The 114476-nt window shown below is 67.4% G+C and carries 105 protein-coding genes and 1 tRNA gene (2 of these 106 only partly in view); 73 read left to right on the top strand and 33 right to left on the bottom strand.

What is annotated here, in order from left to right; all coding sequences use genetic code 11:
• Positions 1–4175: the 5' portion of a carboxypeptidase regulatory-like domain-containing protein gene (locus EYE40_RS06485; RefSeq protein WP_130981187.1), read on the bottom strand. Its footprint begins 571 nt before the window's first position; only the first 4175 of its 4746 coding nucleotides appear in the window; the start codon lies at positions 4173–4175; its stop codon lies beyond the left edge, outside the window.
• Between the two features lie 119 nt (positions 4176–4294).
• On the opposite strand from EYE40_RS06485, the gene EYE40_RS06480 reads away from it, so the two are divergent.
• Positions 4295–5311 carry an LLM class flavin-dependent oxidoreductase gene (locus tag EYE40_RS06480; protein ID WP_240034736.1) on the top strand — a complete coding sequence of 339 codons (1017 nt, stop codon included), beginning with the start codon at positions 4295–4297 and terminating at the stop codon, positions 5309–5311.
• Between the two features lie 19 nt (positions 5312–5330).
• Positions 5331–6104 (top strand): hypothetical protein, encoded by a 774-nt coding sequence (locus EYE40_RS06475; protein WP_130981185.1) that lies wholly within the window; start codon positions 5331–5333, stop codon positions 6102–6104.
• Here EYE40_RS06475 and EYE40_RS06470 read toward each other — a convergent pair.
• On the bottom strand, positions 6101–8125 hold the full coding sequence (locus EYE40_RS06470) for a M3 family metallopeptidase (protein WP_130981184.1): 2025 nt from the start codon (positions 8123–8125) through the stop codon (positions 6101–6103). The two genes, EYE40_RS06475 and EYE40_RS06470, sit on opposite strands and share 4 nt — an antisense overlap.
• Between EYE40_RS06470 and EYE40_RS06465 the strand changes: the two genes are divergently transcribed.
• From EYE40_RS06465 to EYE40_RS06445, 5 genes are all read left to right on the top strand, one after another.
• Positions 8124–8942 carry a methyltransferase domain-containing protein gene (locus tag EYE40_RS06465; protein WP_130981183.1) on the top strand — a complete coding sequence of 273 codons (819 nt, stop codon included), beginning with the start codon at positions 8124–8126 and terminating at the stop codon, positions 8940–8942. The genes EYE40_RS06470 and EYE40_RS06465 overlap by 2 nt on opposite strands.
• A gap of 143 nt (positions 8943–9085) precedes the next feature.
• Positions 9086–10309 (top strand): APC family permease, encoded by a 1224-nt coding sequence (locus tag EYE40_RS06460; RefSeq protein WP_275669397.1) that lies wholly within the window; start codon positions 9086–9088, stop codon positions 10307–10309.
• Positions 10310–10373: 64 nt separating this feature from the next.
• The gene (locus EYE40_RS06455) at positions 10374–11036 is read left to right on the top strand and encodes an ArsR/SmtB family transcription factor (RefSeq protein ID WP_130981181.1); all 663 of its coding nucleotides are present in this window, start codon (positions 10374–10376) and stop codon (positions 11034–11036) included.
• Positions 11033–11242, top strand: coding sequence for a hypothetical protein (locus tag EYE40_RS06450; RefSeq protein WP_130981180.1), 210 nt, complete (start codon positions 11033–11035; stop codon positions 11240–11242). The genes EYE40_RS06455 and EYE40_RS06450 overlap by 4 nt, the downstream gene beginning before the upstream one ends.
• Positions 11242–12567, top strand: coding sequence for an MFS transporter (locus EYE40_RS06445; RefSeq protein ID WP_130981179.1), 1326 nt, complete (start codon positions 11242–11244; stop codon positions 12565–12567). The genes EYE40_RS06450 and EYE40_RS06445 overlap by 1 nt, the downstream gene beginning before the upstream one ends.
• Positions 12568–12598: 31 nt before the next feature.
• Here the strand turns inward: EYE40_RS06445 and EYE40_RS06440 are convergent, their stop codons facing one another.
• From EYE40_RS06440 to EYE40_RS06415, 6 genes are all read right to left on the bottom strand, one after another.
• Positions 12599–12826, bottom strand: a complete 228-nt coding sequence (locus EYE40_RS06440) for a hypothetical protein (protein WP_130981178.1) — start codon at positions 12824–12826, stop codon at positions 12599–12601.
• Positions 12826–13380: a GNAT family N-acetyltransferase gene (locus EYE40_RS06435; protein ID WP_130981177.1), complete on the bottom strand. Its 555-nt coding sequence runs from the start codon at positions 13378–13380 to the stop codon at positions 12826–12828. Before EYE40_RS06435 ends, EYE40_RS06440 begins: the two co-directional genes overlap by 1 nt.
• Positions 13380–16001: a valine--tRNA ligase gene (gene valS / locus EYE40_RS06430; RefSeq protein WP_130981176.1), complete on the bottom strand. Its 2622-nt coding sequence runs from the start codon at positions 15999–16001 to the stop codon at positions 13380–13382. Before valS ends, EYE40_RS06435 begins: the two co-directional genes overlap by 1 nt.
• Positions 16002–16145: 144 nt before the next feature.
• Complete coding sequence (locus EYE40_RS06425) at positions 16146–17432, bottom strand: HNH endonuclease (RefSeq protein WP_130981175.1); 1287 nt, start codon at positions 17430–17432, stop codon at positions 16146–16148.
• A 130-nt stretch (positions 17433–17562) separates the two neighbouring features.
• Positions 17563–18423, bottom strand: a complete 861-nt coding sequence (locus EYE40_RS06420; RefSeq protein ID WP_130981174.1) for a hypothetical protein — start codon at positions 18421–18423, stop codon at positions 17563–17565.
• A 40-nt stretch (positions 18424–18463) separates the two neighbouring features.
• The gene (locus tag EYE40_RS06415; protein ID WP_130981173.1) at positions 18464–19024 is read right to left on the bottom strand and encodes a TetR family transcriptional regulator; all 561 of its coding nucleotides are present in this window, start codon (positions 19022–19024) and stop codon (positions 18464–18466) included.
• Positions 19025–19147: 123 nt separating this feature from the next.
• On the opposite strand from EYE40_RS06415, the gene EYE40_RS06410 reads away from it, so the two are divergent.
• From EYE40_RS06410 to EYE40_RS06375, 8 genes are read left to right on the top strand one after another with little or no spacing between them, the layout of a single operon-like run.
• Positions 19148–20767 carry an ABC transporter substrate-binding protein gene (locus EYE40_RS06410; protein WP_130981172.1) on the top strand — a complete coding sequence of 540 codons (1620 nt, stop codon included), beginning with the start codon at positions 19148–19150 and terminating at the stop codon, positions 20765–20767.
• A 16-nt stretch (positions 20768–20783) separates the two neighbouring features.
• Positions 20784–21722, top strand: a complete 939-nt coding sequence (locus EYE40_RS06405) for an ABC transporter permease (RefSeq protein WP_240034734.1) — start codon at positions 20784–20786, stop codon at positions 21720–21722.
• Entirely contained in the window at positions 21719–22552 is an 834-nt protein-coding gene (locus EYE40_RS06400; RefSeq protein WP_130981171.1) for an ABC transporter permease, read from the top strand. Before EYE40_RS06405 ends, EYE40_RS06400 begins: the two co-directional genes overlap by 4 nt.
• Positions 22533–24044 carry a dipeptide ABC transporter ATP-binding protein gene (locus EYE40_RS06395; RefSeq protein ID WP_476702010.1) on the top strand — a complete coding sequence of 504 codons (1512 nt, stop codon included), beginning with the start codon at positions 22533–22535 and terminating at the stop codon, positions 24042–24044. The genes EYE40_RS06400 and EYE40_RS06395 overlap by 20 nt, the downstream gene beginning before the upstream one ends.
• A gap of 36 nt (positions 24045–24080) precedes the next feature.
• Positions 24081–24428, top strand: a complete 348-nt coding sequence (locus EYE40_RS06390; protein WP_130981169.1) for a GntR family transcriptional regulator — start codon at positions 24081–24083, stop codon at positions 24426–24428.
• Positions 24428–25423 carry a DUF1648 domain-containing protein gene (locus EYE40_RS06385; protein ID WP_130981168.1) on the top strand — a complete coding sequence of 332 codons (996 nt, stop codon included), beginning with the start codon at positions 24428–24430 and terminating at the stop codon, positions 25421–25423. The genes EYE40_RS06390 and EYE40_RS06385 overlap by 1 nt, the downstream gene beginning before the upstream one ends.
• Before the next feature lie 52 nt (positions 25424–25475).
• Entirely contained in the window at positions 25476–26918 is a 1443-nt protein-coding gene (locus tag EYE40_RS06380) for a sensor histidine kinase (RefSeq protein ID WP_130981167.1), read from the top strand.
• Positions 26915–27571 carry a response regulator transcription factor gene (locus tag EYE40_RS06375; protein WP_130981166.1) on the top strand — a complete coding sequence of 219 codons (657 nt, stop codon included), beginning with the start codon at positions 26915–26917 and terminating at the stop codon, positions 27569–27571. Before EYE40_RS06380 ends, EYE40_RS06375 begins: the two co-directional genes overlap by 4 nt.
• A gap of 73 nt (positions 27572–27644) precedes the next feature.
• On the opposite strand, the gene EYE40_RS06370 is transcribed toward EYE40_RS06375, so the two are convergent.
• Positions 27645–28115 carry a hypothetical protein gene (locus EYE40_RS06370; protein WP_130981165.1) on the bottom strand — a complete coding sequence of 157 codons (471 nt, stop codon included), beginning with the start codon at positions 28113–28115 and terminating at the stop codon, positions 27645–27647.
• Between the two features lie 99 nt (positions 28116–28214).
• Positions 28215–28547 carry a hypothetical protein gene (locus EYE40_RS06365; protein ID WP_130981164.1) on the bottom strand — a complete coding sequence of 111 codons (333 nt, stop codon included), beginning with the start codon at positions 28545–28547 and terminating at the stop codon, positions 28215–28217.
• 282 nt (positions 28548–28829) lie between these two features.
• Between EYE40_RS06365 and ileS the strand changes: the two genes are divergently transcribed.
• From ileS to ndk, 4 genes are read left to right on the top strand one after another with little or no spacing between them, the layout of a single operon-like run.
• Positions 28830–32210 carry an isoleucine--tRNA ligase gene (gene ileS, locus EYE40_RS06360; RefSeq protein WP_130981163.1) on the top strand — a complete coding sequence of 1127 codons (3381 nt, stop codon included), beginning with the start codon at positions 28830–28832 and terminating at the stop codon, positions 32208–32210.
• A complete protein-coding gene (locus EYE40_RS06355; protein WP_130981162.1) occupies positions 32203–33747 on the top strand; it encodes a bifunctional folylpolyglutamate synthase/dihydrofolate synthase in 1545 nt (514 codons plus the stop codon). The genes ileS and EYE40_RS06355 overlap by 8 nt, the downstream gene beginning before the upstream one ends.
• Positions 33747–34145 carry a DUF4233 domain-containing protein gene (locus EYE40_RS06350; protein WP_130981161.1) on the top strand — a complete coding sequence of 133 codons (399 nt, stop codon included), beginning with the start codon at positions 33747–33749 and terminating at the stop codon, positions 34143–34145. Before EYE40_RS06355 ends, EYE40_RS06350 begins: the two co-directional genes overlap by 1 nt.
• On the top strand, positions 34142–34558 hold the full coding sequence (ndk, locus tag EYE40_RS06345) for a nucleoside-diphosphate kinase (RefSeq protein ID WP_130981160.1): 417 nt from the start codon (positions 34142–34144) through the stop codon (positions 34556–34558). Before EYE40_RS06350 ends, ndk begins: the two co-directional genes overlap by 4 nt.
• An 11-nt stretch (positions 34559–34569) precedes the next feature.
• Here ndk and EYE40_RS06340 read toward each other — a convergent pair whose 3' ends face one another.
• Both EYE40_RS06340 and EYE40_RS06335 read right to left on the bottom strand, forming a co-directional pair.
• Positions 34570–35436: a DsbA family protein gene (locus EYE40_RS06340; RefSeq protein ID WP_130981159.1), complete on the bottom strand. Its 867-nt coding sequence runs from the start codon at positions 35434–35436 to the stop codon at positions 34570–34572.
• 15 nt (positions 35437–35451) lie between these two features.
• Entirely contained in the window at positions 35452–36051 is a 600-nt protein-coding gene (locus EYE40_RS06335) for a vitamin K epoxide reductase family protein (RefSeq protein WP_240034732.1), read from the bottom strand.
• Between the two features lie 370 nt (positions 36052–36421).
• Here EYE40_RS06335 and EYE40_RS06330 point away from each other — a divergent pair, with 370 nt between their 5' ends.
• From EYE40_RS06330 to EYE40_RS06315, 4 genes are read left to right on the top strand one after another with little or no spacing between them, the layout of a single operon-like run.
• Positions 36422–38959: an Rne/Rng family ribonuclease gene (locus EYE40_RS06330; protein WP_130981158.1), complete on the top strand. Its 2538-nt coding sequence runs from the start codon at positions 36422–36424 to the stop codon at positions 38957–38959.
• 52 nt (positions 38960–39011) lie between these two features.
• Positions 39012–40040 carry a permease gene (locus EYE40_RS06325; RefSeq protein WP_130981157.1) on the top strand — a complete coding sequence of 343 codons (1029 nt, stop codon included), beginning with the start codon at positions 39012–39014 and terminating at the stop codon, positions 40038–40040.
• A complete protein-coding gene (locus tag EYE40_RS06320) occupies positions 40030–40776 on the top strand; it encodes a TIGR03943 family putative permease subunit (protein WP_130981156.1) in 747 nt (248 codons plus the stop codon). Before EYE40_RS06325 ends, EYE40_RS06320 begins: the two co-directional genes overlap by 11 nt.
• Positions 40757–42121, top strand: a complete 1365-nt coding sequence (locus EYE40_RS06315; protein ID WP_130981155.1) for a hypothetical protein — start codon at positions 40757–40759, stop codon at positions 42119–42121. The genes EYE40_RS06320 and EYE40_RS06315 overlap by 20 nt, the downstream gene beginning before the upstream one ends.
• Here EYE40_RS06315 and EYE40_RS06310 read toward each other — a convergent pair whose 3' ends face one another.
• A complete protein-coding gene (locus EYE40_RS06310; protein ID WP_130981154.1) occupies positions 42122–42394 on the bottom strand; it encodes a DUF4031 domain-containing protein in 273 nt (90 codons plus the stop codon).
• Between the two features lie 30 nt (positions 42395–42424).
• Between EYE40_RS06310 and EYE40_RS06305 the strand changes: the two genes are divergently transcribed.
• From EYE40_RS06305 to rsfS, 11 genes are all read left to right on the top strand, one after another.
• Positions 42425–43045, top strand: coding sequence for a hypothetical protein (locus tag EYE40_RS06305; protein WP_130981153.1), 621 nt, complete (start codon positions 42425–42427; stop codon positions 43043–43045).
• A gap of 260 nt (positions 43046–43305) precedes the next feature.
• A complete protein-coding gene (gene rplU, locus EYE40_RS06300) occupies positions 43306–43614 on the top strand; it encodes a 50S ribosomal protein L21 (protein ID WP_130981152.1) in 309 nt (102 codons plus the stop codon).
• Between the two features lie 15 nt (positions 43615–43629).
• Positions 43630–43884: a 50S ribosomal protein L27 gene (gene rpmA, locus EYE40_RS06295; RefSeq protein WP_130981151.1), complete on the top strand. Its 255-nt coding sequence runs from the start codon at positions 43630–43632 to the stop codon at positions 43882–43884.
• A 111-nt stretch (positions 43885–43995) separates the two neighbouring features.
• Positions 43996–45603, top strand: coding sequence for a GTPase ObgE (gene obgE / locus EYE40_RS06290; RefSeq protein ID WP_130981150.1), 1608 nt, complete (start codon positions 43996–43998; stop codon positions 45601–45603).
• Between the two features lie 4 nt (positions 45604–45607).
• The gene (proB, locus tag EYE40_RS06285) at positions 45608–46387 is read left to right on the top strand and encodes a glutamate 5-kinase (protein WP_130982814.1); all 780 of its coding nucleotides are present in this window, start codon (positions 45608–45610) and stop codon (positions 46385–46387) included.
• 31 nt (positions 46388–46418) lie between these two features.
• A complete protein-coding gene (locus EYE40_RS06280; RefSeq protein ID WP_130981149.1) occupies positions 46419–46760 on the top strand; it encodes a VOC family protein in 342 nt (113 codons plus the stop codon).
• 19 nt (positions 46761–46779) lie between these two features.
• On the top strand, positions 46780–48048 hold the full coding sequence (locus tag EYE40_RS06275) for a glutamate-5-semialdehyde dehydrogenase (protein WP_130981148.1): 1269 nt from the start codon (positions 46780–46782) through the stop codon (positions 48046–48048).
• Between the two features lie 29 nt (positions 48049–48077).
• Positions 48078–48263, top strand: a complete 186-nt coding sequence (locus EYE40_RS06270) for a hypothetical protein (RefSeq protein WP_130981147.1) — start codon at positions 48078–48080, stop codon at positions 48261–48263.
• Between the two features lie 8 nt (positions 48264–48271).
• A complete protein-coding gene (gene nadD / locus EYE40_RS06265) occupies positions 48272–48880 on the top strand; it encodes a nicotinate-nucleotide adenylyltransferase (RefSeq protein ID WP_130981146.1) in 609 nt (202 codons plus the stop codon).
• Positions 48877–50622 carry a hypothetical protein gene (locus tag EYE40_RS06260; protein ID WP_130981145.1) on the top strand — a complete coding sequence of 582 codons (1746 nt, stop codon included), beginning with the start codon at positions 48877–48879 and terminating at the stop codon, positions 50620–50622. The genes nadD and EYE40_RS06260 overlap by 4 nt, the downstream gene beginning before the upstream one ends.
• 52 nt (positions 50623–50674) lie before the next feature.
• On the top strand, positions 50675–51073 hold the full coding sequence (rsfS, locus tag EYE40_RS06255; RefSeq protein ID WP_130981144.1) for a ribosome silencing factor: 399 nt from the start codon (positions 50675–50677) through the stop codon (positions 51071–51073).
• Here the strand turns inward: rsfS and EYE40_RS06250 are convergent, their stop codons facing one another.
• Together EYE40_RS06250 and EYE40_RS06245 are read right to left on the bottom strand one after the other, a co-directional pair.
• Complete coding sequence (locus EYE40_RS06250; RefSeq protein WP_130981143.1) at positions 51074–51631, bottom strand: antibiotic biosynthesis monooxygenase; 558 nt, start codon at positions 51629–51631, stop codon at positions 51074–51076.
• Between the two features lie 31 nt (positions 51632–51662).
• Positions 51663–52031 (bottom strand): hypothetical protein, encoded by a 369-nt coding sequence (locus EYE40_RS06245; RefSeq protein WP_130981142.1) that lies wholly within the window; start codon positions 52029–52031, stop codon positions 51663–51665.
• A gap of 84 nt (positions 52032–52115) precedes the next feature.
• Between EYE40_RS06245 and EYE40_RS06240 the strand changes: the two genes are divergently transcribed.
• From EYE40_RS06240 to EYE40_RS06215, 6 genes are all read left to right on the top strand, one after another.
• Positions 52116–52189: transfer RNA gene (locus tag EYE40_RS06240), tRNA-Ala, on the top strand.
• Positions 52190–52366: 177 nt separating this feature from the next.
• Positions 52367–52738, top strand: a complete 372-nt coding sequence (locus tag EYE40_RS06235) for a hypothetical protein (RefSeq protein ID WP_130981141.1) — start codon at positions 52367–52369, stop codon at positions 52736–52738.
• Positions 52739–52769: 31 nt separating this feature from the next.
• On the top strand, positions 52770–53831 hold the full coding sequence (locus EYE40_RS15490) for a hypothetical protein (RefSeq protein ID WP_130981140.1): 1062 nt from the start codon (positions 52770–52772) through the stop codon (positions 53829–53831).
• A 74-nt stretch (positions 53832–53905) separates the two neighbouring features.
• Positions 53906–54511: a flavodoxin family protein gene (locus EYE40_RS06225; protein WP_130981139.1), complete on the top strand. Its 606-nt coding sequence runs from the start codon at positions 53906–53908 to the stop codon at positions 54509–54511.
• A 41-nt stretch (positions 54512–54552) separates the two neighbouring features.
• Positions 54553–54885: a hypothetical protein gene (locus EYE40_RS06220; protein WP_130981138.1), complete on the top strand. Its 333-nt coding sequence runs from the start codon at positions 54553–54555 to the stop codon at positions 54883–54885.
• Between the two features lie 9 nt (positions 54886–54894).
• Entirely contained in the window at positions 54895–55665 is a 771-nt protein-coding gene (locus EYE40_RS06215; RefSeq protein WP_130981137.1) for a sulfite exporter TauE/SafE family protein, read from the top strand.
• On the opposite strand, the gene EYE40_RS06210 is transcribed toward EYE40_RS06215, so the two are convergent.
• Positions 55662–55892 (bottom strand): putative acetyltransferase, encoded by a 231-nt coding sequence (locus tag EYE40_RS06210; RefSeq protein WP_130981136.1) that lies wholly within the window; start codon positions 55890–55892, stop codon positions 55662–55664. The two genes, EYE40_RS06215 and EYE40_RS06210, sit on opposite strands and share 4 nt — an antisense overlap.
• A 155-nt stretch (positions 55893–56047) precedes the next feature.
• Between EYE40_RS06210 and pstC the strand changes: the two genes are divergently transcribed.
• From pstC to EYE40_RS06175, 7 genes are all read left to right on the top strand, one after another.
• Positions 56048–57001 carry a phosphate ABC transporter permease subunit PstC gene (gene pstC, locus EYE40_RS06205; protein ID WP_240034730.1) on the top strand — a complete coding sequence of 318 codons (954 nt, stop codon included), beginning with the start codon at positions 56048–56050 and terminating at the stop codon, positions 56999–57001.
• Positions 57001–58506, top strand: coding sequence for a phosphate ABC transporter permease PstA (gene pstA, locus EYE40_RS06200; RefSeq protein WP_130981134.1), 1506 nt, complete (start codon positions 57001–57003; stop codon positions 58504–58506). The genes pstC and pstA overlap by 1 nt, the downstream gene beginning before the upstream one ends.
• Positions 58503–60107 carry a phosphate ABC transporter substrate-binding protein PstS gene (pstS, locus tag EYE40_RS06195; RefSeq protein ID WP_130981133.1) on the top strand — a complete coding sequence of 535 codons (1605 nt, stop codon included), beginning with the start codon at positions 58503–58505 and terminating at the stop codon, positions 60105–60107. Before pstA ends, pstS begins: the two co-directional genes overlap by 4 nt.
• Positions 60104–62677, top strand: a complete 2574-nt coding sequence (locus tag EYE40_RS06190) for a hypothetical protein (RefSeq protein WP_130981132.1) — start codon at positions 60104–60106, stop codon at positions 62675–62677. The genes pstS and EYE40_RS06190 overlap by 4 nt, the downstream gene beginning before the upstream one ends.
• Positions 62678–62816: 139 nt before the next feature.
• Positions 62817–64898: an Ig-like domain-containing protein gene (locus tag EYE40_RS06185; RefSeq protein ID WP_130981131.1), complete on the top strand. Its 2082-nt coding sequence runs from the start codon at positions 62817–62819 to the stop codon at positions 64896–64898.
• An 84-nt stretch (positions 64899–64982) separates the two neighbouring features.
• Positions 64983–65897, top strand: a complete 915-nt coding sequence (locus EYE40_RS06180) for a sortase (protein ID WP_130981130.1) — start codon at positions 64983–64985, stop codon at positions 65895–65897.
• Positions 65898–65920: 23 nt separating this feature from the next.
• Positions 65921–66799 carry a phosphate ABC transporter ATP-binding protein gene (locus EYE40_RS06175; RefSeq protein ID WP_130981129.1) on the top strand — a complete coding sequence of 293 codons (879 nt, stop codon included), beginning with the start codon at positions 65921–65923 and terminating at the stop codon, positions 66797–66799.
• 103 nt (positions 66800–66902) lie between these two features.
• Here the strand turns inward: EYE40_RS06175 and EYE40_RS06170 are convergent, their stop codons facing one another.
• The 3 genes from EYE40_RS06170 to EYE40_RS06160 are packed head-to-tail and all read right to left on the bottom strand — an operon-like array spanning position 66903 to position 69755.
• Positions 66903–68378: an SDR family oxidoreductase gene (locus EYE40_RS06170; protein WP_130981128.1), complete on the bottom strand. Its 1476-nt coding sequence runs from the start codon at positions 68376–68378 to the stop codon at positions 66903–66905.
• An 8-nt stretch (positions 68379–68386) separates the two neighbouring features.
• A complete protein-coding gene (locus EYE40_RS06165) occupies positions 68387–68950 on the bottom strand; it encodes a TetR/AcrR family transcriptional regulator (RefSeq protein WP_130981127.1) in 564 nt (187 codons plus the stop codon).
• Positions 68943–69755 carry an alpha/beta fold hydrolase gene (locus EYE40_RS06160; RefSeq protein ID WP_130981126.1) on the bottom strand — a complete coding sequence of 271 codons (813 nt, stop codon included), beginning with the start codon at positions 69753–69755 and terminating at the stop codon, positions 68943–68945. Before EYE40_RS06160 ends, EYE40_RS06165 begins: the two co-directional genes overlap by 8 nt.
• A gap of 62 nt (positions 69756–69817) precedes the next feature.
• Here EYE40_RS06160 and EYE40_RS06155 point away from each other — a divergent pair, with 62 nt between their 5' ends.
• The 3 genes from EYE40_RS06155 to EYE40_RS06145 all read left to right on the top strand — a co-directional run bounded on the left by EYE40_RS06155 (position 69818) and on the right by EYE40_RS06145 (position 75332).
• The gene (locus EYE40_RS06155) at positions 69818–70750 is read left to right on the top strand and encodes a nucleoside hydrolase (RefSeq protein WP_130981125.1); all 933 of its coding nucleotides are present in this window, start codon (positions 69818–69820) and stop codon (positions 70748–70750) included.
• A 99-nt stretch (positions 70751–70849) separates the two neighbouring features.
• Positions 70850–72739, top strand: a complete 1890-nt coding sequence (locus EYE40_RS06150) for a hypothetical protein (RefSeq protein ID WP_130981124.1) — start codon at positions 70850–70852, stop codon at positions 72737–72739.
• Positions 72740–72794: 55 nt separating this feature from the next.
• On the top strand, positions 72795–75332 hold the full coding sequence (locus tag EYE40_RS06145; protein ID WP_240034729.1) for a DEAD/DEAH box helicase: 2538 nt from the start codon (positions 72795–72797) through the stop codon (positions 75330–75332).
• Here EYE40_RS06145 and EYE40_RS06140 read toward each other — a convergent pair.
• Positions 75329–76573, bottom strand: a complete 1245-nt coding sequence (locus EYE40_RS06140) for an FAD-binding protein (protein WP_193554487.1) — start codon at positions 76571–76573, stop codon at positions 75329–75331. The genes EYE40_RS06145 and EYE40_RS06140 overlap by 4 nt on opposite strands.
• A gap of 36 nt (positions 76574–76609) precedes the next feature.
• On the opposite strand from EYE40_RS06140, the gene EYE40_RS06135 reads away from it, so the two are divergent.
• Genes EYE40_RS06135 through EYE40_RS06125 form a run of 3 tightly spaced genes read left to right on the top strand, consistent with a single transcriptional unit; the run spans position 76610 to position 79472 of the window.
• A complete protein-coding gene (locus tag EYE40_RS06135) occupies positions 76610–77404 on the top strand; it encodes an alpha/beta fold hydrolase (RefSeq protein WP_130981122.1) in 795 nt (264 codons plus the stop codon).
• On the top strand, positions 77401–78063 hold the full coding sequence (locus tag EYE40_RS06130; RefSeq protein WP_130981121.1) for an esterase/lipase family protein: 663 nt from the start codon (positions 77401–77403) through the stop codon (positions 78061–78063). The genes EYE40_RS06135 and EYE40_RS06130 overlap by 4 nt, the downstream gene beginning before the upstream one ends.
• Before the next feature lie 29 nt (positions 78064–78092).
• The gene (locus EYE40_RS06125; RefSeq protein ID WP_240034728.1) at positions 78093–79472 is read left to right on the top strand and encodes an MFS transporter; all 1380 of its coding nucleotides are present in this window, start codon (positions 78093–78095) and stop codon (positions 79470–79472) included.
• A 215-nt stretch (positions 79473–79687) separates the two neighbouring features.
• Here the strand turns inward: EYE40_RS06125 and EYE40_RS06120 are convergent, their stop codons facing one another.
• The gene (locus EYE40_RS06120; protein WP_130981120.1) at positions 79688–80530 is read right to left on the bottom strand and encodes a UbiA family prenyltransferase; all 843 of its coding nucleotides are present in this window, start codon (positions 80528–80530) and stop codon (positions 79688–79690) included.
• Positions 80531–80608: 78 nt separating this feature from the next.
• Between EYE40_RS06120 and EYE40_RS06115 the strand changes: the two genes are divergently transcribed.
• The 6 genes from EYE40_RS06115 to EYE40_RS06090 all read left to right on the top strand — a co-directional run bounded on the left by EYE40_RS06115 (position 80609) and on the right by EYE40_RS06090 (position 87251).
• Positions 80609–81631, top strand: a complete 1023-nt coding sequence (locus EYE40_RS06115; RefSeq protein ID WP_130981119.1) for a LacI family DNA-binding transcriptional regulator — start codon at positions 80609–80611, stop codon at positions 81629–81631.
• Between the two features lie 140 nt (positions 81632–81771).
• Complete coding sequence (locus tag EYE40_RS06110; protein WP_130981118.1) at positions 81772–83412, top strand: glycoside hydrolase family 13 protein; 1641 nt, start codon at positions 81772–81774, stop codon at positions 83410–83412.
• A 38-nt stretch (positions 83413–83450) separates the two neighbouring features.
• Positions 83451–84812, top strand: a complete 1362-nt coding sequence (locus EYE40_RS06105) for an ABC transporter substrate-binding protein (RefSeq protein ID WP_130981117.1) — start codon at positions 83451–83453, stop codon at positions 84810–84812.
• Positions 84813–84873: 61 nt separating this feature from the next.
• Complete coding sequence (locus tag EYE40_RS06100) at positions 84874–85851, top strand: carbohydrate ABC transporter permease (RefSeq protein ID WP_193554486.1); 978 nt, start codon at positions 84874–84876, stop codon at positions 85849–85851.
• Positions 85852–85859: 8 nt separating this feature from the next.
• Positions 85860–86756 carry a carbohydrate ABC transporter permease gene (locus EYE40_RS06095; RefSeq protein WP_130981116.1) on the top strand — a complete coding sequence of 299 codons (897 nt, stop codon included), beginning with the start codon at positions 85860–85862 and terminating at the stop codon, positions 86754–86756.
• Positions 86757–86774: 18 nt separating this feature from the next.
• Positions 86775–87251 (top strand): hypothetical protein, encoded by a 477-nt coding sequence (locus tag EYE40_RS06090; RefSeq protein ID WP_130981115.1) that lies wholly within the window; start codon positions 86775–86777, stop codon positions 87249–87251.
• A gap of 8 nt (positions 87252–87259) precedes the next feature.
• On the opposite strand, the gene EYE40_RS06085 is transcribed toward EYE40_RS06090, so the two are convergent.
• From EYE40_RS06085 to EYE40_RS06070, 4 genes are all read right to left on the bottom strand, one after another.
• A complete protein-coding gene (locus EYE40_RS06085; protein ID WP_130981114.1) occupies positions 87260–88543 on the bottom strand; it encodes an ABC transporter permease in 1284 nt (427 codons plus the stop codon).
• Positions 88540–89244, bottom strand: a complete 705-nt coding sequence (locus EYE40_RS06080; RefSeq protein ID WP_130981113.1) for an ABC transporter ATP-binding protein — start codon at positions 89242–89244, stop codon at positions 88540–88542. Before EYE40_RS06080 ends, EYE40_RS06085 begins: the two co-directional genes overlap by 4 nt.
• A gap of 135 nt (positions 89245–89379) precedes the next feature.
• On the bottom strand, positions 89380–90282 hold the full coding sequence (locus EYE40_RS06075; protein ID WP_130981112.1) for an alpha/beta fold hydrolase: 903 nt from the start codon (positions 90280–90282) through the stop codon (positions 89380–89382).
• Between the two features lie 10 nt (positions 90283–90292).
• Positions 90293–91336: a winged helix DNA-binding domain-containing protein gene (locus EYE40_RS06070; RefSeq protein ID WP_130981111.1), complete on the bottom strand. Its 1044-nt coding sequence runs from the start codon at positions 91334–91336 to the stop codon at positions 90293–90295.
• 45 nt (positions 91337–91381) lie between these two features.
• Here EYE40_RS06070 and EYE40_RS06065 point away from each other — a divergent pair, with 45 nt between their 5' ends.
• On the top strand, positions 91382–92104 hold the full coding sequence (locus EYE40_RS06065; RefSeq protein ID WP_130981110.1) for a dienelactone hydrolase family protein: 723 nt from the start codon (positions 91382–91384) through the stop codon (positions 92102–92104).
• A 183-nt stretch (positions 92105–92287) separates the two neighbouring features.
• On the opposite strand, the gene EYE40_RS06060 is transcribed toward EYE40_RS06065, so the two are convergent.
• Together EYE40_RS06060 and EYE40_RS06055 are read right to left on the bottom strand one after the other, a co-directional pair.
• Positions 92288–94078 (bottom strand): glycoside hydrolase family 15 protein, encoded by a 1791-nt coding sequence (locus tag EYE40_RS06060; protein WP_130981109.1) that lies wholly within the window; start codon positions 94076–94078, stop codon positions 92288–92290.
• A gap of 31 nt (positions 94079–94109) precedes the next feature.
• Positions 94110–95192, bottom strand: coding sequence for an App1 family protein (locus tag EYE40_RS06055; protein WP_130981108.1), 1083 nt, complete (start codon positions 95190–95192; stop codon positions 94110–94112).
• 239 nt (positions 95193–95431) lie between these two features.
• Here EYE40_RS06055 and EYE40_RS06050 point away from each other — a divergent pair, with 239 nt between their 5' ends.
• The 6 genes from EYE40_RS06050 (at position 95432) to EYE40_RS06025 (ending at position 100513) form a co-directional block, all read left to right on the top strand.
• Complete coding sequence (locus EYE40_RS06050; protein ID WP_130981107.1) at positions 95432–96094, top strand: TetR/AcrR family transcriptional regulator; 663 nt, start codon at positions 95432–95434, stop codon at positions 96092–96094.
• Between the two features lie 172 nt (positions 96095–96266).
• Positions 96267–97091, top strand: a complete 825-nt coding sequence (locus tag EYE40_RS06045) for an ABC transporter ATP-binding protein (protein WP_130981106.1) — start codon at positions 96267–96269, stop codon at positions 97089–97091.
• On the top strand, positions 97088–97774 hold the full coding sequence (locus tag EYE40_RS06040; protein ID WP_130981105.1) for an ABC transporter permease: 687 nt from the start codon (positions 97088–97090) through the stop codon (positions 97772–97774). Before EYE40_RS06045 ends, EYE40_RS06040 begins: the two co-directional genes overlap by 4 nt.
• Positions 97771–98529: an ABC transporter permease gene (locus EYE40_RS06035; protein WP_130981104.1), complete on the top strand. Its 759-nt coding sequence runs from the start codon at positions 97771–97773 to the stop codon at positions 98527–98529. The genes EYE40_RS06040 and EYE40_RS06035 overlap by 4 nt, the downstream gene beginning before the upstream one ends.
• Before the next feature lie 2 nt (positions 98530–98531).
• On the top strand, positions 98532–99458 hold the full coding sequence (locus EYE40_RS06030; RefSeq protein WP_130981103.1) for an ABC transporter substrate-binding protein: 927 nt from the start codon (positions 98532–98534) through the stop codon (positions 99456–99458).
• A 125-nt stretch (positions 99459–99583) separates the two neighbouring features.
• On the top strand, positions 99584–100513 hold the full coding sequence (locus tag EYE40_RS06025) for an ABC transporter substrate-binding protein (RefSeq protein ID WP_161972353.1): 930 nt from the start codon (positions 99584–99586) through the stop codon (positions 100511–100513).
• An 8-nt stretch (positions 100514–100521) separates the two neighbouring features.
• On the opposite strand, the gene EYE40_RS06020 is transcribed toward EYE40_RS06025, so the two are convergent.
• Both EYE40_RS06020 and EYE40_RS06015 read right to left on the bottom strand, forming a co-directional pair.
• The gene (locus tag EYE40_RS06020; protein WP_130981101.1) at positions 100522–101190 is read right to left on the bottom strand and encodes a DedA family protein; all 669 of its coding nucleotides are present in this window, start codon (positions 101188–101190) and stop codon (positions 100522–100524) included.
• A gap of 95 nt (positions 101191–101285) precedes the next feature.
• Entirely contained in the window at positions 101286–102086 is an 801-nt protein-coding gene (locus EYE40_RS06015) for an aminotransferase class IV (protein WP_130981100.1), read from the bottom strand.
• 11 nt (positions 102087–102097) lie between these two features.
• Between EYE40_RS06015 and EYE40_RS06010 the strand changes: the two genes are divergently transcribed.
• On the top strand, positions 102098–103435 hold the full coding sequence (locus EYE40_RS06010) for an anthranilate synthase component I family protein (protein WP_130981099.1): 1338 nt from the start codon (positions 102098–102100) through the stop codon (positions 103433–103435).
• Here EYE40_RS06010 and EYE40_RS06005 read toward each other — a convergent pair.
• Entirely contained in the window at positions 103412–103870 is a 459-nt protein-coding gene (locus EYE40_RS06005; protein WP_130981098.1) for an SRPBCC domain-containing protein, read from the bottom strand. The genes EYE40_RS06010 and EYE40_RS06005 overlap by 24 nt on opposite strands.
• Before the next feature lie 166 nt (positions 103871–104036).
• On the opposite strand from EYE40_RS06005, the gene leuS reads away from it, so the two are divergent.
• Positions 104037–106607 (top strand): leucine--tRNA ligase, encoded by a 2571-nt coding sequence (gene leuS, locus EYE40_RS06000; protein WP_130981097.1) that lies wholly within the window; start codon positions 104037–104039, stop codon positions 106605–106607.
• A 17-nt stretch (positions 106608–106624) separates the two neighbouring features.
• Here leuS and EYE40_RS05995 read toward each other — a convergent pair whose 3' ends face one another.
• The gene (locus EYE40_RS05995; RefSeq protein WP_130981096.1) at positions 106625–107584 is read right to left on the bottom strand and encodes a helix-turn-helix transcriptional regulator; all 960 of its coding nucleotides are present in this window, start codon (positions 107582–107584) and stop codon (positions 106625–106627) included.
• Positions 107585–107687: 103 nt separating this feature from the next.
• On the opposite strand from EYE40_RS05995, the gene EYE40_RS05990 reads away from it, so the two are divergent.
• From EYE40_RS05990 to holA, 4 genes are all read left to right on the top strand, one after another.
• Positions 107688–108629, top strand: a complete 942-nt coding sequence (locus tag EYE40_RS05990; RefSeq protein WP_130981095.1) for an alpha/beta fold hydrolase — start codon at positions 107688–107690, stop codon at positions 108627–108629.
• Positions 108630–108722: 93 nt separating this feature from the next.
• Positions 108723–109319 (top strand): ComEA family DNA-binding protein, encoded by a 597-nt coding sequence (locus tag EYE40_RS05985; RefSeq protein WP_130981094.1) that lies wholly within the window; start codon positions 108723–108725, stop codon positions 109317–109319.
• Positions 109312–111630: a ComEC/Rec2 family competence protein gene (locus tag EYE40_RS05980; protein WP_130981093.1), complete on the top strand. Its 2319-nt coding sequence runs from the start codon at positions 109312–109314 to the stop codon at positions 111628–111630. The genes EYE40_RS05985 and EYE40_RS05980 overlap by 8 nt, the downstream gene beginning before the upstream one ends.
• A 39-nt stretch (positions 111631–111669) precedes the next feature.
• The gene (gene holA, locus EYE40_RS05975) at positions 111670–112695 is read left to right on the top strand and encodes a DNA polymerase III subunit delta (protein ID WP_130981092.1); all 1026 of its coding nucleotides are present in this window, start codon (positions 111670–111672) and stop codon (positions 112693–112695) included.
• 132 nt (positions 112696–112827) lie between these two features.
• On the opposite strand, the gene rpsT is transcribed toward holA, so the two are convergent.
• Together rpsT and EYE40_RS05965 are read right to left on the bottom strand one after the other, a co-directional pair.
• Positions 112828–113094 (bottom strand): 30S ribosomal protein S20, encoded by a 267-nt coding sequence (gene rpsT / locus EYE40_RS05970; RefSeq protein ID WP_130981091.1) that lies wholly within the window; start codon positions 113092–113094, stop codon positions 112828–112830.
• Positions 113095–113236: 142 nt separating this feature from the next.
• Positions 113237–113944 (bottom strand): alpha/beta fold hydrolase, encoded by a 708-nt coding sequence (locus EYE40_RS05965; RefSeq protein WP_130981090.1) that lies wholly within the window; start codon positions 113942–113944, stop codon positions 113237–113239.
• A 26-nt stretch (positions 113945–113970) separates the two neighbouring features.
• Here EYE40_RS05965 and EYE40_RS05960 point away from each other — a divergent pair, with 26 nt between their 5' ends.
• Positions 113971–114476 carry the 5' portion of a pyridoxal phosphate-dependent aminotransferase gene (locus EYE40_RS05960; protein ID WP_130981089.1) on the top strand. It continues 652 nt past the right edge of the window, so 506 of the gene's 1158 nt are visible here — the first part of the coding sequence; the start codon lies at positions 113971–113973; its stop codon lies off the right edge, out of view.

The following is a 114476-nucleotide window of genomic DNA, read 5'->3' as shown; positions in this document are numbered from 1 at the left end:
GTCGGCACCAGTGCGTTCACGGTCACCGGTCGGGCGATCGTGGTGACGGCACTCGGGTAGCCGAGCAGGGCGCCGGTGACCCGCACAGAGACGACCCTGGCGACATCGGCTGCGACCTGCGTGTAGCTGGCGCCGGTTGCGCCGGCGATGGGTTTTCCATTGCGCAGCCACTGGTAGTGAGCGGTCGTGCCGGCAACGCTCCAGGTGCCGGTCGTGACGGTGAGCACGGAACCGACCTTCGCGAAGCCCGAGACGGTGCTGGGGGTAACCGCGGTGATCGCCGACCCGAGCTGGGCCGTGACGATCATGACGCCGGGCAGATAGCCTGCCCGCTCGGCCTGCACGCCGACGCGGAGGTACCGTCCGGCGTCCGCGGCGACCGGCGTGTAGCTCGCCGAGTTCGACACGGCGATGCCGTTGCCGGTCAACGGGTCAACCGACTGCCAGACGTACTTAATCGACGTCGCCGGGCGCGACCAGCTGCCCGCACTAACCGTGAGAGCAGCACCGACCTTGGTGACCTTCGGTGCGCTGACGTTCATGAGCTGACCGTTGCCGGTCGGTCCCGCGTCGACGATCGTGCTGCCGGTGATGCGTCCGGCCGCTTTTGCGGAGATGACCACGCTGTAGTGCCAGCCGAAGCGATCCGCCGGGATGACGTAGCTCGCCTTCGTCGCGCCCGGGATGACGGTCCAGCCGCTGCCGTCAACCGAGGTGCGCCACTGGTAGGCGAACGCGCTCGGCACGCTCCAGACACCGGCTGCGACGGTGATCTTCTCACCGCTGTGCGGCGCATTCGAGAGGGTCGGCGGTGTTGCAACACCGGGGACGGGTGCCGCGCCGAGCACGACCTTCATCGACGGTGTGTACGTCGTCACCGTGCCGTATCGGAAGGCGGATCCGACCAGTCGCAGGCGCAGCGTGCTGCCGAGCATGGCCGGGGTCGGGGTGAGTGTCGCCGACGTCTTTCCGGCGAGATTCTTCCAGGTCGAACCCGAGAGCTGCTGCCACTGCAGGGCCGTGACCGCCGTGACGCTGCCCCAGTCGACAGTGGGAGCGGTGAGTGGGCTGCCCACGCCTCCCGTGCCGACGATCATCGGCGGCACGGAGGCGTGCAGGGTTCCGGCGCGTGCCACGAGGAATCCCGAATCACCGGGTGCGTATCCGGGAGCCGAGGCCTCGACCTTCACGATGAGCGGGCGATTGCCGATGGCGGAAGCGTCGACGCTGTTGGTGGTGGAGAGCGGCCCGACGAGCTGGTTGCCCTCGTCGATGGCGAACCAGCTGTAGCTGAACTGCACCGCCGTGGGGGTCCAGGTGCCGGTGGACACGCTGTAGACAGAGCCCGCCCGGGAGACGAGGGGCGTCTTGCTCGGGGCGAGGAATCCGGCCATGACGGTACCGGCAGCGACGGTGGTTGAGCCTGTTTTGTGTCCGGGGCGTGCGGCGGTGACATCCACGAAAAGAAGCTTGCCCTGGAGGCTCAGGGGGATCGTCAGGGTTGCCTTCGTCGCACCGGGGATGATGGTGAAGGGCCCGCCCGGCTTGGTCGCGTACTTCCAGCGGTAGCCGTTGGAGGACTGCGCGGGTACCCAGGTGCCGGGTTTGGCCTCGACTGTGCCGTTGACGGCGACCGGGCCGAGCACCAGCACACCCTTGCCGGGGGCGAGCGAGATGGCGGGCGCGAGCCCGGCACCGATCGGTCCCGAGGGCTTCGAGGTGACCGATCGGGTTGCGAATCCGGGGCTCGACGCGGTCGAGATGACGCGCACGTTCTTACCCAGCATGGACAGCGGAACGGTGAGGTTGCCGTTCGTGGCGCCCGCGATGTTCTTCCAGGTCGAGCCCGAACGGTGCTGCCACTTGTAGGAGTAGGTGGTGGGGAATGGCGTCCAGAGCAGCGAGGGGGCGGAGAGCGAGTCACCGACTCGGCGGGGTCCGCCCACAGCTAGTGAACCGCTGGCAGTTGCAGCTGCACCGGTGCGAGCGGTGCGCGTTGTCGAACCGTCCAGGTAGCCGGCGCGGGTGGCCGTCACCGTGACCGTGATGCGTGACTTTGTGCGGCCCGCGAGGCTCAGCGTCTTTCCGCTGACGGTCGTCGGGTCACCGGGGTGCGCCTGGACGTGCCAGACATAGCTGTAGCCGGTCGGGATGACGGACCACTTGCCCGTCGAGACCGTAAGCTTGCCGCCCTTCGAGGTGACCTTGGGGGCGCTCGTCAGGGTGATGGTTCCGGGCAGGGCAAGGCCGGCATCGAGGTTCTGCTGGGGAATGTCGTCGTACCCCGCGCGCTCGTAGTCCACCCAGACGGAGAGATAGGGCCCCGAGGTGATGTCGACCGCTGTCACGACGTGGGTGGGGCCGGAACCGACGACCTTTCCGGTGCCGGCGGGGACCGCGGAGGCGACCCAGGTGAAACTCGTGACAACCCCCGGCATCGCGAACGAAGCGGGAACGGCGGTGAGCGTGCTGCCGACGTGCCGGTCGCCCGTGATGGAGCCAGGGGCGGTCTGTACGGGTGTGCCGACCACGATGTCAGCCGTGGCCGAGGTCGTGTAGCTGCCCGTTCCGTAAGCGAAGTCGGTAGCGGAGACCCGCGCCGAGATCGACGTGTTCACGTCTCCGGCCGTGTAGACGTAGCCGGCCGAGGTGGCACCGGCGATGGGCTTGCCGTCGCGCAGCCACTGGTAGCCGAAGGTCACGTCGGGGCCGGCGTTCCAGGTGCCGGACGTTACCGACGCCGCGCCGCCCACCCTACCGAGGCCGGGGGAGAAGGAGGGCACAAACCCGGCGAGGGGGTGCAGGCCTGCGGCATCCCGCTTCGACAGCCAGAGCGGACGGTCGCGGTCCTCGTTGTTGCCGAGCCCGACCACTGTGATCGTCGCTCGCACCCAGCTGGTGTCGCCCGCGGTGAGGCTGCCGAGGATCAGGCGGTAGTCGCCGGGCGCGAGCCCATCGAAGGTGTAGTGCCCGGACGAGTCGGTGGTGGTGGTGGCGAGCGGCACCTGGTCGACCGGGCCGGAGGCGTAGCCGAGGCCGACGACGAGGTTCGGGATGACCGGGTTCGGCAGCGCACCCGACTTCGCGATGACGCCGGAAATCGAGCCGCCGGCCGAGAGCTGGATGTTCTTCGCCGTCGCGCTCGTCGCGGTGCCGACCACGAAGGTTGACGCGGTGAGCGGGTTGGTGCCGCCGCCGAGGAAGGCCCTGCCGTAGACGGTGCCCGAGGCGGGCAGCGGGGCGCTCGTGCGCGGTGCGAAGGCGAGAGTGTAGGTGCCCGGAGCGAGCCCGGCGAGGGCGTAGCCACCCGCTGCCGTGGTCGTCGCGGAGACCGGCAGTTTCTCGGCCGACGTGTACGCGCCGACGGTTCCGCTGAGGCGGTACGGCATCACCACGACGCCCGCGAGCTTCTCGACCTGGTTTGCGTTGAAGCTTCCCGTGACGGTGCCCGAGGCCTTGCCCGCGCCGCCGAGTCGGAAGGTATAGGCAGTGGATGCGGCCGGGGCGACCCCGACCTCCGTTGCGCCCGCGAGCGTGATCGACGGGCCGGAGTACTGCGGCGCGTACGCGGGGGAGGCGGACGTGACATCCACCGCGCGCAGGCGGTAGTAGGCGGGTTCGAGCCCGGCGACCGTATAGGCACCGGTGGCAGCGGTCTTCGCGGAACGCACTTTCGTCCAGGCGCCCGAGGCATTCTTCGCAAGCACCTCGACCGTGTAGCTCTTCAACGCCTTGCCGGTCGAGGTCAGCACCTTGCCGGCGATCGAGCCGCCGAGCGCGACGGTGGCGTTGATCCACGACTGGTGCGAACCGGCGTCGGTGAGGGTGATCGGCTGGGCGGCGTCGATGCGCGTCACAGAACCGAGGTACTGCTCGAACGTCGTGGCGCTGGTACCGAATCGCAGGGTGTAGCTGCCGGCCGCGAGGGAGGGGAAGGTGAACGAGCCGCCGGCCTTCGACACGGTCGAGGCGACAGCGGTGGTGGGAGCAGCAAGGGCGACCACGGATATCGGCACGCCGACGAGGAGGGCTCCACTCGAGCTCGCCACCCTGCCGGAGAGGGCGATGGGTGCTGCCTGCGCGGTGATCGGCACGAGCAGGCTCGCGATCACGGCGATTGCGGCAAGCACGGCCACGATGGGCCAGGCGCGGCGGGTGGAAAGGGCGGTGGACATGATTCTCCTCGGGCTGTGAACGGGTTGATGCCAGTCTGGAGATCGGCCGCTTCGCTGGCCTGAGTAGTGATTGCTCAGTTTGCGGAATAGCCGATGCGGGTATGCGGGTTGCCCCTAGCGTGACTTCCCCCATCCCGCTCTCCGTGCTCGATCTCGCCTCCGTCTACGAGGGCATGTCCAACGCCGAGGCGATCCGCCAGACCATCCAGACCGCGCAGGTGGCCGACGCGCTCGGCTACGAAAGGTTCTGGGTCGCGGAGCACCACGGAATGCCAGCCGTCGCGAGCTCGGCACCCGCCGTGCTGATCGGGGCGATCGCCGCCGCGACCGAGCGCATCCGGGTCGGCTCGGGTGGGGTCATGCTGCCCAACCACTCCTCGCTCGTGGTGGCCGAGCAGTTCGGAACCCTCGTTGCCCTGCACGGCGACCGCATCGACCTGGGGCTCGGTCGCGCGCCCGGAACCGACCAGCTCACTTCCTCGGTGTTGCGCCGCGGGGCCGGCCCGGACTCGGTCGACGACTTTCCCAACCAGGTCGTCGAATTGCTTGCCTGGTTCGGCACCATCCCACCCCTCGAGAACGGCATCGGATCGAAGCTCGTCGCCGTGCCCGGCGCGGGCGACTCACCGCAGCTCTGGCTGCTCGGCTCGAGCGGGTTCAGCGCCCAGCTGGCCGGCATGCTCGGCCTTCCGTTCGCGTTCGCGCACCACTTCGCCGGCAGCGACGACACCCCCGCGGCGTTCGAACTGTACCGCGAGCGTTTCGAACCCTCCGCCCTGCTCGAAAAGCCTCGTTCCATGGTCGCCGTCTCTGCCCTGGTGGCGGATGACGCGGCGCAGGCCGAACGCCTCGCTCTGCCCAATTCGCTCCTGTCGGTGCGGTTGCGCTTCGGTGGGCGACCCACCCGCATCCCGTCCCTCGCCGAGGCCGAGGCGCACGAGTGGACCACGGCCGAGACCGTCTTCGTCACAGAGCGCAACCGCCAGCAGGCGGTGGGCGATATCGATCACGTGACCCGGCGCATCCGGGCTCTCGCGGATTCGACCGGAGCCGACGAGGTGCTCATCGCCCCGCAGGGGCCGGACCTCGAGACGAAGCTGCGGACCCTGAGGGAAGTCGCGACGCTCGCCCGCTAGGGCTGTCAGACTGGTCGGTGTGAACAACGACCTTCCCCGCTTGCCGTCCTCCACGCTCCAGGTGGTCCTGAACCTCGGCGAGAAGACCGCCAGCCGCCTCGGCCTGCCGCGCGGATTCGAACACCCCGAACTCGACGCCGAGTGGGATGAGGAGGCGAAGGTGACCGTCGTCTCGATCGGTTTCGAGCGCGGGGATATCCACCTCGATGTCAGCTCAGACGGAATCGACCTGCACTATCACCGCCCCGACGGCGAGTCGACTGACGTCTCGCCGTTTCCCCGCACCGCCGCAGATGCCCTGCTCACCTGGGCGACGGCGTTCGCGAAGGACGTGCACGCGCTGATGCCCGGCCTCGAGCAGAACGCCGAGGAGGCAGCCGCGTGGCAGGAGGCCGGCTACTCGATCTATGTCTGCGAGACCGATCCCGCCCAGCTCGACCTGCTCGACGTGGAGATCGAGGGCGAGATACTGATGCTGCCCTGGCTGGGTGCCGGTTCGGTCGACCACCAGCACGCGGACGGCGACAACCACCCGATCGAGCTGCTCTGGACGGAGGGTGCCGGGGATCCCGACACCCCCATCGCCCGCGCCTGGCTCGACCCGCGCACGGAGGAGCCTCGCTCGTCCGGCGCACCGGGCACCGATTGGAGCCGGGTGGGGCTGTCCGAACCGGAGGCGCTCCGCTGGCTCGAGAGCCTCTACCTCAACCACCACGTTATCGAGGACCCGGCATCCGCCGTGTTCTTCGCGGCCCTCGAGCGGATCGCGGGTATCGACGGGCTCCCGCGCTAGTCGCCCAGCCCGCGACGCTTGAGCAGCGGCTCGATGACGGCGTCGCGTCCCCGGAAGTCGCGGAACGCCTCGAGCGGATCCTTCGACCCGCCGACGCCGAGCAGACGGTTGCGGAACCGATCGCCGTTCTCGCGCGTGAGGCCGCCGTTCTCCGTGAACCAGTCGACGGTGTCCGCGTCGAGCACCTCGCTCCAGATGTAGGAGTAGTAGCCGGCGTCGTAGCCGCCCGCGAAGGTGTGCGCGAAGTACGTGCTCGAGTAGCGCGGGGGCACGGCCGGGTTGTCGAGTCCGATGTTCGCGAGGGCAGCGGCTTCGAAGGCCGTGACATCCTCGATCGCATCATCGGCCGTGATCACGTGCCAGGCCTGGTCGAGCAGGGCGGCAGCGAGATACTCCGAGGTGCCGAAGCCCTCGTTGAAGGCGCTCGATGCCTGCAGCTTGTCGACGAACTCCTGCGGCATCGCCTCGCCGGTCTCGTAGTGCACCGCGTAGTTGGCGAGCACCTCGGGCCAGAGCATCCACATCTCGTTGACCTGGCTCGGGAACTCGACGAAGTCGCGGTACACGTTCGTGCCGCCCGCCTTCGGGTATTCGACCTGCGCGAACAGGCCGTGCAGCGCGTGCCCGAATTCGTGGAACAGCGTGTTCACCTCGTCGTAGGTGAGCAGCGTGGGCTCGCCCGCGGCCGGCTTCGACACATTGAGGTTGTTGGTGACGATGGTGGGATGCCCCAGCAGCCTGTTCTGCTGGATGAGCGAGTTCATCCACGCCCCGCCCCGCTTCGAGTCGCGGGTGTAGAGATCGTACGAGTACAGCCCCACGGGAGATCCGTCTTCATTGTGCACCTCGAAGATACGGGCCTCGGGGTGATAGGACTGCAGGTCGGGACGCTCGGTGAAGGTGATGCCGTAGAGCTGGGTCGCGGCGAAGAAGACGCCCTGCTGCAGCACACGCTCGGCCTCGAAGTAGGGCCGCATCGCCGCGGTGTCGACGTCGTACTTGGCCTGGCGCACCTTCTCCGTGTAGAAGGCCCAGTCGTGCGCCTCGATGGGATGCGGGGCGATCTCGTCGAGGTCCTTCTGCTCGGTGAGGGCGTTGCGCGCGGCGGCGGGGGCGAGCTTGCCGAGCATCGCGGCGACGGCCTCCGGAGTCTTCGCCGTCTCGTCGGCGGTGACCCAGGCGGCGTGGTTGTCGTAGCCGAGCAGGCGGGCACGCTCGGCGCGGAGGCGCGTGATGTCGAGCACAATCTGCGAGTTGTCCCACTCGTTGCCTCGCGATCCCTTCGATCGCGAGGCGTCGGAGATGCGCTTGCGGGAGTCACGGTTCGTGAGCGCGGAGAGCGAGGGGTGGCCGGAGAAGTTCATCATCGTGATGAGCCACTTTCCCTCGAGGCCGCGCTCTCTGGAAGCCTCAGCCGCAGCGGAGAGCTCGCCCGCGCCGAGCCCGTCGAGTTCGGCGACGTCGTCGAACGCGACCGCCAGGTCGTTGGTGTCGGCGAGCAGGTTCTTCTCGAACTTCGTCGTGAGAGTGGAGAGCTGCTTGTTGTACTCCCGCAGCTTCTCCTTGTCGTCATCGCCGAGGCCGGCTCCGGCAATCGTGAACTCGTCGTAGTAGCGGGTCACGATGTACTTCGCCTCCGCGTCGAGGTCGAGGGTCTCGAGTTGGTCACGGATGGTCTTTATGCGCCAGTAGAGCTGGGCATCCAGTTTGATCGCGTCGGAGTGGGCGGCCAGCAGGGGCGCGATCTCCTCTTCGAGATCGTTGGTGAAGTCGTTGCTGTCGGCAGACGCCTTGTTGAAGAAAACGATGGCGACGCGTTCGAGCAGCTGTCCGCTCTGCTCGAGCGGGATGAAGGTGTTCTCGAAGGTCGGCATGTCGCGGCGGCGCGTGATGTTCGCGATCTCCCGCAGTTGCTCCTCGAAGCCCTTGTCGAAGGCTTCGCGGTAGTGCTCGTCGGTGATCTCGGCGAAGGGCGGAAGTCCGTAGGGCAGCGTGCTCGGTTCGAAGAAGGGATTCGTCATGCGTCCAGCCTATTCTTTGGGGGTGACTGCTTCTGAGAAATACACCCACGGCCACCATGAGTCGGTGCTCAAGTCGCACACGTGGCGCACCGTCGAGAATTCGGCCGAGTTCCTGATCCCTTCGCTCACACCCGGCCTCTCGCTGCTCGATGTGGGCTGCGGCCCGGGCACGATCACCGTCGACCTCGCACGTCGGCTCGCCCCGGGTTCTGTGGTGGGTCTGGATGCCTCGGCCGACGTAATCGCGCAGGCTCGTCAGTTCGAGGAACCCAACCTGTCATTCCTCGTCGGGGACGCCTACGCGCTCCCGTTCGACGATGACAGCTTCGACATCGTGTTCACCCACCAGACGCTGCAGCATGTCGCGCGTCCCGTCGAGGTGCTGCGCGAGCTGCGTCGGGTCGTGAGGCCCGGCGGGGTGGTGGCTGCCCGCGACGTCGACTACGCCGGGACCATCTGGTACCCCGAGCTGCCGGGCCTCGATCTCTGGATGCGCATTTACCAGCAGGTGCACCGCGGCAACGGTGGCGAGCCGAACGCCGGGCGTCTGCTCAAGGCGTGGGCGCTCGAAGCCGGGTTCAGCTCGGTGGAGAGCAGCGCTTCGGTCTGGAACTTCGCCGACGAAACCGATCGCGAGTGGTGGGGGAGCATGTGGGAGGCGCGGGTGCTGCAGTCCGCCTTTGCCGGTGACGCGCTCGGCAAGAGTGCGGCGACGCAGGACCAACTCGAGGAGATCAGCCGTTCGTGGCGGTCGTGGGCCGAGGCTCCCGACGGCTGGCTTGCCATGCCGCATGGCGAGGTGCTCTGCCGGGGTTAGCTGCGCTGCGGCCACGAATACAGCCGCATGGCGAGGTGCTCTGCCGGGGTTAGCTGCGCTGCGGCCACGAATACAGCCGCACGGCGTGGTGCTCTGCCGGGGTTAGTCAATACTCGTTTACCCCGCTGGCGTATCCTGCCCGGGTGACCTCCCTCGACCGCCGGCTCGGAACGCGCGACGCCGTATTCCTCGGTCTCGGGTCGATGCTCGGCGCGGGCGTCTTCGCCGCGTTCACCCCGGCCGCACAGGCCGCCGGATCGGGGCTGCTCGTCGGCCTCGTCATTGCCGCGATCGTCGCGTTCTGCAACGCGACCTCGAGCGCGCAACTCGCCGCCGTGTACCCGACCTCGGGCGGCACCTACGTTTACGGGCGGGAGCGGCTCGGTGAGTGGTGGGGCTTCGTCGCCGGCTGGAGCTTCGTCGTGGGCAAGACCGCGAGTTGCGCGGCCATGGCGCTGACCTTCGCCGCCTATGCGGCACCCGCCGGGTGGGAGCGGCCACTCGCGGCGATCGCGGTCGTCGTGCTGGGCATCGTGAACTATCGCGGCATCGCGAAGACCGCAGCACTCACTCGTGTGATCGTGGTGATCGTGTTGCTGGTCCTGGCGGTGGCTGTGGCCTCCGCGGTGCCGGCCGTGTCGTTCCAGCACGAGCTCTTCAGCTCCGGTCCCTACGGCATTCTCCAGTCCGCCGGGTTGCTGTTCTTCGCATTCGCCGGGTACGCGCGCATCGCCACGCTGGGGGAGGAGGTGCGGAATCCCGCGCGCACGATCCCGCGCGCCATTCTGATCGCGCTGGGTATCACCGTTCTGGTCTACGCCGCGGTTGCCGTTGTGCTGCTCGGGTCGCTCGGAGCCGGGGGCATCGCCGGTGACGCCGCACCGCTCGCGGCGTCCGCCGTCGGCCAGTTCGCGTGGGCGGCTCCGGTGGTCCGCGCGGGGGCGGCGATCGCCGCGCTCGGAGCCCTGCTCGGGTTGATGGCGGGCATCGGACGCACGAGCCTGGCGATGGCGCGGGAGCGCGATCTGCCGGGATGGCTTGCGGGGGTGCATCCCGAATATCGTTCGCCGTATCGCGCGGAACTGCTGCTCACCGTCGTGGTCGTCGTGCTCGTGCTCACGCTGGATCTACGCGGCGCGATCGGGTTCTCATCGTTCGGGGTGCTCGTGTATTACTTCGTGGCCAACGTCGCCGCGCTCAGCCAGCCGGCGGCGGACCGACGCTACCCGCGAGTGATCGCCGCGCTCGGGGGAGTGCTGTGCGCCGTGCTCGCTGCCACGCTGCCCTGGCCGTCGATAGCGGGCGGAGTGCTGGTTCTGGTGGCCGGAGTCGTCTATCGGCTCATTCGATTGCGGGCCTCCTCCTAACCTGCAAAGAAACAGTTGCAAAGAAGTGCTTGCAAAGAAAGCTTTGCAAGCGTATCTTTGCATTATGAGCAACGACAGCACCCCCGAGCTTCCGCCCCCGTCCACACAGGCGACGGTCGACATCCCGGCGCGCATTGTCGACATGGAGGGCCTGAAGGCGCTGGCACACCCGCTGCGCGTGAAGATCCTCGACACCCTTTCCACCTATGGCGAGTTCACCGCGAGCGGCCTGGGCGAGCGCCTTGGCGAGTCGAGCGGTGCGACCAGCTACCACCTGCGCCAGCTCGAGAAGCACAAGTTCGTGCGCGAGGTGCAGGGTCGCGGCACGGGTCGCGAGCGCTGGTGGGAGCGGGTTCCCGGCGGAATCATGGTCGGCAGTCCGAGCGAGGAGTCCACGCCGTCCGAACGCGCGGCGAGCAAGCTCGTGCTGCGCGAGTGGATGGTCAACCGCCGGATCGTCCTCGATGACTTCCTCAACAACGGCGACGATGTGCTGTCGCAGGCGTGGATGGAAGCCTCGGTCGTCTCCATGTCCAACCTGAATCTCACACGCGAACAGGCCTCAGACCTCTCGACCCGCCTGCAGGGCGTGCTCGACGAGTTCGTCGTCGCGTACCGGGGCCAGAAGGTTCCCGGCGCCCGTCCCGTTCAGACACACATCAACGTGTTCCCCGTCATCGACGGCACGCAGGTTCCTGAAACGACAAGCAAGGAAGTCCCATCATGACCACCATCACCATCGAGTTCACTCGCTCCCGCCGCCAGGGTGCGGCATGGCTCGCAACCGGCCTCGCCGTGGCCCTGCTCGCCTGGGCGGAGACCCGCTTCCAGCGTACGATCGACCACGCCGAGCAGGCGCGCCTCGTCGCGAACGCCGCGAGCCTTCGTCACCGCGAGCACGCCGCCCTGCGCTTCGTGCAGCCGCAGCGCTGATGACTGCTCCCGCTACGCCGAAGCTCCCGCTCGGCCGGGACTTCGGCAAGCTGTGGGCCGCCTCGGTCACCTCGAACCTCGCTGACGGCCTCGGTCGCACCGCGATCCCGCTTATCGCCACCACCCTCACCAAGGATCCCGTTCTCATCGCGGGCATCAGCGCCCTCGCCTTTGTGCCCTGGCTGCTGTTCGGAGTGCTGTCGGGTGTGATCGTCGACCGCGTGGACCGTCGCTACGCCATGGCCGTCGCCAACGGACTGCGGGTGCTCGCCGCGATCGCGATCGCCCTCCTCATCACCACCGGTGCTATCACCATCTGGTGGCTGTACGCCGCAGTGCTCGTGTTCGGACTCGCCGAGACCGTTTACGACAACGCGACGATCGCCGTTATGCCCAGTGTTGTGCCGAAGGGCGGCCTCGAGCGCGCCAACAGCCGCATGCAGGCCGCGGACACGCTGGTACAGAATTTCGTCGCGACACCGATTGCGGGTGTGTTGTTCGCCGTCGCGATCGTCATCCCGATCTGGTCGACGGCCGCGGGTTTCGCGGTGGCCGGCGCTCTCGCCCTGCTGCTGCCGGCCTCGGCGGCGCGTGCGCTGCGAGCCGAGCCGGCCGCCGGCGAGGCGCGGGCCACGGCCGGCGCAGACGTGCGGGAGGCGATGTCCTTCCTCCTGGGGCATCGCTTCCTGCGCAACCTCATAGCGGCGACCGCGCTCATCGGCCTGATGCTGACGCTCGCCCAGGCGACGTCGATCCTGTTCCTGCTCGACACGCTCAGCGTGCCCATCTGGGCGATCGGTTTCGCGACCGCCGGTGTCGGCGTGGGCGCGATTGCGGGTGCCCTGCTCGCGAGCTTCTTCGTCGAGAAGATCGGCCGCGGCCGGGTCATGTTCTTAGGCACACTCGTCAGCAGCATCGCGATGGCGCTCACCGGTTTCGGCCCGAACGTTTGGATCGCCGTCTTCTTCTACGCGTTGAGCGCGTTCGGCATCTCCGTCTGGAACGTGTCCTATGGCTCGCTGCGCCAGGAGCTCATCCCGGGCCCGCTGCTCGGTCGCACGATCGGCATGATCCGCACCATCACGTGGGGGCTGTTCCCGATCGCGGCCGTGCTCGGCGGATTCCTCAGCCGCATCGACCTGCGCCTGCCGTTCTGGGTCGGCGGAGGCCTGAGCGCGATCGTCGTGCTGGTCGCCGCCCGGCTGATGCTGTCGTCGAGCGACCAGAAGCCCTATGAGGCGCCCGCTTCAGACGCCGCTGCAGAAGCTCAGGATGACGTCGCCGCCGAACCGCAGCCGCGCGTCGAACCGGTCGAGCCGCTCTAGCTGCGGTGGCCGCTCCAGCAAACCTCGCGTTCTAGTCCTCGTATGTGGTCGCGACCGCGCCGTCGTGCCCCACGCGAATGGTGGTGCCGTCGTCGAGCTGCACAACGGGACGTCCCTCGAGCCAGGTGAGCGTCCAGCGCCACTGCTCGGTGGGAGCCTCGGCGAGCTGCGCCTCGGCGTCGCGCACCGCGAGCACAACCGCTTCAGGAAGGGTCGCGGGCGGCGTCGCGCCGACCGCCCAACGGGTTCCGAGCTGCATCAGTTGTGTCCCTGGCTGTTGTGGTCGTGGTGGTGGTCGTGCGTGCTGGGCTGGTCGTCGAGGGGATCTGTCGCGAGCACCTTTTCGTAGGTGACCCAGCTGGTGCGGGTAGCGACCCGGTCGTACACGCGCTGCGCCGCGGCATTGTCGGCGGCCGTGATCCAGCGGAGGGTGCCGCCGCCGCTCGCGGTGGCCAGCTCCGACAGCGTCTCGATGAGGGCTGTAGCCGCACCCGCGCCACGCGCTGCGGGATCCACGTACAGGTCGTCGAGGAACCACCCCGGGCCGCCGGTGAAGGTGTCGTACTGCAGGCGGAAGTGCGCGAAGCCGATCGGTCGATCGTCTGAGTCGGTTACCACCAGCGCGTCGATCTCGCCCGAATGCCCGATCAGGCGCTCGAAGACGTTGTCCACGATCTCCTGCGTGAACGCGGTCTTGTAGAACACCCCATAGGCCACGAACAGACGGGCCCAGTGCACCTTGTCGCCGGGACGGATCGCCCGAACCGCAGGCGCTTCCGCAGCAGTGGCGGCGAGATCGTTCAGGTCGCTCATCAGCTTGCCTCGGGTGTGACCTCGGCGAGCACGATGTCGGTGACGGAGATCTCGTCGGCAACCATGAATGTGACATCGGCGATGCGGCCGACGGCCTTGAGGTCATCGAGTCCCTGCTCGAGCAGGGCAGGTCCGCTGATCGTGGCGGAAGTGACCTCGGTCTTCTGCGACGCCTTCGCGTCGGTCTTGGCGCGGCGGATGCCGATGAGGGCCTCACTCACGAGGGGCAGGAGGCCGGTCGGTGTGGCGTCACCGCGGGGCGTGGGCCACGCGGCGGTGTGCACCGAGTCGTTGTGGGTCCAGCTCCAGACCTCTTCGGTCGCGAACGGGATGAACGGCGCAAACAACCGCAGCAGCACGTCGACCGCCTCGCGCAGCGCGAGTACGGCGCTGGCCTGGCCTTCCGCGCTGGACGAGCCGTAGGCGCGCTCCTTGACCAGCTCGAGGTAGTCGTCGCAGAAGACCCAGAAGAAGTGCTCGGTGACCTCGAGCGCCTTGGCATGGTCGAATTCGTTGAATGCCGTGGTCGCGACGCCGATCACGCGGTCGAGCTCGGCGAGCAGGTCGAGGTCGAGCGCTTCGGAGATTTCAGCCAACGGGGAGATGCCGGCCGCAAATATTGAGTCCTCGGATATTTGCCCCGTAACAGGGAAGCTGTACACGAACTTGGCCGCGTTGAGCACCTTGATGGCGAGTCGGCGGCCGATCTTGATCTGCTTGGGGTTCTGCGGGTCGAAGGCCGCGTCGGTGCCGAGTCGGCTGGATGCTGCCCAGTAGCGCACCGCATCGGATCCGTGGTCCTCGAGCATCGCGGCCGGGGTCACGACATTGCCCTTCGACTTGGACATCTTCTTACGATCGGGGTCGACGATGAAACCGGAGATGCCGGCGTTCGCCCACGGCACCTTGCCGTGCTCCTGCTCGGCGCGCAGCACCGTGGAGAACAGCCAGGTGCGGATGATGTCCTGGCCCTGCGAACGGAGCGAGTACGGGAAGACCAGGTCGAACAGCTCGGGGTCGCGCTCCCAGCCGCCGGCGATCTGAGGCGTGAGGCTCGAGGTGGCCCAGGTGTCCATAATGTCGACCTCGCCGACGAAGGTGATGCCGCGGTCGGCCTCGCTGTATCCGGCGGGAACGTCGGCGGCGGGGTCGACGGGCAGCAGGTCTTCGGTGGGAACGATGACCGCGCCCTTGTTGCCCTCGGCGTCCAGTTCGTACCAGACCGGGATGGGCACGCCGAAGAAGCGCTGGCGAGAGATCAGCCAGTCGCCGGTAAGGCCGCCGACCCAGTTCTCGTAGCGAACGCGCATGTGGTCGGGGGTGAAGCCGATGTCCTTGCCGGCCTGCAGCAGGCGCTCGCGCAGTTCGGGATCGCGCGCGCCGTTCTTGATGTACCACTGTCGGGTGGAGATGATCTCGAGCGGCTTGTCGCCCTTCTCGAAGAACTTCACCTGGTGGGTGATCGGACGGGCGTCGCCGACCATCTCACCGCTCGCCTTTAGAAGTTCGACGGTCTTCGCCTTGGCGCTGAACACGGTCTTGCCGGCGAGCTCCGCGTAGATCTCCCGGGCCTCGTCGGAAAGGATCTCGGGGCCTTCGGCCAGGATGCGTCCGTCCGCGCCGATGATGGTGCGATTGGGGAGGTCGAGTTCGCGCCACCAGACCACGTCGGTCACGTCGCCGAAGGTGCAGATCATGGCGATGCCCGATCCCTTGTCCTTCTGGGCGAGGTGGTGCGCGAGGATCGGCACCTTGACGCCGAAGAGCGGGGTGGTGACGGTGCTGCCGAATAGTTCCTGGTAGCGCTCGTCGTCGGGGTGCGCGACGAGGGCGACGCACGCGGCGAGCAGCTCGGGGCGGGTGGTCTCGATGTGGATGTCACCACTCGGGTTCTCCGCCGTCGGCGTGCCGTGGAAGGCGAGGCGGTGGTACGCGGCGGGCTGTTCCTTGTCTTCGAGCTCGGCCTGCGCGACGGCGGTGCGGAACGTGATGTCCCACAGCGTCGGGGCGTCGGCCTGGTAGGCCTCGCCGCGCTCGATGTTGCGCAGGAAAGCTCGCTGCGCCGCGGTCTGGGCTTCGTCGCCGATGGTGCGGTAGGTCTGCGTCCAGTCGACGGAGAGCCCGAGCATGCGCCACACATCCTCGAATTGCTTCTCGTCTTCGACGGTGAGGCGCTCGCACAGTTCGATGAAGTTGCGGCGGCTCACGGGCACCTGGTCGGCAGCCTTGGAGGACGCGTTGTCGCCGCCCTCGAGCGGCGGGACGTAGCCCTCGACGTAGGGGAGCGACGGGTCGCAGCGCACGCCGTAGTAGTTCTGCACGCGACGCTCGGTGGGGAGGCCGTTGTCGTCCCAGCCCATCGGGTAGAAGATCGTTTTGCCGAGCATGCGCTGGTAGCGCGCGATGAGGTCCATGTGGGTGTAGCTGAACACGTGGCCGATGTGCAGGCTGCCGGACGCGGTCGGCGGGGGAGTGTCGATCGAGAAGATGTTCTCGCGGGTCGCAGAGGCGCGGTCGAAGCCGTAGGTCTTCTCGGCCTCCCATACCGGACCCCAGGTTGCTTCGAGCCCTTCGAGGGCCGGCTTCTCGGGCATGGGACGGCGGAAGGCGCTCGATGACATGGGAACTCCGTTTTCCTTATATGCGGCACCGTGTCGGTGGAGAGGTGCCTGAGTGTGTGGTGCATCCAGCTTAACCGAGCGGGCTGGACCCGGGGTGCTGCGCCGGGCGGCCGAGCGGCCGAGCGGCCGAGATGGAGAGTTGCCCTAGCTCAGGCGCAGCTCGGGCTCGGTGCGGTAGATGCGCCCCTGCGGACTCGTCCACTCGAGGGTGCCGGGAGCAACCGTCGCGCTTGCCGGAATCTGGCGCACACTCCACGCCGTCTCGCCCTTCAGGGTGTGATGCCCCTGGCACAGGCAGGCAAGATTGTCGTGATCGGTGCCGCCGCCCTCGGCCCAACCGAGAGTGTGATCGATTTCGGTGCGCATCGCCGGTTGCGAGCAGCCGGGAAAACGACAGGTGCCGTCTCGGGCCCGCAGCCAGTTGCGCACCACCTCGGGTATTCGATAACTGTCCCTGCCGACCGAGAGCACCGCACCCGTTTCGGGATGTGTGAGCAACCGGCTGAGACTCGGCGCCTCTGAGGTCAGTTGGCGGGCCATGTCGGCGTCGATGGGACCGTAACCCTCGAGCGTCGCCGGCTCATCTGACTGCCGCAGCAGTGTGAGTGCGGGGACCGTGACCATAACGCGGGCGGTGACTCCGCGCGGAACCGGGTGGGTCGCGCCCGCCCAACTGCCCGGGTCGGCAGGGTCGAACCCGGGCGTCTCGCCACGCAGGAGCAGGGCACGAGCCGCGTCTGCCCGGCGCTGTGCGAGGGTACGCGGGTCAGCGGGCACCGTCGCGGACAGGTCGGTGAGTCGTTGGAAGATGGCGACAGCGTCTGCGGCGGGTAGGTAGACGTTCAGCCAGGCCATTCCGTCGCGGTCGGGGCACAGCTCCACCTCGCGATCGGCTTCTGCGCGAACGCGCCGCTCGACCATGGTCTCGGGGTGCAGTTTCTCGCGGAGGCTGCGGACCTTGCGGTCGAACTGAGCCGCGGTCAGCCGTTCGGCGAAGGCGAGCGCCACTTCCTCGAGGGCCGCGATGTCGGCCGGATCGAGGCAGGAGGTCTGATCGACCATGACGCGCGCGTGCCGCTCGCTGATCGCGGCCGTGCTGAGCGCCTCGAAAGTCGCGGGCAGCGAATTCACCAGCATCTCGGCCTCGGCGAGCTGTCGTTCGGCGGTTCGCTCCGGGATGCGTGTTGCGCTCGCAAGCTCGGCTCGGAGGGAGCGCAGCCGCAGGGATGAACCCGGCCCTGGCTCGTCGTCGAGCAGGGCGTTGAAGACGACCGCCTGATGAAGGGCCGTGACCCGCTGGGCCTGCAGCATGGCGATTACGTTGTCGATGCCGATGACCGCGTCGATCGACTCGGAGACCACGCGTTCGACGGCACCACGAGTCAGCGATTCACTCGGCGTGAATTGCTCAGGTGGGGCCAGGAATGTCATGCGGAAAGTCCATCGGACCCCACCGACACCAGAGGCGGTTATCCACCGGAAAACGGGCCCACTGTGAACAAGTTTCTTCAAAGATTTTTTGGGGAGGACAAGAGACACTCCCCAGAGCCCTCCCGTACGACTACTTGAGTACTGTCACCGTGCGGTGCGTGAGCAGCCCCGCGGCATCCTCGAGGGTGACCGTGTAGACCTGGCTGGCCAGGGTGCAGTCGAAGGTGAGGTTGTCGTAGCGGAAGGTGGTGGGCAGATCCGACTCATACGGGGCTGCCTTCGCGTCGGTGGTCGCGATGCCGATGTAGGCGGTCTCGGCGCCCGATCCGGCCCAGGTGAAGAGCAGCGGACGTGTGATGTCGCCGTCGACGCAACCGGCGGACTCCGGGGCGGTGAACGCGTCGAAGACCGGTCCGGGCGCCGCAGGTGGAGCGACCGACTCGACGGGGGTCGGCTCCGTTGTGGGGGTCACCTCAGGCGTGGGAGTCACGGTCGGTGCGGCGGTCGGCGTGGTAGTCGCCTCCGGTGTTCCGGTGCCCGGGGAGAGCGTGAGAACGAGAAGCACGATGATGCCGACAAGGAGCACTCCGGCGATGGCAATGAGCGTGTACATCAGCGCGCGCGACTTCGGCTCGGCACGGGCTTCTGCGATGGCCGCGCTCGCCGAGGCCGGCGGCAGGGGCGGACCGGAGCGCTGGATGAGCTCGGTGGGGCGATCGTTGCCCGCGGGCGTGGGAGCCGCGGGGAAGATACGTGTGGCGTCGTAACTGCCCGCATCCACAGAACCAGGCTGGGCGTCGAATCGCTCCGTCGGCAGGTCGGAACCAGGCGGGGCGTCGAACCGCTCGGTCGGCAGGTCGGCGGACGGCTGCCCAGACGACGGCTGCCCAGACGACGGCTGCTCCGACGAGGGCTGCTCCGACCCTGGAACGGTGAACCGCTCCGTCGGGGTGTCTTCGGGGTCGGCGGGTGTGGGCTTGTCGTCGCTCATGGCCGCAATTCTAGGGGCGGCTCATGAAAGAACACCGACGCTAGAGCGCGTCGATGGCCCCCTGGAAGCCGCGGCAGACGGGCGTGACCGCCGCATCCAGGTACGGTCCGAACTCGCCGCGGGTGGTGCCGGCGTTGGCCCAGTCCTGCGCTGCGGCGACGGCGGCGCCGAACGCGGCGAAGCTCGCGGCGCGTCCCAGACCGCGGGCGCCGGCGGGCAGGCGGTCGGCCACAAACGATCCGAGCACGTGCGCCTGGGCCGACAGGCGGCTCATTGCGGAGGCCTGCAGCTCGTGCACGCTGCCGATCATCGAGTACTGCGTCAGCGCCCACGGCACGCGGTTGGGGCCGAAGTCGGAGGCGACGGCGAGCAGGGCATCCCGAATTGCAGACATCACGGGGGTGTCGGTCGACGACGCACGTAGGGACTCCATGAGCAGCCCCAGGCTCTCGTCGAGGTCGACCCAGAAGACGTCACTCTTGGAGGGGAAATAGTTGAAGAACGTGTTGCGGCTCACACCCGCCCGCTGTGCGATTTGGTCGACGGTTGTTCCCGCGTAGCTGTTCTCCAGGAACAGCTCGAACGCGGCCTCCTGCAGCATCGCGCGGGAGGAGGCGAGAGGGCGGCCACGAACAGAAATTATGAACTCCGGGAATGATTAATGGACTGAGTCTATTTATGTAGGATAGATCACGCACCCCACGGAAGATTCCCGAAAGAAGTCATGCTCACATCACGGCGCCTCGGCGCAGCAGTCTCTGTCATCGCGGCCTCAGCGCTCCTCGCCGGTTGTGCCGCACCCTCAGGCCCGGTCGAGCAGTCGCTCACCTTCGCCATCGAGGGCGCCAACCTCAGCGCCGGCCACATGGACCCGCACTCCAGCCAGCTCGACGTGAGCGCACTCGTCGGCCGCAACGTTCTCGACTCGCTGGTCGCGCAGGACACCGACGGCAGCTTCGTGCCGTGGCTCGCCACGTCCTGGGAGATCTCCGACGACCAGCTGCACTACACCTTCCAGCTTCGGGATGACGTCACCTTCACCGACGGCGAACCGTTCAATGCAGAGGCCGTCAAGGCTAACTTCGACCACATCACCGCCGAGGAGACCGCTTCGGCGCACGCCGCGAGCATGCTCGGTGCGGGTGCCGCGTACGTCGACACGACCGTCGACGACGAGTACACAGTCAGCGTCAACTTCTCGACTCCCTACGCTCCCTTCCTGCAGGCGGCCAGCACTTCGCTGCTCGGCTTCTACTCGCCGAAGGTGCTCACCGAGAGCGCCGACAAGCTGAAGACGGGCGGGCCGGATGTCACCGTCGGCTCCGGTCCCTTCATCCTGACCGAGTACGTGCCCGACCAGGAGCTCGTCTACACCGCGAACCCCGACTACAACTGGGGTCCGGAGAACGCCGAGCACACCGGCGCATCCGACATCGAGGACCTCACGATCCGCATCCTGCCCGAAACGAGCGTGCGCACCGGCGCCCTCACGAGCGACGAAGTCGACATCGCGACCAACCTGACCCCGAACACGATCGACCAGGTCGGCGACGGCTTCACGGTCAAGTCGGCCGAGTACCCGGGCATCCCGTACTCGATCCACGTCAACGAGTCCTACGGGGTCTTCAAGGACCCGCTCGTGCGCGAGGCGTTCTCGATCGGGTTCGACATCGACTCCGCGGTGGACAGCATCTTCTTCGGCCAGTTCCAGCGCGCCTGGAGCGTTCTCGGACCGACGACCCCGAACTCGTACGACAAGTCGCTCGAGGGCTCCTGGCCGTACGACGCCAAGAAGGCCGGCGAGCTTCTCGACCAGGCCGGCTGGACCGAGCGCGACTCCGAGGGGTACCGCACCAAGGACGGCAAGCGCCTGAGCGCCCGATGGATCGCGTACACACCCATCCCCGACGATCGGGCTGCGCTGGCAGACGTCATCCAGTCGGATCTCAAGGACATCGGCTTCGAGATCAAGCGTGAAGCGCTCGAGCCGGCCGCGTACAACGAACAGTACGGTCCGCGCACCTACGACCTGACCGACTGGAGCTTCGCGAACGTCGACGCCGACGGTCTGCGCAGCCACTTCCACACCGGCGGTTTCCAGAATGCGTCGACGGTCTCCGACCCCGAGCTGGACCAGCTGCTGGATGACGCCGTGGCGACCAGCGACGAGTCCGTTCGAACCGGGCTCTACGAGCAGGTGCAGCAGTGGAACGCGAAGGAGCACCTCATGGTGCCGATCTACGTGCCCTCGCTGCTGACCGGCTACTCGGACACCGTGAAGGGGCTCACCTTCGACCTGTACGGACGCCCTTTGTTCTACGGTGCCTCGATTGGTGCTGAATAAGCGCGATACTGAATCCGTGACGTCGAGCAGGAGTGCAGCCGCTCGCCTGCTCGGCCACCTCGGCGGCATGCTCCTTATCGTGTGGGGTGCGGCGACGGCGGGCTTCCTCGCCCTGAAGCTGATACCGGGCGACCCGGTCGAGGTCATGCTCGGCGTGCAGGCGCAGGTGAGCGAGGAGACCAAGGACGCGATTCGTCGCGACTGGGGTCTCGACCAGCCGGTGCTCGTGCAGTACGCCCAGTACCTGGGTCGACTCGTGCGCGGCGATCTCGGGCAGTCGTACCAGTTGCGGCAACCGGTCGCCGAGACGATCGCCTCGCAGGCGGGGCCGACCCTGGCCCTCACCGGCCTCGCGATCGGCTTCGCGCTCGTTCTTGCCCTGATCGCGGCCCTGCTCGTGCGCGGTCGCCGATGGAACTCGGTCGTGGGGCTGCTCGAGCTCGTTCTCGTGTCGTCGCCGACGTTCTGGATCGGGCTTGTGCTCATCGCCGTCTTCGGCTTCGGGCTGCATTGGTTCCCGGTCACCTCGACGAAGGGTTTCGCGGCGCTTGTGCTGCCGGCGATCACGCTCGCGCTGCCGATCGCGGGCATCCTGAGCCAGGTCTTGCGGCAGGGTCTTGAGGCGGCCGCGACTCAGCCGTTCGCCCTCACCGCCCGCGCCCGCGGCATCGGTTACGCGCGGCTCATCGGCCGCCACACCCTGCGTCACGCCGCCGGCGACGGGATCACGCTGAGCGGCTACATCCTCGGCTCCCTGCTCGGTGGGGCCGTGCTCGTCGAGACGGTGTTCGGTCGGGCCGGGCTCGGCCGCGTGACACTGCGCGCCGTGATCGACCGCGACCTGCCCGTTGTGCTCGGCATCATCGTTGTCGTCGCCGTGCTGTTCGCGATCATCAACCTGTTCGTCGACCTCGCGCACGAGGCTCTCGACCCGCGATTGCGGGTGGCGTCATGACCGTCCTCGTCGCTCGTCGCACCCGCCGACCGGCAGCCCCCGGAGTGGTCATCGCGAGCATCTTCCTCGGGCTGCTGCTCTTCGCCGCGCTCTTCCCGACGCTGGTCACCCCGATCGATCCGCTGCGGGCGCAAATCTCGGACGCACTGCAGGGTCCGAGCGCCGAGCACCTGTTCGGCACCGACCAGTCCGGGCGGGACGTCTTTGCGCGAGTCGTGCACGGCGCGCGCTATTCGCTGGCCGTCGGGTTCGGGGCATCCCTCATCGCACTGGCCGCCGGCCTTCTCATCGGACTGGTCTCGGGCCTCTCGCCCAAGCCGGTGGACACGGTGATCGGCCGCATCATCGTGATCGGGATGGCCTTCCCCGAGTTCCTCGTCGCGCTCCTCGTGATCGCCATCATCGGCCCGGGTCCCTCGAGCCTCGTGATCGCGATAGCGCTCGCAGCCACACCCGCTTACGCGCGGATCGCCCGCTCGCAGACGCTCGTCGTGTCGCGCGCGAGCTACGTGACGGCCGCGGTCTCGCTTGGAGTTCCGCGTTGGCGCTCGGTGCTGCGGCACGTGCTGCCGAACACGCTCGGCCCGCTGCTCGTTATGGCGACGATCGGTGTCGGTACGGCGATCGTCTCGGCGGCCGGCCTGAGCTTCCTGGGTCTCGGTCCCGCAGCCCCGACGCCGGAGTGGGGTGTGATTCTCGCGGAGGGGCGCAACCTGCTCGATCGCGCGCCGTGGGTGGCGCTGTTCCCGGGCCTCGTCATCACGGCGACGGTCATCTCGACGAGTGTCGTCGGCCGCCGCCTGCGGGGAGGTGCCCGTGCTGCGCGTTGAGAATCTCGTGGTCACGATCGGCAGTACCCCCGTCGTCGACGGCATCTCATTCGAGCTCGAGCCGGGGGAGTGCCTCGCCCTGGTCGGGGAATCCGGCTCCGGCAAGACCATGACCGCGAACGCCCTGCTCGGGCTGTCGCCCGGCGCGGTGACCGCCGACGTGCTCTCGATCGACGGCCGCGATGCGCGCGGTTACGGCGAGCGGGACTGGCGGAACCTGCGGGGCCGCTCCGTGGCACTGGTGAGCCAGGATGCGCTTGTGGCGTTGGATCCGCTGCGGCGAGTGGGCGCCGAGGTCGCGGAAGCCCTTGAAGTGCACGAGGGCTCGCTCACCCGCGCGCAGGTCGGGGCACGGGTCATCCAGAGCCTGCAGAACGTGGCGATGCCGGATGCCGCGGCTCGCGCCACCCAGTACCCGCACGAGCTCTCCGGGGGCCTTCGTCAACGAGCCCTGATCGCGTCGGCTCTTGTGGCCGGCCCCGGCCTCCTGGTCGCGGACGAGCCGACGACCGCCCTCGATGCAACGGTGCAGGCGCAGATCCTCGACCTGTTGGGCGAGTTGAAGGCGCAGGGTCTCGGCCTGCTGCTCATCAGCCATGACCTGACACTGGTGGCGCGGCTCGCGGACCGGGTTGCCGTGATGCGTGAGGGCCGAATCGTGGAGACGGGTGCAGTCGCCGAGGTGCTGGGTAACCCGCGGCATGAGTACACCCGGGTGCTGCTCGCGGCCGCGCCCACCCCACGCACGACGTTCGTCGAGGGCGGCGACACCGTGCTGGAGGCCCGCGGGCTCACGAAGCGCTACGGTGCCCGCACCGCGGTAGACGACGTGTCGCTCTCGCTCCGTGCAGGCCAGACGCTCGGCATCGTGGGGGAGTCCGGCTCGGGCAAGAGCACGGTCGCTCGCCTGCTGCTGGCGCTCGAGCGGTCGGATGCGGGTGAGGTGCTGCTCGACGGTGAGCCGTGGAGCGTGCAGGCCGAGGCGCAGCGGCGGGCTCGCCGTGCGCGCATCCAGCTCATCGACCAGGACCCGTTCGGCGCCTTCGACCCGCGCTGGAGCGTGGAGCGCATCCTCGGCGAGAGCGTTGCGCTCAGCGAGAAGGTCTCCAAGCAGAGAGTGCTCGAACTCCTGCATCAGGTCGGCCTCGGCGAAGCGCACCTGAACCGGAGGGCGCGCGAGCTCTCCGGCGGCCAGCGGCAGCGCGTCGCGATCGCTCGCGCGCTCGCTCGTCGGCCAGGGATTCTCGTCTGCGATGAGCCGGTATCCGCACTCGACGTATCGATCCAGGCGCAGGTGCTCGAGCTGCTGTCATCCCTGCAGCGGGAGCTCGGCCTCTCGATGATCTTCATCTCGCACGATCTCGCCGTGATCGCCCAGATGAGCGACCGGATAGTGGTCATGAAGGACGGCGCTGTCGTTGAGCAGGGGGAGGCGAGTTCGGTGCTGCGGGAGCCGCGGCATCCGTTCACGAAGCTGTTGCTCGAAACTTAACTTGTTCTATGTTAAATAGAACAATAGAATCTACCCATGTTGATTCGCGTAGACCCCGGCTCGGTGATCCCGCTGTTCGAGCAGCTCGCCGCCGCCGTGCGCTCGGAGGTGCTGCGCGAGTCGGTGAAGACCGGCGAGCGACTGCCCGCAGCCCGCGAGCTCGCCGAGACCCTCGACATCAACGTGCATACCGTGCTGCGTGCGTACCAGCTGCTGCGCGATGAAGGACTCGTCGACCTGCGTCGCGGCAGGGGAGCGGTCGTCACCGATCGCGCCCGCGACTATGCGGCGCTCGCCGCCGTGCTGCCCCAACTCGTAGCCGAGGCCAAACGCCTCGACCTGTCACCCACCGCGCTCGCCGCGCTCATTCGAGAGGCCTACTGATGATCCGTGCATTCAGCCCCACCCAGCGCATCCGCATCATCCTGATCGCCGGGGTCGTGCCGTTGGTCATCGCCGTGGTGGGTGTGATCGCCCTGCTGTCCTGGACCGACCTGCCCGACCCGATCGCCGTGCACTGGGGGCCGACCGGTTCTGCGGACGGCTATGGCAGCCTGCTCGGGCTCGCCACGTTGTTCCTGCTCAGCGTGGTCGCCTTCGCCGCGATCGTCACCGTTGCAATCGCGCGCCTGCGAGCAAGCACGCGCCCCTCGGCCCAGCCGCGCTTCCTCGTCGGCATGAGCGTCTGGTTCGCCACGCTGCTCACTGCTGTGCTCGTCGGATCGGTCGGCATCCAGCGGGGGCTCGAGGATGCCGCGGCCGCTCCATCCGTATTGCCCGTGCTGGGCCTGGCTCTTGTCGCCGCCACCCTGCTCGGGCTGATCGCCGGTCTCGTGGCCCCGAAACCGGTCACCCTCGAACCGAGCTCGGTCGAGGAGCCGAGATTCGCGCTCGCGCCCGAGGAGCGCGCCGTCTTCACCCGCACCATCGCCCCGTCGCGGATCGCGATCGTGTCCTTCGCCGCGGCGACCATTCTCGTCATCGCGACGGCCGTGCTCGTGGCCGTCGTCGGCCGCCCGGCGATGTTCGTGATCATCGCCGTCGTGTCGCTGGTGCTCGTGCTGTCGTTCGCGAGCCTCAACTGGCGCCTGCGCATCGGGCGCGACGGGGTGCGGCTGCGCGCGGCCGGGGGATATCCGAGGTTCACCGTGCCGATCGACGAGATCGCCGCAGCATCCGTCGTCGACGTGCAGGCGATGGCCGAGTTCGGCGGGTGGGGAATCCGATTCGGCGCGGGTGGGCGCACCGGCGTCATCCTGCGATCGGGCGAAGCCCTCGAGATCACCCGGCACACCGGCCGCAGCCTTGTGGTGACTGTCGACGACGCCGCGACCGCCGCCGGTCTCGTGAACGGGCTGGTGCAGCGCTCCCGCGCGTGAGGAAGCTCTCATCTGGCCCTCATCTGCGAGCGCCGCTCGGCATACTTGACCCATGAGCGCGCGTGGATTGCCGAGATGGTCGGTGCGCGCGCGCATCCTCGCCTCGATGCTCGTCGTCACGGCCGTCGGTATGGCCCTCGCGGGGGCCGTCACCTTCCTGGTGCAGCGTGAGCGCACCCTCGAGGAGATGGACGCCCGCCTGCTCGGCAGCATCGAGACGGCGCGCATCATCGTCTCGGGTGACGCACCGACGACCGCGACCGACGGTACGGTCGGTCAGGGCCAGGTCTTCCCGACCGTGAGGGCCGCCCTGCAGGGAATTCTCGAGAGCGACGTTCCTGCCCATGACGAGAGCGCGCTGGGCATCATCGACGGTGTCGCCTCGTACGTGCCCGGCGTCGAAGTCGATATCCACCTCGAGAACGAAGACGCCTTCGTCTCCCGCATCGTCGAGGAAGTCGATGACGGCAGCGTACGCCAGGGCACCGCCGTGGTCGCGGGCACCAACGTGCGCTATATCGCGAGCCCGATCGAGGTGGCCGGAGATCCCGAGCAGGGCATCTACCTCGTGACGCTGAACTCCGACGAGGAACTCGACGAACTCGTTTCCGCGTTCAGCACGTACGCGCTCGTCGCCCTGTTGGCCCTTCTCGTCACGGGGCTGGTCGGCTGGTTCGTGGCGGGCACGCTGCTGCGGCCGATCCGTCGGCTTCGCGCCGCGGCATCCCGAATCACCGCCTCTGATCGCAACGAGCGCATCATCGTCGAGGGGCGGGATGACGTCTCGGAGCTCACCGTGACCGTGAACGACATGCTCGACCGCCTCGACTCGGCCATGAACAGCCAGCACCAGCTGCTCGACGACGTGCGGCACGAACTGAAGACGCCGCTGACTATTCTGCGAGGCCACCTCGAACTCGTCGATTCATCGAAAGTGGATGACGTCGAGGCGACGCGCGCCCTAGCCCTGGACGAGCTCGACCGCATGGCAGCCCTCGTCGATGACATCGACACCTGGGCCAGCGTGCAGTCGAGCACCCCGAACCTCGAGGAGGTGGATGTGGCGGCCTTCACGGATTCGGTTTTCGCGAAGGCGAGCGCACTTCCCGACCACTCGTGGGAGCTGTCCGGCCGGGCGACGGGGGTCGCCCGGCTGGATGCGCATCGGGTCACCCAGGGCTGGCTGCAGCTCGTCGACAACGCCGCCAAGTACTCGCCGACGGGGTCAACGATCGTGCTCGGCAGCCTCGTGACCAACGGCGCGGTCGAGTTCTGGGTGCAGGACGCCGGACCGGGTATTCCCGCGGGGTCCGAGGACCGCATCTTCGAGCGCTTCGGGCGCATCGACGCCGGTCGCGGCATCCACGGATCCGGACTTGGCCTGCCCATTGTGCGGTCGATCGCGCACGCGCACGGCGGTCGCGTGAGCCTCGCCTCGAGTGACGCGGGCTCGCGCTTCGGCATCGTGATACCCCTGACGGAAGGCCCCCAGTGAGCAGCATCCTCATCGCGGAAGACGAGTCGCGCATCTCGAGTTTCGTCGAGAAGGGTCTTCGGGCCGCCGGCTACAGCGCAACCATCGTCGAGACCGGTCCGGATGCCCTCGCTCACGCGCTGAGTGGCAGCTATGACCTCGTGCTGCTCGACATCGGACTCCCTCAGCTGGACGGCTTCGAGGTGCTGCGGCGCCTCCGGGCGCGGGACACGACGATTCCGGTGATCATGCTCACCGCACGCACCTCGCTCGGGGACACCGTCGCCGGGCTCGATGGTGGAGCGAACGACTACATCCCGAAGCCGTTCAAGTTCGACGAGCTGTTGGCCCGGGTTCGGGTGCGACTGCGCGATGCCGGACAGGGCGCTTCGACGACGCTCTCCCACGGGCGTGTGTCGCTCGACCTGCACACCCGACGCGCCACCATCGGCGACCGCCAGGTGGATCTCTCCGCCCGCGAGTTCGCCCTCGCCGAAGAGTTCCTGCGTCACCCGGAGCAGGTGCTGAGCCGCGAGCAGCTGCTCAGCCGGGTCTGGGGCATCGACTTCGACCCCGGTTCCAACGTGGTGGACGTCTACGTGCGGTACCTGCGCGACAAACTCGGCGCCGACGTCATCGAGACCGTGCGCGGCATGGGCTACCGCCTGAGCTGAGCGGGCTCGCTCACGCGTTCGAGCCGGGCGCACAAAAGCCCCCGGCGAACCGGGGGCCTTGTCTGAGTGCTGCCTAATCGTCGGAGCCGTGTCCGCCGCCGTGGCCGGAGCTGTCGTCTGAGCCGCCTCGACCGCTACCCGAGTTGTCGTCGTCGCCCGAGCGGTCGCGCCCGCCGTGGTGGCCGGAGTCATCGGTTCCGCTGTGGTGATCCGAGTCGTCCGTGCCCGAGCTGTGGTGGGTCCCGGAGCTGTGGTGGCCGCTGTCGTCGGACGAGCTGCTGGATGACGGTGCCGGGGTCGGCGTCACCGGAGTGGCCGGGTTGTCACCGCTGCCCTGGTCGGCGGTGCCGTCATCGTCGGTGCTGTTCGACGGCGAGTTGCTGGGGGTGGGCGAGTTCGTCGACGAGATCGGCGCGACGGGTGCCGGGCTGTTCGACTCGGTCGCGGCGGTCGCGCCGGCGATGGCACCGCCAACGGCGAGAGTGAGGCCGATGACTGCAGCTCCGGCGATGGCCGGCCAGTTCTTCTTGATTGTGAGGTTCATGAGTGTTCTCCTTGGGGTGTGGGTTCTCTCGAACCGAATACCTCAAGCCTCGCGGCGGTTGATGAGACACCAACCAGAGGGCGATGAGATCGCTCTCATCTAGTCGTCGGAACCGCCGCCGCCACCCTTACCGCTGTTGCTGGATCCGCTGCTGTCATCGTCGTCCGAACCTCCGCCGCGGCCGCTGTTGTCGCCGTGGTCGTCGCCGACGTCTTCGGACCCGTGCGGGGTGACGGCAACGGGAGCCGTGGAGGTCGGGAGGGGAGTCGCGGGAGTCGGGGCATCCGGAGCAGGCGTCACGACGAGCGGGTCGACCTGCACAACGCGCCCCGAGTCGCTCGGAGCCGTGGCCGCCGCAACGACCGCCGCACCCGCGCCGACGACGATGACGGCGCCCACGATCAGGGCGGGCAGCAGGATGGCACGGCGCATGCTCCCATGATGCCCTCGCTCGCGAACTCTCGCAGCGAACATGAGAGCATCCTCATCGGCTGTGGCGTAAACTCGTGGAACTGGCAGTGATCCGTTATCAGCGGGGAGCCTTCGGAAGAACACTATTGCTGGTTGAGTAGGCCGCCCGCGGCCATATCGAAACCCGCGACAGCAAGTAGAACCGAACAGCAGTTTGAGTGGCGAGGCGAGAGCAGCGCAAGCGGGGTGGTACCGCGGCCGAGAGGTCGTCCTCGTGCAGAGACGAATCGCACAGGAGACCACATGCCGTACCCCCTCAACGCCCCCGATGCGAACGGCGTGCCCGCGTCGCCCAACTTCCCGGCGATCGAGGAGGGCATCCTCGCATTCTGGAAGGGCGACAACACCTTCCAGGCGTCCATCGACCAGCGCGAGGGCAACGACGAGTGGGTCTTCTACGACGGCCCGCCCTTCGCGAACGGCCTGCCCCACTACGGTCACCTGCTGACCGGATACGCGAAGGACCTGTTCCCGCGCTTCCAGACCATGCGCGGCAAGCAGGTGCACCGCCGCTTCGGCTGGGACACCCACGGCCTGCCCGCCGAGCTCGAGGCGATGCGCCAGCTCGGCATCACCGAGAAGTCGCAGATCGAGGAGATGGGCATCGCGACGTTCAACGCGAAGGCCCGCGAGTCGGTGCTCGAGTACACGAAGGAGTGGGAGGAGTACGTCACCCGCCAGGCCCGCTGGGTCGACTTCGAGAACGACTACAAGACCCTCGACGTGACCTATATGGAGAGCGTCATCTGGGCGTTCAAGCAGCTGCACACCAAGGGTCTCGCCTACGAGGGCTACCGCGTGCTGCCGTACTGCTGGCATGACGAGACGCCTCTGTCGAACCATGAACTGCGTATGGATGACGACGTCTACAAGATGCGCCAGGACCAGACGGTGACGGTCACGTTCCCGCTCGTCGGTGCAAAGGCCGAGGCACTCGGTCTCACGGCCGTTCGCGCGCTCGCGTGGACCACCACGCCCTGGACCCTGCCCACGAACTTCGCGCTCGCTGTCGGCCCCGCGATCGCCTATGCCGTGGTGCCGTCCGGACCGCTCGGGGCCGGCGACGGTGCCGAGGAGGGCGTGGCCGAGTACCTGCTCGCGCTCGACACGGTCGGCGCCTATGCAAAGGACCTGGGCTACGCGACTCCCGCAGAAGCCGTCGATGCCGTGAGCCGCACCGTCACCGGTGCCGAGCTCGAGGGCGTCGACTACGACCGACTGTGGGACTATTACGCCGACGTCGAGGAGTGGGGACTGCAGAACGCCTGGAAGATCCTCGTCGCCGACTACGTCGCCACCGGCGAGGGCACCGGAATCGTGCACCAGGCGCCCGCGTACGGTGAAGACGACCAGATCGTGACCGGAAAGGCGGGCATCCCGGTCATCATCTCCGTCGACGACGGCGGCAAATTCCTGCCGATCATCACGGATGTCGCCGGTCTGCAGGTCTTCGAGGCCAACAAGCCGCTCACCCAGAAGCTGCGCGCCGACGGCCGCCTGCTGCGCGTCGCGAGCTACGAGCACAGCTACCCGCACTGCTGGCGCTGCCGCAACCCGCTGATCTACAAGGCCGTGTCGAGCTGGTTCGTGCGCGTGCCCGAGTTCCGCGACCGCATGGGCGAGCTGAACCAGGAGATCAACTGGGTTCCCGACAACGTCAAGGACGGCCAGTTCGGCAAGTGGGTGGGCAACGCCCGCGACTGGTCGATCTCTCGCAACCGCTACTGGGGCAGCCCGATCCCGGTGTGGAAGAGCGACAATCCCGAGTTTCCGCGCATCGACATCTACGGCTCGCTCGCCGAGATCGAGGCAGACTTCGGACGGCTGCCGCTCAATGAGGCCGGCGGGCCCGACCTGCACCGTCCCTTCATCGACGACCTGACGCGCCCGAACCCCGACGACCCGAGCGGCCAGTCGACCATGCGCCGTATCGAGGACGTGCTCGACGTCTGGTTCGACTCCGGCTCGATGCCGTTCGCCCAGGTGCACTACCCGTTTGAGAACCAGGAGTTCTTCGAGGAGCACAACCCCGCCGACTTCATCGTCGAGTACATCGGGCAGACGCGCGGCTGGTTCTACGTGATGCACGCGCTGTCGACGGCGCTGTTCGATCGCCCCGCGTTCAAGAACGTGATCAGCCACGGCATCGTGCTCGGTTCCGACGGCCAGAAGATGTCGAAGAGCCTTCGCAACTACCCGAACGTCGCCGAGGTCTTCGACCGCGACGGCGCCGACGCCATGCGCTGGTTCCTGATGTCGAGCTCGGTGATCCGCGGAGGCAACCTCGTGGTGACCGAGGAGGGCATCCGCGAGGGTGTGCGCCAGCTGCTGCTGCCTCTGTGGAGCACGTACTACTTCTTCACGCTCTATGCGAATACGAGCGGGTTGAGTAGCGACGAAGGAGCGTATCGAAACCCAGCGGACGGTTTCGATACGGCCGCGGGCGGCCTACTCAACCAGCGTGGGTACACCGCCCAATGGCGCACCGACTCCACAAACGTGCTCGACCGGTACCTGCTGGCGAAGACGCATCAGCTGGTGGTGGATGTCACGGCTCACCTCGAACGCCTCGACAGCCCCCTCGCCGCCCAGTCGCTGCGCGACTTCGCCGACGTGCTGACGAACTGGTACGTGCGTCGCAGCCGTGACCGTTTCTGGGTCGGAACGGACACCAACGCGTTCGACACCCTGTTCACCGTGCTCGAGACGGTCACCCGTGTCGCGGCCCCGCTGCTGCCGCTCGTCTCGGAGGAGATCTGGCAGGGGCTCACCGGTGGCCGCAGCGTGCACCTCGAGGACTGGCCCGAGGCGAGCGCCTTCCCGCAGGACGACGAGCTTATGGCGGTCATGGACCGCGTGCGCGAGATCGCTTCCTCGGGTCTCGCCCTGCGCAAGGCGAAGAGCCTGCGCGTGCGTCTTCCCCTCGCGAGCCTCACCGTGGTGACCGCGGAGACCTCGGGACTCGCCGGATTCTCGGCGATCCTGCGCGAGGAGCTCAACACGAAGGACGTGTCCTTCGAGGTACTCGAAGCGGGCAGCCTCGAGCGTCACGGCATCTCGCGCAAGCTCAGTGTCAACGCGCGGTCGCTCGGTCCGCGGTTGGGCAAGCAGGTGCAGAGCGTCATCCAGTCGTCAAAGGCGGGCGACTGGTCTGTTCAGGGCGACGGTGTGCGCGTGGGGGAGATCGACCTGCTGCCGGGCGAATTCGAGCTCGAGCTGCACTCGGCCGACGAGTCGAGCGCCATCGCGTTCCTCTCCGACGGCGGCTTCGTGATCCTCGATACCGAGATGACGCCGGAGCTTGAGGCCGAAGGGCTCGCGCGCGACGTCATCCGCGCCATCCAGGACACTCGCAAGGCGGCCGGGCTGAACGTGAGCGACCGCATCTCGCTGAGCATCATCGGCGACGCCGACGATCTCACGGCACTCTCGAATTACGAGGCTACGATCGCCGCCGAGACCCTTGCCACCGAGGCGAACTTCACGGTCGGCGAGGTACCGGAAGTCGGTGCCGCGGTCGACACCAGGGCCGGCGGGCAGCGCACCACGCTTGCCGCCGGACAGTACGCGAACACCGGTGTGCTCGTGATCGATGTACGCAAGGCAGGAGCAGTGAATGTCTGACACCACACCCCCGAAGGACCCGTTCGACCGCGAGGGCGGCCAGTCGGATCGGGATGACGACTACGACGAGCGCCTGGATGCCGAGGCCGACGAGCCGCTGCACCCGCTCGCCGACCTCAGCCCCTTCTCCGAGCCGGATGACGGCTCCGAAGGCACCAACCTCGACGAGGATTCCGACTGGGAGCTCGAGGACACCGAGTACCAGGAGGACGCCGACGCGGTCTACGAGCAGCTGCTCGCCCGCATCGGTGAGGCGGCCCCGCAGCCGCGCCTCGAGGCCACGCGGCGCGTCGTCGAACTGCTCGGCGACCCGCATCGCGCGTACCCGATCATCCACATCACCGGCACCAACGGAAAGACCTCGACGAGTCGGCTGACCGAGAGCATTTTGCGCGCCTACGGCCTGCGCACGGGCCTCATGACAAGCCCACACCTCGTGCGCGTCAACGAACGCATCGTGATCGACGGCAAACCGATCAGCAACCGCGCCCTCGCTGTCAACTGGGACGACATCCAGCCCTACCTCCTGATGGTGGATGCCGAACTCGCAGCCGCGGGCGATCCCGAGCTCACCTTCTTCGAGGCTCTCACCGTGCTCGCGTTCGCGAGCTTCGCCGACGCACCCGTCGACGTCGCGATCATCGAGGTCGGCATGGGCGGCGAGTGGGATTCCACGAACGTCGCCGACGGCCAGGTTGCCGTCTTCACCCCGATCGCGCTCGACCACACCCAGCGACTCGGCTCGACCGTTGCGGAGATCGCGCGCACGAAGTCGGGCATCATCAAGCCCGCGGCGTCCGTGGTCTCGGCGCTCCAGAGCCCCGAGGCCCTCGCCGAGCTGCAGCGCGCGGCGGAACTCACCGAGTCGACCTTCGCGCTGCAGGGCAGCCAGTTCGCCCTCGAATCGACGACCGTCGCGGTCGGCGGCCAGCTCATCTCGGTTCGCGGCCTCGCCGAGACCTACAGCGATCTGTTCCTTCCCCTGTTCGGCGATCACCAGGCGCAGAACGCGGCGGTCGCTATCGCTGCCGTGGAGTCCTTCCTCGGTGGTGGCACCCAGCCGCTCGTCGGCGACGTGCTCGCCGAAGGGCTCGCCACGGCTACGTCGCCCGGTCGCCTGCAGATCATCGGCACTGATCCGACTGTGCTCGTGGACGCGGCGCACAATCCGCACGGTGCAGCGGCGCTCGCCAGCGCGCTGGGGTCGTACTTCACGTTCGACGAGATCACCGTGGTGATCGGTGTGCTCGACGACAAGGACGCCCGCGGCATCATCGAAGCACTCGCCCCGATCACCGAGCGCTTCCACGTGACCCAGTCGCAATCCGATCGCGCCGTGCCCTACGACCAACTCGCCGAACTCGTGCTCGAGATCACGCACGAGGACGCGACCTACCAGTTCGAGTCCTTCGAGCACGCGCTCTCCGACGCCCGCGCGTGGGCGGCCGAGGAGCCGCGTCGCGGCGTCGTCGTCACCGGATCCATAACCCTGGTCGGCGAGGCCATCGCCCTCGCCGCGATCGAGGGGTGGAAGTAGTGGCTCGAGTTCGCGTGAAGCGCGAGCGCTCCGTCTCGGAGTCGCTGCTCTCGATCGTGCTCGCCCTCGAGGCGCTGCTCATCTTCTTCGCGCTGCTCACTGCCTTCGGGCTGCGCACGGCAGAGCCCGCACTCGCCTTCGGCGGCGGGGGAGCGCTCATCGTGCTGCTCGTTCTCGCCGGGCGCCTGCTGATGTACCCGTGGGGAGTCTGGCTCGGCTGGGCTCTGCAGCTCGTGATCATCGCCACGGGCATCCTGCTGCCACTCATGTATGTCATCGGACTGGGCTTTCTCGCGCTCTGGATCTTCTGCTTCGTTCGCGGCAGGCAGATCGATGCGCAGAAGGCCGAATACCTTCGCAACAACCCCCCAATAAATACCGAGGAGAACAACGCATGAGCGTCGAAGAGACACTGGTACTGATCAAGCCCGACGGCGTCGCGCGCAACCTGACCGGCGAGATCCTTCGCCGCATCGAGGCGAAGGGCTACCAGCTCGTCGACGTCAAGATGCTCGAGGCGCCCCGCGAGCTGCTCGCCGCGCACTACGCCGAGCACGAGGGCAAGCCGTTCTACGAGCCGCTCGTCGAGTTCATGGAGAGTGGCTCGATCGTCGCGCTCCGCGTCGCCGGCAACCGCGTCATCGAGGGCTTCCGCTCGCTCGCGGGCACGACCGACCCGTCGACGGCAGCGCCCGGAACGATTCGTGGCGACCTCGGCCGCGACTGGGGCCTCAAGGTGCAACAGAATCTCGTGCACGGCAGCGACTCGGTCGAGAGCGCCGAGCGCGAACTCGCCCTCTGGTTCCACTAGCTTTCACCTAGCTATTCGGTAGTCGCCGCCGCGTCATCGATGCTTCCCACGAAGGTGAGGAACTCGGTGGCGTCGGTGGGCGACCCGACGTAGAGCTGGCCGTTCACCAGAACCGTCGGCGTGTTCTCCACCTCTGCGAGGTCCGAGTTCGGCAGCGGGCCGCGTGCGCGCTCGGTCGCCTGCGTGACCCAGTTCTTGAAGCTCTCGTTGCGAACGCAGTTCTGGATGTCCCCGCTCTCCGCTCCCTCCGACGCAAGCACCTCCAGCAGCTGGTCGTCGGTCATGCCGGTGGTGCCCTCCGTGGGCTGGTTCACGAACAGCGCGGCGTTCACACCCAGGTACAGCGTCGGCTCGTAGTTGGCGACGCAGGCCGCGGCGTTCGCGGCCCGGCTCGAGTACCGATTGCCCTGCGATGTGCCGTCGAGGAACGAGACCGGGTGGATCTCGAGTGAGGCGATCCCGCCCGCGACCCAGGTGGCGATGTTCTCGCCGTTCGCCGTCTCGAAGTCTTTGCAGAACGGGCACTGGTAGTCGAGGTAGACGACGATCGAGACACCCGACGCCGGATCCTGCGGGGTAGGCGTGGGGGACTCGTCCACCTCGAGGGCCGGGGTCTCCACCGGCACGATCTTGTCGCCGTCGCCGAGAAACTGGATGCCGTCACTCGACATGTTCAGCGGGCTCGCGGCTGCGGGCTTCACCACGTTCATCAGCACGATCACGATGATCACGGCGGCCGCGATCGCCGCGAGCAGCACCGAGCCCTGGATGAGCCAGCGGTTGCGCCTCTTTCGCCTGGCCGCGGCCTCGCGCAGCTCGCGCGCGTGCTCGCGGGCCTCGTCGCGACGCTCGCGCTTGGTGGTGGGTGCGGGGGTCATGTCGCGCTCCTTCCGCTAGATGTGGTTGATCACGTCGAGCCGCAGCTGCGCGATCGCTGCGATGACGAGGTAGGCGCCGAAGGTGATCGTGGGCGTCCAGCGGTAGAGCGCTGCGGAAGTGGACCGCAGCGTCATCCCGCCCCCGAAGACGCCGGAGGAGAGGTTTCGAAGAGTCACCACCAGGAACAGGGGGATGGTGACCGACCAGGTGACCATGCACCACGGGCATAGGGTTCCGAGCACGAAGATGCTCTGGCTGATCAGCCAGATGACGAAGGCGAGACCAAGAGCGACGCCGGCGTTGAACGTGATCCAGTACCAGCGGTCGAAGCGCGCACCGGCTAGCAGTGCGGCGCCGACCACGATCGGAGCGATCCACGCGCCGAGTCCGATGATCGGGTTCGGGAAACCGAGAAGCGAGCCCTGCCACGACTCGAGATTCGCCGAACACTGCACCAGCACACTGAAGTCACAGCCGAGCGAATCCTGCGGATCGGTGAGCAGCGCGAACTTCTCCACGGTCAGGGCGAAGGCGGCGAGCCAGCCGATCGCGCCCGCGAGGATCATGAAAATAGCGAGGGCGAGAGGGCGTTTTTCGACGACGGGCAGGGTCACCCCGGGATTATTGCACGGGTTGAAGCACGTCCAACTGGGAATGCATGCGATAATCGGGGTACGTCTAACCGGGCCGCGCCCAGCCAGACGCAACAACAAGCTTTCCGGGCAGCAATCCGGGCCACCGACCAGCGAACGCTGAGGTGAGCGGATAGCCAGCTCCGGTGCGCAGAAGTGACAGCAATGCGCAGTAGTGACCAAGGCGAAGTGACCAGAGCAACAGTGTTCGTCAGCAATAGTGCTGAGTAGCACTGACTAACTGCCGGTCGCAGGCCATAAGGATTAGTAGCGGACCCGCTCCGGCGGGTCATCGCACGAGAGAGTACCCCGGTGGGGCGCGGTTTCCACCCGGGCGAGGAGTGCACCACTCATGGTGAATGACAACCAGACCAACGAACCGAAAAAGCGTCGCGGACTGTTCGGCTCGCGCAAGGCGGCGCCTGAACCCGTAGCCGCCCCCGTGCCTGAGCCCGTCGTCGAGGCGCCCGTTGAAGCACCGGTCGCCGAGGCACCCGCCGCCGAAGCTCCGACCGAGGCACCCGCCGAGAAGGCTCCCGCTGCGAAGCGTGCACCGGCCAAGCGCAAGCCGGCGGTCGAGGCGATCGTCGATCCGGCTCTTGTAGACACTGACGCCGAGGTCGACGAAGAACCCTTCAAGGTCGAAGACGCCCCGAAGGCACGTACCCGCTCGCGCAAGCCCGCTGGTGCTTCCGCCGCATCTGGTGGTGCAGAGGATGACGCAGAGCCCACCGAGGCCCCCGCGCCGCTGACCACCACGTCGCTGCTGTTCCAGGCTCCCGCCATCGACCCGCTGCCCCCGCTGCGCGCCCCGCGCGGTGGCCGCGACTCACAGCCCGCCCGTGACGGTTCCGGCCGCGACGGTGCTCGCGACGCCGACCCGCAGGACGAGACCACCGGCGTCCGTCGCCGCTCACGCCGTCGCCCGGGTGAAGAGGCCCGCGACGGAGATGACGCGCCCAACACCGTCGTACGCGTGCGCCAGCCGCGCCCCGAGCCCGTGCTCAGCAACGAACCCACCCGGGTCAAGGGATCCACCCGTCTCGAGGCCAAGAAGCAGCGTCGCCGCGATGGCCGTGACGCAGGGCGTCGCCGTCCGGTCATCACTGAGAGCGAGTTCCTCGCCCGCCGCGAGTCGGTCGACCGCACCATGGTCGTGCGCTCCAAGTTCGAGCGCATCCAGATCGCCGTGCTCGAAGACGGTGTGCTCGTCGAGCACTACGTCGCCAAGAGCCAGGACATGTCCCTCATCGGAAACGTGTACCTCGGTCGCGTGCAGAACGTGCTTCCCTCCATGGAGGCGGCCTTCGTCGATATCGGACGCGGCCGCAACGCCGTGCTCTACTCCGGAGAGGTCGACTGGGATGCAGCGGCCGAGAACTCGGCGGAGGGCAAGCAGCAGGCCCGCCGCATCGAGCTCGCGCTCAAGCCGGGCGACAAGGTGCTCGTGCAGGTCACGAAGGATCCGGTCGGCCACAAGGGCGCCCGTCTCACATCGCAGATCTCCCTCCCGGGCCGCTACCTCGTCTACGTGCCCAACGGCTCGATGAACGGCATCAGCCGCAAGTTGCCCGACACCGAGCGCGCACGCCTCAAGAAGATCCTCAAGGAGGTGCTGCCCGAGAACACCGGTGTCATCGTCCGCACCGCGGCCGAGGGCGCGACCGAAGAGCAGCTCACGCTTGACGTCAGCCGCCTCACGAGCCAGTGGGCAGAGATCAGCCGCCTCGTCGAGACCGCTCAGGCGCCCGTGCTGCTGCACTCGGAGCCCGACCTGCTCATCAAGATCATCCGTGACGTCTTCAACGAGGACTTCCACAAGCTCGTCATCGAGGGCGGCGACGCCCAGGAGGTCATCGAGGCCTACCTGCGCTCCGTCGCTCCCGACCTCATCGACCGCGTCGAGACCTACGAGGGAACCGCCGACTCGTTCGACGCGCACCGCGTGAGCGAGCAGATCGAGAAGGCGCTCGACCGCAAGGTCTGGCTGCCATCCGGTGGATCGCTCGTCATCGACCGTACCGAGGCCATGACCGTCGTCGACGTCAACACCGGCAAGTTCGTCGGCTCGGGCGGAAACCTCGAAGAGACGGTCACCAAGAACAACCTCGAGGCCGCCGAAGAAATCGTGCGCCAGCTGCGCCTGCGCGACATCGGTGGAATCATCGTCGTCGACTTCATCGACATGGTGCTCGAGTCGAACCGCGACCTCGTGCTGCGGCGCCTCGTCGAGTGCCTCTCGCGTGACCGCACCAAGCACCAGGTCGCCGAGGTCACCTCGCTCGGCCTCGTACAGATGACACGTAAGAAGCTCGGTCTCGGTCTGCTCGAGACCTTCTCGGAGCCGTGCGAGCACTGCGCCGGCCGCGGAATCATCGTGCACCACGACCCCGTCACCAAGCACCGCCCGCAGACCCAGACCGAGCAGCCCTCGACCGGTGGTCGCCGTGGGCGTGGCAAGGGTGGATCGTCATCCGGAAGCAACGGCAACGGCAACAACCAGGGTGGCTCTGCCAGCACCGCGCCCAAGAACGGCAATGGAGCACAGACCCACGCGATCACCGAGGACGTGCGCCACGCGCTCGCCCAGATCGCCACGGCAACCGTGCCGCACGCCGAGACCCCGACCGAGGCCATCGAGATCGTCAGCGCTCCGGTCACCGCTCCCGAGGTCGCTGTCGCGGCCGCCGAGAGTGCCGTCGCGATCCTCGACATCCCGGTGCAGAAGCAGCGCAACCAGCGCCGTATCAGCACCAAGGACGCCGAGTCGATCCTCGACTCCGTGCTCGAAGCACTGCCCGAGCCGAAGCAGGCCGGACAGGGTCGCCGCACCTCGCGTCGCGCCGGCAGCTCCGGTGCCGTGGTGAGCGCGCCGATCTCCGAGGACTAAGCAGGCAACCTAGAATTGGCGGGTGGGGACTCGCTTGGAACACCGTCATCCGGTGTCTGAGCACCCCACCCGCCCTCTTCTCGTTAAAGCGCGCATTTCGCCGGCGCGCTGGACCTGGCTCGCGGTCGGCCTGGGCGGCATCGCCGCGCTGTTCGTCATCCGGAGCCTGACGGCAGAGACCATCGATGCGGGTTTGCCGAACCAGCTGCAGGACCTGCTGACCCTGGCGATCAGCGTGATCGTCGAGTCGATGCCGTTTGTCATCCTCGGCATTCTGCTGTCGATCGTTGTGCAGGTCTGGGTGCCCGACACCTGGATCGTCAGGCTGCTGCCGAAGAACCCGTTCGCCCGGCGCGCAGTGATCTCTTTTCTCGGGATGTTCCTGCCGGTCTGTGAGTGCGGCAACGTGCCTCTCGCGCGCGGGTTGATGGTCAAGGGCTTTACGGTCTCCGAGTCGATGACGTTCCTGCTGGCGGCGCCGATCCTCAACCCGATCACGATCATCACGACGCACGCCGCATTCGGCTGGGACGGCTGGGTGCTCGTCGGACGACTCGTCGGCGGCTTCGTCATCGCAAACCTCATCGGCTGGCTGTACAGCCGTCATCCCGACCAGCAGTCCCTGCTGACGCCGCGGTTCGCTGCGGAATGCCGGGTCACCCCGTCGCACGATCACGGCTCGCGGTGGACCGAGAGCGTCACCCTGTTCGTACGGGAGACCTCGGTCATCATGCCCGCACTTTTCATCGGCTCGGTCGTGGCCGGCGCGATCCAGGTGCTGGTGCCGCGCGCGCTGCTCGTGACCCTCGGCAGCAACCCGCTGTGGTCGATCCTCGCGATGCTGCTGCTGGCCTTCGTGATCTCGGTCTGTTCCAATGTGGATGCGTTCTTCATCCTCCCGTTCGCGAGCACGTTCCTACCGGGGTCGATAGTCGCCTTCCTCGTCTTCGGGCCGATCATCGACATCAAGATGCTCGCCCTACTGCGCACGACGTTCACGACGAGGACCATCGTGCAGCTGACCATTGTCGTCGCGCTCCTGAGCGCTCTGCTGGGACTGGTGATCAACCTTGTGGCTTAACCTTCAGCGTTGGAGCGGACTCGCGCTCTCGACCGTGGTCGTCGTCGCGACGCTGTGGCTCGCGATCACCAACCAGTTGATCCTCTACATCCACCCGCGCTACGTGGTGTTCACGGTCATCATGGCCGTGCTCGCCCTCGGGGTCGCCGTGCTCGCGCTTGTTCTGCCGCCGGCGCACGACCACGAGGAGCCGGTCACGGGCTGGCGTAAGGCGCTCTCGGTGAGCGCAATGGTGCTCACCGTCGCGATCGCCGCAGCTCTCATCGTCGTGCCGCCCGCGACCCTCACGAGCGCCACTGCGGGACAGCGGGAGCTCAACAGCACCAGCGTCGGGGCCGACGCGCAGACGGTGGACGGGGCATCCTCGCAATCCGCCGCCGCCTTCGTGAAGTTCACCGTCGTCGACTGGGCGTCGCTGCTGCGGCAGACGAGCGACACCGCCTTCTACGGCGGCAAGGGTGCCGACGTGGTCGGTTTCATCACCGCCGACGAGGATGACCCGCAGAACGTGTTCTGGGTGTCCCGCTTCATCGTCACCTGCTGCGCGGTCGACGCGCAGCCGATCGGCGTGCCCGTCTACGCGCCCGACTGGGAGTCGAGCTACGAGCTCGACGGCTGGGTGCGGGTAGCGGGTGAGTTCGAGAGCAACCCGAGCCGCGACAGCTCGCACCCGATCGCGCTGGTGCCCTCGAAGATCAGCAAGATAGAGATGCCCGATGAGCCCTACCTATTCTGAGCGCTCCTTTCGCCGGCTGTTCTCCACGCTCGTCGTGACCCTTCTGGTGCTGTGCGCCGGCTTCCTCGGGCTGGGGATGCTGCAGGGACCGAAGCTCTCCAGCGCACAGTTGGACATCACGCGCGCCATCGACCAGCCGGGACAGCTGTTGAGGCTCTTCGGCAACCAGGCGATCGCGGCGGTCGACGCGTCCCAGGTGACGGTGACGCCCGCCGCACCCTTCACCGTGGAGACCTCCGGCGAAGTGGTCGCACTCGCCTTCACCGAGCGGCTGCGGTACAACACCGCCTACAGCGTGCGCGTGACGGGAGTCACAACGACAGCCGACGAGCGGGAGTCGGAGTGGAGCTACGCGTTCGAGACATCCGCGCCGCCGCTCGTCTACCTCGATCGCGGCGCGGAGACCGATGAGATCATCCGCACGGGTGTGAGCGGCAACGAGCGCACTGTGCTGTGGTCGGCACCGCACATCCAGGACTTCGCGGTGCTCGGCCAGGCGCTGGCCGTGGTGACGCTCACCGACCGGCAGACGAGCGAGCTCGCCCTCGTGGACCCGGCCGACGGCAGCACGGAGGTCATCACCCTGCCCGCGGACGGTGCGATCACTCAGTTCGCCGCGTCCGATACGGGCGTGCTCGGCTTCAGCTTCACGAGCAAGGAGCCAGTCGCGGGTGGTGACCTCGTGCGCACGCTGATGCGCCTCGACCTCGATGCCGGTCGCGCACCGGTTGCGGTCGAGGGGCTCGGCGGCGCGGCGCTCAGCGTGCTCGACTGGATGTTCGTGCCCGGCAGCGCCAACCTCATCGCCCAGACCGGCGACCAGAGTGTGATGCTCGTCGAGGCGGGCGGCGGCATCCTGCCCCTCGGCCAGTACGCCGAGATCGACCACTTGTCGATCGACGGCACGGTGCTCACGGTGCGTGACACGTTCGGCTCGCTCTCGCTGACCATTCCCGACCTCGACGAGCAGCGCATCACCCCGTCTCCGCTCGATGCGGCGCAGACCTTTGGCGGCGAACTCGTCATCCAGCCCGACGGCACCCGCGTTCAGAAGGTGGTCGTGCCGCTTCTCGACACCGCCGGCTTCGCCTCCTATCTGGTGCAGGATGACGGCACCGCCGCGCGAGCCGTCTACCAGACCGTCGATCACGCCGGCAGCATCGAGCGATTCGAGCTCTCGCCGAACGGGCAGTACGCCGTGATCGAGACGGTGCCGGATGTCGCGACCGCCGTCTCGGACGACTACTTCCTCGACGCGCGCGACACGAGTGTCACGACCGTGATCGTGGATCTCGAGACCGGCGCCGTCGTTCGCACATTCGACGGGTTCGCGGTGAGCTGGTAGCTACAGCCCGCGCTTCTCCTTCTGCGTGATCCGTAGCCCGCTGTCACGTAGCCGAGTGACCATCTCGCGCACTCCGACCGGAGTCGCGCCCTGGGCGACGAGCGCGTCGTACCGCTCGGCCGGCACGTCGTAGTGGTCCCCGTCGAAGCCGCGGCGGGGCAGACCGGCGATCTCGGCGAATGCGTGCAATTCGTCCAAAGACTCGTCGCTGACGAGGTGCGCCCATAGAGTGTTGTGTGCCGGCCATATCGGTTGGTCGATCAGCACGGTCATACAACGAGTTTAGAGAGAAGGGCGCCCCGGATGTCCCAGACAGCAGAACGCGTCACCAAGAGCGTGACGAAGAACCTGGGGCGCAGGGGAGCGTGGCCCGCACTCCTGACTGCGCTCGGAGTGGCCGCCTTCCTGGTGATGCAGAACGTGCTCTCGAGCCTCGTGACCATGCTCGGCCTCATCGGAACCCCTACACAGACCACGGTCGACGGCCTCGAGCAGCTGGAAGTCATTCACGTGTCGGACTACATCTGGCAGGGCGTGCTCACCCAGACGCTGATCATCTCGCTGCCGCTCGCCTTCGGCGTGTTCGTCAGCTTCTGGATCCTCGCCCCCATCGGCGAGGAACTGCAGCTGCGCTTCGTCGTTGCGCGTTCCGTACTTGCGGGTGCGGTCGGAGCCGTCATCATCTTCCTCGTCGCTGTGATCTCGGCGCTCGTCGGATCCATCGAGAGCGGGGGCATCCTCAGCTCGTGGTCATTCTCGCCGTACGCCGACTTCTTCTCCTCGGCTCTGCAGGCGCTGACCACCGCTCTCGGCAGCTTCGTCTTCACCCTCCCGCTCGTGATCCTCGGGGGAGTGCTGCTCTGGACCTGGACTCGCCACACCGACCGCGAGCACGACCCGTCCGGCATCCTCGACGAGGTCTGATCGACGAGGTCGGATCCCGGCACACGCCGCGCGGCTGGCACTCGGTCGGCATCCCGCGGCTTAGTCTGTAATAACTGATGGTGTTCGGATTCGGCAGCGCCGCGCGCGTTTGACCGGGAGCCCGGTGATCGGCTAGTCTTGACCCTTGGTGTGCGTTGGCTTTTGCCGCGCATCTCACCACAGGTTTCAGCAACACGTTCAGCAACACAGCAGCGCTCGCCCATAAGGGCCAGCCAAAGAATCTCACGTAAGGGCAAAAAGTGGTTTACGCAATTGTGCGCGCCGGTGGTCGGCAGGAAAAGGTAGAGGTCGGCACCATCGTCGTTCTCGACCGCATCAAGGCTGACGAGAACGGCAACGTTGAGCTCGCTGCAGTACTGCACGTCGACGGTGACAAGATCACGCACGAGGCCAAGGCCCTTGCGAAGATCAAGGTCGTCGCCGAGGTCCTGAACGACCTCCGCGGACCGAAGATCGTCATCCAGAAGTTCAAGAACAAGACCGGATACAAGAAGCGCCAGGGCCACCGCCAGGAGCAGACCCGTATCAAGATCACCAGCATCGCGTAAGGGAGCTGTAAACAGATGGCACACAAAAAGGGCGCAAGCTCCACTCGTAACGGTCGCGACTCCAACGCCCAGTACCTCGGCGTCAAGCGCTTCGGTGGCCAGGTCGTCAAGTCGGGCGAGATCATCGTCCGCCAGCGCGGCACCCACTTCCACCCCGGCGTGAATGTCGGCCGTGGCAAGGACGACACCCTCTTCGCTCTCGCAGCGGGCTCGGTCGAGTTCGGCGCCAAGGGCGGCCGCAAGGTCGTCAACATCGTTGTGGCTGCCTAGTCACCCGGTAACACTTCTTATGCATGGGGCGAGCTTCGGCTCGCCCTTATGTATTTGTCCACCCAGTATTTTTTCACGCAGTTCTACCCATCAGGAAAGGTATGAGGAACCATGGCATCGTTCGTTGACCAGGTAACCCTCCACCTCATCGGTGGCCACGGCGGAAACGGCTGCGTCTCCGTCAAGCGTGAGAAGTTCAAGCCCCTCGCCGGCCCCGACGGCGGCAGCGGCGGCGACGGCGGTGACATCGTTCTCGTGAGCGACGTGCAGACCACCACGCTGCTGAACTACCACCGCTCGCCCCACCGTCGCTCCGAGCACGGCCAGCCCGGTCAGGGCGACCACAAGTCGGGCACCTCCGGCGCCGAGATGGTGCTGCTCGTTCCTGTCGGAACCGTCGTCAAGGACGTCGAGGGCAACGAGCTCATCGACATGAGCGAGCACGACATGCGTTTTGTCGTCGCCGCCGGCGGCCAGGGCGGGCTCGGCAACGCCGCCCTCGCCACGACCAAGCGCAAGGCTCCGGGATTCGCCCTGCTCGGCACCCCCGGCTTCGAGGGCGACGTACTGCTCGAGCTGAAGGTCGTCGCGGACGTCGCGTTCGTCGGCTACCCGTCCGCAGGCAAGTCCAGCCTCGTCGCCGCGATGTCGGCAGCGAAGCCGAAGATCGCCGACTACCCGTTCACGACCCTGCACCCGAATCTCGGCGTCGTCGAGTCGGGTGAGACCCGCTACACCGTCGCAGATGTTCCCGGCCTCATCGAGGGAGCGAGCGAGGGCAAGGGCCTCGGTCTCGAGTTCCTGCGCCACGTCGAGCGCTGCTCGGCTCTGCTGCACGTGCTCGACTGCGGAACGCTCGACCCGGGTCGCGACCCAATCAGCGACCTCGACATCATCCTCGGCGAGCTTGCCGCGTATCCCGTGCCGGAGGGCCAGACGCCCCTGCTCGAGCGCCCGCAGTTCATCGCCCTGAACAAGACCGACGTCCCAGAGGGCAAGGAGCTCGCTGAGCTCGTTCGCCCGATCCTCGAGGAGCGCGGATACCGCGTCTTCGACGTGTCCGCCGTCAGCCGTGCAGGACTGCGCGAACTGTCGTTCGTGCTGGCCGAGCTGGTCGAGGCCGACCGTATCGTCAAGGCGACCGAGGTCGCGAAGCCGCGCATCATCATTCGCCCGCGCGCCGTCAACGAGAAGGAATTCACCGTCAAGGTGGAGGGCGGCTCGTTCGGAAACGTCTACCGCGTCATCGGCACCAAGCCCGAGCGCTGGGTCGCGCAGACAGACTTCACCAACGACGAGGCCGTCGGCTTCCTCGCCGACCGCCTGGCCAAGCTGGGTGTCGAAGACGAGCTGTTCAAATCGGGCGCAGTGCCTGGCTCCACCGTCATGATCGGTGCCGGCGGAGGTGTGGTCTTTGACTGGGAGCCCACCGTCTCCTCCGCGGCCGAGCTCATCGCGAGCCCCCGTGGTACCGACACCCGTCTCGAGGAGGGCCGTCGACTCACGAGTAAGACTCGCCGTGCCGCCTACCTCGAGCGCATGGATGCCAAGACCGCCGCACGCGCCGAGCTCGAGCTCGAGGGTGCCGGTGGCGTCTGGAACGACGACGAGGGCTTCGAGGTCGAGATGAGCCGCACCGAGCGCGCCCGTCGCGAGGCCGAGCTGGCCGAGACCGAGGGTGCAGAGTTCGCCGAGGCCGAATCGGCCGACCGTGACTAGTTCGATCACCTCCCGTTCGCAGCTGCCCAGCGCAAAGCGCATCGTCGTCAAGGTGGGATCGTCATCCATCAGCGGGCCGAACGTCGGGCAGATCGAACCGCTCGTCGATGCGCTGGCCGCGGCACACGCGCGGGGGTGCGAGGTGATCCTCGTGTCTTCGGGTGCTATCGCCACGGGCATCCCGTTTCTGAAGCTCGACGGCAGACCCACCGACCTGGCGACCCAGCAGGCCGCGGCCGCTGTCGGCCAGAACGTGCTGATCTTCCGCTACCAGAACAGCCTCGACCGGTTCGGCATCATCGCCGGCCAGGTGCTGCTGACCGCCGGTGACATGGAGAACGACACCCACCGTCACAACGCGCAGCGCGCCATGGAGCGTCTTCTCGGCCTGCGCATCCTGCCGATCGTCAACGAGAACGACACGGTCGCGACGCAGGAGATCCGCTTCGGCGACAACGACCGCCTCGCCGCGATGGTCTCCGAGCTCGTGAACGCCGACGCGCTCATCCTGCTCTCCGACGTCGACGCGCTGTACACGCTGCCGCCATCCGAGCCGGGTGCGGTGAAGATTCCGGATGTCCCGTTCCACGACGACCTCGCCGGTGTCACGTTCGGCGACATCGGGTCCGCGGGCGTCGGCACAGGTGGGGCCGGAACCAAGGTGGCGGCCGCACGGCTCGCCGCCGCGGCAGGCACGCCCGTTCTGCTCGCATCGACCTCGCAGGTCGCCGAGGCGCTCACGGGAGCCGACATCGGCACCTGGTTCCACGCCGCAACCTCTTGATTTAGCGCCCTTTTCGGCGAATGCTGGAGCGATGTTGACCATCGGATCCATCGTCTGGGGCACAACGGATGTGCCCGCGTCCATCGCTTTCTGGGCGGCCGCGCTCGACTACGAGCCGAAGTACGAGCCCGAAGACGACTGGGCGCTCCTCATTCCACGCAGCGGAGAGGGTGTGCAGCTCGCCATCGACAAAGTGTCGTCGGATGCCCCGAAGCGCCACCACCTCGACCTCTACGCCGCAGACCAGTCCGCAGAGGTGAATCGCCTGCTCGGCCTCGGCGCCACTCGCGTCGACTGGGACTACCCCGACGACGCCGACTATGTGGTGCTGGCCGACCCCGACGGCAACACCTTCTGCGTTGTGCAGAAGTAGTCGCCGCTAGGCTCGGGGTATGTCCGAGACGACCCTCACCGCCGCCACCCTGACGCAGAAACTGGAGCTCGCCCGCTCCGCTTCGCGCGTGCTCGCCACTACGAAGGCCGACGTGAAGAACGCGGCCCTGTCTGCCATAGCGAAGGCCGTCGTCGCGGGCGCGAGCCGGATCATCCCGGCCAATGATCTCGACCTCGCCAACGGTCGCGAGAACGGCCTCTCGACCGGGCTGCAGGATCGTCTCCGCCTGGACGAGGCACGTCTCGCCTCTCTCGCCTCCGCCGTCGAGGAGATCGTCGCCCTCACTGACCCCGTCGGCCAGAACGTGCGCGGCAGCACCCTGCCCAACGGCGTCACCCTCGCGCAGGTGCGCGTGCCGTTCGGTGTCGTCGGCGCCATCTACGAAGCCCGTCCGAACGTGACCATCGACATCGCCGCTCTCGCGCTCAAGAGCGGCAATGCGGTTGTGCTGCGCGGCGGATCGGCCGCCGAGAACACCAACCGCGTGCTCGTCGAACTCATCCAGGACGCCCTCGAGAGCGTCGGGCTGCCGCGCGAGGCCGTGCAGACCATCGACGAGTTCGGTCGCGAAGGCGCGAAGCAACTGATGCAGGCGCGCGGATACGTGGACGTGCTGATCCCGCGGGGGAGCGCCGACCTCATCAACACCGTGGTCGCAGAATCCAAGGTTCCGGTGATCGAGACGGGAGCCGGGGTCGTGCACGTCTACCTCGACGAGAGTGCGGACATCCAGATGGCGACAGACATCGTGCACAACGCGAAGGTGCAGCGTCCCAGCGTATGTAACGCGCTCGAGACTCTGCTCGTGCATTCGAGCGCCGCCGAGCGCCTGCTGCCGACGGTGCTGGGCGCCCTGCGGTCGAGTGGCGTGACGATTCATGCCGACGAACGTGCCCTCGCCATATTCGAGGATGCCGTGGTAGCCACCGAAGACGACTGGACGACCGAATACATGAGCCTCGATCTCGCCGTGCGTGTGGTCGACGATCTGGATGCCGCGCTCGAGCACATCCGCACCTACTCCACCCACCACACGGAATCGATCATTACCAACGACCTCGCGCGCGCCGATCGCTTTCTCGCCGAGGTCGACTCCGCGGTGGTCATGGTCAACGCCTCGACCCGTTTCACCGACGGCGGGGAGTTCGGTTTCGGCGCGGAGGTCGGCATCTCGACCCAGAAGCTGCACGCCCGTGGACCGATGGGACTCTCCGAACTCACCAGTACCAAGTGGATAGTGCGCGGCAGCGGCCAGGTGCGCGGATAGTATTTAGTAGTCAGAATCAGGGAGAAACCATGTCGCTCATCGCTACGGTCATCGAGACCGCCGAACACACCGAATCCATCTCGCCGTTCATCCCGGCCGGAATCGCCTTCGTTGTGCTCCTCGCCCTCGGCGTCGTGACCTGGAGCTACCGCGATGTGGCTAACCGTCACTCGCATAAGACCGGCGACCACGACGCGCACACCGCAGGCCACTAGGCCCGACCATGGTCGAGGTCGAGGTCGCACAGCGACGTGCGCGCATCGGCGTTATGGGTGGAACCTTCGACCCGATCCACAACGGTCACCTGGTGGCCGCGAGCGAGGTGCAGCAGAAGTTCGACCTCGACGAGGTCATCTTCGTGCCTACCGGTGAGCCGTGGATGAAGCAGGACGTCACCGAGGGGGAGCACCGCTACCTCATGACGGTGATCGCCACGGCGGCCAACCCGCGCTTCACCGTCAGCCGGGTCGATATCGACCGCGGCGGACCCACCTACACGGTCGATACGCTCCGCGATATCCGCGCCTCGAGGCCCGAAGCGGACCTGTTCTTCATCTCGGGCGCCGACGCAGTCGCCCAGATTCTCGACTGGAAAGACGTGGGCGATGTCTGGTCTCTCGCCCACTTCATAGCAGTTTCCCGGCCAGGTCACACGCTGGCCATTTCCGGATTGCCCGAGCAAGGCGTAAGCTCGTTGGAAGTGCCTGCGCTGGCGATCTCTTCAACGGATTGCCGAAACCGGGTTAGCCGGGGATTCCCGGTGTGGTATTTGGTCCCCGACGGTGTTGTTCAGTACATCTCCAAACACCACCTGTATCGGAGCAACTCATGACCACCTTTCAGGATCCGCCGCCGCATTCGCGGAGAGCGGTGCGACAAAGTGAGCGCGGTGAAAACCCCGACGCTCAGGCGAACTTCGCCCAGTTCACGGGTGACCAGCCCGTTGCTCCCGCCGAAAACCCCGCTGAGGGCGCCGAAAACGCTGTTGCTGAGCCCTTCGCCGGCCCTGCACCCACCGGTCGCCGCGCGCGCGCCGCCGCCCCCGACGATCGCGACGCGCAGGCAACAACGCCTCCGCAGGCCGAACCCCTCAACTACGCCACCCAGGGTGGCGCATCGACCAGCGCGCACGAGCCGTGGGCGCAGCCCTCCACGCACGCGCAGGCGCCCGAGCAGGCCTACCGCGTTCGCGACTTTAGCCCCGAAGGCCGCCGCACGGCCTCCGCGCCGCAGCAGCCTCAGCCCTGGGCGACGACGCCCGGTGCACGCCCCACCGAGGGTGCAGCCCCGCTCGAGTACCGCACGCAGGCGGCTCCTCCGCGTCTCCCGGTGCCGGCACCCGAGACCCAGCAGGCGACTCCGCCCGCGCAGGTCACGACGCCGCCTGCCCAGGTCACCTCTCCGCCCTCCGCCTTCCTCCCGCCTGCGGCGCAGGCGCCACAGGTTCCCGTGCACGCCGTGCCGGCCCCGGCCAGCCCCGAGCCGCAGACTATGAGCCGTCGCGAGATGCGCGCCCTCCTTGCGCAGCAGGAGGCTGCAGCCGCTTCGGCAGCGCCCAGCGTTCCGCCGCTCGTCGAGCCGGTCGCTCCCAGCTCCGCCTCCGCCCTCTCCAATGCCATGGCGGAGTTCGAGGCGCTGACCCGTGCCCGCACCGCGCCCGCCGAGCAGCCAGAGCTCGCGGCAGACCAGACCACTCCGCCCGCGGAGCAGACCACACCTCCCGTGCGCGAGACCGATGCCGACGAGGCTTTCTCGGCTGCCGCCGAAGCTCGCGAGGCACAGGACGAGCGCGCCCGCGTCGAATTCGCCGAGCGTGAGGCCGCCGACCAGGCCCGCCAGCAGGCCGAGCACGAGAGCCAGGCAGAGGCCGTGCGTCACGCCGAGCTGCGTGCCGAGGAAGAGCGCCAGGAGCAGGCCCGCCGTGCGGAGGCCGCTGACACCGAGCGCGCCGAGGCTCTGCATGCCGCGACCCTCGAAGCCAACGCACTGGCTAATGCCCAGACCGAGCGCGACGCAGCGGCCCTCGTCGCCGAGTCGCAGGTGCAGCTCGCGCCGCAGTTCGTCGAACCCGAGGTCACCGAGCAGCCGTTCTCGTCCGCAGCGGGCCACTGGTCCCGCCAGGGTGAGCTCGACGACGAGACGCAGCCCTACGAGAACACGCTGAGCCGTGAGGTCGGCGGCAGTAACATCGCCACCACGACGAGCGCTCTTGTGCTGCCCGTCATCCCGGCCCCTGATTTCTCGACGGCCATCGGCAACACCGGTGACATCCTCGTCACCGGCAGCATCGACCTGCCGCGCAGCCTCGGCACGACCGGCGGCGACGCCCGTCGCTACGACGACCCCGATGTCGACAACCTGTTCGACGCCTTCGACAACGAGATCATCAGTACCGACTCGGCCCCCGTGCGCGCCATCCGCGCCGTGAGCACCCACACCTCAACCCACGGCGTTCTGGCGAACGCCCAGCCCAAGACCAGCCGACTGCTGCCCATTCTCCTGGGCACCACAGTCGTCCTCGCCGCTGCCGTCGTCACGCTCCTCGTCGTGGCCTTCGTCAACGGAATGTTCTAATCTCCGATTTTCCGCCTGTGACTTCTTCACACACCATCTCCCAAAGGACCCAGTGACTGCTACCGATCGCGCCCGCGAACTCGTCAACGTGGCGGCTCTCGCCGCCGACTCGAAGCAAGCCGAAGATCTCGTCGCACTCGACGTATCCGGACCCCTGCCGCTGACCGACATCTTCCTTCTCGCGACGGGGCGCAACGAGCGCAACGTCGTCGCCATCGCCGGCGAGATCGAGGACAAGATGATCGAGGCCGGCTCCAAGCCGCTGCGCCGCGAAGGCCGCGCAGAGGGCCGTTGGGTCCTGCTCGACTTCGGCGACGTCGTCGTTCACGTCTTCCACGAGGAAGACCGCATGTACTACTCGCTCGAGCGCCTGTGGAAGGACTGCCCGGCGATCCCGCTGGAGATCAACGCCGGCCGCGTCCCAGCAGACGCCGAAGCGACAGCGGAGTAACTATTTCAGACCGCGCTGCAGCCATGGCCGCAGGGCCCGCGTCACGGCGGGCAGGGCGAGGTACGTCATGATCGGCGAGACGATCACCACGAGCAGCAGCACCCGCCACGGGAGCGCCCAGTCGTGGGTGAATCCGGCGATCGCCCAGTTGGTGATGAGGCTCAGCGGGTAGAAGACGATGAAGATCGAGATCATCTGCTTCCAGCGCGGCGGGGTCTTCTTGACGGGCGCGATGACCTCGACGGTCGTCGGCTCGTCGAACCATCCCTCAATGCCGGTGCGGCGTTCCTCGGGGGAGTGCTCCACCATGCCGAGGGCTGACGCGACCCACCAGGCGCGCTCGGGCGACTTCTCCCACACCTCGAGATCCGAGGCGTTCGCGAAACGGTAGAGCATGTGCCACTCTTCGCTGTCGGGATCGGGGCGCACCCATCCCGAACCGAGATAACCGGGGCTCGCGCTCAGCAGGTCCTGTCCGGCACGCGCCCAGGCGGCGACCTCCTTGGCCCGCTCCGGGTCGACGATGCGGGTGATGGAGACGGTGATCGGAGTTGCCATGCAACAAGTCTGCCTGAACTCTGCTGCCTGATCAGCCGGATGCCGCGGCGCGGGCTCTCCGCAGGTGCACGAGGAACACGATCACTGCGCCCAGCAGCGCGGCCAGCCCGATTGCGGTTGTCACAAGCACCCGCGTGAGTACGGCGGCGCCCGCCGGAGGGCACGCCTCCGTCACGAACTCGTAGACCCCCTCGGACTGCTCGCCACCAAAGTACCCCGTCGCGCCGCTCCACACGAGGCCGGGCAGGCTGCCGCAGGACCACTCTGACTTTTCCGGATCGATTGACGCCGGCAGGGTGACCGTGACGGGGGAGACCGCAGTGAGGAGGGCGGACCCGCCCGCGAGCAGGCCGACCGCGAGCAGGATGGCAGCAATGATGAGGAGCGGGGAGCGCGTCATCCGCACAGTATGGCAGCGGCGGTTCGCACGGTCACCGATCTGTAGTAATCTTTTCAAGTTGGCTTTTTGAAGCCGGCATACCGAGGGTCCATGGCGCAGCCCGGTAGCGCACCTGCATGGCATGCAGGGGGTCAGGGGTTCGAATCCCCTTGGATCCACTCAAGGTAGACACACCCCGATCGCGAAAGCGGTCGGGGTTTTGTGTTTTTGGGCTGATCTTGGAGAACGCCCAGAGGTCGCTGCCAGGTACCCCGTTCGGCCCCCCGTTAGGGGGACACGCGCCTAGGGTTGGTCTCACCCCCGTTTGGCACATCGACCCGAAATCGAGTACCCGCATGACGCTTACCGCTGAGACCCCCGCTGCCCCGACCGTCTTCGACGTCAACCCGCCCAGTGAGAGCATCTTCTCCGCCCTCCCGGAGGAGGGCAAGGAGTTGATCGCCGAGATCGACGACCCCGACTTCGAACTGCTCGAACGTTCCATCGAACTCGTTGTGCAGAGCCAGGTCTTCACGCCCGTCGGCCTCGAGCATGCGCTGCAGCTCGAGCCCGAGGTCGTCGAGCACCTCACCGACGAGCTCGAGGCACTCGGAGTGATCGAGCGCGACGAGTCCGACGACCACCACGAGGTCGCCGTCGAGGTAGAGGACCTCTCCCTGTTCCTCGTTGACGTGCGCCTCAATCGCCGGGACGCCACCGCCGCCTGACCGGCACCCACGGGTCACTTAGAGTGGGCCCATGGACCAGACGCTCGACCTCGATCCACTCGACACCGAGCCGAAACGGGATGACGTTCGCGCCTACCGCGACTCCAGCCGTAGTGCGGGTGTCCCCGCCTACGACTCCGTTCCCATGTCGTTCCGCTCCGTCGCAACGACCGCGCTGATGGTCGTCTTCACGCCCGGCATCGCCGTTTCTGGTGTCTGGGGGTTGTTCTCCGAGGAGTTCAACGCCGGCCGGGTCATCTGGAGTATCTTCTCGCTGCTGATTGCGGCCGGAGGCGTCATCCTGCTGGCTCGCGTGCGTTTCCCGCGTCGCGGCAGCAGGCTCTGGTCGGAGCGGCTGCGCACCTCGCGGTTCGCCGAGCAGAACGGCGCCGACTACGAGGCGTCTTCGGCGCAGGTAGACGAGTCGGGTCTGATCTTCAACCACGGCACGGACCGTCGGGTGTCCGACCGGGTGCGCTTCCAACGTGAGCCGAAGTTCGAGGCGGGCAACCTGCACTATCGGGTCCTGCTGCCCAAGGGCGCGACGATGGACTTCCACTGGGGCTACCTAGCGGTGCCGCTCGAGCGGCGCTTCCCGCACACGGTGCTCGACTCGCGCTCGAACAACGGCCTGCGCGGCATCACGCTTCCCGCGACACTCGCCAATCGGGGTGCGATCGAACTCGAGGGCGACTTCAGCGAATTCTTCGAGCTGACCGTGCCCGCGGGCTATGAACGGGATGCGCTCTACCTGCTCACGCCCGACCTCATGGCGATCCTCATCGACGAGGGCGCCGACCTCGACGTCGAGATCGTCGACGACACCCTGTACGTGTACCGCACCACCCCGTTCGACCTCGCCTCGAGTGACGAGTGGCGTCGCATCCGGCGCATCGTCGACACGATCGGCGATCGCACCCAGACGCGTACCTCGCGCTACCGCGACGAGCGCACGGGCGACCGCTCGCTCGACCAGGTCGCGCCGCAGGGCCGCCGCATCGGCCCCGGCTCGCTGTCGTTACCCGCGAAGATCGCGCTTGGCGCCACCCTGGTCGGGATTGTCGCTGCGTTCATCACCGGGGTCCTCACCTAGTCGCGCCGCACAATCGGCTGGGAACGCTGACCACCGACTGGACACTCGCTGGACGCACCAGCGAGTCTGGGAGCATGTCAGAACTCACCGCACTCGCCCTCGTCTGCACCCTCAAGGCCTCACCGGCCGCCTCGAGCAGCGAGAAGCTCGCCAAGGACATCCTGTCCGAACTCGCCGACCACGACGTCACGGGGGAGATCGTGCGCGTCGTCGACTTCCACGTCAGCCCCGGCGTGACGGTCGACGAAGGCGCTGGCGACGAGTGGCCCGGCATCCGCGCGAAGATCCTCGCCGCTGACATCCTGATCGTGTCGACCCCGACGTGGATGGGCCAGCTGCCCAGCGTCGGCATGCAGGTGCTCGAACGTCTCGATGCCGAACTGAGCGAAAAGGATGACGCCGGGCGGCTCACGATGTACAACAAGGTGGCCATCGTCGGTGTCGTGGGCAATGAGGACGGTGCCCACCACATTGCGTCGCAGCTCTTCCAGGGCCTCGGCGACGTCGGATTCACCATTCCCGCGCAGGGCTCGACCTACTGGAATGACGAGGCCATGGGGAGCCGCGACTACGTCGACCTGCCGCAGGTGCCCGAGGCCGTTGCATCCGCCACCAAAGCAGTCGCGGCTAATGCCGCGCACCTCGCGAAGCTGTTGAAGGATGAGCCGTACCCCTCGTAATGGGGTGACAACCGGGGCCGGCGGCGCTCCGAACCATAGTCATGCACGAACTCGACCACCCCGCCGCTGACCCTTTCGGCGACAACCTGGACTTCAGCGCACCGATCTTTCCGACCGAGTACGACCTCATCGATCGCGTGATCGAACTGGTCGTGCAGAGCGGTGCGTTCTCCCGGCCGGCACTCGCGGCGGCCCTTCGGCTTGCCGAGCGCAAGTCGATGCGCCTCACCTTCCAGCTCGAGACACTGGGCATCATCGGCGGGGGAGACCTCGACGGTCCCCGCCGTGTGCTCGTGTCGATCGCCGAGCTTGGATCCGTGCTGGGCGACCTTCGTGCCGACCGCCGGGCACGGGCCGAGGCGCACGCGGCCTAGGCTTGACGGGTGACCCGACGACCCCTCGACTGGCTGATCTTCGTCTCCATCGGGCTCGTGGCGGGTCTACTCTCCGGCCTGTTCGGGGTGGGCGGTGGCATTCTCATCGTTCCGGCTCTCGTCCTGGCCGCGCGCTTCGACCCGCGACTCGCGAGCGGCACCTCCCTCGCAGCGATCGTGCCGATCTCGCTCATCGGTGTGGTGAGCTACGCCGCCACTGGCAACGTCGACTGGGCGGCCGCCCTGCTGCTTGCGATCGGGGCCATCGTGGGCGCCCAGATCGGTACCCACCTGCTCGCGATCCTGCCCCGACGCGCAATCCAGTGGGGCTTTATCGGCTTCATCGCGGTAGTCGTCGTGTCGCTCTTCCTGGTCATTCCCTCGCGTGATGCCTCGGTCGAGTTGAACCTGCTGAGCATGGGTGCTCTCGTGCTGACGGGCCTCGTCGTCGGTGTTCTGTCCGGCCTGCTCGGGATCGGTGGAGGCGCGGTGATTGTCCCCGTGCTCATCCTGCTCTTCGGGGCGAGCGACCTCGTGGCCAAGGGCACCTCACTGCTGGTGATGGTGCCCACGGCCATCTCGGGAACGTTCGGCAACGCACGGCGCCGAAATGTGGACATTGGTGCGGCCGCAGTCATCGGAATCTCGGCGTGTGCCACGACTGCGCTCGGTGCCATTGCGGCAGCGGCGCTCAGCCCGCTCGTTGCCAACATTCTCTTCGCCGCGTTCCTGATCGCGGTCGGCGTCCAGCTGGTCGTGCGCGCCCTGAAGAGAAACTAGCGCGGGCGGGGAGCGGGAGGCGGCGGAATCTCCTTCGCCGCGATCACGTCGGCGAGCTCGACAGTGACCAGCCCCTTCGCCGTGGCGACGACGACCTGCGTCTCGTTGCTGCCGGACAGGTAGCCGAGAACATCCGTCGCGGACTTCTCCTCGTTGTGCAGGAGATGGCGGATCACGACCCGGGTTCCGTCGGACGCGTTCCGCAGGAAATCGGCGTGCTGGGTCATCCACTCACCGTATCAGCGGGCCCGGAAACGGGCCTCGGATCATCGACCCCAAATGTTCATTCCGGGGCCATCGTGCCGACATTCGGGGCTGTCAGGGTGACGCTCGCTACCCCGCCTGCCCGAAGGAACCCGTGTCACTCGATAGCCCGCGTCTGTTGACGACTCTGCGCGACCCCGCGGACGTCGCCTTCCGTGGAATCGCGCGCGGCGGCGGCATCATCGTGCTCGCCATCATGTCGCTCGTCGGGGCCTTCCTCGGCTTCCGAGCGTGGCAGGCACTCTCCGTCGCGGGGTTCTCCTTCCTCACCGAGGAGGCGTGGGAGCCCGACTCCGGAAAGTTCGGCATCGCCGCCGTGCTCGTCGGCACCGTGCTCATCGCTCTCGTCGCCGTGATCATCGCCGTGCCGCTCGCCCTCGGCACCGCGCTGTACATCACGGAGTACGCGCCTATTAAGATCCGCCAGTTCCTCATCGGTCTCGTCGACCTCATGGCCGCCATCCCCAGCGTGGTCTACGGCCTGTGGGGCTTCTTCTTCCTTCAGGGCAACATCACCCCGATCTCCCGCTGGATCTCGTCGACGTTCGGCTGGATCCCGATCTTCGCCGTGGACGGCGCAGATCCCCAGGATCCGTTGGCGAGTGTGACCGTGTACACCTCGTCGACCTTTATCGCCGGCATCGTTGTCGCCTTCATGATCTCCCCGATCATCACCTCCATCATGAGAGAAGTCTTCGCCCAGGCTCCGCTTGGCGAGCGCGAAGGTGCACTCGCGTTGGGCTCCACCCGATGGGGAATGATTCGGTCCGTTGTGCTCCCCTTCGGGCGCGGCGGCATGATAGGCGGCACGATGCTCGGCTTGGGTCGGGCGCTCGGCGAGACGATCGCGGTGTACATGATCATCTCGCCAGTGTTTGTCATCCAGCCGCACATCCTGCAGAACGGCGCGAACTCGGTCTCCTCGCTGATCGCCCTGCGCTACGGCGAGGCGACGGAGTTCGGCACCTCGGCGCTGATGGCCGCCGGTCTCACCCTGTTCGCGATGACGCTCGTGATCAACTTCGGCGCCTCCGCCGTCGTCGCTCGCTCGCGGTCGGGGGAGAGCAGCTGATGACCGATACCCTCCAGCTCACCGTGCCCGCGCCCGGCACCGTGCTGCGCGATGATGCGGCCATCGACGCGGCCCGCCCGGTGCGCGAGGAACGCCGTCTCAACGGTGTGCGAATCAGCGACGTGCTGTCGGCCGCCGGTGCGGTCATCGCCTCGCTCGCCCTCACGAGTGTGCTCGTCACGAACGTGCTGCCGATCAACGGGCCGATCCCGTTCGCCGCGATCGCCTACATCATCTTCATGGCGCTGTACGCGCTGCTCGTCTCGCTCGATGAGGATCGCCCCGTCGTCATCGACCGGGTCATCCTCGTCGGCGTGCACACGCTCGCGATCACCGTATTCGTCACCCTCGGCTTTGTCGTCATCTTCAGCCTCGTGCAGGGCGCGCAGGCGCTGCCGTTCCTCAACTTCTACACCGAGGACATGTCGCTGGCCGGCCCCCTCGACCCGCTGAGCGAGGGCGGTGTGCTGCACGCCATCGCGGGCACGCTGATCCAGATCACCATCGCGCTGGTCATCACGATTCCGCTCGGGCTCACCACGGCGCTGTTCCTCAACGAGGTGCCGAGCTCCTTCTCCCGCTTCGTGCGCACGATCGTCGAGGCGATGACGGCGCTCCCGTCCATCGTCGCCGGACTCTTCATCTACGCGAGCTTCATCCTGCTGTTCGGCCTCGAGAAGAGCGGTTTCGCGGCATCCCTCGCCATCAGCGTCATGATGCTGCCGATCATGATCCGCAGCGCCGACGTGGTGCTGCGTCTTGTGCCCACGACGCTCAAGGAGGCCTCCATCGGCCTCGGCGCCGGACAGTGGCAGACCGTGTGGCGCGTCATCCTGCCGTCGTCCCGCTCGGGACTTGTGACCTCGATCATCCTCGCGACGGCGCGCGGTATCGGCGAGACCTCGCCCGTGCTGCTCACGTCTGGCTTCACCGCCTCGCTCAACCTCGACCCGCTGCACGGCCCCATGGTGTCGCTGCCGCTCGCGATCTTCCAGTTCGTCAAGTCGCCCGAGCCCACCATGATCGCGCGCGGCTTCGGCACCGCCGCCGTGCTGATGCTCATCGTGCTCGCGCTGTTCGTCGTGGCGCGCATCATCGGCGGCCAGACGATCGACGTGCGCAACCGCCGCACCGAGGCCCGCCGCATCTTCTGGGCGGCCGTCGCCGTTCCCTTCCTCGCGGTCGGACGCTGGATGACGCCCTACGCCACGCGCGTGAAGGCGTGGGCCGCGCCGTACCTCGCGGCGGCGGGAGCGTGGGTTGCCCGCGGTGCTCGCGCCGCGGCATCCCGCACCGCACCTGTTCGCGCTCGCGTCGCGGCATCCCGCACCGCACCTGTTCGCGCTCGCGTCGCGCTTTTCGCCCGCCGCGCCTGGGCGTCGATCGTGCTGTACGCCCGCGCGTTCGGGCCGTCGACGGTGGCGATCAGCCGCCGAGTTCTCAGCGAGGCCAACGCCCGGCTGCCCGCCCGCCTCACCCGCACCCCGAAAGAAGACCAGGAATGACGCGCTTGCGCCCCCGATTCACGATGCTTCTCGTGGCAGCGGTCGCCGCCATGGTGGCCTTCCCCGCGTCTGCAGCCACGGCGGCCGACTACGTGCCGATCAGCGGCGCCGGCTCGTCGTGGAGCGCCAACGCGATCGATCAGTGGCGCCGCAACGTGCAGCAATACGGGATGCGCGTCAACTACGCGAGCACCGGCTCCTCCGACGGCCGCAACCAGTTCAAGGCGGGCACCGTCGACTTCGCCTCGTCCGAGATTCCCTACGGCTTGAAGGACGGCGCCGTCGTCGACGCACCGCCGAGCCGCGGTCATGCCTACATGCCGCTCGTCGCGGGTGGCACGGCGTTTATGTACAACCTGTCGACCGGTGGCAAGCAGATCACCAACCTGCGCCTGTCGGGCACGGTGCTGACCAAGATCTTCACCGGTGTCATCACGAGTTGGGATGACGCTGCCATCAAGGCCGACAATCCCGGAATCGCACTGCCCAAGCGCAAGATCGTGCCGGTGGTGCGCTCAGACGGCTCCGGTTCGACCGCGCAGTTCACGACCTGGATGGCGAACCAGTACGGCAGCCTGTGGAACGCATACTGCGCCAAGGCGGGCCGGTCGTCGCCGTGCGGCGTCACCTCGAACTACCCGACGGTGAGCGGCAAGGGCTTCGTGGCCCAGCCGAACTCCCAGGGCGTCTCGGGATATGTCGCCCAGAAGGCCAACATCGGAACCATCACCTACGTCGAGTACTCCTACGCGCTCAAGACCGGATACCCGGTCGCCAAGATCCTCAATAAGGCCGGCTATTACGTCGAGCCGACGGCGTCGAACGTCGCGGTGGGGCTGCTCGGCGCGAAGATCAACACCGACAAGGGATCCAGCGCGTACCTGACGCAGATTCTGACCGGCGTCTACAACAACAAGGACGCGCGCGCCTACCCCCTCTCGTCGTACTCGTACCTGATCGTGCCGACCAAGGTGGAGAGCAACTTCACCGAGGACAAGGGCAAGACGCTCGGCGGATTCGCCTACTACTTCCTCTGCGAGGGCCAGCAGCAGGCCGAGGTGCTCGGCTATTCGCCACTGCCGATCAACCTCGTGAAGGCGGGCCTCGAGCAGGTGCGCAAGATCCCGGGGGTCGAGGCGAAGGCCATCGACATCACCAAGTGCAACAACCCGACCTTCTCGAAGGACGGCACCAATACCCTCGCCAAGAAGGCACCGGCTCCTCCGTCGTGCGACAAGCAGGGCTCGGCCCAGTGCGGAACAGGCACCGGCGGCGCGAAGGCCGACACCCCGGCCACCGGTGACAGCGGTACCGACGAGGACGAGACCGAGGGCGACAGCGAGACGATCGGCGACGGCGGAGGCGACTCCGGCGGAGGATCCTCGGGCGGTGGGAACAGCCAGGTCGATGGTCCGCAATACTGCGAGGCCGATACCGGCGTGTGCGCCAACGTCGTGGCCCTGCCCGTCGAGGTGGAGAGTGAGCCGACCTGGTCACTGCAGCAGTCCCTGATGGTCGCGGCAGTGGCGCTGCTCCTCGGTGTGGTCACAATTCCACCCACCGTCGGTCAGTTCATCGCGCGCAAGAGGAAGCAGTCATGAAAAGCTCCCAGCTGATCCGTTTCGGCAACCTCACGCTCGTCTTCGGGCTCCTCGCGACGACGGTGGGCGCGAGCCTGCTGTTCCTGCCCGACACGGCTGACGCGGCGCCGCAGTTCGTGGTGCAGCCGAAGACCTGGCTCACCCCCTCGGCGCTGTCCGTCGACTGGGAAGACCAGCACGCCGCTGCCCCCGTGATCGAACCCGCGCCGACCGAGGCACCCATCGCGCCCGTCGCCACGAACACGCCTACCGCGACCCCCGAGCCTGCCCCGGCGCCGACGGAGATCCCGACCGAGCTGGCAGCCGCCGACCCCGACGCGGCGGCATTCGCCGACCTGCGCGTCACGGTCAGCCAGACCCAGAACCTCGTCAACCAGGGCATCCGCATCACCTGGACCGGCGGCACCGCGACGTCACCGGGGGAGTACGCCGCCAACTACCTGCAGATCATGCAGTGCTGGGGCGACGACCCGGCCGGTCCCACCCCGCAGCAGTGCCAGTGGGGTGCGCCGAACGCGACGATCGGCAACCTGACCGGCACCAACGCCGCCGGTCGCAACCTGCTCGAGGGCGAAGACCCCCTGCAGGCCTACACCGCAGACATCAAGCGCACCCCGCCGCGTACCAACCCGAACCTGCGCAGCTTCGCCTTCCCGTTCACCCCGGTCAAGGGCGCCTCCGACTTCGACCCCGGCAAGTACTTCACCGCAGCCACCACCAACGAGGTGACTGCAGCGCGCACCGGCTCCAACGGCACCGGATCCGTCTCCTTCGAGGCGCACACGAGCCTCGAGGCGCCCCATCTCGGCTGCGGCGCGGCAACCGATTCCGGCGCGACACGCGACTGCTGGCTGGTCATCGTGCCCCGCGGCGAGCACAACCTCGACGGTTCGCTGGCATCGTCATCCTCTGCAGCGGGCCGGGTCAAGGGCAGCCCGCTCTCCGCCGGCGCCTGGAAGAACCGCATCGTCGTGAAGCTCGGCTTCCAGCCGGTCGCGGTCTCCTGCCCGATCGGCAACTCGGAGACCCGCGTGGTCGGCTCAGAGCTGCTCGCCGACGCCTTCACCTCCTGGCAGCCCGCCCTGTGCTCCTCGGGCACTACCTACGGCTTCTCGCAGATCGGCGACTCCGAGGGACGCCGCCAGATCGTGACCGACGTCGAGGGCGGCTCGAAGCTCGCGTTCGTCACCGATCCGCTCGATTCGGCCATCGCCGGCGACAGCACGATCGCCTACGCGCCGATCGCCTCGTCGGCGATCGTGGTCGGCTACTCGATCGACTACAGCCTCAACGCGAACGCCGCCAACTTCAGCAAGAACGGCACGATGGTGAACGACCTCGTGCTCAGTGCACGGCTTGTCGCCAAGCTGCTCACGCAGTCTTATCGAGTGGATGTCCCGGGCCTCGGCACCGGCGACCCGATCCTGTCCGGCAACCCGCGCAGCCTCATCACCGACCCCGAATTCCTTGCGCTGAACCCCGAGTTCCTCGGCTTCGCCAACCTGACCGCGCCGGACGGACTGCTCGTCGCCCTCGGCAGCAGTGACGCGAACGCCCATGTCTGGCAGTGGCTGAAGTCTGACCCGCTCGCGGCATCCTTCCTCGCCGGCGACTCGGACGAGTGGGGCATGCGCATCAACCCGCAGTACAAGACGCTCGAGCTGGCGACGGCGAATACCGACTCGTTCCCGAAGGCGGACCTCACCACGTACCAGCTCGCACCGGCGCCCGAGCCCGGCTTCGGAACACTCGACCTCCGCCCGTACATGAGCGACATGCACGAGTCCGCCTACCGCGCCCTCAGGGCAGACGCGGGTGTGAAGATCGTCTGGGACGACACGAAGACCCCCGCCGGCTACGTCTCGACCGGACCACAGCTACCCGGACAGCGACTCATGCTCGCACTCACCGACGCGGCATCCGCGGAGCGTTACGGGCTGAACACGGCTCGACTCGTGAACGGCGCCGGCCAGGCGACCCCTGCGACGACGGAGACCGTGACCAGGGCCATTACCGCGATGACAGACTCCGAGATTCCCGGGGTCAAGCTCAACAACCCGACGGCCCGTACGCTCGGCGCCTACCCGTTGAGCATGCCGACCTATGCGGCGATCAACGTCTGTGCGACGCCCAAGGCGACACTCCTCGACTATGCCGACCTGCTGACCTATGCGTCAGGCCCGGGCCAGTCGCTCGGCGATGCAAAGGGCCAGCTTCCGATCGGCTACGTCGCCCTCGACGAGAAGAACAAGAAGGTCGTGGCGACAGTCGTGGCGAAGCTCAAGAAGGAGGCGACCGGCAAGGGCGCCTGCACCGTCAGGGAGCCCGTCGCCGAGGAGTTCGAGGAGATCGCGCCCGACTTCGGATTCGAGGAGGACACGTCCGAGGAGCCCGAGGTCGCACCCACCGCGGACCCCGAAGACGTCGAGCTCGCCACGACGAAAGACGCTCCGCTGAGCCCCGCGCGACTGGGAATCCTGGCCTCGCTCGCCCTCGGCCTGCCCTGTCTCCTGGGCGGTCCCCTGCTCTCCCGTCGCGGGCGCAAACTGTCCGATCTCGGCGAGCTGTGACAGTACTCACACCGTACATATTCCGTTCATCCAAGTCGCGTGCCGCGTTAGCTGAGCGCTTCTAGCTTTGGCTCGCCCGTCGCTGAGAAACACCTGTGTGCTCTGCCGCCGGCATCAACCCCGAGAGAGGAAACACCCCATGAAGGTCACCACCTTCTGCAAGTTCGGCATCACCGCGGGAGCCGCAGCGCTCCTCGTCGGTGGCCTCGCAGTACCGGCCGCAACGGCCGACCCGGCACCCACCACTCCCACCACCTTCGGCACGCTCGTTGGTCTCGGCTCCGACACGACCCAGGACGTCGTCAACGGTCTCGGCGCAGCCATTCCCGGAAACAAGATCGCTTCCTACGATGCAGTGGGCAGCCAGTTCGTCACGACCCGCGCGGGCGGCGTCGACGTTCCCCGCGCGTCGGCTTCCGGACCCGGCCGCGACCTGCTTCGCGTCGCCATCGGACAGATCGCCGGTGTCTCGATCACCAGCGCCGGTGTCGCCACCCCCGTGAACGCGAACAACTCGGTCGGCCTCGTCGACTTCGCCCGCAGCTCGAGCGGACCGGCAACCGGCGACCAGACCGGTGAAGGCGTCCTCGCCTACATCCCCTTCGCCCGTGACGCTGTCAGTGTTGCGGTAGCAGAGGGCAGCCCCCTTTCGGTCGTTCCGTTCGTGCTCGGCAACAACACCACCGCCGGCTCCACGGTTCCCTCGCTGTACAACATCTACCGCGGATCGGTGAAGTTCGCTTTCCTGAACGCAGACGAATCGTACAACTCCGTGGGCGCAGCAGCAGCTGACGCCCCGGCCGGTACCACCTCCCACGCGATCAAGGCTGTCCTGCCGAAGAGCGGTTCGGGCACGCGCTCGTTCTTCATCGGCAAGCTCGGCCTGGACGAGACCGCAGTCGGTGGCCTCATCACCGCGGGCACGATCACGGCCAAGTACGGCACAGGCAACGCCGACGTCCAGGAGCACGATGGAACCGCCCTCGTGGGCGACGCGGCGGCCATCGTGCCGTTCTCGATCGCACAGTGGGTCGCCCAGGCAAACTCGGTTGCTGGTGTCTCCGACCGTCGTCACGGCGCGCAGATCCTCGGACTCAACGCGACGCCTGCCGTCACGTCGGCTGCAAGCGTCTACTCGACCAACCCGAACTACACGGCCATGGTCCGCGACGTCTACAACATCGTTCCCTCGAAGCTCGCCGATGACGCCTCCAGCGACATCGCGAAGGCCTTCGTCGGTGCGAACTCCGAGGTGTGCACGGCTACGTCCACGATCAGCGCCTACGGCTTCCAGCTGCTGCCCGGCACGACGCCCGAGACCACGTGTGGCTTCTCCAACCTGCGTGCATACGTCGGCTCGCCGAGCAGCGTCTCGGTCGAGTTCAGCGACTCCACCGTCGCCGTCGGATCCACCGTCACCGCAACGGCCACCGTCGGAACGTCCAACCACAACAAGGGCGGCACGGTCTTCATCGTCGACGCCGCCGACAACACGGTTGCCCAGGCGCCCATCGCCGCCGGTGCAACGACCGTAGCCATCCCCGTCACCCCGACCGCGATCACGAGCCTCAGCCTCCACGCCGAGTTCGTGCCGACCCTCGCCGGTGTCAAGGGCAGTGTTTCTCCCGACGTCGCGCTCAACGTCACGGCTTCCCCCTCGGACGTCACGGTCTCCGCACCGTCGGCGACCCGGGTCGGCGTAGCCGTCCCGGTCATCGCCTGGATCGGCGGAGTGAACGTCAATGGTGGAACCGTCACCTTCCGTGACGGCGAGACCGTGCTCGGCACGACAGTCGTCGGAGCCGGCGAGCAGGGTGCCTTCTTCTCCTTCATCGCGAAGAAGACCACCTACGCGCTGACCGCGACCTACGCGGCGCCCACCGGATCGACCACCTCGGGCAGCGTCAGCGCCGTCAAGGCGATCGAGCTCGGCAAGGGAACCCCGAAGATCACCCCCGCCAAATTCGTCTCGGTGAAGGCCAGCCAGAAGGGCAAGGTCGTGCTGACCGTGTCCGGTGTTGCCGGAGCGGTTCCGACCGGCACCGTGACCATCCGCGAGGGTGCGAAGGTGCTCGTGAGCAAGACCATCTCGAGCTCGACCGGCAAGGCGACGGTTATCCTGCCGAAGCTCAAGAAGGGCACCCACAAGCTCGTCATCACCTACAACGGTGACACGCGCTGGAACACGGGCACGAAGAGCCTGAGCATCAAGATCAAGTAACACCCGCACCACACCTGCGCACCGCCCCGGGGAGACCCGGGGCGGTGTTCAGCGGTTACAGACTTTCATCCCGAGGACGCCCGCATGACCATGACACCGATCGACGCCGCCGACGCGAGCCCCGTCTCCCGCTCGCTGCCGCGCCTCGGTGAGCCTGCCCGCTTCCGAGTCGCCGGCACCGCGGCGGTCGTCATCGGCGCACTCCTGTTCGGCTTCTTCGTACAGTACGTCGGGGTTTCCCAGCTGAGCTACGCACGCGACCAGCAGGTGGCCCTCGACGCGTTCCGCTACGAACTCGCCAACGCCACGGCGCCCGTCGGCCAGGTCGGCCCGAACAGCAAACTCCTCGAGATCGGCACGCCCGTCGCACTGCTCGAGATCCCGGTCATCCGCATGCGCGAGGTGGTTCTCGAGGGAACGACGTCGAGCACCACCGTCTCCGGTCCCGCCCACCGCCGCGACACCCCGCTGCCCGGTCAGGCCGGTGCGAGCGTCGTCTACGGACGCCAGGCCTCCTACGGCGCACCGTTCCGCAGCCTCTCCGTGCTCCGCGCGGGCGACAAGATCATCGCGACCACCGGCCAGGGCGAGGCCACCTACCGGGTCACCGGCGTGCGCTACACGGGCGACGAGCTGCCCGAGCCGATGACGTCGGGGGGCGGCCGCCTCACCCTGGTGAGCGCGTCCGGTGTGCCGTTCATCCCGGATTCAATCATTCGAGTGGATGCGAAACTCACCTCAGAAGCGCAGCCCAGCCCCGGAAAGGTGATCGGCTACGCGGCACTCGACGCCAACGAGCTGACGATGGAGGGTGACGCGGGCGGATGGCCGCTGCTCGTCATCGGACTCATCGCTCTCTTCGTGACCCTCGCGCTGTTCACTGTTTCGCGCCGATTCTGGGGCAGGTGGCAAACCTGGATCGTTGCCGTTCCCGTGCTCATGGCCCTGGGCAGCTTCTCCGCCCAGCAGGTCGCCGTTCTTCTCCCGAATGTCATCTGATGCCCGCTAAGAAAGAGATCGACATGATCGAATCGCAACCCACCTCGCTCGAGACCGCCGACACAGTCGAGCTCACCGAGTTCGACACGGCGCTCCTCGCCGCGGGCGACCCCGGTATTGTGTCGGGTCTGGCTTCGCTGCAGGCGCAGAACATCTCGGCCTGGTTCGGCGATCACAAGGTGCTCGACCGGGTCTCGCTGCTGATGCCCGCGGGAAAGGTCACGGCACTCATCGGGCCGAGCGGTTGTGGCAAGAGCACCTTCCTGCGCACACTCAACCGCATGCACGAGCTGGTTCCGTCCGCCTCGCTCGCGGGGGAGGTGCTGCTCGACGGTCACGACATCTACGACGCCTCGCGTCGCATCACGCAGGCGCGTCGCGAGATCGGGATGGTGTTCCAGAAGCCGAACCCGTTCCCCGCGATGAGCATCTTCGACAACGTCGTGGCAGGCCTCGCCCTCACCGGTCTCAAGGTCAGCAAGTCCGACAAAGCCGACCTCGTCGAGGAGTCGCTGCTCAAGGCGGGCCTTTGGACCGAGGTCAAGGATCGCCTCCGCCAGGCCGGCGGCGGCCTCTCTGGTGGCCAGCAGCAGCGCCTGTGCATCGCCCGTTCGCTTGCCGTGAAGCCGCGCATCCTGCTGATGGATGAGCCGTGCTCCGCCCTCGACCCGACCTCGACGCGACGCATCGAGCAGACGATCACCGAGCTCTCGACCGACGTCACCATCGTCATCGTCACCCACAACATGCAGCAGGCGCAGCGCGTCTCCGACCAGTGCGCGTTCTTCCTCGCCGAGGCGGGCACGCCCGGCCAGATCGTCGAGCACGGACCGACCGACGTGATGTTCGACTCGCCGCAGGACTCCCGCACCCTGGACTACGTCAACGGCCGCTTCGGCTAACCCGCTGGGGCTGTTGGGAATTCAGGGGTCTTGTAGCGACAGGTCTCCCGAGCGAGCTGCGGCGTCCTCCGCCGCGCAAGAACCCTGAGTTTCCGAAAGCGCGCTACCAGGAGCCGGGCTTGTAGTCCTTGAGGAAGATGCCGAACAGGTCCTCGCCGGCCTCGCCGCGCACGATCGGGTCGTAGACGCGGGCCGCGCCGTCGACGAGGTCGAGTGGGGCGTGGAATCCCTCCTCGGCCAGGCGCACCTTGGTGAAGTGCGGGCGCTCGTCGGTGATCCAGCCGGTGTCGACCGCGGTCATCAGAATTCCATCGGTCTCGAACATCTCGCGCGCGCTCGTGCGGGTGAGCATGTTGAGCGCCGCCTTCGCCATGTTGGTGTGTGGATGTCCCGGCCCCTTGTACCCGCGACCGAACACGCCCTCCATGGCCGACACGTTCACCACATAGGTGCGCTTCGCGGGCGAGGCGGCCATGGCTGGGCGCAGGCGGGACACAAGCAGGAACGGCGCCGTCATGTTGGCGAGCTGCACCTCGAGCAGCTCGAGCGGCTCGACCTGCTCAACGTTCTGCGTCCACGAGTTGATGTGGTTCTCGTCGGGCACGAGACCACCCGCGTCGATCGCGGTTCCGGCGGCAAGACGCTCGAGCGAGGAGGATCCCGCGGCCATCGCCTCCGCTGTCAGCTCTTCCGCGGTACGGGCTGCGGCGGCGAGAATCGGGTGCGAGGTCACCGACTGCGCGAGCGCGAGCGGGTGGGCGTCGTTGGTGTGACCGAAGGTGACCAGCTCGGGAAGCGGCCCGTCGGGCAGCGGGGCGAGTTCGGCATCCACGAGCGGCTTGTAGGCGCCGGGGGAGCGGCGAACCGTCTGAGCCGCGTTGTTGATGAGGATGTCGAGCGGTCCCGCAGCGGCGACATCGTCGGCGAGCCCGATCACTTGGGCGGGGTCGCGCAGGTCGATGCCGACGATCTTGAGGCGATCAATCCAGTCGGCCGAGTCGGGCAGGGCAGTGAAGCGGCGCACGGCATCGCGCGGAAAACGCGTGGTGATGGTGGTGTGCGCGCCATCCCGAAGCAGTCGCAGCGCGATGTACATGCCGATCTTGGCGCGTCCGCCGGTGAGCAGGGCACGCTTGCCGGTCAGGTCGGTGCGGGCGTCGCGCTTCGAGTGGCTCATGGCCGCGCAGTCCGGGCAGAGCTGGTGGTAGAAGGCGTCGACGACCGTATACGGCTGCTTGCAGATGTAGCAGGAGCGCGGCTTGAGCAGTGTGCCGGCGGTAGGAGCCGTCGTGCTGGTCGAGATCGGGATGCCCCGGGTCTCGTCATCGATGCGATCGGGGGCGCCCGTCGCTGTAGCGGCGACGACCGCGCGGTCGGCGTCGGCGATGCGCGCACGCTTCTTGAGGCGGCCCACGCGCTTGACGTCCTTGAACATCTTGGCGGTGGCCTGGCGCACTGTCACGTAGTCGGGGTCGCCGTCTTCGAGGTGGGCGAGCTGGGCCAGCACGCGGAGGGTGACCTCGAGCTCTGCGGGGTCGATCGTGACGGGATCGGGCTCGGGCAGGTCTTCGGAGGGCACACGCAATTCTAAACGCTCGGACCGTACGCCCCGATCAGCCGGTCGACCCCGCGCTCGAAGCTGCCGTCGAGGGAGATCGGCAGCGCGAATGCCCCGGCCTCCTCGAGCGTGACGAACCCGTGCAGCAGCGAGCGCAGACTGCGCACGAAGTCGATGCCTTCGGTCTCGCTCAGCTGCCACGGCAGGACGACGCGCAGCATGACCCGAACGGCGTGCGTGCTGGCGACAACGTCATCCGGATCGTTCGGGTAAGCGGCGCGCAGCGTCAACGAATACCGCCCGGGATGACGCCGCGCCCACTCGCGATAGGCGTGGGCGACGGCGCGCACGGCGACATCGCCCGTGCTCTCGCCGGCCGCCGCATCGAGGGCGTCACCGAACTCGGTCTTCGCGCGTACGGCGACCGACTGGCGCAGGGCGTCGAGGCTCGCGACGTGCTTGTAGAGGCTGGGCGCGCGCACGTCGAGGCGTGCGGCAAGTGTGGAGAGGGTGAGAGCGGTGATGCCCTGCTCATCGACGAGGGCCGCGGCCTCTGTCGTGACGCGGTCGGCGGTGAGCCCGGCCCTAGGCAACGGGAAGTCCCTTCACGAAGTCCATGAGCGCGGCGGCGACGAGTTGCGGCCGCTGCGACTGCGGGTAGTGGCCGGCCTCGGGCACGATCGCGACGGTCGAGCCGAGCTCCGTGCCGATCCAGTTCGCTTCCTTCACAGGGTCGGGAAAGTCGGGATCCTTGTCTCCCATGACCACGAGGGAGGGCGTCGTGACGCGGGGGAGGGCGAGTTCGGCGTGCTCGTGGCTGGTGCGGGCGGTGAGCGACAAGGCGCGGGCGTGACCGGGGCGGCGGAGGGCAGCCACGACGGTCGCGACGTATTCCTTGAGGTCGGCGGGTTTCGTGCCGGCGAACAGGGTGGGGAAGTACGCCTTCCAGCTCAGGGAGACCCAGGCCGGCAGCATCATTACGCGGAAGACGACCATCATGGCGGCACCGGCGTTGGGGTTGCGCACGAAGGGCCCGAGCAGCGCTATGCCGCGCACCAGCTCCGGGTGGTCTGCCGCGATCCGCACCGCGGAGGCTGCGGCCAAGGAGTTGCCCACGAGAACGGCGGGCTCGCCGAGGTGCCGGAGGAGAGCCGCGACATCCTCAGCCGTCTGCTCCCCGCCGTAGGCGCGGAAGGTGGCGTCACTGTCGCCATGGCCGCGCAGGTCGGTGGTGACGACGCGGTGGCCAGCCTCGACGAGCAGTGGCACAAGGAAGCGGTAGCTGGAGCGGAGGTCGCCCATGCCGGGAACGAGTACAACGAGCGGGCCCGAGCCCGTGCTGTCGAAGGCGATGCGGCCCTCGGGGAGGGCGAGGAACTGTGTTTGGCTAATGGTCATAGCCACAAAGCTAATGGCGTTAGCCGGGCTTGTCAAGTAGCGCGAGATGGCACAGTAGTCTCATGCCCGTAAAGATCCTCCTCGATTGTGACCCCGGCCTCGACGACGCGCTCGCGCTGCTGCTCGCGCACGGTGATCCCAACATCGACCTCGTCGCCGTGACCACCGTCGGCGGCAACGTCGGCATCGAGAACACCACGAAGAACGCGCTCGAGCTGCGGGAGTACCTCGGTTTCGAGAAGGTTCCCGTTGCTGCGGGAGCGGGCCGTCCACTCGTGCGGTCGATCAAGGACGCGTCACAGGTTCACGGCGAGAGTGGGATCGGAACCGTCGTGCTTCCCGAGGCCGTGCTCGCGGCATCCCCGGATCACGCCGTCGACGTCATCGTCGACACCATCACGGCGTTCCCTGGAGCGATCCATCTGGTCGCGACCGGGCCGCTCACCAACATCGCGCTCGCCCTCGAGAAGAAGCCGTCGATTGCGCGGCTCGTCGCCAGCTTCACAATCATGGGCGGCTCCTTCACGCGCGGCAACGCGACGCCGGCCGCCGAATTCAACATCTACGCCGACCCGGAGGCCGCGAAGATCGTCTTCGACGCCGACTGGCAGGTAGTGATGATCGGACTCGACCTCACCCTGCAGGCGGAGGCCCACGAGGGTGTGATCGCGCGCTTCAGAAAGCTCGGCGCGCTTGCGGAGAAGCTGATCATCCCGCTCGCGACCCACTGGGTGAACCCGAATGACGACGACTGGAACGGCCAGGCCGTGCACGACGTGTGCGCCGTCGCGTACGTCACCCGCCCCGACCTGTTCGCCTCGCGGCCCGCTCGCGTCGAGGTGGAGACCCGCGGCGAGTTCACCGAGGGCATGACCGTCGTGGACTTCAACTCGCCCACCCCTAATGCGATCGTGCCCATCACCCTCGACGTGAACGGATTCTGGGCATACGTGGAAACCGTTTACGCGCGGGTCGCCGCGAATCACACCGTCTAGCGCGTCGCCCTGACGCGGGGCTAGCCTGTGCCCACGGAGGTATCGGTGATAGCCCACTCAGAACTGTCGTCCAGCGAAGCGCTGCCGAAACGTCGACACGTGGAACTGGTAGTGGTGCACGGCATCGGGCAGCAGAAGACCTCGCAGACCCTGCTCGAGTGGGCAGAGCCCGTGCTCAGGCGCCTCGACTGGCTGGCGCTGCAGAGGCGGATCCTCAGGCCGACGGCGCCGACCGGTATCCGTCGCGTCGGCGTCGACCGCCTCGACGAAGTTCGCCCCCTGCGCGTGCCGACCGGCGCGGACGACCCCGACGACTCCGCTCTGCTGTTCGAGAGGGTCGTCACGTCGTCGCCGGAAGACAACCAGGTGCGCGCCTACGCGGAGTACGAGGGCAACGATTCGGAGCCGCGACTTCTCGACCTCACCGTGACCGAGGCCCGCTGGGCGGATGCGTTCCTCGCCATGGGGCGGTCGGAGGTCTTCGACTGGGGGCTTGGCTTCGCCTTCCGGGCGATCCTGCGGCTCGGTATCTACTTCGGCCGGGTGGTGACGCTCCCGCCCCGTCGCGAGTGGAACCGTGCGAACCCGTTGCGCAAGCTGTTCGCCGCCCTCCTCTGGATCGTCGCCGGCCCGCTCCTCGCAGCCCTGTGGATGGTGCTCGTGGCCGTCGCGCTGCTCGTGGTCGTCACGCTCCCGCTGGCCGGTCCGCTCCTGCTCATCCCGGGCCTCAAGACCTGGCTCGATCCGCTGATGCGCACGCTCGTCGAGTTCATCGGCGACGCCGCCGTGTGGACGCGTCGCCCGGTTCGTGCGGCCGCGATGCGCGAGGTGGTTCGGGATGGCGTGCAGCGCGCCCGCGCCCGACTGGATGCTATCCCCGACGACGCCGACACCGAGAAGCTGCTGGTGGTGGTCGCGCACTCCGAGGGCGCGGCGATCAGCGCGGAGACCCTGTTCAGCCGGGTGAGCGGCGAGCGGGAGGTGCAGGTCGACGTGCTCGTCACGGTGGGGGCCGGGGTCACCCTGCTCGGTGTGTCGAACTGGCTCGGCTACATCGCCGACGAGGACGACCTCGATGCGACATCGCTGTATCCGCGCAATCTCGTGCGCGCGTGGGCCAATCACCACCCGGAGACGGCGTGGCTCAACATGTGGGGCATCTGGGATCCCGTGCCCTCCGGACCGATCTCGAACGGGGAGGCGGCGCGCAACGAGCGCTGGCGGTTCGCGAACGGGCTCCGGCTCGAGGCGTCCGACGCGATCGGCCCGCGCGAGTATCCCGTGCACAACACCGGATTCGCCTTCACCGACCACGGCGCCTACTCGAGCAACATCGCGCAGGTCATCGATCCGGTGACGCGCATCGTCATGGGACTCGACCGCCAGGCCGGCCCGACCTTCGTCGAGGAACCGGGTTTGCACGCCCAGGCGGTCGTGCGCGAGGCGAACCACGTGCGCAGCGTCAAGGCGGCTGGCCTGCAGCGCGCCGCCATCGTCACGCTCGCCCTGCTCGCGCTCGCACCCCCGTTGTTCGCCGGATTCGCCGCAGGGGGACGCCTCATCCTCAGCGGGCTGGTCGCGGCCTTCGGTCCACTTGTGCGACCGCTCGAGTCCCTGTTCGGATTCGACCTGAGCCGCAAGCTGCTCGAGACACTCCTCGCCAACGACCTGCTGATGGGCGGTGGCACCCTCATCGGTACGGTCGCCCTGCTGTCCTGGTTCAGCTCGCGGCTCTGGCGCAGCTACGTCGAGCGCATCACCTGGCAGCCCGAGGGTGCGACGCCCAGGCTGTGGGCGGCGGGGCTCGTGTTCCGGATCGCGCTGGCGGTGGCCGCCGTCGCCGGGTTGGTCGTGCTCGTCTGGCCCTTCGCAGGCAGCCATCCGATCCCGGCCTGGGCCGCCATCACGCTCGGCATCGCCCTCGGCGTCTATGTGGTGCTCGAGCCGCTGCTGAGCCCCGTGCCGCGCATCGTGGAGGCGCAGCGCTAGGAGCGGTCGGCACACCCCGCCCCGGTAGGGCAGGATCGGAAGCATCATGTCTCTGATGTCGCGCGCCCCCAGCCCCTGGAATGCGGATGACGCGTTCGACGCGTTCGCCGAGTGGTCCGACTCGCGCGGGCTCGCGCTGTACCCGGCGCAGGAGGAGGCGCTGATCGAGATCGTGAGCGGGGCGAACCTCATCCTCTCCACACCGACCGGCACAGGTAAGTCGCTCGTCGCGATCGGAGCGCACTTCGCCGCCCTCGCCCAGGGCAAGCGCAGCTACTACACGGCACCGATCAAGGCCCTCGTGAGCGAGAAGTTCTTCGCCCTCGTCGAGATCTTCGGTGCCGAGAACGTGGGCATGGTCACCGGTGACTCGAGCGTGAACGGCGACGCGCCGATCATCTGCTGCACCGCAGAGATCCTCGCCAACCTCGCCCTGCGCGGCGGCGAGGACACCGCCGTCGACCAGGTTGTGATGGACGAGTTCCACTTCTACGCCGACCCCGAACGCGGCTGGGCCTGGCAGGTGCCGCTGCTCACCCTGCCGCGCGTGCAGTTCATCCTGATGTCGGCGACTCTTGGTGACGTCACCCGCATCGCCGACGACCTGAGCACGCGCACCGGCCGCGAGACCGCCGTCGTCACCGGTGTCGAGCGCCCGGTTCCCCTGAGTTACAGCTACGTCACCACCCCCGTGCACGAGACGGTGGAAGACCTGCTCGCCACCAAGCAGGCGCCGATCTACATCGTGCACTTCTCCCAGCTCGCCGCCCTCGAGCGCGCACAGGCGCTCACCAGTGCGAAGATCATCACCCGCGAGCAACGCGACGAGATCGCCGAGGCGATCGGTGCCTTCCGCTTCACGACGGTGTTCGGGCAGACGTTATCCCGACTCATTCGGGCCGGCATCGGCGTGCACCACGCCGGCATGCTGCCCAAGTACCGCCGTCTCGTCGAGCAGCTCGCCCAGCAGGGGCTGCTGCGGGTCATCTGCGGCACCGACACCCTCGGCGTGGGCATCAACGTGCCGATTCGTACCGTGCTGCTGACGGCCCTCACCAAATACGACGGCACGAGGATGCGCCAGCTCTCCGCCCGCGAATTCCACCAGGTCGCGGGGCGGGCCGGGCGCGCCGGCTACGACACCGCGGGAACCGTCGTCGCCCAGGCGCCCGAGCACGAGGCCGAGAACGCACGCCTCGTCGCGAAGGCCGGGGACGACCCCAAGAAACTGAAAAAGGTCGTGCGCAAAAAGGCGCCCGAGGGGTTCGTGTCGTGGGGCGAGCCCTCCTTCACGCGGCTCATCAACGCGGAACCCGAGACCCTCGTCTCGAGCATGCAGGTGAGCCACTCGATGCTGCTCAACGTGATCGGCCGTGATCGTTCCACAAGCGGTGGCGACGCCTTCACCGACATGCGCGACCTGATCTTCGGCAGCCACGACCCGTGGAAATCGCAGCTCGCGATGGCCCGCAAGGCGTTGTCCATCTACCGCACGCTGAGAGCTGCGGGCATCGTCGAGCAGCACGTGGTACCGGTGTCGCTGTCTGGCCAGGACGACGACGACCTCGTCAGCTGGGACGACCGCATCGAGATCCGGCTCACCGTCGACCTGCAGCCGAACTTCGCGCTCAACCAGCCGCTCTCGCCGTTCGCCCTCGCCGTGTTCGAGCTGCTCGACCCCGAGTCGCCGACGTACGCGCTCGACGTGATCTCGATTCTCGAAGCGACTCTGGATGACCCGCGCCCCGTGATCTCGCAGCAGCAGTTCCTCGCGCGCGGGGAGGCGGTTGCCGCGATGAAGGCCGAGGGCATCGAGTACGACCAGCGCATGGAACTACTCGAAGAGGTCACCCACCCCAAGCCGCTTAAGGAGCTGCTGGATGCGGCCTTCGAGCAGTACAGTGCCACCCAGCCGTGGGTCGCGGACTTCGAGCTGTCGCCGAAATCCGTGGTGCGGGACCTCTACGAGCGCGCGATGACCTTCGCGGACTTCGTCGGGTACTACAAGATCGCCCGCAGCGAAGGGCTCGTGCTGCGCTACCTGTCAGACGCATACCGCGCCGTGCGGCAAACCGTGCCGGATGAGGCCAAGACCGAGGACCTGCTCGACCTGATCGAGTGGCTGGGCGAGCTCGTTCGGCAGGTCGACTCGAGCCTGCTCGACGAGTGGGAGAGCCTGATCAACCCGGTGGCACCCGGCAAGAAGCCCGTGCTGCCGCCTCCGCCGCCGTCCGTGGTCGGGAACCCGCGCGCGTTCCGGGTTCTGGTTCGCAACGAGCTGTTCCGCCGGGTGCAGCTCGCGGCGCTGGACGACCTCGAGGGGCTGCTCGCGCTCGACCCCGATGTCGATTGGGAGACCGCGCTCGACGGGTATTTCGGGGAGTATGACCACCTCGGCACGGGTCCGGATGCCCGTAGCTCGAGCATGCTCACCGTCGACGAGGGAGCCTTCGTCTGGACCGTGCGGCAGACCTTCAACGATCCGGCCGGTGACCACGACTGGGGTATCAGCGCAACGGTCGACCTCGCGGCCTCCGCCGAGGCGGGTGTTGCGGTGATCGCCGTAACCAGCGTCGGAACGGTGACCGGCTAAAGCCCGAGGTGCTTGTCGAGGTACGTGCTCCCGAACTTGCCTGAAGGGTCGTAGTTCGCCACCAGGGCGCGGAAGTCGTCGAGCCGCGGATAGTTCGCCCGCTCGACGCGGTCGAACAGCTTGCCCCAGTGCGGGCGGGCGCCGAGCGGCAGCAGCAGCGCCTCGATCGCGGGGAGCACGGCGGCGACCTCTGTGGGCAGTTTCTTCCAGGTGAAGTGGATCGCCACTGCGTCCGTGCCGTACGCGCCGCTCAGCCATAGGGTGTCAGCGCTCATGGTGCGCACCTCGGTGACGTGCAGCAGGGGCGTGATGGCATCCCGAAGCTCACGAACAGCGACTAGCGCTTCGACCGCATTGTGGCGCGGAACCAGATACTCGCTCTGCAGCTCATCGCCGTTCGACGGGGTGAAGCCGAGTTTGAAGTGGGCGAGCCGGTCGCTCCACGGGCCGGGCACGCCGTCCAGCTCCGTTGTGTTGCTCGCCGGCTGGTCGGGGATCATGTGGCGCCCCACTGGCTGCCGGGTCGCGCCGAGCAGGTCGGTCGGGGGAGCCGGAGCATCCATTCGACTCTTCAACCAGACGGCAGGGATCGTGTCGCCCGCCCAGGTCGTGAACAGCGAGACGCTGTAGGCGCTACCGGTCACCGCGTCGAGATTGTTCAGCAGCGAGGACCACGGCAGGTCGTCGAACATGTCCTGCCGCACATCGAAGGTCGGCTGCACATCCAGCGTCACTGCCGTCACAACGCCGAGCGCACCCAGTGCGACCACGGCGCCATCGAAGTCCGGGTCGCCGCGGCGCAGCGTCACGAGTTCACCCGAGGCCGTCACCAGTTCGAGTGCGGCAACCGCTGACGACAGCGTGCCGTTGCCGTCGCCCGAACCGTGGGTACCGGTCGCGATCGCTCCGGCGACCGAAATGTGGGGAAGCGATGCGAGATTGTGCAGCGCCCAGCCACGTGCCTGCAGGGCGGTCGCGACGTCGCCGTAGCGCAGCCCGCCCGCGACCGTCACCGTGCGGGCGGTCTCGTCGAGGTCGGTGCGCGCCGGCAGCCGGTCGAGGGCTACAAGCGTACCCACCGTGTCCGGTAGGGCGGTGAACGAGTGCCGGGTGCCGAGGGCGCGAATCCGCTCGGTGGATGCCACGAGCTCCCGGATCTCCTCGACCGAGCCCGGGTGCGCGATCTCCGCCGCCGTGTAGGTGTAGCTGCGGGCCCAGTTCTCAGCCAATTCAGATGCCATCCGACCATTGTCCACCGCCCTCCCTACACTGAACGGATGGTGGCCGAGATCGAGAGACGATTCCGGGGCGCCACGTTCTACACGAGTCGGGATACGTTCAACGAGCTCGCGATCGCCGTGCAGCGGTTCCCCGCCAGCAGCACCGGCGGCCGCAACACGGCGCCCATCAACTACGTACTCGTGCACGGCATCGGCGTCTCGGCCCGCTACTTCCAGCCGCTCGCGCGGGAACTCGCCAAGCGCGGCACGGTCTGGCTCGTCGACCTGCCCGGCTACGGCTCCGCCCCCAACCCGAAGCGCGACGTGTCGATTCGGGACCACGCCGAAGTCGTCGCCGCCTTCCTCGCGCGCTCAGGAATCGAGAACCCCGTTGTGGTCGGCCACTCGATGGGGTGCCAGGTCGTCAGCGAGCTTGCGCTGCTGCATCCCGAACTTGTCGACTCGATTGCGCTGCTTGCGCCCACCATCGAGCGCGGCGAGCGGCGGCTGCTCACGCAGGCCACCAGGCTCGGCCTCGACATGCTGCGCGAGCCGCTCCGGGCGAACTGGGTGGTGCTCACCGACTACCTATTCCGCTGCGGGCTGCCGTACTACCTGCGCCAGCTGCCGCACCTGCTCGGCGACGCGATCGAGGACCGCCTGCCCAGCATCACGGCGAAGGCGGTGGTCATCGCCGGACATCGGGACCTCGTGGTGCCGCCGACCTGGGCCGCAGAGGTCGCGGCGCTGCTGCCGAACGGCGAGCTCGCCATCGTCGAGGGGCCGCACGTCATCATGTTCACCGACCCGATCTCAATAGCAGCGGTGCTCGAGAGACGGTTCGACCCATGATCAGGCGCGCGTTCTTCTGGTGGCTCGACTACGTGTACGTCGGCTGGTGGCAGTTGCGGCATTTTCTGGGTGGTCGGGATGCATCGCGCTACCTCAACGGAGAGCTCGCGCCCGTGCTGCTCATCCCGGGCGTCTATGAGACGTGGCAGTTTTTGCGGCCCGTCGCCAACCGGCTGCACGCGCTCGGTCACCCCGTGCACGTGCTCTCGGAACTGCGCTACAACCTGCTGGGCGTCTCCGAGTCGGCCGCGCTCGCGCAGGCCTACATCGAGGCGAAGGACCTGCGCGGGGTGATCATCGTCGCGCACAGCAAGGGTGGACTCATCGGCAAGCACATGATGGTGCTCGACGACACTTCGGGCCGCATCGATCGGATGACCGCCATCGCGACCCCCTTCGGCGGCTCGATCTACGCTCGCTACTTCCTGGTGCGCGCGATTCGAGCATTCCGCCCGAACGAGCCGACTCTCGCTATGCTCGGCGCCAACGCGGCGGCGAATACCCGCATCACCTCGATCTTCGGCGTCTTCGACCCGCACATTCCCGCGGGCTCGCGGCTCGAAGGAGCGACCAACGTGCAGCTGCCGGTCTACGGGCATTTCCGCCTGCTCGCCGACGAGCGCGTGCTCGAAGCCGTCGAGAAGTCGATCGGGGACTAAACGGCCCCGTACGGGTGTTGACTGTGACTATGACCGACACCTCCATGAGCCGCGACCAGCGCCTTGTCCTCACGATCGCCGTGCTGGCGTCGTTCGTCACCTTCCTCGACGGATCGGTCATCAACGTCGCGCTGCCCGCGATCAGCGAGGAGTTCCGCAGCGGACTCACCGTGCAGCAGTGGGTGGTCGACGCGTACCTCATCACCCTCGGCACGCTGATCCTGCTCGCCGGATCGCTCTCGGACGCCTTCGGGCGCATGCTCGTGCTAAAAGTGGGACTCTACGGCTTCGCCGCGACGTCGATCGCGATCGCCCTCGCGCCGACCGCCGAGATCCTCATCATCGTGCGCGGACTGCAGGGGGTAGCGGGAGCGCTGCTCGTGCCCTCGTCGCTCGCCCTCATCATCTCGAGCTTCCGCGGCGTCGCGCAGGCCAAGGCGATCGGACAGTGGACCGGGTGGACGAGCGCCGCGTTCCTGGCCGGCCCGCTGCTGGGCGGACTGTTCGTGGACTACCTCAGCTGGCGACTCGTGTTCGCGATCAACATCATCCCGATCGCCATCACCCTGTATCTCATGGTGAAGCTCGGCCAGAAGAACGAACGGCCGGAGGGCGCGGGCATCGACTGGTGGGGCGCCGTGCTGGGCATCGTCGGCCTCGGTGGACCCGTGTTCGCCCTCATCGAGCAGGCCAACTACGGTTGGGGCAGCCCCGTCATCTACCTGCCCTTCGCGATCGGACTCGTCTCCCTCGCGGCGTTTGTACTGCGGCAGCGCACCGCGAAGCACCCGATGCTGCCGCTCGGACTGTTCGCCGTGCGCAACTTCTCGGTGGGCAACATCGCCACTGCTCTCGTCTACGGCGCGCTCTCGCTCGGCGGATTCCTCGTCGTCGTCTACCTGCAGGAGGTGGCCGGCTTCAGCGCAACCCTCGCCGGCCTCGCCTTCCTGCCGATCACGATCGGCAACATCGCGCTCTCCTCGTGGTTCGGCGGGCTGTCCGGCAAGTTCGGCCCCCGGCTGTTCATGGGCTTCGGCCCGATCATCGGCGGGCTCGGCTACCTGCTGATGCTGAACATGGGGGAGCAGGTCAACTACTGGACGCAGGTGCTGCCCGGGGTGCTGCTCTTCGCCGTTGGACTCAGCGCGACGGTCGCGCCGCTCACCGCCGCGATCCTCGGCTCGATCCCCGAGAACCAGTCCGGCATCGGCTCGGCGATCAACAATGCCGTCTCCCGCATCGCCGGGCTCATCAGCATCGCACTCGTCGGTGTCATCATCGGCAGTGAGCTGACCGTCGACAGCTTCCACCGCGGGCTCCTGGTGACGGCAGCACTGCTCATCGCGGGCGGTATCGTCTCGTGGATCGGCATCCGCAACCCGGAGAAGGTGCCCGAGCCGATTGCCTGAGCGGGCTGGGCACTCCCTCGGACCTCCCTCCCGAACCAGCAAAAAGTGCTCCAACCGCTCGCGTGTGCAACACCTATTGCTGGTTGAGCGAATGGGCGTTGCCGCGAAACCGTGAAAAGTGCTTCAAGGTTCTGACGTTGGAGCACTTTTTGCTGGTTGACCGAGGGGCGAGGGGCGAGGGGCGCGGGCGCACGGCGAGGGCGCCGGGCGGGTTGCTAGGCGATCAGGCGGGTGCCCGAGAGGGCGAGCATCGCGACGATGACGAGGGCCGCCGCGATGATGAGCTGGAACAGCAGCCGCGTGGGCGCGCGCACCGCCGCGAGTCCCCCCGCGAGGACCGCGAGCGCGAGGGTGAGGGCGAGCCCGATCCACTGCGCCGGAAGCGGCGGCTGACCCGCGCCGAAGGCCACGAGCAGGGCCGACGCCGCGAGCGCGACGGCAATGACGAGCCCTGAGGCGCGTGAGCCGAGGCGGTGGGGCAGTCCGCGCACGCCCGTGGCCGCGTCATCCACAAGGTCGGGCAGCACGTTGGCGAAGTGGGCGGAGACACCGAGCAGGGCGCCGGCCCCGAGGCCCCACCACGCGGCCGGCGCGGGCTGCGGCAGTGCGAGGGTCGCGAGCAGCGGCAGCGAGCCGAAGCTCACGATGTACGGCAGCACGGAGAACGCGGTCTTCTTAAGGCCAGCGTTGTAGCTCCAGGCCGAGGCGATGAACACCGTGTGGGCGAGCGTGACGAGCGCTCCGAGCGGCGCCGTGAGCACAATGGCCAGCGCCGCCGTCACAAAGGCGATCGTGCGAATGGATGACGCGGCCACCCAGCCCCGCGCGATCGGCTTGTCGCTGCGGCCGACCGCGGCATCGCGCTGGGCGTCGAGCCAGTCGTTCGACAGCCCGACCGAGAACTGGCCGAGCAGCATCGCGAGGCCGAGCAGGGCGACGCGCCAGGGCTCCAGCCCCACGCCGATGCCGAGCACGATCGTCACGGTCGTGACTGCGAATGCCGGCCCCGGATGACTGGACAACAGGATCGCAACAGGTCGGGAGGGGGTGCGTTCCATCCGGTCATGCTAGCCCGGCCGCGGCTCCAGACAGGGGGCCTTGCAATTTCTTGCAATCACTTGCGTATAATTTCGGCCATGTCGAAGAGGCTTGCAGACGTAGCCCGCAAAGTCGGGGTGAGCGAGGCGACGGTCAGCCGCGTGCTCAACGAGAAGCCCGGCGTCTCGGAGGCCACCCGCCAAGCCGTGCTCACCGCGCTCGACGTGCTCGGCTACGAGCGTCCGACCAAGCTGCGCGGCGAGCGTGCCCGCCTCGTCGGGCTGTTCCTGCCGGAGCTGCAGAACCCGATCTTTCCCGCGTTCGGCGAGGTTGTGGGGGGAGCCCTAGCCCAGAACGGCTACACGCCCGTGCTCTGCACGCTCACCTCGGGCGGCATCTCCGAGTCCGACTACGTCGATCTCCTCCTGCAGCAGCAGGTTTCCGGAGTCGTATTCATCGGCGGCCAGTACGGCCAGCAGGACTCCACGCACGATCACTACGACCGGCTCAGCGATCTCGGCCTGCCCACCGTGCTGGTGAACGCCAAGGTTGCGGCGCTCGACTTCGCCACGGTGTCGACCGATGACGCGGTCGCCACCGAGCAGGCCTGGAACCACCTGCGCCAGCTCGGGCACACCAGCATCGGCCTCGTTCTCGGCCCGAAGGATCACGTGCCCTCGCAGCGCAAACTCCACGCCGCCAAGCGCGTTGCCGCAACCTCGGGCGTCGCGCTGCCCGACTCGCACATCGTGCACTCGCACTACTCGCTGGAGGCCGGACAGGCCGCCGCGACCCGGCTGCTGCAGTCCGGGGTGACGGCCATCATCTGCGCCTCCGACCCGATCGCGCTCGGTGCCGTGCGCGCTGTGCGCCGTGCCGGACTCACTGTGCCCGGCGACGTGTCGATTGTGGGCTACGACGACTCGGCCCTGATGAACTCGGTCGACCCGCCCCTCACCACGGTTCGCCAGCCGATCGAGCCGATGGGACGCATGATCATCGAACTCCTCGTCGGCCAGATCAACGGCTCGGCGACGCGCGTCGACGAGTACCTGTTCGAGCCGGAACTCGTCGTGCGCGGCTCGACCGGTCCCGTGCGCCCGCCTGCGACATCCCGGTAGAGAAGCGCAAACACCGCAAGTTTCTTACTATTTGTTTAGTTCTTGCGTCATTCTGTCAAGAAGGCTACATTCGCAGCAGTGCGGCTCGCCCAGCGGGTCGCGCATGCCAACAGTGGCGTTGACAGAAACGAGCCTGCGCGGTGGGAACTCCCCTTGCACCCAGCACGAGCGACCCCCTGTGGTGGCGCTCCGCGGTGATCTACCAGGTCTATATCCGCAGTTTCGCCGACGGCAACGGCGACGGGACCGGCGATCTGGCCGGCGTTCGCTCCCGCCTCGGCTACCTGCGCGACCTCGGCGTCGACGCCCTGTGGTTCACGCCGTGGTACGAGTCGCCGCTCGCGGACGGCGGGTACGACGTCTCCGACTACCGGGCCATCCACCCGGCGTTCGGGCAGCTGGACGAAGCCGAGGCGCTCATCCGCGAGGCGCTCGAGCTGGGCATTCGCACCATCATCGACGTTGTGCCGAACCATCTCTCGGAGCAGCACGAGTGGTTCCAGGCGGCCCTCGCGGCGGGCCCCGGCTCGCCCGAGCGGGAGCGCTTCTGGTTCCGCCCCGGCAAGGGCGAGCACGGTGAGGTGATGCCCACCCGCTGGGTCTCCAACTTTCAGGGCGACACGTGGGCTCGCACGACCGACCCCGACGGCACGCCCGGCGAGTGGTACCTGCATCTGTTCGCGCCCGAGCAGCCCGACCTCAACTGGAACTCTCCCGAGGTGCGCCGCGAGCACGAGGACGTGCTGCGCTTCTGGTTCGACCGGGGTGTCGCCGGCGTTCGCATCGACTCGGCCGCGCTGCTCGTCAAGGATCCCGAGTTTCCGGAGGTGCCCGACAACCCACGCCCGGGGGAGCACCCCAACACCGATCGCGACGGGATCCACGACATCTACCGCTCCTGGCGCTCCGTCGCCGACGAGTATGCGGGCGCGCGCGTGCTCGTCGGTGAGGTCTGGCTGCCCGACACCAAGCGTTTCGCCGACTACCTGCGCAGCGACGAGATGCACACCGCCTTCAACTTCGACTTCATGGCGAGGCCGTGGGACGAAGCCTCGCTGCGCGAGTCCATCGAGACCATGCTCGCGGCCCATGCGCCCGTCGGGGCTCCCTCGACCTGGGTGCTCAGCAACCACGACGTGACGCGCCCGGTGACGCGCTACGGACGCACGGACAGCTCGTTCGCCTTCGCGAGCAAGCGCTTCGACATCCCGAGCGACATCGCCGTGGGTACGCGCCGCGCGAGGGCCGCCGCCCTGCTCACCGCCGCGCTGCCGGGCTCGCTCTACATCTACCAGGGCGACGAACTCGGGCTGCCCGAGGTGGAGGACCTGCCGCTCGACTCCCTGCAGGACCCGATGCACTTCCGCTCGCACGGCACGGACCCCGGGCGTGATGGATGTCGCGTGCCGCTCCCCTGGGGCGGGACCAGCTCGCCGTTCGGCTTCTCGAGCGAGGGGGTGACCCCGTGGCTGCCGCAGCCAGAGAGCTGGGCCGCGCTCACCGTGGAGCGCCAGGAGCGCGACCCCGCGTCGATGCTCGCGCTCTATCGTTCCGCGCTCGCCCTCAGGCGCAGCGAGCCGGGCCTCGGCGACGGGCGCCTCGAGTGGCTGCCGAGTGAGGCGGGCGTGCTTGCCTTCTCGCGCGGGAACGGCTTCGTCAGCGTCACCAATCTCTCCGACGGCGCTGTAGTGCTGCCGGAGCACACCGAGCTCCTGCTCGCGAGTGAGCAACTCGTCGACGGGAAACTGCAGTCGGACTCCACGGCCTGGCTGCGCACCTGAAGCACTGCACCACACCCATCCACACGAAAGGCACGACAATGAAGTCACCAGGAAAGGTAGCCCTCGCCGGATTCTCGGCGTTGGCGATCGCAGCAACCCTCGCCGGCTGTTCGGCCGGCGGCGGCAGCGGAAAGCTAGAGCTGCGCGTCGGCACGTTCCCCGCGGGCGCCGACCCCGCTGCGTACGAGGCCTTCGAGAAGCAGGAAGCCGACTTCGAGAAGGCCAACCCGACGATCGACGTGATCGGCGAGGAGTACGAGTGGAAGGGGCCCACCTTCGCCGTGCAGCTCGCGGGCGGCAGCCTGCCCGACGTCTTCACCGTGCCGTTCACCGAGGCGAAGACGCTGCTCGAGAACGGGCAGCTCGCCGACGTCACCAAGCAGGTCGAGGATCTCGGCTACGCCGACAAGTTCAACCCCGTCATTCTCGAGGGCGTGCAGGACAACGACGGCAAGATTTACGGATTCCCGCGCCAGGCCTACGCGATGGGGCTGCACTACAACCGCGAACTGTTCACGGCTGCCGGGCTCGACCCCGACAAGCCTCCGACGACGTGGGATGAGGTGCGTGCGGCCGCCAAGACCATCTCGGAGAAGACCGGCAAGGCGGGCTTCGCGACCATGACGTTCAACAACACGGGCGGCTGGCAGCTCACCGCGCAGACTGTCGCCCGCGGCGGACGCACCCAGGTGGACAACGGCGACGGCACCTACACCGAGACCATCGACAACGAGGGAACAAAGGCCGCGCTGCAGTTTCTGCACGAACTCCGCTGGGAGGACAACTCGATGGGCAGCAACTTCCTGCTCGACTGGGGCACCATCAACCAGGAATTCGCGGCCGGCAACGTGGGCATGTACACCGGTGGATCCGATGTCTACACGGCACTCGTGCGCGACTTCTCGACCGAGCCCGACATCTACGGGTTGGCCGTCATCCCGAACGAAGGGGACGACCCGGGCACGCTCGGCGGAGGCGACATCGCCGTCGTGAGCCCGACCGCGACCGAGGAGGAGAAGGAGGCGGGCGCCAAGTGGATCGACTACTACTACATGCAGCGCCTGCTCGACGAGAAGGCGGCGAAGTTCGACGCCAAGACACTCGCCGACAGCGACCAGGCGGTCGGAACCCCCGTGCTGCCGGTGCTCGACCCCGAGACCGAGGAACAGCGCGTCGGCTGGATCGAGAAGTACATCAACGTGCCCCGCGACCAGATGACCTCGTTCATCGACAACATCGGAACGCAGCTGCCGGTCGGGGAGCCGAAGGGCAAGACGCAGGAGATCTACGCGCTGCTTGATGCCGTGGTGCAGGCCGTGCTGACCGACGAGGACGCCGACATCGACGCCCTGCTCGAGCAGGCGAACAAGGACGCCCAGGCGATTCTCGACGCGAAGTAGTCCCGACACTGACTCCGTCGGCCGAACGATCGGCCGGCGGAGTCACAAACGAAAGCACCCCATGACCACCACCCAGGAGCCACCGGCTCTCGCCATCCAGGCGGCGAGCGAGCCGTCCGCCGGCCCGCAGCGCCCTCGACGAAAGCGCACGCCAGCCACCTGGGTGCGTGGCGGCGGGCTCAGCACCCTGCTATTCCTGCTGCCGATGCTCTTTGTGTTCGGCATCTTCAGCTGGTCGCCGATCGTGCAGTCACTCGTGATGAGCCTGCAGAAGACCAACCTGCTGACACCGGCGACCTTCGTCGGTCTCGACAACTTCGCGAACGTGCTCGCCGATCCGCTGCTCGGCCGGGCCGTGGTCAATACGTTGTACTTCGCCGGTCTCGCGCTCGTGTTCGGGTTTCCGCTGCCGATCCTGCTCGCCGTCCTGATGAGCGAGGTGAAGCGCGGCAAGGGGCTGTACAGCGCGCTCGCCTACCTTCCGGTCGTGATTCCGCCGGTCGTGGCAGTGCTGCTCTGGCGCTTCTTCTTCGACGCGAGTCCGAATGGCGTGTTCAATTCGATTCTGGGGTGGGTGGGCATCCCGCCGCAGTCGTGGCTGCAGAGTGCCGAGACCGCGATGCCGTCGCTGGTGCTCGAGGCCACCTGGGCTGCCGCCGGGGGCAGCATCATCATCTATCTCGCGGCGCTGCTGAGCGTGCCGCCCGAACTCTACGATGCGGCGGAAGTGGATGGCGCTACCGTCTGGCACAAGATCTGGCACGTGACGCTGCCGCAACTGCGCGGTGTTCTGTTCATCATGTTGATCCTGCAGGTCATCGGCACGGCGCAGGTGTTCCTCGAGCCGTACCTGTTCACCGGGGGCGGGCCGAACAATTCGACGATCACGGTGCTGCTGCTGATCTACAAATACGCCTTCCAGAACAGTCTGGGCGGCAACTACGGCGAAGCGACGGCGCTCAGCGTAATGCTCGCGGTCGTGCTCGGCATTCTGTCCTTCCTGTATTTCACGGTCACCAATCGCTGGAGCCAGTCATGAGCCGCGCTATGAATAACGACGAGGATACGCAGGATCGGGGCATCCTCTCGGTGTTCGATCGCCGGCGGTGGCGCGCCAGGGTCGGCCTCTCCGGGGTGCACTTCTTCCTGTTCGCGGGGCTCGTCGTCGCCGGCCTCGGGCCGGTGCTCTGGCTCGCGAAAGCCGCGCTCACCCCGACTCAGGACACGCTCACCGAGCCGATGGCGATCTTCCCGAACGGGGTCGACTGGGAGAACCTGACCAAGGCCTGGACCGAGGTTCACGTGGACCAGTATTTCTTCAACACGATCGTGCTCGCGCTTGGCGCCTGGGCCGTGCAGCTCGTCGTCGCGACGACCGCCGGCTACGCGCTCTCGGTGTTGAAGCCGCGGTACGCGCCCGTGTTGAACGGGGCCATCCTCGCGACGCTGTTCATTCCGAGCGTGGTGTTGCTGGTTCCGCTCTATCTGACCATTCTCAAGCCGCCGCTGCTGGGTGTCTCGCTGCTCAACAACTACTGGGCGGTCTGGCTGCCGACGGCGGCGAACGCGTTCAACATCCTGCTGGTGAAGCGTTTCTTCGACAACCTGCCCCGCGAGGTGTTCGAGGCGGCGCGCACCGACGGCGCGGGGCCGTTCCGGCTGTTCTGGTCGGTGGTGCTGCCGATGTCCCGGCCGATCCTCGGGGTGCTCTCGGTCTTCGCCGTGATCGCCTCGTGGAAAGACTTCCTCTGGCCGCTGCTCGTGCTGCCCAATCCGGCGATCCAACCACTGTCGGTGCGACTTCCGACCATCCAGCAATCGACGGAACTGGATGTGTTCCTCGCCGCTCTCGCGATCTCGACGCTCATCCCGATCATCCTGTTTCTGGCCTTCCAGCGGGTGTTCCTGAAGAGCGCCGGGCTCGGAGGAGCCGTCAAGGGTTAGGGCACTATCGTTGTGGCCATGCCCATCGCTTTTCAAGCGCCCGACCTTGCCCTCCTGCTCCCCGGACGCTGGCGAGTCACGGCCACCAACTTCCCGCTCTGGCTCGGGGGAGAGCGGCTGAATCCGCACTTCACCTACGGTCTGCTGGGGGACGCCCCGCTCACCCTCTCCGACGATGTGTCGTACACGACTCGCGAGGGCGAGGAGAAGCACATCATCGGCACTGACCGCTGGAAGGGCGATGCTTTCGTCTGGCGCGGCAAAGGACTGCTGAAGATCGCGAAGAGCCGATGGTCGCTTATCGGATCGAGCGATGACGGCTCAGTACTGGCCATCCGATTCGAGCGCACCGTCGCCACGCCGGCCGGGATCGACGTGCTCGTGCGCGACGGCGTTGACCGGCCCGAACTGCGCACTCTCGTCGCCCACAACCACGAGCAGTTCGGTCTCAGCACCGAAGAGTTCGCGACCCTGACCTGGCTCGCCGCGCACTAGCCGCTGCGCTACTCGTACCGCAGCGAATCGATCGGCGACTGACGTGCGGCTCGGGATGCCGGCAGCACGGCCGCGACGAACGCGATGCCCATCACCAACAGCAGGGTGCCGACGATCGACACGGGATCGAACGCCAGGATCTGCAGCCCGGGCAGGTTCGCGAGCAAACCGTTCGCAAGCACACCGCTGATGGCCGACCCGACCCCCATCGCAATGCCTGCACCGATCGCACTGCCGAGGAAGCCGATGAAGACCGCCTCGAAGCTGAACAGGGCGAAGATGCGCCCTCCACTCATTCCCATGGCCTTCATGAGTCCGATCTCGCGGGTGCGCTCCTGCACGCTCATCAGCAGGGTGTTGATGATGCCGAAGCCGGCGGCGAGCAGCGCGATCAGGGCGAAGGCGTTGAGAACCAGGATGATGCCGTCGACGACCGTTGTGAAGGCACCGAGCTGGTCGGCGACCGTCGTGCCGACGAAGCCGTCGTCGACGAGGTCCTGTTTGAGCGCGGCGGTATCGCCCGGGTCGTCCATGCGCAGCGTCGCGCTCGCCCAGGTCTCGGTCGACGACTCCGGCAGCCCCGTGGACTGCAACGCGTAGAGCTCGGCCGTGAGCGAGTCGTTCATGCTCGCGGTCGAACCGAACAGGGTCGGCTCCTGCACTCCGCTCACCATCGCCTCGACCTCGTGCTGCTCTCCGGTCGAGTGGGTGATACCGAGCATGACGGTCTCGCCGATGGCGTCGTCATTGCTGTCAAAACCGAGGGGCGCGATGTAGTCGGTGGGCAGCACGAGCTGCAGGTCGTCGCCCGCGAACGGCTCGCCCGCGACCAGTTCGATGGCCATGCCCGCGGTGAGTTCGCTCACCGGGATCTCGTACCGAGCGCTGTCGCCCGCGCTCCACTCGACGAAGTCGGGGCGGACGGACACGCTCGGCTCCACCGAGAGCACGCCGTCCAGCCCCCTGAGCGTTTCGAGATCGTCGGCATCGAGGGCGGTGACGGTGGTGCCGGGAGGGCCGTTCGCGTCGACCTGCGCCGCGGCATCCGGATCATATTCGGCGGGGCCCTCGCTCTCGAGGGCGGCCTCGACCGGTTTGGTCACCGTCATCACGTCGCTTGCGCCTACCGACGAGAGCTGGGTCTCGATGTAATTGTTGATGCCCGTGCCGAGGCCGTTCGTGATGGTCAGGGTGAATGCGCCGATGAAGATGGCGATCACGGTGAGGCTCGTGCGCAGCCTGCTGCGGAACGAGTTGGCGACGGCGGTGCGGATGATGTCGAGGGCTCTCATGCTGCAACCTCCGTGCAGGCGAGGCTGTCCACGATGTGGCCGTCGCGCAGGTAGATGCGCCGGTCGCAGCGCGCGGCAAGATCCTCGTCGTGAGTAACGATCACGAGCGTGATGCCCTGCTCGCGGTTGAGGGCGAACAGTTTGTCCTCCACAACCGCGCCGGTGGCCGAGTCGAGGTTGCCCGTGGGTTCGTCGGCGAAGATGATGCGCGGGTTGTTGACGAGCGCGCGGGCGATGACGACGCGCTGCTTCTGGCCTCCGGAGAGGTTGGTGGCGCGGTTGCCGGCCTTGTCGACCAGATCGAGCTGGGTGAGTGCCTCACGCGCGAGACGCTTGCGCTCGCCCGAGCGGATGCGGGCGATGGTGAGGGGAAGCATCACGTTCTCGAGCACACTCGCGTTCGGGGTGAGGAAGAACTGCTGGAACACAAAACCGAAGGTGCGGTTGCGCAGCGCGTTCAGCTGCCTGCCCTTCAGTCGCGCCGCGTCCGTGCCGTCGACGGTGAGCTCACCGCTCGTCGGCTGGTCAAGCAGCGCGAGGATGTGCATGAGCGTGGATTTGCCGGATCCGCTCTTGCCGACGATCGCCACCGACTCACCCTCCTCGATGTCGATCGTCACGTCGGTGAGCGCCTCGAAGCGGGTCGCGCCGCTGCCGTAACTCTTGTTGAGATTCCTGGTGGACAGTACTCGTGGGGTCATGCTTCGAGACTCGCAGCCAGGGGGCGCGCTGTCGTCGTCCCGCGGGCCGCACCTGAGCTACGCCCGGGGGAGTAGCGCTGTGCTTTTCACCGAACGGTGTGCTTTTCACCGAACGCCGTGCTTTTCACCAAACCTCTAGTGCAGGCCGAGGGCTTCCAGGGCCTCGGCCGGGCGCTCGACCGCGGCGAAGTGCCCGCAGTCGTCGATGACCGTCACGACGGCATCGGGCTGGATGGCCAGAAGCCGCTCGAGGTCGTCGGGTCGCACGAAGGTGTCCCTGTCGCCGCGACAGGCACGGATGGGGCAGGAGATGCTGCGCCACCTCGCGTCGGCGTCGTAGCCGCGCACGAACTCGGCGGCAGCCGCGAAAGACACGGGACGCACCTCCGTCGAGAGGCTCGTGATCACCGTGCTGTCGACCCGGTAGGGATGACGGAACAGGGGGAAGACTGCCGTCCTCAGCAGGCCGACCCTGCGGGCGAACCGCACAACACCGGCGCCCTTTGACAGCCCCTGCATGACCTTCCACAGCATCGTGAAGGCCGGCAACACCCCGAAATTGCGCACGGGATGATCCACGCTCGCGATCACCGACCAGGTGGTGCCCGAGACCATGCCGACCGACAGCACGCACTGCGGCCAGATCGAGGCCATGTGCAGGGCGATGAAGCCGCCCATCGAGTGCCCGATGACGTCCCACTCGGTGTAGCCGAGCTCCTCGGCGACATCCTTGACCAGCCCGCAGATCGTCTCGATGGTGTGCGTCGACGGGTCGTCGTTCAGGCTGCCGTCGCCCCAGCCGGGCAGATCCAGCAGCACGGGATTACGGATCACGATGCCCGCCTCGTCCGCTGCAGCGAGCAGGGGTGTCCAGGTCGTCCACGATCCAGCAGCGCCGTGCAGAAAGATCGTCGCCCGGGTCGAGGTGCGCTTCGGCCGGTGCCGCGCAACCGCGCTGCCGAGCGGATTGTGCACCTCGGTCTCGACGAGGCCGAGCGCCGCGGCATCCGACACCAGGGGGAAGGGGGCGTAGGGCACGAGCCGTAGCTTAGCGGGGCGGTGTTCGCGCCATAAAGTCCCCGTACCCGGCCTCCGCCTTCCTCGTGTTCGGCAGGGTGGCGAAAGGGCTGAACTCGAAGCCTCTCGTGCCCAGCGGCTTCTTCCAGAGCCCCACGATCTCGCCGTTTTTTACGATCGTCGGCTGGAAGATGCCGTTATTGCCGGGTACCACAGCGGGCGCGTGCTCGGCGGCGAGCGGCGCGCTGCGATCCTGGTAGCCGAGCAGGTACTCGTCGAAGCCGGGCAGGAGGAAGGTGCCTCGGGTGGGCTCGAGATGCTCGGCCAGGTAGTAGGTCGTGCCGTCCACCTCGAGCTCGCGCGGCTTCGCGACCGCGACACCCCGGCGGGCCTCGCCGAGGGTGAGGGACGCCCACCATGCGAAATCCCGCACCGTCGCCGGCCCGTGGCTCGCGAAGTACCGCGCTGCCCACTCGCCGAGCGCTTCGTCGCCCTCGAGCCGTTTGGGCTGCGTGACCCACTCGTCGAGCAGCACGAAGGTCTGGACCTTGCCCTGCACCGGCCCGAAGACGAGCGTTCCGGTCTGGCTGAGAGACCAGAGCAGGTGGTAGCCGCGCTGGCCCGTTGTCTCGATGCCGTGCTCGTTCCAGAGGTTATGGATGGCGTCCCGGGTCAGCACCCGCCCTCCGCTCAGTGCTTGCCGGGCGACGTCTCGAGCCCGCTCGATGTCTGCCTCAGCGAGCCCGAGCTGCTCGCGCCTGAGCCGCGCACCGCGGATCAGGCGGGGAGTCGTGAGCTGCAGCATCCAGCCCAGATCTTCGGGCGCGACGAGGTGAAGGGTGCCGCGCATCGGCCAGGAGCGCACGATCTCCGCGTTGGCCAGGGCCTGTTCGACATCGGCATCGGTGAGGCCGGGAGCCCGCAGGCCGACCGACCACTTGGCGCCGGCAAAATCCTGCGCCTGCATGGCGGTCATGTGCCGGATGACGTCTGCCGCGCTCGCGCCCTCCTGGGGCGCCCCGATCCACTGCGCGGTCAGGCGCAGCGACGTGAACAGCGTGCGCGAGCGGTTCATGGCACCCAGTATGGCGCGGTCGGGTGACGGTGCTAGCGTCACGCCATGACGCTCCTCGACATTGCGCTGCCCTCTGAGATTCCCGGAACAAGCGAAAGCCTGCGCGCTGTAGTGGGCGTGCCGGATGGCGAGGGTCCGTGGCCCGCGCTGGTGGTACTGCACGAGGCGTTCGGCATCGACGAGGAGATGCGCAAGCAGGTCGCGCACATCGCGTCGCTCGGTTACCTCGCCGTGATGCCGGACTTGTTCAGTGAGGGCGGTTTTAGGCGCTGCATCACCGCGACCATGCGATCCATGGCGAGTGGTACCGGGCGCGCGTATGCCGACATAGAGGCGGCGCGGCAGTTCGCGCTCACCGACAGCCGGTCGACGGGATCCGTCGGGTCACTCGGGTTCTGCATGGGCGGCGGCTTCGCGCTGATGACCGCCGACTCGGGATTCGGGGCCTCCTCCGTGAACTACGGAATCCTTCCGTCCGACCTCGCTGGTGCCCTCGAGAACGCGTGCCCGATCGTGGCATCGTTTGGCGCGAAGGACCGCACGCTCCGGGGAGCGGCGGCGAAGCTCGAGACCGCGCTCACGACAGCAGGCGTCGCCCACGATGTGAAGGAGTATCCGGATGCCGGCCACGCCTTCCTGAACGAGAAGCCCTCCGGTCCGGCCGTGATGCGGCCGCTCATGCGAGTGATGGGCATCGGGCCGCACCCCGAGGATGCGCCGGACGCCTGGCGCCGCATCGACGCATTCTTCGGGGAGCACCTGCGCTGACTCGCGCGTTCGGCGCAGCGAGAGCGGGCGAGTTGCCCGAAAACGTCCCCTGTGTGGCGCTCGAGGCAGCAGAAGTGGGCAACTCGCGGGTCGAGTTGCGAGTTACGCATCCAGAGCACGCCGGGAAGCTGCGCAACTCGCGAATCGGCTCGCATGGTCGGGTGGGAGGCCGTAGAGCGCGGCTCAGTCCGAGGAAGCCCGCGCGATCGCGTCCGCAGCCCGCACGAGCGCGAGGTGGGAGAGCGCCTGCGGCGTGTTTCCCGCCTGGCGCTGCCCGATGACGTCGTACTCCTCGCTGAGCAGCCCGAGGTCGTTGGAGTACCCCACGAGGCGGTCCATCAGGGTGACGGCATCCGACAGCCGCCCGGATGCCGCGTACTGCTCGACCAGCCAGAACGAGCAGGCGAGGAACGGGTTCTCGCCCGAGGGCAGCCCGTCGACGCCGTCCTCGGTGCGGTAGCGCATCAGCAGGCCGTTCTCGAGAAGCTCGGCCTCCATCGCGGCGACGGTCGCCAGCATGCGCGGGTCATCGGCGGACAGGTAGCCGACCTGGGCGAGCTGGAGGAGTGAGGCATCAGTTCCGGTGGAGCCGTAGTACTGGGTGTAATACCCGAGCGAAGTGTTGAAGCCCTGGTCCTCGATCTCATCCCGAACCTCTGAGCGCAGCGTGCGCCAGCGCGCAACCGGCCCGTCGAGACCGAAGTCCTCGACCGCGCGGATGGCGCAATCGAGCGCCGCCCAGAGCATGACCCGCGAGTGGGTGAAGTGCCGAAGGGGTCCGCGGATCTCCCAGATGCCGTTGTCGGCTCGCTGCCAGTTGTCCTCCACAAAACCCATCAGCGCTCGCTGCAGCGGCCAGGAGATGTCGGGCTCCTCGCGGCCGAGCTGGCGGGCGGCCTGCAGCGCGATCATGACCTCACCGAAGACGTCACCCTGATATTGCGTGAACGCCCCGTTGCCGATGCGCACGGGGGAGGCCCCGTCGTAGCCGGGGAGGCTCTCAAGCTCGTACTCCGAGAGACGCCGCTCGCCGCTCAGTCCGTACATGATCTGCACGTCGGCGGGGTCGCCGGCGATGGCCCGCAACAGCCAGGTGCGCCACGAGTCCGCTTCACTCTCGAAGCCGTGGTCGAGCAGCACATGCAGGGTGAGGGATGCGTCCCGCAGCCACACGTAGCGGTAGTCCCAGTTGCGCTGGCCGCCGAATTCCTCGGGCAGGCTCGTGGTGGCCGCCGCCACGATTCCGCCGGTGTCCTCGTGGGTGAGAGCTCGCAGCACGAGCAGCGAGCGGTGCACGGCGTCGTGATACACGGGCGATGCGGTGCAGGATGCCGCCCAGTCCGTCCACCACTCCTCGGTGGCGGCAATGCGAGAGTCGACGTCGATGGGCTCGGGCGGCTCACGGTGCGCTGGAAACCAGGTCAGGGTGATGTCGACGACGTCGCCGGCGTTCACCGTGAAGTCAGATGTGTGCGCGTGGTCGTTCGCGACGAGCTCGGGCCCGCGCACAACGACCGCGTCCGGGCCGGCCACGGCGACGACGGCGTTGCCGCCCGCCTCGGGCACCTGCCGCATCCACGGCATCGCGGCGGAGTAGTCGAAGCGGATGCGCAGCTCCTGGTGCATCGCGACCGAGCCGCTCATCCCGCGCACACGACGGATGACGTCGGCCCTGCGGTCGCCGTGCGGCATGAGGTCGGTGGTCTCGACGACGCCGTCGGGAGTGGTCCAGGTAGTCACGAGCGTGAACGTGTCGCCGACGTAGCGGCGCTCGGCGGTGATCCCGGAAGCGGTGGCCTCGGTCGACACGGGGGCGACGAGCCAGCGACCGTTATCCTCATTGCCGAGAAGGGCACCAAAGGTCGAGGCGGAGTCGAACCGGGGCAGGCACAGCCAGTCGATGCTGCCGTCGCGGCCCACAAGCGCGGCCGTGTGACAGTCTCCGATGAGCGCGTAGTCCTCGATCTTCTGCATGGCACTCATTGAACACTGCAGTGGCTGGGAATCAGGGACGCACGTCGGGGCGGTCGTCGTCGGTCATGATGCCGGCGTCGGAAAGCTGCTCGGCGAGGCCGGCCCCGTCGGGAGCGAAGACCCAGAGCGCGGCGTCATCGGTGCCCTCGTCGGCGGCACGGCTACGGCCACCCGCGAGCACCGCCTCACTCGTGGACAGCTGGCGGATCGCGATGGCCTTCACGTTGTCGGGGTGCGCGGCCGCGAACTCGGCGTAAATCTCCTCGTCGTGCTGACCGTCGTCGCCGACCAGCAGCCAGCGCATGGTCGGAAGCTCCTCGGCGATGCGCTCGAGGCTCGTCTGCTTGTGCTCCTTGCCGCTGCGGAACCAGCGATCGTGCGTCGGTCCCCAGTCGGTGAGCAGCAGCGCCCCCGCCGGGTACAGGTTGCGGTCGAGAAAACGGCGCAGGGTGGGCGCGACATTCCAGGCACCGGTCGACAGGTAGATGATCGGTGCTCCGGGATGTGCCCGCACGAGCCGTTCATACAGCACAGCCATGCCGGGCACGGGTCGGCGTGCGTGCTCGTCGAGCACAAAGGTGTTCCACGCGGCAAGCATCGGACGGGGGAGAGCCGTCACCATTACGGTGTCGTCGATATCAGAGATCAGGCCGAAGCCGATGGCCGGGTCGATGACGAAGATCGTGGCCGTGACGGGTTCGCTGTTGTCTTCCGCCGCGATGCTGATGCTCTGCCAGCCGGGTTCGAGGTCCACCTCGATGCGGGTGTCGACAACGCCGCCGCGGTCTGCGGTGACCTTGTGCTCGACACCACCCGCGGAGATCGTTACGACGACATCGTCGACGGGGATGCTGAAGAAGCTGCGCCAGCCGCGGACCTTGGCGACCCGCTGGCTCGCGACGTCGCCGCGGGTGAGCACCACACGGCAGAGCACGCGGATCCAGCCGGGTCCGCCGTAGCCCGAATACGGGATGATCGTGGTCTTGAGCCCGCGCTTGCGGCCACGCTTCTCGCGAAGCTCGTGGTACCAGTCCTCGATGCGCGCCGCGCGGTGCAGGATCGGGGCCGCGAGTTCGCCGTTTCGGGCGACAGGCGTCTTGCGGGTTCGGGCCATTGGTCAAGTCTGGCATGTCTCGATGGATCCCACGGGATCGGGGCACGGGCTGAGCCCACGAGAACCACACCCAGCCTTTTCATAGACTCGTCATGAGAGAATGGTGAAATTAGCCCACATTTTTTCGGTCGCGACAAGTTGCCAGCCCTGCCCCGTTGGCGTGTCGTAATGAGAAAGTCTCCCGCCCCCGCAATGGGGGCGCGTAGTATGACGGGCGAACCATTTCATAGGAGGCAGCCGTGTCGGCAGCAGCAGTAATCGATCCGCAGTCCCCGGGGTCGCTTCCCCTGCGCAACGAGCCCGTGCAGGCGCGTAGCACCGCGCGTCTCGCCGCCCTACTCGACGCCGCGGCGTCGGTGGTCGACGAGATCGGCTACGAGCGCCTGACGACGGCCATGGTCGCCGAGAAGGCCGGTGCGTCGATCGGCACGGTCTACCGGTACTTCCCCGATCGCATCGCCGTGCTCCAGGCTCTCGGCGCCCGCAACCTCGACCGTGTGCTGCGTCGCGTGCACGACGAACTGGTCGACGAGCGACACACCAACTGGCTCGACGCCCTGAGCTCATCCTTCGGCGTTCTCGTCGAGGCTTTCCGCAACGAGGCGGGCTTCCGCAGCCTGCGCGTCGGTGACGTCATCGACATTCGCCCGCGAGCGAGCGAGCGCACCTTCAACTCGGTCGTGGCCGACACCCTGCTCGACGGACTCGTCTCCCGGTTCGGCGTCGCCGACACCCCCGAGACCCGATTCGCGTTCGAGGTGGCGCTCGAGGTGTCCGACTCGCTCGCATCCCGAGCCTTCGTCTTCGACCACAGCGGTGACCAGGCCTTCCTCGACGCCGGACGCCAGTACGTATACGCGATCCTCTCCCAGCACTTCGGTGCGGTGGAGAACGTTTCCTAGCACGCGAAGGCCTCAACCCCCGCATCGGAGGCGGGGTTACTCGTTGATCTCTGAGTTTCCCTACAGTGCGACGAAGTATGACCAAGCGGGAATGACAGTTGCGGCGAATACTGTTTAGCTGAACGCCAAGGCAAGTGTCGATTCGTGATGCACACGAGGAATGAGCCAACCAATGATTGAATTCCGTGCGGTCTCCAAACGGTTCCCCGATGGAACCCTTGCGGTAGAGGAGTTCAATCTCGTTATACCGTCCCGCCAGACCACAGTGTTCGTCGGATCCTCCGGATGCGGCAAGACCACCCTCCTGCGCATGATCAACCGCATGGTCGATCCCACGTCGGGCACCATCGATATCGATGGCGAGAGCATCTCCACGATCGAGCCGGTGGCCCTGCGCCGCAGCATCGGTTATGTGATGCAGAACTCGGGGCTGCTTCCGCATCGCCGCGTGATCGACAACGTCGCGACGGTTCCGCTGCTCAAGGGCGTACCGAAGAAGGAAGCCCACGCGCACGCGCTCGAGCTGCTCGACACCGTCGGCCTCGACCGCTCGCTCGCGAACCGGTACCCGAGCCAGCTCTCCGGTGGCCAGCAGCAGCGGGTCGGCGTGGCGCGCGGGCTGGCCGTGAACCCGAACATCCTTCTGATGGATGAGCCGTTCGGCGCCGTCGACCCGATCGTGCGATCCGACCTCCAGCAGGAGCTGATCCGCCTCCAGCGCGACCTCGACAAGACCGTGGTCTTCGTGACCCACGACATCGACGAGGCGTTCCTGCTCGGCGACCAGGTCGTCATCCTCGAGAAGGGCGCGAAGATCGCGCAGGCCGGTTCGCCGAACGAGATCACCGCCAATCCGGCAAGCGACTTCGTCGCCTCCTTCATCGGTGTCGACAAGGGCAAGCGCGCGCTGAGCCTGTCGGGCGAGGGCGATTCACGAGTGCTCGTCGACAGCGACGGTCGCGCCGCGGGAGTGCTGGTGGATCGGGACAGCCGGTGAACTGGCTGCTCAACAATCTGCCTCTCGTAGGCACGCTGTCGTGGGAGCACATCGTGTTGAGCGTGCCGCCCGTGATCATCGGATTCGTCGTGGCGATCCCGCTCGGCTGGCTCGCCCACCGCTTCCGCCTGACACGGGGCATCCTGCTGACCATCGTCGGACTGCTGTACACGATCCCGTCACTTGCGCTGCTCGTCATCCTGCCGCCCATCATCGGCGTGAGTGTGCTGAGCGCCACCAACGTGATCATCGCTCTGTCGATCTACGCCGTAGCACTGATGGTGCGGTCGACCACCGACGCGCTCGATTCGGTCGACGCGGACATCATCCAGTCGGCGACCGCCGTCGGCTACTCGCCCTGGCGCCGCTTCTGGCTCGTGGAGTTCCCGATCGCCGGACCCGTGCTGCTCGCCGGCCTCCGGGTCGTCGCGGTGAGCACTGTCAGCCTCGTCACGATCGGTGCCTTCGTCGGTGTGCGCAGCCTCGGCTACCTCTTCATCAACGGATTGCAGCGATCGATCCCGCTCGAGATCGTCTCGGGCATCGTGATGACCGTCGTCATCGCCCTCGTCTTCGACCGCCTGCTCGTGCTGCTGGGCCGGGTGCTGATGCCCTGGACCCGAACCGTCAAGGTGACCAAGCGCCAGCAGCGCGCCGTGTTCACAGCGGAGGCGACGGCATGAATCTCTTCCTCGAAGCGTTCCAGTGGATCTTCACGCCTGTGTGGACCATCGTCACGACCGAGCGCACGAACGACATCCTGCTCCGTCTCGGCGAGCACCTCGGCTACACCTTCGCGTCGCTGATCGCCGCGACCATCATCGCCGTGCCGATCGGTTACGCGATCGGTCACACCGGCAAGGGACGCGAGATCGCCGTCGCCTTGTCCGGAGCGGCCCGCGCGCTGCCGTCCCTCGGCCTGCTCACGATTCTCGCCCTGACATTCGGCATCGCCCGCGCGCCGATTGCTGCGGTCGTTGTGTTCCTCGTACTCGGTGTGCCGTCTATTCTCGCGGGAGCCTACGCGGGCCTCGAGGCAATTGATCGGCGTACCATCGACGCGGCACGTGCCGTCGGCATGACCGAGTGGCAGATTTTGACCCGGGTCGAGATCCCACTCGGCCTTCCGCTCCTGCTCGGCGGGGTGCGCAATGCCGCCCTGCAGATCGTCGCCACGACCACCCTCGCCGCGTATATCGGACTGGGCGGTCTCGGGGTCTACATCTTCGAGGGCCTGCCCATCCGCAACTTCACCGAGATGCTCGGTGGCGCGATACTCATCGCCCTGCTCGCCGTCGCGCTCGACGGAGTCTTCGCGCTGTTGCAGAGTTTCGCCGTGCCGCGCGGGGTCACCGCCGGGCGAGTCAAGATCGTCCGCACGAGTTCATCCCGAACTCGTGCGGTGGCGGGAACATCCGCCGTACCAGGAAGAGGATAAGAATGTTCACAGCACTGAAAAAGGGCCGACTCGCTATTGGCGCAGTCGCGGTCGGGGCGTCACTGGCCCTGGCAGGGTGTGCTTCGGGTGACCCACTCGCCACGGGTGGAGGTGACGACGACGCTGCCAAGGGCACCATCGTCGTCGGATCGCAGGCGTACTATTCGAACGAGATCATCGCCGAGATCTACTCGCAGGCCCTCGAGAACGACGGCTTCACCGTCACCCGCCAGTTCCAGATCGGACAGCGCGACGCCTACCTCCCCGAACTCGAAAGCGGAGCAGTCGACCTGATCCCCGAGTACACGGGCAACCTCCTTCAGTTCTACGCGCCCGACACCAAGGCCACCACCGAGGACGACGTCTACGCCGAGCTCGGCGGAGCCCTGCCCGCGAGCCTCACGGTTCTCGAGCAGTCGCCCGCGACCGACCAGGACTCCTACAACGTCACCAAAGCCTTCGCCGAGGAGAACGACGTCAGCTCGATCGCCGACCTCGCCGGCATCGACGGCATCATCCTGGGCGGTAACGCCGAGCTCGAGACCCGCCCCTACGGCGTCAAGGGCCTCAAGGACACCTACGACGTCGACGTGACCTTCAAGGCCATCGGCGACAGCGGCGGACCCCTCACGGTCCAGGCCCTCAAGGACGGCGTCATCACCGTCGGAAACATCTACAGCGGTGACCCGAACATCGCCGCGAACGACCTCGTCACCCTCGAGGACCCCGAGGGACTCTTCCTCGCCTCGAACGTCGTTCCGCTCGTCAACAAGGACGTCGCCGAGGACGTCGCCGATGTCATCAACGCCGTCGACGCGAAGCTCGACGCTGCCGGACTCTCTGCGCTCAACGCGCTCAGCGTCAACGAGCAGCAGTCGTCCGAGCAGATCGCGACCGACTGGCTGACCGAGAACGGCTTCCTCAAGTAGGCAGCAGCAGAACACGGGAGGGGCGGATGTATCATCCGCCCCTCTTTCTGTTTCCCGGGCGGATTTTCTGGGTTTGCGCGGTGGATGATCATCAACCCCTCGCGCGGCATGGGAGGATGAATCACATGTCCCGACAGTCGCGCCTCCGTATCGGCGCCGGTGCTCTTGCGCTGCTGGCGGCGCTCGCCCTATCCGGCTGCGGTAGCGATGAGAATGCGGCCCCCGCAGGCAAGGTCGTCTCGATCACCATCGGGTCGCAGGGCGCCATCGAGAATGAGATCCTCGCGCAGGTCTACGGCCAGGCGCTCGAGGCCGAGGGGTATGCCGTCTCCTACAACGAAGGTGTCGGCAACCGCAAGGCATACATCGCCGGACTGCAGACCGGCATCGTCGACCTCGTGCCGGAATACTCGAGCTCGCTGCTCGGCTTCTTCGACTCTCGATCGGGGCTCACCACCGTCGAGGCGATGGAGACCGCCATGCCGGCATTCCTCAAGCCCCTCGACCTGCGCGTTCTCTCGCCCTCGCCCGCACAGGTCTCCTATGCCTTTGTGGTGCGCAAGGACTTCGCCCGCGAGCACAACCTCGTCAACATAGGTGACCTCGCCGATGTCGCCGCGGGCATCACGTTCGGTGGTGCCCCGGACTTCCCCGATCGCAGCTACGGCGTCTCGGGACTCTCCCGCATCTATGGCGTCAACGACTGGAAGTTCCTGTCCTACAAGTCGACGAGCGATGCCGACCGCGAACTCATCGACGGGCTGCTCGCCGATGACATCCAGGTGGCCGCGATCCACACTTCGGCGCCCGCCATTCTCGACGCCGGGCTCGTGGTGCTCGGGGATCCGCAATCGATGATTGCGGCGCAGAACGTCATCCCGATTGTCAACAAGGCCTCGTACACCAAACGCTTGAAGGCGATTGTGGATGGCGTTTCACTCGGACTCACCACCCAGGACCTGCGGGGGTTCAACAAGCTCCTCGCCGACGAGGACCACGCCTCCGCCGAGGTTCTCGCCCACAATTGGCTGAAGACCAAGGGCTACCTCGACTGACATCCCGCTCAGCCCGGGGTGTTGGCGTCTCCGTCTCCCGGGTGCACCATGTGGCGCTCCTCGGACCTGGCAATGAGCTTCTTCACCACGAAGACGAGCAGTGCGAACGCGGCGATTATGCCGACGAAGATGTAGCCCGCACCGTGCAGCTGGTCGGAAAGCTCCCGGTAGCTGCCCGCGGCGAGAGATCCGACCGAGACGTAGGCGAACGCCCAGAGCACACACGCGGGTATCGTCCAGGCCATGAACTTGCTGTACTTCATCGTGCTCATGCCAACCGTGAGCGGCACGAGTGAGTGCAGCACCGGCAGGAAGCGCGAGATGAAGACGGCCGGCCCGCCCCGGCGATCCAGATAGTTCTCGGCACGCTGCCAGGATCGTTCGCCCAGGCGTCGCCCGAGGCGGGAGTGGCGGATCCTCGGCCCGAAGAACCGGCCGAGGGCAAAACCAATGCTCTCGCCGCTCAGGGCACCGATCACCACGGTGACCACGAGGGCGAAGTACTCGACGGGTCCTTCGACGGCCGTGCTCGCCACGATGACGATCGAGTCACCCGGAACCACAAGGCCGACGAGGATGCTTGTCTCGAGCAGGATGCCGACACCGGCGAGCACGGTGCGCAGCACGGGATCGACTGACTCCACGAGGGCCAGGATCCAACCGAGGATGTCGTCCACGCTGTCGAGAGTATCGGTCGCGCCTGCGAGTTCGCGTCGTCCGCTCGGCGTGCGCCGGATCAGTCGATCGGATGAGCTCAGTCGATCGGATGAGCTCAGTCGATCGGATGAGCGAGTGCGCCGAGGCGCGTGCGCCACAGTGCGAGCCTGCCGGGTAGCGCGGCGAGTTCAGGGCCGTCGACCCAGCCCGTCGCAATGCGGATGCCGTGCAGCGAGCTCAGCACCCACAGCTCGGTGCCGTCGAGCTCAGACGGCGTGACCGATTCGTGGTGCAGCTCGACGCCGATGGCGGCCGCGAGGCCGAGCAGGGCGCGGGCGGTCACGCTGTGCACGCGCTCCAGGTCGGTGGACGGGGCGCAGAGGAAAGAGCCACGCCACCAGACGAGCGCGGAGTAGGCTCCCTCGACGACGTAGCCGTCGGGGGAGAGGATGACGGCCTCGTCGCCACCTCTCTCCTGCGCCTCGGTGCGCAGCCGCAGCATCGCGTCGAGGTCGGGACCCTTGATCGTGGGGTTGGTGCGCGGATCCGCGCCGGTATGGGTTGCGAGTACGGCGGTGAGGCCGCGCTGCGGGGCGCTGCGCAGCCGGAACACGAGCAGCGCCGCTCCGCTTCGCGATTGCAGCTCGACGCGCGGGAACCAGTCGCCCGCGCGCGGGATCATCGCGATCACGGCATCCCAGAATCCCTCGAGGTCGAGGGCGTCGTGCCGCTCGTCGGCGATCGAGTCGAGAAAGCGGGACCGGTGCAGCTCGAGCGCGAGGGTGCGCCCGTCGCTCACGAGCCAGGAGTCGGCGACCTCGATCAGCGTCTCGGTCATGTCGCAGTAGTCGAGGTACTCGAGCACGCCGTCGTGCCAGCGGTAGGTCGACGCCGTCGGCGCATCGGGAGTGCTCATAGTCTTAGGGTATGCAACCCGGGGTCCTCACGTGCGCGGTCGCGGACTGGGTCGACCCGGCGGCGGCCTTTGCCACCCTCTTCGGCGAGTCGCGCGCCGCGTTCTGGCTGGACAGCGCGGACACGGGGCGCAGCTTTATGGGCACGGGTGCGCCGCGCATCGCCGGCGGGAGCGCAGAGGGCGACGGAGCCGCGCTGCTCGGCGACATCACCGCCGATCTCGCCGCCCGTCGAACGCAGCAGGCGTCCGGCCCGCTCGGCTGGGTCGGCTGGCTGGGCTACGAGCTGCGCGCTGCCACGATGGGGGTCTCGACCCCGCGGGTGTCCCGCTACCCCGACGCCGCATTCCTCGCCGTCGACCGGGCCGTGGCCTTCGACCACGAGACGCGGGTGGTCAGTATCCTCGCGCTCGGGGATGACTGGAGCGGCGAACTCGGCGCCTGGCGGGACGCGGCGATCGCCGCGCTGCAGGGGGCGACGGTGGCGGGCGCGGGGCATCCCGAACCGGCCGACGCTGCCGAAGTGGCCTGGGCCTACGCCGACGACGAGTACCTCGACCTGATCCGGGCCTGCCAGGCGTCGATCGTCGCGGGCGACGCCTACCAGCTCTGCCTGACGACCGAGGCGAGTGTGGATGTCACGCCCGACCCGCTGACCGCCTACCTCGCCCTGCGCGCCTCGAGTCCGAGCCACCACGGCGCGTTCCTGAGGCTCGGTGACGTCTCGCTGCTCAGCGCAACGCCGGAACAATTCCTGACCGTGACGCCGCTCGGCGTGGTCGAGTCGAAGCCCATCAAGGGAACACGGCCCCGTGGGGCCAGTCCCGCACAGGATGCAGCGCTCAAGGCCGAGCTGCTCGCGAGCGACAAGGAGCGCGCCGAGAACCTCATGATCGTCGACCTGATGCGCAACGACATCGCGCGAGTTGCCGAGGTCGGATCGGTGAGTGTGCCGAGCCTGCTCGCCGTGGAGAGCTACGCGCACGTGCATCAGCTGGTGAGCACCGTGCGCGGGCAGCTGCGCGAGGAACTGAGCGGCATGGATGCGGTGCTCGCGTGCTTCCCGGCGGGTTCGATGACGGGCGCTCCCAAGCGCAGCGCGACCCTGCTGCTCGACGCGCTCGAGGGTCGGCCGCGCGGCATCTATTCGGGGGCCTTCGGGCGGTTCGGGCTGGACGGGTCGATCGACCTGGCCATGGTGATCCGGTCGATCGTGCTCGACCCCGAAGGTGCGACGGTCGGCACGGGCGGCGGCATCACGGCGCTCTCGGTGCCCGAGGAGGAGCTCGCCGAGGCGAAGCTCAAGGCCGCGGCGCTGCTTCGGGTTCTAGGAATCGAGCAGGTCGGCTAGCTCGTCGAGCTCGATGTCCCAGCCGCTGCGATTGTCTTCGAGACGGCGGCGGCGGTGGGCGGTTCCGCCCGCGATCTTCTCGAAGCCGGACTCGACCACGGTGAGCACCGTCGCGTCGCCGTCGGCCTCGAGCGTGAAGCGCGCGGTCGTCGAGTCGTCATCCTTCAGCTCGAGAGACGGCTCGCCGGCCCAGCGCCAGGCGGCGACCGACTTCGGTTCGAGCTCCTCGAAGACGACGGCGAACTCGCCGTGGCCCTCCCACGCGAAGACTCCCGTCGAGCCGACCGCGATGGTGCCCTCGAAGGTCGCCGAGTCGCTGAACCACTGGCCGAGCAGCTCGGCCTCGGTGAGAGCCGCCCAGACGCGGTCGAGGGGAGCCTCGAGGCGGATCGTGCGGTGGATGGTGTGGCCCTTGATGACGGCGCGGTCAGACATGGTTACTCCTGCTGTGGGATGGACTCCGAGGGTGACACGTTTGCCGGGGTGCGTGCAACACGCACCGGGCCGTCATGAGCCGAAACATGCCGGTAACCTTGTCTGGGGCCGCGCAGGCGAACGCACGCCACCGCCCCGACCCCCGCAGACGAATCGAGAGTCTTCCATGCAGCACGAGAACCACAACGACGACGGCCCCGAGTACGACATCGACGCCCTCCAGGCGAAGTGGCTGCCGATCTGGGACGAGCTGAAGCCGTTCCGGTCGGGGGATCCGGACGACAAGCGTCCGCGCAAATACATCCTCGACATGTTCTCCTACCCCTCCGGCGACCTGCACATGGGCCATGGTGAGGCCTACGCCCTCGCCGACGTCGTTGCGCGCTACTGGCGCCAGCAGGGTTTCAATGTCATGCACCCGGTGGGCTGGGACTCCTTCGGCCTCCCCGCCGAGAACGCGGCCATCAAGCGCGGCGTGAACCCGCGCGACTGGACCTACGGCAACATCGCCGAGCAGAAGGCGTCGATGCGCCGCTACGCGACCTCCGTCGACTGGGACCGCGAACTCGCGACCAGCGACCCCGAGTACTACAAGTGGAACCAGTGGCTGTTCCTCAAGCTGTACGAGAAGGGTCTCGCCTACCGCAAGGAGAGCTGGGTCAACTGGGACCCGATCGACCAGACCGTGCTGGCCAACGAGCAGGTGCTTCCGGATGGCACCTCCGACCGTTCGGGTGCCGTCGTCGTCAAGAAGAAGCTCACCCAGTGGTACTTCAAGATCACCGACTACGCCGACCGCCTGCTCGACGACCTCAACCAGCTCGAGGGCACCTGGCCGGCCAAGGTGCTGACCATGCAGCGCAACTGGATTGGGCGCTCCATCGGCGCCGACGTCGACTTCCAGATTGAAGGTCGGGATGAGAAGATCACCGTCTTCACGACCCGTCCCGACACCCTCTACGGCGTGACGTTTATGGTCGTGGCGCCGGACTCCGAGCTCGCGGCCGAGCTTGCGGCAGGATCCACGCCGGAGGTGCAGGCCAACTTCGCCGAGTACCTCGCGCAGGCACAGAAGAACACGGAGATCGAGCGACAGGACGCGACCCGCGAGAAGACGGGCATCCCGCTGCGTCGTTTTGCGATCAACCCCGTGACCAAGGAGCGCATCCCGATCTGGACGGCGGACTACGTTCTCGCCGACTACGGTCACGGAGCGGTCATGGCCGTGCCCGCACACGACCAGCGCGACCTCGACTTCGCTCGTAAGTTCGAACTGCCCGTCGTCGTCGTGGTCGACACGAACGCGCCGGTGACGGCCGCGATCCCCGTGCTCGAACTCGACGAGAACGGCCAGGCGATCCTGCCCGACGACCTGCCCTCGCTCGACCCGGGAACCACCGGCGAGGCGCTGCACGGCGACGGCCGCATGATTAACTCCGGCCCGCTCGACGGGCTCAGCAAGAACAACGCCATCAAGCGCATCATCGAGCAGCTCGAGGCCGAGGGCGTCGGACGCGCCGCCAAGACCTACCGACTGCGCGACTGGCTGATCAGCCGCCAGCGCTTCTGGGGCACCCCGATCCCGATGATCCACGGAGCGGACGGCGAGCTCGTGCCCGTGCCCGAGGACCAGCTGCCCGTTGTGCTGCCGCCGACCGAAGGGCTCGACCTGCAGCCCAAGGGCCAGTCGCCGCTCGCGGCCGCCACGGACTGGGTCAACGTGCCCGACCCGCGCGATGGCAGCGCCGCCCTGCGCGACGCCGACACGATGGACACCTTCGTCGACAGCTCGTGGTACTTCCTGCGCTTCCTGAACCCGCAGGACTCCACCCAGGCCTTTGATCCGAGGCTCGCCGAGAAGTGGGCGCCGGTCGACCAGTATGTCGGGGGCGTCGAGCACGCCATCCTGCACCTGCTGTATGCGCGCTTCATCACCAAGGTGCTGTTCGACATGGGCCACGTCTCGTTCACCGAGCCGTTCAGCGCGCTGCTCAACCAGGGCATGGTGCTCTCCGGCGGCTCGAAGATGTCGAAGAGCAAGGGCGGGGTGAACCTCGGTGACGTGATCGACGAGTTCGGCGTCGACGCCATTCGCCTGACGATGGTGTTCGCCGGCCCGCCCGAGGACGACATCAACTGGGAGGATGTCTCGCCCGCGGGCTCCGCCAAGTTCCTGGCTCGCGCGTGGCGCCTCTCCGGCGATGTGACGTCGCACAAGGACGTCGAGTGGAAGACCGGCGATGCGGCCCTGCGCAAGCAGACCCACCGCTTCCTGCAGGACGCCCCCGGCCTCGTCGAGTCGTTCAAGTTCAACGTCGTCGTCGCGCGCCTGATGGAGCTCACCAACGCGACGCGCAAGGTCATCGACACGGGCGCGGGTGGCGGCGACGCCGCCGTGCGCGAGGCCACAGAGGCCATCACGATCGGGCTCTCGCTGTTTGCTCCGTACACGGCCGAGGAGATGTGGGAGCGTCTCGGCTACGAGCCGTCCGTCGCCTACGCCGGCTGGCGCAAGGCCGACCCGAACCTGCTCGTCGAGGACTCCGTCACCGCCGTTCTGCAGGTCGACGGCAAGGTGCGCGGCCGCGTCGAGGTGTCGCCGAAGATCAGCGGTGAGGACCTCGAGAAGCTCGCGCGCTCATCGGAGGCCGTCATCCGCTCGATCGGCGACCGGGAGGTCGTGAACGTGATCGTGCGCGCCCCTCGCGTCGTCAACATCGCGACCCGCGAGAAGTAGGCCGACCGCATCGTCCGTCACGGAGCGAGATGGGCGGAAAGTGTCCTGACCGTGTCGGCGAGTTCAATCGGTTCGATGACTACCACAGGAGCGGTCAACGCAAGGCGGGCAACCGTCATCGCGAGCCGGCCGGGGTCCTCGCTTCGGATCCGGATGACGCAGTGATCCCCGCCCACTTCGATCGGTGTGTGGTCGATCCATCGCAGCACACCCTCGAGTTCGGCGAATGTGGTGTGGATGGAGAGCGTCGCATCGTGGTGACGCGTCGTTGATCCGAGCGCGCTCGCGACATAGCTCGCCGCATTGTCGCCCGGGATCTCGCGGGGACTGAACGTGCTGCCCACCGGCCGGGTATTCCGCAGTCTGTCGAGACGAAACGTCCGCCACTCACGGCGATGGTCATCCCACGCCAGGAGGTACCAGCGGTGGCCAGCCGCGACGAGTCGGTGCGGCTCGACCTTCCGGCCGCTGCTTTCCCCATCGCCTCGCCGATAGTCGAAGCGCACGTGCTCCTGATCGCGACAGGCCGCGGCGAGCACACTCAGCGCCTCGGGGTCGATGACGTCGCCGTCGTCCGACCAACCCAGGAAGGAGACGTTCGAGCGAAATGCCGAGACTCGTCGACGCAGACGATGGGGCAGTAGTGTCTCGATTTTCATCAACGCGCGAAGCGACGTTTCTTCCATACTTTCGATGGCGGCCGCAGCGGCGTAGCGAAGCCCGACGGCCACGGCGACGGCCTCGTCATCGTCGAGGATCAGGGGTGGTAGGTGTGCCCCTGCCGAGAGTCGGTAGCCCCCGTAGCGTCCGGACGTTGAATCGACCGGATAGCCAATGTGGCGGAGGCGATCGATGTCGCGGCGTACCGTCCGCTCCGTGGTCTCGAGCCGCGCCGCGAGTTCTGAACTGTGCCAGAAGCGCTGAGTCTTGAGGAGGGAGAGCAGCTGCAGTGCTCGGCCGGTCGGATCGTTCCTCATAGTGCGAGTCTGTCAATCATTGAGGACCCCATGTGTCCTCAATGCTTCCTATCTTCGTCAATGACCGGTCCCGCCGATCGGCAAACGAACCCAAGGAGCATCCGTGAGCACATTCGATTTCCCCCAACCAGTCCGTATACCTGTAAATGGTGTGTACCTCGAAGTCTTCGAAGCGGGCGTAGAGAACTCCGGCAAGCCCATCGTGCTGTGTCACGGATGGCCGGAACTCGCCTACTCGTGGCGTCATCAGGTGCCCGCCCTTGTCGCGGCGGGTTACCACGTCATCGTCCCCAACCAGCGAGGCTTTGGCAACTCCTCTCGACCCAGCGAGGTCACGGACTTCGACATCGAGCACCTGGCGGGTGATCTCGTGGCACTCCTCGATCACTTCGGATACGACGCCGCCACTTTCGTCGGGCACGACTGGGGCGCGATGGTCGTATGGGGACTTGCCCTGTTGCACCCCCACCGCGTCACCAGGGTGATCAACCTGAGCCTGCCGTACGTCGAGCGAGGAGAGACGGCCCCGATCGAGCTGATGGAGAGCTATCTCGGAAGTGACTACTACTTCGTCCACTTCAATCGGCAGCCCGGCGTCGCGGACGCTGTGTTGGACCAGAACACATCCCGGTTCCTTCGCAACCTGTACCGGAAGAACGAGCCGGCCGGCGTCTCCCAGCCGGGCATGTCGATGATCGATCTGGCTATAGCGGAGATCCCACTCGGTGAGCCGATCATGAGCGACAGTGACCTGGCCGTCTTCGTCTCGTCTTTTGAGGCCTCGGGCTTCACCGGCGGAATCAACTGGTACCGGAACGTGGACCGCAACTGGCGCCTGCTGGCGAGCGCCGATCCCATCATCCGCCAGCCTGCGCTGATGATCTATGGAGATCGGGATTCGATTCCGAAGTCGGAGAATCTCGCCCACTTCGTGCCTGACGTGGACGTTGTCAGCCTGGACTGCGGCCACTGGATACAGGAGGAGCTGCCCGATGACGTGAACCGAGTGATCGTGAGCTGGCTGGAGCAGCACGACGCCCTATAGGCCTCGAGTCGTCAACATCGTGACGCGCGAGAAGTAGTCCACCGTTTTTGATTTCCGCCTGCGGCGGCTGCGCGGACTTCGTAGCCTCCCGGGATGGGAGTTGTAGCGCGGAACCTCGAGAAGCGCGCGCGCCTGCGCATTGCCGTTGGCGGGGCCGTGGTGCTGCTTGTCGTCGGGCTCGGCTGCGCCGTGCTCTTCTCCTCGTTGTCGTCGGCCGGATCGACCTCGGTGGTCACCCCGGGCGACTCGCCGTCGTCCGACCCCGTCGTGTCGTCGGCGATCTATGTGCATGTGCTCGGGGCGGTGTCACACGCGGGGCTGTATGCCCTGCGGGAGGGTGATCGGGCCGTCGACGCCGTGGCGGCCGCAGGCGGCTTCGCGGACGACGCCGACCAAGCGGGGCTCAACCTTGCGCGTTTTGTGAGCGACGGCGAGCAGATCGTGGTGCCCGTGGTCGGGGCGGCTCCTGCTGTCGCCGCGCCCGGTACCACGGTCGCGGGCAAGGTGAATCTCAATACGGCGGATGCCGCGGCACTCGAAACTCTTCCGCGCGTGGGGCCGGCCCTCGCCGCCCGCATCCTGGAGTGGCGCGAGACGAACGGCCGGTTCACGGCCATCGAAGACCTGCTCAGCGTGACCGGAATCGGGGACAAGACCTTCGAGGGGCTGAAGGAGCTGGTGAGTGTTTGAGCACAGGGTGTCCGACCTGCGGCTGCTGGCACCGGCTTGTGCTGCCTGGCTCGCGGCTGGGGTGGTGGTCGCCCTGCCCGACACCGCCGTGGTCATCGCCCTGGTGCTCTGGGCAACGGGGGCGGTACTGCTGGTCGTGCTGCGCCGATCGACCTGGGCCGGGCTGGTCGCCGTGTGCTGTGTCGCGGGTGCGCTGTGCTGCACGGTGATCGCGGTGCAGCAGCCTCTGCGGCGGCCTGAGCCGCTCGCCGAAGCGGCACAGGCGGGGCGCCTGGCGTCGACCCGTGTGGTCACCCAGACGACACTCGGACCGGCGCGCGACGGGCCGTGGCGCGCGACGCTGGTGGGCTACGAGGTAGGGAAGGGCGCGGCATCCGTTCGCCTGCCGGTGCTGGTCTTCGGCGGGCTCCCGCCCGAGGAGGTCGGCATCGGCGCAACGATCGAGCTGCGCGGAACTCTCGCGGTCACGACCCCCGGAGACGACGCGGCGTTCCTGGTCTTCGCCGAGGGGGAGTCAAGGGTCTCGCGGGCTCCGCCGTGGTTCCAGGACTGGGCAAACGGTCTGCGGGCGCGGTTCCGCGAGGCGGCATCCGAGCTGCCCGGCGACGGTGGTGCGCTGCTGCCGGGGTTGGCCATCGGGGACACCTCCGCGGTCGACGAGACACTGGACGCGGCCATGAAGGCGAGCAGTCTGAGCCACCTGACAGCGGTCTCGGGGGCGAACTGCGCGATTGTCATCGGCCTGATCATGCTCGCAGGCGGGGCGGTCGGGCTGTCCCGCGGATGGCGAGTGGTGGCATCCATCACCGTTCTTATCGGATTTGTAGTGCTCGTGACCCCGGAGCCGAGTGTGGTGCGCGCCGCGGCCATGGCGATACTCGTGCTGCTCGCTCTCGCCACGGGCAGGCCGGTGCGCGGGATGCCCGTGCTCTCGCTCGCCGTGCTCGTGCTGCTCGCGAGCGACCCCTGGCTCAGTCGCGACTACGGTTTTGTGCTGTCGGTGCTCGCGACGGGCGGCCTGCTCATAGTCGCGGGCCCGCTTGCGCGTCTGTTCGCCCGGTGGATGCCGTCAGGGCTCGCCGCTGTGCTCGCCGTGCCGGTTGCCGCGCAGCTGGCCTGCCAGCCGGTGCTGATCCTGCTGACCCCGTCGATTCCCGTGTTCGGGGTAGTGGCCAACCTGCTCGCCGAACCGGCGGCGCCCCTCGCCACCGTCGTCGGCCTGCTCGCCTGCCTCGGGCTCGTGGTGGTGCCTCCGCTCGGCGAGTTGCTCGCGCGCATTGCCTGGCTGCCCTCGGCGTGGATCTCCGCCGTCGCGCGCTTCTTCGGCGGCCTTCCGGGAGCGCTGCCGTGGCTGCCCGGAGCGCTCGGTGCCCTCCTGCTCGCCGCGGTCACGGCACTCGGGCTCGTGGCGGCGCTGGGGCCGGGATCCGCCCGCTGGCGACGCTGGTGCGCGCTGCTGTCGCTTGCGCTGTTGGTGGGGCACCTGGGGGCCGTGGCGGGCATCCGGGTGCACGAGCTGCTCACACGCCCGGGCAACTGGCAGATCGCCGCCTGTGACATCGGGCAGGGCGATGCCGTGTTCGTGCGCAGCCTCGGCGAGCTGGCCCTCATCGACACCGGGCCGGAGCCCGAGCGTCTGGGGCTGTGCCTCGACGACCTCGGCATCGGCCGGATCGACCTGCTCGTGCTCACCCACTTCGATCTCGACCACGTGGGCGGCTTGGACGCGATCCTGGGTCGGGTCGACCGGGTGCTCGTCGGACCGAGCGGCGAGGCCGCTGACGACGCCATCGTGGCGGAGCTTGTCGCGGGTGGCGCGCGCGTCGAGCGGGCATCCCGCGGCCTGTCCGGGCTTCTCGGCGAGCTGCGCTGGACCGTGCTGTGGCCCCGGGAGCGATCGGCGGTCGAGCCCGGCAATGACGCGAGTGTCGCGATGACGTTTGAACCGGTGGGCGGGTGCGTAGCGGGATGCCTCAGCTCGCTGTTCCTCGGCGACCTGGGCGAGCGGCCGCAGGCGTTGATGCTGGCGGCCGGCCCGATTCCCCGAGTGGATGTCGTCAAGGTCAGCCACCACGGCTCGGCCGACCAGAACGACCGGGTGTACGAGCGGGCCGGCGCGACGGTCGGGGTGATCGGTGTCGGCGCCGACAACGACTACGGACACCCCAACCCACGACTGCTCGACCTGCTCGCGGCCGTGCACACGAGTGCGGTGCGCACCGACCGGGACGGCATGGTCCTGCTCTCGCCGACCGCGGGCGGCGGCGTCGCTGTGTGGACGCAGAAGTCCGGTGACGGCCCCGACGGATAGGCTTACAGCGATTGAAGCAGCACCCGAACGAGGAGCACAGTGGCAGCCAGACCGGCAGCGAAGACCGCGACAAAGGTCGCCATTCCTCAGCTCTCCTGGGACCGCGTGCGCCCGGCGCGTGTGGTGCTCGTCTCGGGCACGGAGGGGTTCCTTGCCGACCGCGCGATCCGCCTGCTGCGCGACACCCTGCGCATCGAAGACCCGAGCCTCGAGGTCAGCGACCTCGAAGCCGACCAGTACGGCCCCGGGGAGCTCATCACCCTCGCGAGCCCCTCACTGTTCGCCGAGCCCCGCCTCATCCGCGTCACGAACGTCGAGAAGTGCACCGACGCCTTCATCGCCGAGACGCTCGCCTACCTCGAGTCGCCTGCCGACGACACCTACGTGCTGCTGCGCCACGCCGGGGGAGTGCGCGGCAAGAAGCTGCTCGACGCGATCCGCGGCGGTCTCGGCGGCGGCATCGAGATCGTCTGCGCCGAGCTCAAGAAGGACACCGAGAAGATGGAGTTCGCCGCGGCCGAGTTCTCCAGTGCCGGTCGGCGCATCACCCCGGGTGCACTGCGCGCCCTCGTGGGCGCGTTCTCCGACGATGTGTCCGAGCTTGCCTCCGCGTGTCAGCAGCTGCTCGCCGACGCGAGCGAGGAGATCACCGAAGTCACCGTCGAGAAGTACTATTCGGGGCGCGTCGAGACCAATGCCTTCAAAGTGGCGGATGCGGCTATCGCCGGCCGGCACGGTGAGGCTCTCATCCTCTTGCGGCATGCACTGACCTCGGGCGCAGACCCCGTGCCCATGCTCGCGGCTTTCGCGGCGAAGCTGCGCACCATGGCCAAGCTCGCGGGCGCACGTGGCAACTCGGGGCAGCTCGCCTCGCAGTTCGGGCTTGCTCCGTGGCAGGTGGACCGCGCGAGGCGCGACCTCGCCGGCTGGACCGACGACGGGCTCGGCGCCACCATCGAACTACTTGCCGAGACGGATGCCCAGATCAAGGGTGGCGGCCGCGACCCCGTCTACGCGCTCGAGCGCATGGTGCGAGTCGTGGCGTCGCGGGGTTCGGGCGCCTAGCTGAACGATCCGAACCTCGGTCGCAGGCTCCCTCGGCGCTGGGGTCGCGCAATCGCTGGCGCGATTGACATAGCTCCACCGCGCAGCAAAAAGCCCCGCCCGGCGAACCGGACGGGGCTTTTCGACGAAAGACTACTTGGAGAGCGCCGCAACCTGCTTGGCGATGGCCGACTTCTTGTTGGCGGCCTGGTTCTGGTGGATGACGCCCTTGCTGGCTGCCTTGTCGAGCTTCTTGCTCGCAACGATCAGTGACGCGGTTGCTGCGTCCTTGTCGCCGGTCGCAATGGCGGTGCGGGTCGCGCGGATAGCGGTCTTGACCTCGCTCTTCACGGCCTTGTTGCGCTCCTGCGACTTCTTGTTCGTGAGGATGCGCTTGATCTGCGACTTAATGTTTGCCACGTGTATAACCTTCTTGTTTACTGAACGGGATGGGGCAGCCGAGGAAGAGAATCAACCTTCGATTCCCGGCCGCGATTCGCGCTGCAGCTTCAGGATGGAGCGAGCGCGCAAGCCAACAGGCAACATTACCATCCAGGGACTGTTAGGGCAATTGCGCGAGGGCCTCAACAAGTATGCGGGTAAAAGCCTCGGGCCGCGTGACACTCACCATGTGTGTCGCGCCGCGTACGTGAACCAGGCGACCCCTGCGCGCGGCCCGCAGGTATCGACGCTCCTGCACGCGGAAGTGGTCGAGGGTGCCGTTCACCAGCCAGACGGGCGCGTCGATCGCCGCAAGGGACCGCGGCAGGTTCAGCACACGCAGTTCACGCAGGGCGTCATCCATCACCTCAAGGGCGACGCCACCCGAGATGACGTCGTTCGCGAGGTCGGGGTCGCGCACAAAACGCCGGACCATGAAGTTATTGAGGGCGAGCCCGCGATCGCTGAAGCGGTGGATGACGGCCGCACCCACCCGCCACCCGTCGAGAATCAGCCGGGTGGGCTGGGTCCCGCAGCTCGCGGCCAGGATGCCCCGCACGGGGCGCTCCTCGAGCCCTGCGTAGTGCAGGGACAAGTAGCCGCCGAGGGAGAAGCCGACCAAGAAGGTATCGGGGCCGCCGTCGGCAACCGCGCGCTCGATCGTGCGCACCGATTCGGCGACGGTGAAGCGCTCGGCCATACGGGAACCGTGCCCGGGAAGGTCGGGCGTGATGACCGTGTAGCCCAGCCTCTCGAGCTCGAGACGCTGCACGCGCCACATCGAGGAGGAGGTTCGAAGGCCGTGCACCATAACGACGGAACCGGGCATGCGCTCCAGCGTAATAGCCTGAGTACATGCCCATGCTTGCGCCGCACATCTCCTCGGTCCCGGGATCGGGCATCCGCCGGGTCTACGAGATCGCCGCGGGTCTCGAGGGAGTGAACTTCCTCGTGGTGGGGGAGCCCGACGTGCCCGTCGCCGCCCACATCGCGGAGGCCGCGAAGCGCGCGTGGGATGCCGACGAGACGAACTACACGGCCAATGCGGGCATCCCGCCGCTGCGCCGGGCGATCGTCGACAAGCTGGCCCGGGAGAACGACATCCACGTCGACGAGAGCCAGGTGACCGTCACGGTCGGCGCGACGCAGGGGCTGCACCAGGCCATGGCGCTCACGCTGGGGCCCGGCGACGAGGTGCTTGTGCCCGACCCCGGCTATACGACCTTCACGATGAACGCGCACATGCTGAGCGCGGTCGCCGTGCCCTATGAGCTGCGCCCCGAGCGCGATTTCCAGCCCGACCTCGAGCAGCTCGAGAGCCTCATCACCGAGCGCACCCGCGTGCTCATCGTCAACTCGCC

Origin of the sequence: Glaciihabitans arcticus, from assembly GCF_004310685.1 — a bacterium.
Classification (GTDB): domain Bacteria; phylum Actinomycetota; class Actinomycetes; order Actinomycetales; family Microbacteriaceae; genus Conyzicola; species Conyzicola arctica.
Note: the sequence above shows the minus strand (reverse complement) of the source record. Positions and strands in the feature narration are given on the sequence as shown.

Excerpts from the sequence above, each read along its gene's own strand:
- EYE40_RS06365 (WP_130981164.1), bottom strand. The coding sequence starts at position 28,547 with ATGCGCCGTGCCATCCTGCTGCCCGCCCTGATCGTGGGCGCCGTCATC.
- EYE40_RS06185 (WP_130981131.1), top strand. The coding sequence starts at position 62,817 with ATGAAGGTCACCACCTTCTGCAAGTTCGGCATCACCGCGGGAGCCGCA.
- EYE40_RS06175 (WP_130981129.1), top strand. The coding sequence starts at position 65,921 with ATGATCGAATCGCAACCCACCTCGCTCGAGACCGCCGACACAGTCGAG.
- EYE40_RS06095 (WP_130981116.1), top strand. The coding sequence starts at position 85,860 with ATGAATAACGACGAGGATACGCAGGATCGGGGCATCCTCTCGGTGTTC.
- EYE40_RS06025 (WP_161972353.1), top strand. The coding sequence starts at position 99,584 with ATGTCCCGACAGTCGCGCCTCCGTATCGGCGCCGGTGCTCTTGCGCTG.
- ileS (WP_130981163.1), top strand. The coding sequence starts at position 28,830 with ATGCCGTACCCCCTCAACGCCCCCGATGCGAACGGCGTGCCCGCGTCG.
- EYE40_RS06370 (WP_130981165.1), bottom strand. The coding sequence starts at position 28,115 with ATGAACCTCACAATCAAGAAGAACTGGCCGGCCATCGCCGGAGCTGCA.
- EYE40_RS06355 (WP_130981162.1), top strand. The coding sequence starts at position 32,203 with ATGTCTGACACCACACCCCCGAAGGACCCGTTCGACCGCGAGGGCGGC.
- EYE40_RS06045 (WP_130981106.1), top strand. The coding sequence starts at position 96,267 with ATGATTGAATTCCGTGCGGTCTCCAAACGGTTCCCCGATGGAACCCTT.
- EYE40_RS06055 (WP_130981108.1), bottom strand. The coding sequence starts at position 95,192 with ATGGCCCGAACCCGCAAGACGCCTGTCGCCCGAAACGGCGAACTCGCG.
- EYE40_RS06090 (WP_130981115.1), top strand. The coding sequence starts at position 86,775 with ATGCCCATCGCTTTTCAAGCGCCCGACCTTGCCCTCCTGCTCCCCGGA.
- EYE40_RS06235 (WP_130981141.1), top strand. The coding sequence starts at position 52,367 with ATGACGCTTACCGCTGAGACCCCCGCTGCCCCGACCGTCTTCGACGTC.
- EYE40_RS06080 (WP_130981113.1), bottom strand. The coding sequence starts at position 89,244 with ATGACCCCACGAGTACTGTCCACCAGGAATCTCAACAAGAGTTACGGC.
- EYE40_RS06310 (WP_130981154.1), bottom strand. The coding sequence starts at position 42,394 with ATGACCGTGCTGATCGACCAACCGATATGGCCGGCACACAACACTCTA.
- obgE (WP_130981150.1), top strand. The coding sequence starts at position 43,996 with ATGGCATCGTTCGTTGACCAGGTAACCCTCCACCTCATCGGTGGCCAC.
- EYE40_RS06065 (WP_130981110.1), top strand. The coding sequence starts at position 91,382 with ATGACGCTCCTCGACATTGCGCTGCCCTCTGAGATTCCCGGAACAAGC.
- EYE40_RS06105 (WP_130981117.1), top strand. The coding sequence starts at position 83,451 with ATGAAGTCACCAGGAAAGGTAGCCCTCGCCGGATTCTCGGCGTTGGCG.
- EYE40_RS06225 (WP_130981139.1), top strand. The coding sequence starts at position 53,906 with ATGTCAGAACTCACCGCACTCGCCCTCGTCTGCACCCTCAAGGCCTCA.
- EYE40_RS06190 (WP_130981132.1), top strand. The coding sequence starts at position 60,104 with ATGAAAAGCTCCCAGCTGATCCGTTTCGGCAACCTCACGCTCGTCTTC.
- EYE40_RS06275 (WP_130981148.1), top strand. The coding sequence starts at position 46,780 with ATGTCCGAGACGACCCTCACCGCCGCCACCCTGACGCAGAAACTGGAG.
- EYE40_RS06030 (WP_130981103.1), top strand. The coding sequence starts at position 98,532 with ATGTTCACAGCACTGAAAAAGGGCCGACTCGCTATTGGCGCAGTCGCG.
- EYE40_RS06085 (WP_130981114.1), bottom strand. The coding sequence starts at position 88,543 with ATGAGAGCCCTCGACATCATCCGCACCGCCGTCGCCAACTCGTTCCGC.
- EYE40_RS06260 (WP_130981145.1), top strand. The coding sequence starts at position 48,877 with ATGACCACCTTTCAGGATCCGCCGCCGCATTCGCGGAGAGCGGTGCGA.
- EYE40_RS06470 (WP_130981184.1), bottom strand. The coding sequence starts at position 8,125 with ATGACGAATCCCTTCTTCGAACCGAGCACGCTGCCCTACGGACTTCCG.
- EYE40_RS06010 (WP_130981099.1), top strand. The coding sequence starts at position 102,098 with ATGCAACCCGGGGTCCTCACGTGCGCGGTCGCGGACTGGGTCGACCCG.
- leuS (WP_130981097.1), top strand. The coding sequence starts at position 104,037 with ATGCAGCACGAGAACCACAACGACGACGGCCCCGAGTACGACATCGAC.
- EYE40_RS06210 (WP_130981136.1), bottom strand. The coding sequence starts at position 55,892 with ATGACCCAGCACGCCGATTTCCTGCGGAACGCGTCCGACGGAACCCGG.
- EYE40_RS06145 (WP_240034729.1), top strand. The coding sequence starts at position 72,795 with ATGTCGCGCGCCCCCAGCCCCTGGAATGCGGATGACGCGTTCGACGCG.
- EYE40_RS06380 (WP_130981167.1), top strand. The coding sequence starts at position 25,476 with ATGAGCGCGCGTGGATTGCCGAGATGGTCGGTGCGCGCGCGCATCCTC.
- EYE40_RS06390 (WP_130981169.1), top strand. The coding sequence starts at position 24,081 with ATGTTGATTCGCGTAGACCCCGGCTCGGTGATCCCGCTGTTCGAGCAG.
- EYE40_RS06400 (WP_130981171.1), top strand. The coding sequence starts at position 21,719 with ATGACCGTCCTCGTCGCTCGTCGCACCCGCCGACCGGCAGCCCCCGGA.
- EYE40_RS06440 (WP_130981178.1), bottom strand. The coding sequence starts at position 12,826 with ATGCAGCTCGGAACCCGTTGGGCGGTCGGCGCGACGCCGCCCGCGACC.
- EYE40_RS06425 (WP_130981175.1), bottom strand. The coding sequence starts at position 17,432 with ATGACATTCCTGGCCCCACCTGAGCAATTCACGCCGAGTGAATCGCTG.
- EYE40_RS06415 (WP_130981173.1), bottom strand. The coding sequence starts at position 19,024 with ATGCTGCAGGAGGCCGCGTTCGAGCTGTTCCTGGAGAACAGCTACGCG.
- EYE40_RS06305 (WP_130981153.1), top strand. The coding sequence starts at position 42,425 with ATGTCCCAGACAGCAGAACGCGTCACCAAGAGCGTGACGAAGAACCTG.
- EYE40_RS05995 (WP_130981096.1), bottom strand. The coding sequence starts at position 107,584 with ATGAGGAACGATCCGACCGGCCGAGCACTGCAGCTGCTCTCCCTCCTC.
- EYE40_RS06420 (WP_130981174.1), bottom strand. The coding sequence starts at position 18,423 with ATGAGCGACGACAAGCCCACACCCGCCGACCCCGAAGACACCCCGACG.
- EYE40_RS06330 (WP_130981158.1), top strand. The coding sequence starts at position 36,422 with ATGGTGAATGACAACCAGACCAACGAACCGAAAAAGCGTCGCGGACTG.
- EYE40_RS06280 (WP_130981149.1), top strand. The coding sequence starts at position 46,419 with ATGTTGACCATCGGATCCATCGTCTGGGGCACAACGGATGTGCCCGCG.
- EYE40_RS06005 (WP_130981098.1), bottom strand. The coding sequence starts at position 103,870 with ATGTCTGACCGCGCCGTCATCAAGGGCCACACCATCCACCGCACGATC.
- valS (WP_130981176.1), bottom strand. The coding sequence starts at position 16,001 with ATGTCATCGAGCGCCTTCCGCCGTCCCATGCCCGAGAAGCCGGCCCTC.
- EYE40_RS06455 (WP_130981181.1), top strand. The coding sequence starts at position 10,374 with ATGAGCAACGACAGCACCCCCGAGCTTCCGCCCCCGTCCACACAGGCG.
- EYE40_RS05965 (WP_130981090.1), bottom strand. The coding sequence starts at position 113,944 with ATGCCCGGTTCCGTCGTTATGGTGCACGGCCTTCGAACCTCCTCCTCG.
- ndk (WP_130981160.1), top strand. The coding sequence starts at position 34,142 with ATGAGCGTCGAAGAGACACTGGTACTGATCAAGCCCGACGGCGTCGCG.
- EYE40_RS06070 (WP_130981111.1), bottom strand. The coding sequence starts at position 91,336 with ATGAACCGCTCGCGCACGCTGTTCACGTCGCTGCGCCTGACCGCGCAG.
- EYE40_RS06450 (WP_130981180.1), top strand. The coding sequence starts at position 11,033 with ATGACCACCATCACCATCGAGTTCACTCGCTCCCGCCGCCAGGGTGCG.
- EYE40_RS06120 (WP_130981120.1), bottom strand. The coding sequence starts at position 80,530 with ATGGAACGCACCCCCTCCCGACCTGTTGCGATCCTGTTGTCCAGTCAT.
- EYE40_RS06155 (WP_130981125.1), top strand. The coding sequence starts at position 69,818 with ATGCCCGTAAAGATCCTCCTCGATTGTGACCCCGGCCTCGACGACGCG.
- EYE40_RS06250 (WP_130981143.1), bottom strand. The coding sequence starts at position 51,631 with ATGGCAACTCCGATCACCGTCTCCATCACCCGCATCGTCGACCCGGAG.
- pstS (WP_130981133.1), top strand. The coding sequence starts at position 58,503 with ATGACGCGCTTGCGCCCCCGATTCACGATGCTTCTCGTGGCAGCGGTC.
- EYE40_RS06180 (WP_130981130.1), top strand. The coding sequence starts at position 64,983 with ATGACCATGACACCGATCGACGCCGCCGACGCGAGCCCCGTCTCCCGC.
- EYE40_RS06060 (WP_130981109.1), bottom strand. The coding sequence starts at position 94,078 with ATGCAGAAGATCGAGGACTACGCGCTCATCGGAGACTGTCACACGGCC.
- EYE40_RS06385 (WP_130981168.1), top strand. The coding sequence starts at position 24,428 with ATGATCCGTGCATTCAGCCCCACCCAGCGCATCCGCATCATCCTGATC.
- EYE40_RS06220 (WP_130981138.1), top strand. The coding sequence starts at position 54,553 with ATGCACGAACTCGACCACCCCGCCGCTGACCCTTTCGGCGACAACCTG.
- EYE40_RS06035 (WP_130981104.1), top strand. The coding sequence starts at position 97,771 with ATGAATCTCTTCCTCGAAGCGTTCCAGTGGATCTTCACGCCTGTGTGG.
- EYE40_RS06340 (WP_130981159.1), bottom strand. The coding sequence starts at position 35,436 with ATGACCCCCGCACCCACCACCAAGCGCGAGCGTCGCGACGAGGCCCGC.
- EYE40_RS15490 (WP_130981140.1), top strand. The coding sequence starts at position 52,770 with ATGGACCAGACGCTCGACCTCGATCCACTCGACACCGAGCCGAAACGG.
- EYE40_RS06245 (WP_130981142.1), bottom strand. The coding sequence starts at position 52,031 with ATGACGCGCTCCCCGCTCCTCATCATTGCTGCCATCCTGCTCGCGGTC.
- EYE40_RS06015 (WP_130981100.1), bottom strand. The coding sequence starts at position 102,086 with ATGAGCACTCCCGATGCGCCGACGGCGTCGACCTACCGCTGGCACGAC.
- EYE40_RS06315 (WP_130981155.1), top strand. The coding sequence starts at position 40,757 with ATGAGCCCTACCTATTCTGAGCGCTCCTTTCGCCGGCTGTTCTCCACG.
- EYE40_RS06140 (WP_193554487.1), bottom strand. The coding sequence starts at position 76,573 with ATGGCATCTGAATTGGCTGAGAACTGGGCCCGCAGCTACACCTACACG.
- EYE40_RS06270 (WP_130981147.1), top strand. The coding sequence starts at position 48,078 with ATGTCGCTCATCGCTACGGTCATCGAGACCGCCGAACACACCGAATCC.
- EYE40_RS06125 (WP_240034728.1), top strand. The coding sequence starts at position 78,093 with ATGACCGACACCTCCATGAGCCGCGACCAGCGCCTTGTCCTCACGATC.
- EYE40_RS06435 (WP_130981177.1), bottom strand. The coding sequence starts at position 13,380 with ATGAGCGACCTGAACGATCTCGCCGCCACTGCTGCGGAAGCGCCTGCG.
- EYE40_RS06465 (WP_130981183.1), top strand. The coding sequence starts at position 8,124 with ATGCGTCCAGCCTATTCTTTGGGGGTGACTGCTTCTGAGAAATACACC.
- rpmA (WP_130981151.1), top strand. The coding sequence starts at position 43,630 with ATGGCACACAAAAAGGGCGCAAGCTCCACTCGTAACGGTCGCGACTCC.
- EYE40_RS06115 (WP_130981119.1), top strand. The coding sequence starts at position 80,609 with ATGTCGAAGAGGCTTGCAGACGTAGCCCGCAAAGTCGGGGTGAGCGAG.
- EYE40_RS05985 (WP_130981094.1), top strand. The coding sequence starts at position 108,723 with ATGGGAGTTGTAGCGCGGAACCTCGAGAAGCGCGCGCGCCTGCGCATT.
- EYE40_RS06445 (WP_130981179.1), top strand. The coding sequence starts at position 11,242 with ATGACTGCTCCCGCTACGCCGAAGCTCCCGCTCGGCCGGGACTTCGGC.
- EYE40_RS06410 (WP_130981172.1), top strand. The coding sequence starts at position 19,148 with ATGCTCACATCACGGCGCCTCGGCGCAGCAGTCTCTGTCATCGCGGCC.
- EYE40_RS06130 (WP_130981121.1), top strand. The coding sequence starts at position 77,401 with ATGATCAGGCGCGCGTTCTTCTGGTGGCTCGACTACGTGTACGTCGGC.
- EYE40_RS06135 (WP_130981122.1), top strand. The coding sequence starts at position 76,610 with ATGGTGGCCGAGATCGAGAGACGATTCCGGGGCGCCACGTTCTACACG.
- pstA (WP_130981134.1), top strand. The coding sequence starts at position 57,001 with ATGACCGATACCCTCCAGCTCACCGTGCCCGCGCCCGGCACCGTGCTG.
- EYE40_RS06160 (WP_130981126.1), bottom strand. The coding sequence starts at position 69,755 with ATGACCATTAGCCAAACACAGTTCCTCGCCCTCCCCGAGGGCCGCATC.
- EYE40_RS06100 (WP_193554486.1), top strand. The coding sequence starts at position 84,874 with ATGACCACCACCCAGGAGCCACCGGCTCTCGCCATCCAGGCGGCGAGC.
- nadD (WP_130981146.1), top strand. The coding sequence starts at position 48,272 with ATGGTCGAGGTCGAGGTCGCACAGCGACGTGCGCGCATCGGCGTTATG.